At 73.5% G+C, this 111,569-nt stretch carries 101 protein-coding genes and 1 tRNA gene (2 of these 102 cut by a window edge); 65 read left to right on the top strand and 37 right to left on the bottom strand.

Going from position 1 to position 111,569, the window contains the following annotated elements:
- Both ET526_RS07940 and ET526_RS07935 read left to right on the top strand, forming a co-directional pair.
- Window positions 1-190, top strand: the 3' end of a protein-coding gene (locus ET526_RS07940; protein ID WP_135467152.1) for an SLATT domain-containing protein. It extends 545 nt beyond the left edge of the window; only the last 190 of its 735 coding nucleotides appear in the window; its start codon lies off the left edge, out of view; its stop codon occupies window positions 188-190.
- 84 nt (window positions 191-274) lie between these two features.
- On the top strand, window positions 275-1,414 hold the full coding sequence (locus ET526_RS07935; RefSeq protein ID WP_135467151.1) for an MFS transporter: 1,140 nt from the start codon (window positions 275-277) through the stop codon (window positions 1,412-1,414).
- Window positions 1,415-1,421: 7 nt separating this feature from the next.
- Here the strand turns inward: ET526_RS07935 and ET526_RS07930 are convergent, their stop codons facing one another.
- Window positions 1,422-2,216, bottom strand: coding sequence for a metallophosphoesterase family protein (locus tag ET526_RS07930; protein ID WP_135467150.1), 795 nt, complete (start codon window positions 2,214-2,216; stop codon window positions 1,422-1,424).
- The gene (locus ET526_RS07925; protein WP_135467149.1) at window positions 2,213-3,193 is read right to left on the bottom strand and encodes a diacylglycerol/lipid kinase family protein; all 981 of its coding nucleotides are present in this window, start codon (window positions 3,191-3,193) and stop codon (window positions 2,213-2,215) included. Before ET526_RS07925 ends, ET526_RS07930 begins: the two co-directional genes overlap by 4 nt.
- A 119-nt stretch (window positions 3,194-3,312) precedes the next feature.
- Between ET526_RS07925 and ET526_RS07920 the strand changes: the two genes are divergently transcribed.
- The 6 genes from ET526_RS07920 (at window position 3,313) to ET526_RS07895 (ending at window position 9,351) form a co-directional block, all read left to right on the top strand.
- A complete protein-coding gene (locus ET526_RS07920) occupies window positions 3,313-4,545 on the top strand; it encodes an SAM-dependent methyltransferase (RefSeq protein WP_135467148.1) in 1,233 nt (410 codons plus the stop codon).
- Window positions 4,546-4,657: 112 nt separating this feature from the next.
- A complete protein-coding gene (locus ET526_RS07915) occupies window positions 4,658-6,175 on the top strand; it encodes a replicative DNA helicase (RefSeq protein WP_135467147.1) in 1,518 nt (505 codons plus the stop codon).
- Complete coding sequence (locus tag ET526_RS07910) at window positions 6,156-6,629, top strand: PaaI family thioesterase (RefSeq protein ID WP_135467146.1); 474 nt, start codon at window positions 6,156-6,158, stop codon at window positions 6,627-6,629. The genes ET526_RS07915 and ET526_RS07910 overlap by 20 nt, the downstream gene beginning before the upstream one ends.
- A 78-nt stretch (window positions 6,630-6,707) precedes the next feature.
- Window positions 6,708-7,781 (top strand): alanine racemase, encoded by a 1,074-nt coding sequence (alr, locus tag ET526_RS07905; protein WP_135467145.1) that lies wholly within the window; start codon window positions 6,708-6,710, stop codon window positions 7,779-7,781.
- The gene (locus ET526_RS07900) at window positions 7,781-8,569 is read left to right on the top strand and encodes an MlaE family ABC transporter permease (protein WP_135467144.1); all 789 of its coding nucleotides are present in this window, start codon (window positions 7,781-7,783) and stop codon (window positions 8,567-8,569) included. Before alr ends, ET526_RS07900 begins: the two co-directional genes overlap by 1 nt.
- Window positions 8,566-9,351: an ABC transporter ATP-binding protein gene (locus ET526_RS07895; RefSeq protein ID WP_135467143.1), complete on the top strand. Its 786-nt coding sequence runs from the start codon at window positions 8,566-8,568 to the stop codon at window positions 9,349-9,351. Before ET526_RS07900 ends, ET526_RS07895 begins: the two co-directional genes overlap by 4 nt.
- A gap of 95 nt (window positions 9,352-9,446) precedes the next feature.
- Here ET526_RS07895 and ET526_RS07890 read toward each other — a convergent pair whose 3' ends face one another.
- Window positions 9,447-10,700: an ABC transporter substrate-binding protein gene (locus ET526_RS07890; RefSeq protein ID WP_135467142.1), complete on the bottom strand. Its 1,254-nt coding sequence runs from the start codon at window positions 10,698-10,700 to the stop codon at window positions 9,447-9,449.
- A gap of 279 nt (window positions 10,701-10,979) precedes the next feature.
- On the opposite strand from ET526_RS07890, the gene ET526_RS07885 reads away from it, so the two are divergent.
- The 4 genes from ET526_RS07885 to ET526_RS07870 all read left to right on the top strand — a co-directional run bounded on the left by ET526_RS07885 (window position 10,980) and on the right by ET526_RS07870 (window position 14,590).
- Complete coding sequence (locus tag ET526_RS07885; protein ID WP_135467141.1) at window positions 10,980-12,200, top strand: MFS transporter; 1,221 nt, start codon at window positions 10,980-10,982, stop codon at window positions 12,198-12,200.
- Entirely contained in the window at window positions 12,201-12,848 is a 648-nt protein-coding gene (locus ET526_RS07880) for a trimeric intracellular cation channel family protein (protein WP_240048306.1), read from the top strand. It begins immediately after the preceding gene.
- Between the two features lie 67 nt (window positions 12,849-12,915).
- The gene (locus tag ET526_RS07875) at window positions 12,916-13,878 is read left to right on the top strand and encodes a Bug family tripartite tricarboxylate transporter substrate binding protein (RefSeq protein ID WP_135467140.1); all 963 of its coding nucleotides are present in this window, start codon (window positions 12,916-12,918) and stop codon (window positions 13,876-13,878) included.
- Window positions 13,879-14,002: 124 nt separating this feature from the next.
- The gene (locus tag ET526_RS07870) at window positions 14,003-14,590 is read left to right on the top strand and encodes a hypothetical protein (RefSeq protein WP_135467139.1); all 588 of its coding nucleotides are present in this window, start codon (window positions 14,003-14,005) and stop codon (window positions 14,588-14,590) included.
- Between the two features lie 196 nt (window positions 14,591-14,786).
- On the opposite strand, the gene ET526_RS22335 is transcribed toward ET526_RS07870, so the two are convergent.
- Entirely contained in the window at window positions 14,787-16,028 is a 1,242-nt protein-coding gene (locus ET526_RS22335) for an SH3 domain-containing protein (RefSeq protein WP_135467138.1), read from the bottom strand.
- Between the two features lie 236 nt (window positions 16,029-16,264).
- Complete coding sequence (locus tag ET526_RS07860) at window positions 16,265-17,002, bottom strand: class I SAM-dependent methyltransferase (protein WP_135467137.1); 738 nt, start codon at window positions 17,000-17,002, stop codon at window positions 16,265-16,267.
- A 72-nt stretch (window positions 17,003-17,074) separates the two neighbouring features.
- Here ET526_RS07860 and mutM point away from each other — a divergent pair, with 72 nt between their 5' ends.
- The 5 genes from mutM to dnaN all read left to right on the top strand — a co-directional run bounded on the left by mutM (window position 17,075) and on the right by dnaN (window position 22,229).
- Entirely contained in the window at window positions 17,075-17,971 is an 897-nt protein-coding gene (gene mutM / locus ET526_RS07855; RefSeq protein ID WP_135467136.1) for a bifunctional DNA-formamidopyrimidine glycosylase/DNA-(apurinic or apyrimidinic site) lyase, read from the top strand.
- A gap of 30 nt (window positions 17,972-18,001) precedes the next feature.
- The gene (locus tag ET526_RS07850; protein ID WP_135467135.1) at window positions 18,002-18,781 is read left to right on the top strand and encodes an enoyl-CoA hydratase; all 780 of its coding nucleotides are present in this window, start codon (window positions 18,002-18,004) and stop codon (window positions 18,779-18,781) included.
- Window positions 18,782-18,905: 124 nt separating this feature from the next.
- Window positions 18,906-19,184, top strand: coding sequence for a 30S ribosomal protein S20 (rpsT, locus tag ET526_RS07845; protein WP_135467134.1), 279 nt, complete (start codon window positions 18,906-18,908; stop codon window positions 19,182-19,184).
- A 357-nt stretch (window positions 19,185-19,541) separates the two neighbouring features.
- Window positions 19,542-20,945, top strand: coding sequence for a chromosomal replication initiator protein DnaA (gene dnaA / locus ET526_RS07840; RefSeq protein ID WP_135467186.1), 1,404 nt, complete (start codon window positions 19,542-19,544; stop codon window positions 20,943-20,945).
- Window positions 20,946-21,101: 156 nt separating this feature from the next.
- Window positions 21,102-22,229 carry a DNA polymerase III subunit beta gene (dnaN, locus tag ET526_RS07835; RefSeq protein WP_135467133.1) on the top strand — a complete coding sequence of 376 codons (1,128 nt, stop codon included), beginning with the start codon at window positions 21,102-21,104 and terminating at the stop codon, window positions 22,227-22,229.
- A 130-nt stretch (window positions 22,230-22,359) separates the two neighbouring features.
- Here the strand turns inward: dnaN and ET526_RS07830 are convergent, their stop codons facing one another.
- A complete protein-coding gene (locus tag ET526_RS07830) occupies window positions 22,360-22,884 on the bottom strand; it encodes a hypothetical protein (protein WP_135467132.1) in 525 nt (174 codons plus the stop codon).
- A gap of 215 nt (window positions 22,885-23,099) precedes the next feature.
- Between ET526_RS07830 and rpe the strand changes: the two genes are divergently transcribed.
- From rpe to purH, 5 genes are all read left to right on the top strand, one after another.
- Complete coding sequence (gene rpe / locus ET526_RS07825; protein ID WP_135467131.1) at window positions 23,100-23,762, top strand: ribulose-phosphate 3-epimerase; 663 nt, start codon at window positions 23,100-23,102, stop codon at window positions 23,760-23,762.
- Complete coding sequence (locus tag ET526_RS07820) at window positions 23,762-25,432, top strand: heparinase II/III family protein (protein WP_135467130.1); 1,671 nt, start codon at window positions 23,762-23,764, stop codon at window positions 25,430-25,432. Before rpe ends, ET526_RS07820 begins: the two co-directional genes overlap by 1 nt.
- Before the next feature lie 45 nt (window positions 25,433-25,477).
- Window positions 25,478-26,599: a glycosyltransferase family 4 protein gene (locus ET526_RS07815; RefSeq protein WP_135467129.1), complete on the top strand. Its 1,122-nt coding sequence runs from the start codon at window positions 25,478-25,480 to the stop codon at window positions 26,597-26,599.
- A gap of 290 nt (window positions 26,600-26,889) precedes the next feature.
- Window positions 26,890-27,222, top strand: coding sequence for a hypothetical protein (locus ET526_RS07810; protein ID WP_135467128.1), 333 nt, complete (start codon window positions 26,890-26,892; stop codon window positions 27,220-27,222).
- A gap of 144 nt (window positions 27,223-27,366) precedes the next feature.
- Window positions 27,367-28,944 carry a bifunctional phosphoribosylaminoimidazolecarboxamide formyltransferase/IMP cyclohydrolase gene (purH, locus tag ET526_RS07805; RefSeq protein WP_135467127.1) on the top strand — a complete coding sequence of 526 codons (1,578 nt, stop codon included), beginning with the start codon at window positions 27,367-27,369 and terminating at the stop codon, window positions 28,942-28,944.
- Here the strand turns inward: purH and ET526_RS07800 are convergent.
- The gene (locus tag ET526_RS07800) at window positions 28,916-30,637 is read right to left on the bottom strand and encodes a cation:proton antiporter (protein ID WP_135467126.1); all 1,722 of its coding nucleotides are present in this window, start codon (window positions 30,635-30,637) and stop codon (window positions 28,916-28,918) included. The genes purH and ET526_RS07800 overlap by 29 nt on opposite strands.
- A gap of 391 nt (window positions 30,638-31,028) precedes the next feature.
- Between ET526_RS07800 and ET526_RS07795 the strand changes: the two genes are divergently transcribed.
- From ET526_RS07795 to ET526_RS07755, 9 genes are all read left to right on the top strand, one after another.
- Window positions 31,029-33,773, top strand: a complete 2,745-nt coding sequence (locus ET526_RS07795) for a cation-transporting P-type ATPase (protein WP_135467125.1) — start codon at window positions 31,029-31,031, stop codon at window positions 33,771-33,773.
- A gap of 26 nt (window positions 33,774-33,799) precedes the next feature.
- Window positions 33,800-34,921 carry a patatin-like phospholipase family protein gene (locus ET526_RS07790; protein WP_135467124.1) on the top strand — a complete coding sequence of 374 codons (1,122 nt, stop codon included), beginning with the start codon at window positions 33,800-33,802 and terminating at the stop codon, window positions 34,919-34,921.
- Window positions 34,915-36,363, top strand: a complete 1,449-nt coding sequence (locus ET526_RS07785) for a GntP family permease (RefSeq protein WP_338025333.1) — start codon at window positions 34,915-34,917, stop codon at window positions 36,361-36,363. The genes ET526_RS07790 and ET526_RS07785 overlap by 7 nt, the downstream gene beginning before the upstream one ends.
- A gap of 108 nt (window positions 36,364-36,471) precedes the next feature.
- The gene (locus ET526_RS07780; protein ID WP_275668634.1) at window positions 36,472-36,990 is read left to right on the top strand and encodes a tripartite tricarboxylate transporter TctB family protein; all 519 of its coding nucleotides are present in this window, start codon (window positions 36,472-36,474) and stop codon (window positions 36,988-36,990) included.
- Window positions 36,991-38,535, top strand: coding sequence for a tripartite tricarboxylate transporter permease (locus ET526_RS07775; RefSeq protein WP_135467122.1), 1,545 nt, complete (start codon window positions 36,991-36,993; stop codon window positions 38,533-38,535).
- 66 nt (window positions 38,536-38,601) lie between these two features.
- Entirely contained in the window at window positions 38,602-39,057 is a 456-nt protein-coding gene (locus ET526_RS07770; RefSeq protein WP_135467121.1) for a GNAT family N-acetyltransferase, read from the top strand.
- A 54-nt stretch (window positions 39,058-39,111) separates the two neighbouring features.
- Window positions 39,112-39,885, top strand: coding sequence for an SDR family NAD(P)-dependent oxidoreductase (locus ET526_RS07765; RefSeq protein ID WP_135467120.1), 774 nt, complete (start codon window positions 39,112-39,114; stop codon window positions 39,883-39,885).
- Between the two features lie 31 nt (window positions 39,886-39,916).
- Entirely contained in the window at window positions 39,917-40,867 is a 951-nt protein-coding gene (locus ET526_RS07760) for an alpha/beta hydrolase family protein (protein ID WP_135467119.1), read from the top strand.
- A gap of 83 nt (window positions 40,868-40,950) precedes the next feature.
- Window positions 40,951-42,042, top strand: a complete 1,092-nt coding sequence (locus tag ET526_RS07755) for a TRAP transporter substrate-binding protein (RefSeq protein WP_135467118.1) — start codon at window positions 40,951-40,953, stop codon at window positions 42,040-42,042.
- Window positions 42,043-42,085: 43 nt separating this feature from the next.
- Here ET526_RS07755 and ET526_RS07750 read toward each other — a convergent pair whose 3' ends face one another.
- Window positions 42,086-42,451, bottom strand: coding sequence for a nuclear transport factor 2 family protein (locus ET526_RS07750; protein ID WP_135467117.1), 366 nt, complete (start codon window positions 42,449-42,451; stop codon window positions 42,086-42,088).
- A 126-nt stretch (window positions 42,452-42,577) separates the two neighbouring features.
- On the opposite strand from ET526_RS07750, the gene ET526_RS07745 reads away from it, so the two are divergent.
- Complete coding sequence (locus ET526_RS07745) at window positions 42,578-43,378, top strand: helix-turn-helix domain-containing protein (protein WP_135467116.1); 801 nt, start codon at window positions 42,578-42,580, stop codon at window positions 43,376-43,378.
- 9 nt (window positions 43,379-43,387) lie between these two features.
- On the opposite strand, the gene ET526_RS07740 is transcribed toward ET526_RS07745, so the two are convergent.
- The gene (locus tag ET526_RS07740) at window positions 43,388-44,962 is read right to left on the bottom strand and encodes an ABC transporter substrate-binding protein (RefSeq protein ID WP_135467115.1); all 1,575 of its coding nucleotides are present in this window, start codon (window positions 44,960-44,962) and stop codon (window positions 43,388-43,390) included.
- Between the two features lie 160 nt (window positions 44,963-45,122).
- On the opposite strand from ET526_RS07740, the gene ET526_RS07735 reads away from it, so the two are divergent.
- The gene (locus ET526_RS07735; protein ID WP_158295523.1) at window positions 45,123-46,346 is read left to right on the top strand and encodes an MFS transporter; all 1,224 of its coding nucleotides are present in this window, start codon (window positions 45,123-45,125) and stop codon (window positions 46,344-46,346) included.
- A gap of 152 nt (window positions 46,347-46,498) precedes the next feature.
- On the opposite strand, the gene ET526_RS07730 is transcribed toward ET526_RS07735, so the two are convergent.
- Both ET526_RS07730 and ET526_RS07725 read right to left on the bottom strand, forming a co-directional pair.
- On the bottom strand, window positions 46,499-46,777 hold the full coding sequence (locus ET526_RS07730) for a hypothetical protein (RefSeq protein WP_135467113.1): 279 nt from the start codon (window positions 46,775-46,777) through the stop codon (window positions 46,499-46,501).
- Window positions 46,774-47,256, bottom strand: coding sequence for a peroxiredoxin (locus ET526_RS07725; protein WP_135467112.1), 483 nt, complete (start codon window positions 47,254-47,256; stop codon window positions 46,774-46,776). Before ET526_RS07725 ends, ET526_RS07730 begins: the two co-directional genes overlap by 4 nt.
- Before the next feature lie 138 nt (window positions 47,257-47,394).
- Between ET526_RS07725 and ET526_RS07720 the strand changes: the two genes are divergently transcribed.
- Window positions 47,395-47,961, top strand: a complete 567-nt coding sequence (locus ET526_RS07720) for a YqgE/AlgH family protein (RefSeq protein WP_275668633.1) — start codon at window positions 47,395-47,397, stop codon at window positions 47,959-47,961.
- Between the two features lie 22 nt (window positions 47,962-47,983).
- Here the strand turns inward: ET526_RS07720 and ET526_RS07715 are convergent, their stop codons facing one another.
- Window positions 47,984-49,219 (bottom strand): multidrug effflux MFS transporter, encoded by a 1,236-nt coding sequence (locus ET526_RS07715; RefSeq protein WP_135467110.1) that lies wholly within the window; start codon window positions 49,217-49,219, stop codon window positions 47,984-47,986.
- Window positions 49,220-49,678: 459 nt separating this feature from the next.
- Window positions 49,679-50,305, bottom strand: coding sequence for a CsbD family protein (locus ET526_RS22520; RefSeq protein ID WP_158295522.1), 627 nt, complete (start codon window positions 50,303-50,305; stop codon window positions 49,679-49,681).
- Window positions 50,306-50,514: 209 nt separating this feature from the next.
- Between ET526_RS22520 and ET526_RS07705 the strand changes: the two genes are divergently transcribed.
- Together ET526_RS07705 and ET526_RS07700 are read left to right on the top strand one after the other, a co-directional pair.
- A complete protein-coding gene (locus ET526_RS07705) occupies window positions 50,515-51,234 on the top strand; it encodes an SCO family protein (RefSeq protein ID WP_135467108.1) in 720 nt (239 codons plus the stop codon).
- A 76-nt stretch (window positions 51,235-51,310) separates the two neighbouring features.
- The gene (locus tag ET526_RS07700; RefSeq protein ID WP_135467107.1) at window positions 51,311-51,595 is read left to right on the top strand and encodes a hypothetical protein; all 285 of its coding nucleotides are present in this window, start codon (window positions 51,311-51,313) and stop codon (window positions 51,593-51,595) included.
- A 158-nt stretch (window positions 51,596-51,753) separates the two neighbouring features.
- Here the strand turns inward: ET526_RS07700 and ET526_RS07695 are convergent, their stop codons facing one another.
- On the bottom strand, window positions 51,754-52,494 hold the full coding sequence (locus ET526_RS07695) for a tRNA1(Val) (adenine(37)-N6)-methyltransferase (protein ID WP_204623533.1): 741 nt from the start codon (window positions 52,492-52,494) through the stop codon (window positions 51,754-51,756).
- Window positions 52,491-52,703, bottom strand: a complete 213-nt coding sequence (locus tag ET526_RS21675; RefSeq protein WP_204623532.1) for a putative signal transducing protein — start codon at window positions 52,701-52,703, stop codon at window positions 52,491-52,493. Before ET526_RS21675 ends, ET526_RS07695 begins: the two co-directional genes overlap by 4 nt.
- 125 nt (window positions 52,704-52,828) lie before the next feature.
- Between ET526_RS21675 and ET526_RS07690 the strand changes: the two genes are divergently transcribed.
- Window positions 52,829-53,827, top strand: a complete 999-nt coding sequence (locus tag ET526_RS07690; protein WP_192898670.1) for a polyprenyl synthetase family protein — start codon at window positions 52,829-52,831, stop codon at window positions 53,825-53,827.
- A gap of 123 nt (window positions 53,828-53,950) precedes the next feature.
- On the opposite strand, the gene ET526_RS07685 is transcribed toward ET526_RS07690, so the two are convergent.
- The 5 genes from ET526_RS07685 to ET526_RS07665 all read right to left on the bottom strand — a co-directional run bounded on the left by ET526_RS07685 (window position 53,951) and on the right by ET526_RS07665 (window position 60,134).
- Complete coding sequence (locus tag ET526_RS07685; RefSeq protein WP_135467104.1) at window positions 53,951-55,261, bottom strand: O-antigen ligase family protein; 1,311 nt, start codon at window positions 55,259-55,261, stop codon at window positions 53,951-53,953.
- Window positions 55,258-56,652, bottom strand: coding sequence for an aspartate aminotransferase family protein (locus ET526_RS07680; protein ID WP_135467103.1), 1,395 nt, complete (start codon window positions 56,650-56,652; stop codon window positions 55,258-55,260). Before ET526_RS07680 ends, ET526_RS07685 begins: the two co-directional genes overlap by 4 nt.
- 140 nt (window positions 56,653-56,792) lie before the next feature.
- The gene (locus ET526_RS07675; RefSeq protein WP_135467102.1) at window positions 56,793-57,065 is read right to left on the bottom strand and encodes a hypothetical protein; all 273 of its coding nucleotides are present in this window, start codon (window positions 57,063-57,065) and stop codon (window positions 56,793-56,795) included.
- A 589-nt stretch (window positions 57,066-57,654) separates the two neighbouring features.
- Window positions 57,655-58,464 (bottom strand): OBAP family protein, encoded by an 810-nt coding sequence (locus ET526_RS07670; RefSeq protein WP_240048304.1) that lies wholly within the window; start codon window positions 58,462-58,464, stop codon window positions 57,655-57,657.
- A 395-nt stretch (window positions 58,465-58,859) separates the two neighbouring features.
- On the bottom strand, window positions 58,860-60,134 hold the full coding sequence (locus ET526_RS07665; protein WP_135467101.1) for a hydantoinase/carbamoylase family amidase: 1,275 nt from the start codon (window positions 60,132-60,134) through the stop codon (window positions 58,860-58,862).
- A 136-nt stretch (window positions 60,135-60,270) separates the two neighbouring features.
- Between ET526_RS07665 and ET526_RS07660 the strand changes: the two genes are divergently transcribed.
- The 4 genes from ET526_RS07660 to hldE all read left to right on the top strand — a co-directional run bounded on the left by ET526_RS07660 (window position 60,271) and on the right by hldE (window position 65,165).
- Window positions 60,271-60,696 (top strand): ankyrin repeat domain-containing protein, encoded by a 426-nt coding sequence (locus tag ET526_RS07660; protein ID WP_135467100.1) that lies wholly within the window; start codon window positions 60,271-60,273, stop codon window positions 60,694-60,696.
- Window positions 60,697-60,766: 70 nt separating this feature from the next.
- Window positions 60,767-61,366: an NAD(P)H:quinone oxidoreductase gene (gene wrbA, locus ET526_RS07655; RefSeq protein ID WP_135467099.1), complete on the top strand. Its 600-nt coding sequence runs from the start codon at window positions 60,767-60,769 to the stop codon at window positions 61,364-61,366.
- 192 nt (window positions 61,367-61,558) lie between these two features.
- Complete coding sequence (fusA, locus tag ET526_RS07650) at window positions 61,559-63,640, top strand: elongation factor G (protein WP_135467098.1); 2,082 nt, start codon at window positions 61,559-61,561, stop codon at window positions 63,638-63,640.
- Window positions 63,641-63,722: 82 nt separating this feature from the next.
- Entirely contained in the window at window positions 63,723-65,165 is a 1,443-nt protein-coding gene (gene hldE, locus ET526_RS07645; RefSeq protein WP_135467097.1) for a bifunctional D-glycero-beta-D-manno-heptose-7-phosphate kinase/D-glycero-beta-D-manno-heptose 1-phosphate adenylyltransferase HldE, read from the top strand.
- Here the strand turns inward: hldE and ET526_RS07640 are convergent.
- A complete protein-coding gene (locus tag ET526_RS07640; protein WP_135467096.1) occupies window positions 65,155-65,598 on the bottom strand; it encodes a MaoC/PaaZ C-terminal domain-containing protein in 444 nt (147 codons plus the stop codon). The genes hldE and ET526_RS07640 overlap by 11 nt on opposite strands.
- 13 nt (window positions 65,599-65,611) lie before the next feature.
- A complete protein-coding gene (locus tag ET526_RS07635; protein ID WP_240048303.1) occupies window positions 65,612-66,394 on the bottom strand; it encodes an SDR family oxidoreductase in 783 nt (260 codons plus the stop codon).
- Between the two features lie 118 nt (window positions 66,395-66,512).
- Between ET526_RS07635 and ET526_RS07630 the strand changes: the two genes are divergently transcribed.
- The 4 genes from ET526_RS07630 to ET526_RS07615 all read left to right on the top strand — a co-directional run bounded on the left by ET526_RS07630 (window position 66,513) and on the right by ET526_RS07615 (window position 68,888).
- Window positions 66,513-67,439 (top strand): SPFH domain-containing protein, encoded by a 927-nt coding sequence (locus ET526_RS07630; RefSeq protein WP_135467095.1) that lies wholly within the window; start codon window positions 66,513-66,515, stop codon window positions 67,437-67,439.
- Window positions 67,424-67,846: an NfeD family protein gene (locus ET526_RS07625; protein ID WP_135467094.1), complete on the top strand. Its 423-nt coding sequence runs from the start codon at window positions 67,424-67,426 to the stop codon at window positions 67,844-67,846. Before ET526_RS07630 ends, ET526_RS07625 begins: the two co-directional genes overlap by 16 nt.
- Before the next feature lie 141 nt (window positions 67,847-67,987).
- Window positions 67,988-68,512 (top strand): host attachment protein, encoded by a 525-nt coding sequence (locus ET526_RS07620; RefSeq protein ID WP_135467093.1) that lies wholly within the window; start codon window positions 67,988-67,990, stop codon window positions 68,510-68,512.
- A 58-nt stretch (window positions 68,513-68,570) separates the two neighbouring features.
- Entirely contained in the window at window positions 68,571-68,888 is a 318-nt protein-coding gene (locus tag ET526_RS07615; RefSeq protein WP_135467092.1) for a hypothetical protein, read from the top strand.
- A 71-nt stretch (window positions 68,889-68,959) separates the two neighbouring features.
- On the opposite strand, the gene ET526_RS07610 is transcribed toward ET526_RS07615, so the two are convergent.
- Entirely contained in the window at window positions 68,960-69,745 is a 786-nt protein-coding gene (locus tag ET526_RS07610; RefSeq protein WP_135467091.1) for an SDR family NAD(P)-dependent oxidoreductase, read from the bottom strand.
- Between the two features lie 96 nt (window positions 69,746-69,841).
- Here ET526_RS07610 and ET526_RS07605 point away from each other — a divergent pair, with 96 nt between their 5' ends.
- The 6 genes from ET526_RS07605 (at window position 69,842) to ET526_RS07580 (ending at window position 76,822) form a co-directional block, all read left to right on the top strand.
- Entirely contained in the window at window positions 69,842-71,149 is a 1,308-nt protein-coding gene (locus tag ET526_RS07605; protein ID WP_135467090.1) for an RsmB/NOP family class I SAM-dependent RNA methyltransferase, read from the top strand.
- A 24-nt stretch (window positions 71,150-71,173) separates the two neighbouring features.
- Window positions 71,174-71,755, top strand: coding sequence for a GNAT family N-acetyltransferase (locus ET526_RS07600; protein WP_135467089.1), 582 nt, complete (start codon window positions 71,174-71,176; stop codon window positions 71,753-71,755).
- 58 nt (window positions 71,756-71,813) lie between these two features.
- The gene (gene guaA / locus ET526_RS07595) at window positions 71,814-73,379 is read left to right on the top strand and encodes a glutamine-hydrolyzing GMP synthase (protein WP_135467088.1); all 1,566 of its coding nucleotides are present in this window, start codon (window positions 71,814-71,816) and stop codon (window positions 73,377-73,379) included.
- Between the two features lie 134 nt (window positions 73,380-73,513).
- Window positions 73,514-75,085: an ABC transporter substrate-binding protein gene (locus tag ET526_RS07590; protein WP_158295521.1), complete on the top strand. Its 1,572-nt coding sequence runs from the start codon at window positions 73,514-73,516 to the stop codon at window positions 75,083-75,085.
- A gap of 88 nt (window positions 75,086-75,173) precedes the next feature.
- A complete protein-coding gene (locus tag ET526_RS07585) occupies window positions 75,174-76,463 on the top strand; it encodes an ArgE/DapE family deacylase (protein ID WP_135467086.1) in 1,290 nt (429 codons plus the stop codon).
- A gap of 59 nt (window positions 76,464-76,522) precedes the next feature.
- Window positions 76,523-76,822, top strand: coding sequence for a hypothetical protein (locus ET526_RS07580; protein ID WP_135467085.1), 300 nt, complete (start codon window positions 76,523-76,525; stop codon window positions 76,820-76,822).
- A gap of 9 nt (window positions 76,823-76,831) precedes the next feature.
- Here ET526_RS07580 and ET526_RS07575 read toward each other — a convergent pair whose 3' ends face one another.
- The gene (locus tag ET526_RS07575) at window positions 76,832-77,659 is read right to left on the bottom strand and encodes a class I SAM-dependent methyltransferase (protein ID WP_204623531.1); all 828 of its coding nucleotides are present in this window, start codon (window positions 77,657-77,659) and stop codon (window positions 76,832-76,834) included.
- Between the two features lie 530 nt (window positions 77,660-78,189).
- Between ET526_RS07575 and ET526_RS07570 the strand changes: the two genes are divergently transcribed.
- The 3 genes from ET526_RS07570 to ET526_RS07560 all read left to right on the top strand — a co-directional run bounded on the left by ET526_RS07570 (window position 78,190) and on the right by ET526_RS07560 (window position 82,802).
- Entirely contained in the window at window positions 78,190-80,094 is a 1,905-nt protein-coding gene (locus ET526_RS07570) for a ribonucleoside-diphosphate reductase subunit alpha (RefSeq protein ID WP_408869760.1), read from the top strand.
- 51 nt (window positions 80,095-80,145) lie between these two features.
- Window positions 80,146-81,207, top strand: a complete 1,062-nt coding sequence (locus ET526_RS07565) for a ribonucleotide-diphosphate reductase subunit beta (protein WP_135467082.1) — start codon at window positions 80,146-80,148, stop codon at window positions 81,205-81,207.
- 200 nt (window positions 81,208-81,407) lie between these two features.
- Entirely contained in the window at window positions 81,408-82,802 is a 1,395-nt protein-coding gene (locus tag ET526_RS07560) for an MFS transporter (protein WP_135467081.1), read from the top strand.
- Here ET526_RS07560 and ET526_RS07555 read toward each other — a convergent pair.
- Window positions 82,751-84,454 (bottom strand): ABC transporter ATP-binding protein, encoded by a 1,704-nt coding sequence (locus tag ET526_RS07555; RefSeq protein WP_240048302.1) that lies wholly within the window; start codon window positions 84,452-84,454, stop codon window positions 82,751-82,753. The two genes, ET526_RS07560 and ET526_RS07555, sit on opposite strands and share 52 nt — an antisense overlap.
- Before the next feature lie 281 nt (window positions 84,455-84,735).
- Here ET526_RS07555 and ET526_RS07550 point away from each other — a divergent pair, with 281 nt between their 5' ends.
- Window positions 84,736-85,800 carry a glycosyltransferase family 4 protein gene (locus tag ET526_RS07550; protein ID WP_135467079.1) on the top strand — a complete coding sequence of 355 codons (1,065 nt, stop codon included), beginning with the start codon at window positions 84,736-84,738 and terminating at the stop codon, window positions 85,798-85,800.
- A gap of 54 nt (window positions 85,801-85,854) precedes the next feature.
- Here the strand turns inward: ET526_RS07550 and ET526_RS07545 are convergent, their stop codons facing one another.
- On the bottom strand, window positions 85,855-86,829 hold the full coding sequence (locus ET526_RS07545) for a pirin family protein (protein WP_135467078.1): 975 nt from the start codon (window positions 86,827-86,829) through the stop codon (window positions 85,855-85,857).
- A gap of 301 nt (window positions 86,830-87,130) precedes the next feature.
- On the opposite strand from ET526_RS07545, the gene ET526_RS07540 reads away from it, so the two are divergent.
- From ET526_RS07540 to ET526_RS07525, 4 genes are all read left to right on the top strand, one after another.
- Window positions 87,131-87,769: a biliverdin-producing heme oxygenase gene (locus ET526_RS07540; protein WP_135467077.1), complete on the top strand. Its 639-nt coding sequence runs from the start codon at window positions 87,131-87,133 to the stop codon at window positions 87,767-87,769.
- Window positions 87,766-90,039, top strand: a complete 2,274-nt coding sequence (locus ET526_RS07535) for an ATP-binding protein (protein ID WP_135467076.1) — start codon at window positions 87,766-87,768, stop codon at window positions 90,037-90,039. Before ET526_RS07540 ends, ET526_RS07535 begins: the two co-directional genes overlap by 4 nt.
- A gap of 103 nt (window positions 90,040-90,142) precedes the next feature.
- Window positions 90,143-90,607 (top strand): response regulator, encoded by a 465-nt coding sequence (locus ET526_RS07530; protein ID WP_135467075.1) that lies wholly within the window; start codon window positions 90,143-90,145, stop codon window positions 90,605-90,607.
- Window positions 90,604-93,105 (top strand): response regulator, encoded by a 2,502-nt coding sequence (locus ET526_RS07525; protein WP_135467074.1) that lies wholly within the window; start codon window positions 90,604-90,606, stop codon window positions 93,103-93,105. The genes ET526_RS07530 and ET526_RS07525 overlap by 4 nt, the downstream gene beginning before the upstream one ends.
- Before the next feature lie 43 nt (window positions 93,106-93,148).
- Here ET526_RS07525 and ET526_RS07520 read toward each other — a convergent pair.
- A tRNA-Ser gene (locus tag ET526_RS07520) sits at window positions 93,149-93,238 on the bottom strand.
- Window positions 93,239-93,370: 132 nt separating this feature from the next.
- Between ET526_RS07520 and ET526_RS07515 the strand changes: the two genes are divergently transcribed.
- On the top strand, window positions 93,371-94,324 hold the full coding sequence (locus ET526_RS07515) for a lipid A deacylase LpxR family protein (RefSeq protein WP_158295520.1): 954 nt from the start codon (window positions 93,371-93,373) through the stop codon (window positions 94,322-94,324).
- A gap of 128 nt (window positions 94,325-94,452) precedes the next feature.
- Here ET526_RS07515 and ET526_RS07510 read toward each other — a convergent pair whose 3' ends face one another.
- The 6 genes from ET526_RS07510 to carA all read right to left on the bottom strand — a co-directional run bounded on the left by ET526_RS07510 (window position 94,453) and on the right by carA (window position 102,379).
- Entirely contained in the window at window positions 94,453-95,703 is a 1,251-nt protein-coding gene (locus tag ET526_RS07510) for a threonine ammonia-lyase (RefSeq protein WP_135467072.1), read from the bottom strand.
- A 6-nt stretch (window positions 95,704-95,709) separates the two neighbouring features.
- The gene (gene greA, locus ET526_RS07505; RefSeq protein ID WP_135467071.1) at window positions 95,710-96,183 is read right to left on the bottom strand and encodes a transcription elongation factor GreA; all 474 of its coding nucleotides are present in this window, start codon (window positions 96,181-96,183) and stop codon (window positions 95,710-95,712) included.
- A 117-nt stretch (window positions 96,184-96,300) separates the two neighbouring features.
- Complete coding sequence (carB, locus tag ET526_RS07500; protein WP_135467070.1) at window positions 96,301-99,546, bottom strand: carbamoyl-phosphate synthase large subunit; 3,246 nt, start codon at window positions 99,544-99,546, stop codon at window positions 96,301-96,303.
- 36 nt (window positions 99,547-99,582) lie between these two features.
- Window positions 99,583-100,209, bottom strand: coding sequence for a LysE family translocator (locus ET526_RS07495; RefSeq protein ID WP_135467069.1), 627 nt, complete (start codon window positions 100,207-100,209; stop codon window positions 99,583-99,585).
- An 11-nt stretch (window positions 100,210-100,220) separates the two neighbouring features.
- Window positions 100,221-100,979, bottom strand: coding sequence for an SDR family NAD(P)-dependent oxidoreductase (locus ET526_RS07490; protein WP_135467068.1), 759 nt, complete (start codon window positions 100,977-100,979; stop codon window positions 100,221-100,223).
- A 5-nt stretch (window positions 100,980-100,984) separates the two neighbouring features.
- Window positions 100,985-102,379, bottom strand: coding sequence for a glutamine-hydrolyzing carbamoyl-phosphate synthase small subunit (carA, locus tag ET526_RS07485; protein ID WP_135467067.1), 1,395 nt, complete (start codon window positions 102,377-102,379; stop codon window positions 100,985-100,987).
- A gap of 127 nt (window positions 102,380-102,506) precedes the next feature.
- Between carA and ET526_RS07480 the strand changes: the two genes are divergently transcribed.
- The 5 genes from ET526_RS07480 (at window position 102,507) to ET526_RS07460 (ending at window position 108,909) form a co-directional block, all read left to right on the top strand.
- A complete protein-coding gene (locus ET526_RS07480; protein ID WP_408869759.1) occupies window positions 102,507-102,974 on the top strand; it encodes a GatB/YqeY domain-containing protein in 468 nt (155 codons plus the stop codon).
- A 72-nt stretch (window positions 102,975-103,046) separates the two neighbouring features.
- Window positions 103,047-104,858, top strand: a complete 1,812-nt coding sequence (gene dnaG, locus ET526_RS07475; RefSeq protein WP_135467065.1) for a DNA primase — start codon at window positions 103,047-103,049, stop codon at window positions 104,856-104,858.
- 103 nt (window positions 104,859-104,961) lie between these two features.
- Window positions 104,962-106,878: an RNA polymerase sigma factor RpoD gene (rpoD, locus tag ET526_RS07470; RefSeq protein ID WP_135467064.1), complete on the top strand. Its 1,917-nt coding sequence runs from the start codon at window positions 104,962-104,964 to the stop codon at window positions 106,876-106,878.
- A 7-nt stretch (window positions 106,879-106,885) separates the two neighbouring features.
- The gene (locus tag ET526_RS07465; protein ID WP_135467063.1) at window positions 106,886-107,470 is read left to right on the top strand and encodes a GNAT family N-acetyltransferase; all 585 of its coding nucleotides are present in this window, start codon (window positions 106,886-106,888) and stop codon (window positions 107,468-107,470) included.
- A 128-nt stretch (window positions 107,471-107,598) separates the two neighbouring features.
- Window positions 107,599-108,909, top strand: coding sequence for an NAD(P)/FAD-dependent oxidoreductase (locus ET526_RS07460; RefSeq protein ID WP_135467062.1), 1,311 nt, complete (start codon window positions 107,599-107,601; stop codon window positions 108,907-108,909).
- Window positions 108,910-109,039: 130 nt separating this feature from the next.
- Here ET526_RS07460 and ET526_RS07455 read toward each other — a convergent pair whose 3' ends face one another.
- The 4 genes from ET526_RS07455 to hutI all read right to left on the bottom strand — a co-directional run.
- On the bottom strand, window positions 109,040-109,735 hold the full coding sequence (locus tag ET526_RS07455) for a CBS domain-containing protein (RefSeq protein WP_240048301.1): 696 nt from the start codon (window positions 109,733-109,735) through the stop codon (window positions 109,040-109,042).
- 117 nt (window positions 109,736-109,852) lie between these two features.
- Window positions 109,853-110,596: an alpha/beta fold hydrolase gene (locus tag ET526_RS07450; RefSeq protein ID WP_135467061.1), complete on the bottom strand. Its 744-nt coding sequence runs from the start codon at window positions 110,594-110,596 to the stop codon at window positions 109,853-109,855.
- Window positions 110,589-111,026: a PaaI family thioesterase gene (locus ET526_RS07445; RefSeq protein ID WP_135467060.1), complete on the bottom strand. Its 438-nt coding sequence runs from the start codon at window positions 111,024-111,026 to the stop codon at window positions 110,589-110,591. Before ET526_RS07445 ends, ET526_RS07450 begins: the two co-directional genes overlap by 8 nt.
- On the bottom strand, window positions 111,023-111,569 hold the final stretch of the coding sequence (gene hutI, locus ET526_RS07440) for an imidazolonepropionase (RefSeq protein WP_135467059.1). Its footprint extends 656 nt past the window's final position; only the last 547 of its 1,203 coding nucleotides appear in the window; its start codon lies beyond the right edge, outside the window; it ends in the stop codon at window positions 111,023-111,025. Before hutI ends, ET526_RS07445 begins: the two co-directional genes overlap by 4 nt.

Below are 111,569 nucleotides of genomic sequence, written 5' to 3'. Positions count from 1 at the left end.
GGCGACGGCGGAGGCCGACCGCGCCGACCTGATCGGCCGGCTGCAGGGCATGGCCAAGCGCCGCGCCGAGATCCACGAGGCGGCGCCGGTGATCCCGGCCGGAGCGATGGCGCAGACCCGCGGCGCGGCGGAGGCCGATCACGGCCTGCGCCTGCTGGCGGTGGAGGCCGGGCGGCGTCCGGCCTCCTGAGGCGCGCGGCCCCGCACCGCCGGCGGGGCGGGGGAGGCGGCGACCGCTTGCCAGGCGGGGCCGGTGCGCGCAGCGTCCGGCCGCGTGTCCCCCTCCCGCTCCGCCGCCTGGCGATTCGCCCTGCTCTTCGCCCTGCAATTCGCCGCCATCGGCGTGATGCTGCCCTTCCTGCCGGCGGTGCTGGCGGGGCACGGCCTCGCGCCGGCGGAGGTGGCGGCGGTGCTCGCCGCCGGCTCGGCGGTGCGGCTGCTGGCCGCGCCGCTGATCGGACGGGCGGCGGATGCGCTGGGCGATGCGCGGGCGGTGCTGGTGGCGGCGGCGCTGCTCGCGGGCGCGACGGCGGCGGGGTTCGGGCTGGCGCAGGCCTTCCTGGCGCTGCTGCTGGTCAGCCTGGCGCACAGCCTGGCCATGGCGCCGGTGATCCCGCTGACCGACGCGCTCTGCCTCGGCGCCTCGCGCCGGCTCGGCTTCGACTACGGGCGGGTGCGGGCGGCCGGCTCGGTGGCCTTCATCCTGGCGGCGGTGGCGGCGGGGCAGCTTGCCGCCGCCGCCGGCATGGCGAGCGTGGTGTGGCTGTTCGTCCTGTGCCTGTTCGCCACCGGCCTCGCCGCCCTGGCGCTGCCGGCGGCGCCGCCGCCGCCGCGCGGCGGCGGCGGGTTCCGCGCCCCCTTTGCCGAGCCGGGCTTCCGCTGGCTGCTGCCGCTCTCGGCGCTGATCCAGGGCAGCCACGCGCTCTACTACGGCTTCGCCACCATCCACTGGCAGGCGGCGGGCCTTTCTCTCGCCGTGATCGGGCTGCTCTGGGCGGAGGGGGTGGTGGCGGAGGTGGCGCTGTTCCTCTGGGGGAAGCGGCTGGCCGACCGCCTCGGCGCGCCGGGCCTCGCCGCGCTCGCCGCCGCGGCGGGGGTGCTGCGCTGGGCGGTGACGGCGGAGACCACCTGGCTGCCGGCGCTGGCCGCCGTGCAGCTCCTGCACGCCGCCACCTTCGGGGCGCAGCACCTGGCGGCGATGCGCGTGCTGGCGCGCCAGCCCCCGGCGCGGGCGGCGACGGCGCAGACGCTGCACGCCTCGCTCGGGGTCGGGCTCGCCTCCGGCCTGCTGATGCTGGCGGCGGGGCCGCTCTACGCCGCCTTCGGCGGCGCGGCCTTCTGGGCCATGGCGGCGCTCTGCGCCCTGGCGCTGCCCCTGGCGGCGGGGCTGCGCCGCGCCCTGCCGGCGGGGTGAGGGCGCCTCATGCCGCCGTCCGCCACCCCGCGCCGTCCCAGGCGCGCACCTCGATCCGCGCCGTGCCGTCCTCGATGGTGATGCGGTTGTAGGCGTTCGGCTCGCCGCGCAGCCGCGTCGAGGTCGCGGTCGCCGCCTGCACCACCAGCAGGCCGGAGCCGCCGACGGTGGCGCTGCCGCCCTCGGGCAGCACCTCCACGCTGCGGCTGCGCACGTAGCCGAGATGGAGATGCCCCGCGAGCAGCAGCCGCACCCCGTGCGCGGCGAAGGTCTCGAGCGCGCGCTGCGCCCCGCCCACCAGCCGCCGCCCGGGATCGTGCGGCGGCGGCAGGAAGGGGTGGTGCGCGACGACGATGCGGAACAGCCCGGGAGGCGTGCCCGCGAGGCGGGCGCAGGCGCGGCCGAGCGCCGCCGGGCTGACCCGGCCGCGCGACCAGTCGAGGTACCACCCGCCGCGCCGCGCCGTGTTCACCCCGACCACGGCGAGCTCCGCATCCTGCCACAGCCATTCCGTGGCGTGGCCGAGCTCCCGCCGCCAGGTGGCGAAGGGGTCGAGGAAGCGCTCGACCAGGCGGAAGGGCGAGACGTCGTGGTTGCCGGGCACCGCCAGCACCGGGCCGGGCAGGCGTTCGATGAAGCGGCGCGCCTCGCGGAACTCGCGCCGGCGCGCGCGCATGGTGAGGTCGCCGCTGATCAGCACGAGGTCCGGCCGGTCGGCGGCGAGCTCGGCCGCCAGCGCCTCCACCACCGCCGGGTCCGTCGCGCCGAAATGCAGGTCGGAGAGGTGGGCGATGCGCCTCATCGCCCCCCGGCGCCAAGGTCCGGCAGGGCCTCGCCGGTGCGCTCCGGCGCCGTCTCGCCGAGGGGCGGGGCGGGGGCGGTCTCGGCCGGGGCGTCGGGGGGCACCAGCACGCGCAGCGCGCCGGGCAGGATGCGGTAGCGCAGCGGCGTCTCCAGCAGCAGCGCCTCCCCGTCGTTCATCACCCGCAGCCGGTGGCGGGGGCTGTGGATGACGATCTCAGGCGCCGTGGCGAAGGTCAGCTCCGGGTGGTAGCGCCAGCGGCGCAGCAGCACGCGCAGCACGAAGCGCGTCACCCACCAGGCGCCGAAATCCTGCGCCACGTAGAGGCCGAGCTCGCCGCGATCGAGCGCCTGGCGCGCCGGGAAGCGGGCGGCGTCCTCGTCGAGGCGGTTGTTGGTCACCGCCAAGGCCCGGGTCCAGACCCGCGCGTGCTCCTCCCCGATCGTGATCTGCAGGCGCATCGGCGGGTGGTGGACCACGCCGCGCAGCGCCGCGGTGGCGAAGCGCAGCTTGCCGCGCAGGTCGAGCCGGCCGCGCTCGCGCTCGCGGTGCCGCCCGAGATGGGAGGGCAGGCCGATGACCGAGGCGTTGAGGAAGACGTGCCCGTTCACCTCCGCCGCGTCCATCGCGCGCGCATGGCCGTGCGCCAGCGCCGCCGCCGCCGCCTCGAGGCCGAGCGGCAGGCCGAGGTCGCGCGCCAGCACGTTCATGGTGCCGAGCGGCAGGATGCCGAGCGGCACCCCGGTGCCGACCAGGCGCTGCGCCGCGGCCGTGATGGTGCCGTCCCCGCCGCCCACCACCACGGCGGCGGCGCCGAGCGCGAGGGCGGCGTCCAGCCGCTCCCCGAGCGTGCCCTCGGGCGGGACCACCACCGGGTCGAGCCCGGCGGCGCACAGGGTTTCCGCCACGGTCGCGGCCGCCTCGGCCTTGCCGATCAGCCCGCCCGCGGCGGCGTTGATGACGACTGCAATGCGCATCCGGCTCCTCCGCCGCGGCGGGAACGGTGCGGCCGGCTCCCGGTTCGATCGGCAGGGGCCGCCGGTGGCGCTGGACCCGCCGTGGCGCCGCGGGCACAGTCTCCCGAGGAAGGGAGGGCATGCCAATGCTGTTGCACGCGATCCTGACCAGGCTGATCCGCCACGGCCGGCTGACGGTCCGCTTCCCCGACGGGCAGGAGCGCCGCTACGAGGGCGGGCCGGGGCCGGAGGCGGCCATGGCCATCGCCACCGGCCGGGCGCAACGCCGGCTGGTGCTGAACCCGGCGCTCGCCATGGGCGAGCTCTACATGGACCGCGAGGTGGAGCCGCTCGGCTGCAGTATCTACGAGCTGCTGGACGTGCTGGTGACCAACGTGTGGTCGGGCGGCGCCCACCCGGGCGAGCGGCTCATGGCCGGGCTGCGCCTGGCGCGGCGCCGGGTGGACCAGCTCAACCCCGCCGCGCGGGCGCGGCGCAACGTCGCCCACCACTACGACCTCAACGGCCGGCTCTACGCGCTGTTCCTCGACCGGGACCGGCAGTATTCCTGCGCCTACTTCCCGCGCGGCGACGAGACGCTGGAGGAGGCGCAGGCGGCGAAGAAGCGCCACATCGCCGCCAAGCTCCGCCTCGACCGGCCGGGGCTGCACGTGCTCGACATCGGCTGCGGCTGGGGGGGCATGGCGCTCACCCTGGCGCGCGACTGGGGGGCGCGGGTCACCGGCATCACGCTGAGCGAGGAGCAGCTCGCCGTGGCGCGGCAGCGCGCCGAGGAGGCGGGGCTCTCCGGACAGGTGCGCTTCGAGCTGATGGACTACCGCGCCTGGCGGGAGCCGGTGGACCGCATCGTCTCGGTCGGCATGTTCGAGCATGTGGGCATCGACCACTACCGCACCTTCTTCCGCCGGGTGCGCGAGGCGCTGAAGCCGGACGGGGTGGCGCTGATCCACGCCATCGGCCGCAGCTCCGGCCCCGGCTCCACCAATCCCTGGCTCGCCAAGTACATCTTCCCGGGCGGCTATGCCCCGGCGCTGTCGGAGGTGGTGCCGGCGGTGGAGAAGGCCGGCCTCTGGATCACCGACCTCGAGGTGCTGCGCCTGCACTACGCCCTGACGCTGCGCGAGTGGCGGCGCCGCTTCGCCGCCAACCGCGACGCCATCCAGGCGCTGTACGACGAGCGCTTCTGCCGCATGTTCGAGTTCTATCTCGCCGGCTGCGAGCTGAGCTTCCGCCGCACCGACCACATGGTCTGGCAGCTGCAGCTGGCACGGGAGAAGGAGGCGCTGCCGCTGACGCGGGACTACATGTTCGAGGCGGAGCGGGCGCCGCCGCGCCAGCCGGTCTCGGCCTGAGGGTGGGGGGCGTGGCCGCGGCGCCACGGCCGCGGCGGCGGCGCCCACTCCTCCCCGCTATCCACAGCCATCCCCATAATCCACAGGGCCGAAGCTGCGCTAGGCTGCCCGCATGAACAGCATAGACTCGCCTGGCCCCTTCCGCGAGAGCGGCCTGCTCGGGCTCTCGCAGCGCGTCCCGCCCTCCAACCCGCAGGCGGAGCAGGCGCTGCTCGGGGCGCTGCTCGCCAACAACAAGGCCTATGAGCGGGTGTCGGAGTTCCTCGCCCCCGAGCACTTCGCCGACCCGGTGCACGGGCGGATCTACCGCGCCATCCAGCGGCGGATCGAGGCCGGGCAGATCGCCGACGTGGTGACGCTGCGCGGGGAGTTCGAGCATTCCGGCCTGCTCGAGGAGGTGGGCGGCCCCGCCTACCTGGCGCAGCTCCTCTCGGCCATGGTCGGCATCATCAATGCCGGGGAATACGGCCGCATCATCCACGACTGCTGGCTGCGCCGCCAGCTCATCGACGCCGGCGAGGAGGTGGTGAACCGCGCCTTCGGCGCCGAGCCGGAACTCGACGCGCAGCAGCAGCTCGAGGCCGCCGAGCAGGCGCTGTTCGAGCTGGCCAAGGGCGGCGGCGCGGAGGGCGGCTTCAAGGGCTTCGACAAGGCGCTGGCCGAGGCGGTGCTGAACGCCGAGCGCGCCTTCTCGACGCCGGGCGGCGTCTCCGGCCTGTCCACGGGGCTGCGCGATCTCGACCGCAAGACCGGCGGGCTGCACCCCTCCGACCTCGTCATCCTCGCCGGGCGGCCGGGCATGGGCAAGACCGCGCTCGCCACCCGGATCGCCTTCGGCGCCGCCCAGGCCCTGGTGCGCGAGGCGCAGGAGCAGGGGGCGGACGCGCTGCCGCGCGGCCAGGTGGCGATCTTCTCGCTCGAGATGAGCGCCGACCAGCTCGCCACCCGCCTGCTGGCGGAGGCGAGCCGCATCTCCGGCGACCGCATCCGCCGCGGCGACATCTCGCAGCGCGACTTCGACCGCTTCGTCGAGGTGAGCCGGGAGCTCGCCGCGATGCCCATCGTGATCGACGACACGCCGGCGATCACCATCTCGGCGCTGCGCACCCGCTGCCGGCGCCTGAAGCGCACCCGCGGGCTGGAGCTCGTGGTGGTGGACTACCTCCAGCTCATGCGCCCCGCCCCCGGCACGCGCCCGGAGAGCCGGGTGCTCGAGATCTCCATGATCACCCAGGGGCTGAAGGCGATCGCCAAGGAGCTCTCGGTGCCGGTGCTCGCCCTCTCGCAGCTCTCCCGCCAGGTGGAGCAGCGGGAGGACAAGCGGCCGCAGCTCTCGGACCTGCGCGAATCCGGCTCGATCGAGCAGGACGCCGACATGGTGATGTTCGTCTACCGCGACGAATACTACATCCAGGCGCAGCAGCCGAAGATCGCCGCCTTCGAGAGCGACGAGAAGTTCCAGGACGCGCTGCTGCGCTGGCAGCAGAAGATGGAGGAGGTGCACAACCGCGCCGACCTGATCATCGCCAAGCAGCGCCACGGCCCGACCGGCACCATCCCGCTGTTCTTCGAGGCGGAGTTCACCCGCTTCGGCGACCTCGACCTGGTGCATGGCGGCATCGAAGGCTGAGCGGCCGGCGATGGCGGAGGAGGGGCTGCCGGCGGGGAAGGCGGCCGAGGTGCGCGCGAGCTTCGCGCGCCAGGGGCTGATGTGCGCCATCGGCGCCGCGATCACGGAGCTCGGCCCCGGCCGCTGCGCCCTCGAGCTGCCCTTCTCGGAGGGGGTGAGCCAGCAGCACGGCTTCTTCCACGGCGGCATCGTCGGCGCGCTGGCCGACACGGCCGGGGGCTACGCGGCGCTCACCCTGCTGCCGGTGGGCAGCGAGGTGCTGACCCTGGAGTACAAGATCAACTTCCTGCGTCCCGCCGCGGGGCGGCGCCTGCTCGCCGAGGGCGCGGTGCTGCGCGCCGGGCGTTCCGTCCTGGTCACGCGGGTTGACGTGTTCGTGCTGGAGGAGGGGCAGAGGCACGCCTGCGCCGCGCTCCAGCAGAGCATCATGCGGGCCGGCGCCGCACCGGGCTGACCCGCCCCCCCGGCGGCGCGGGCTTGCCAGGGGCGGCATTGCGGGCCATGCCCGCCCGGTGCGGGGCGGAGGGGACCCATGCAGGCGGTGCTGACCGTCGATCTCGGCGCCATCACGGCGAATTGGCGCGCGCTCTGCGACCGCCATCAAGGCGGGGCGGTGGCGGGGGTGGTGAAGGCGGATGCCTACGGGCTCGGCGCCGTGCCGGTGGCGCGGGCGCTGCGCGAGGCCGGCTGCCAGCACTTCTTCGTCGCCCATCTCGCCGAGGGGGTGGCGGTGCGCGAGGCGCTCGGGCCCGGCCCCATGATCGCGGTGCTGAACGGCTTCGCGCCGGGCGCCGACGAGGGGGCGGGGCTCGTGCCGGTGCTGAACTCCCTGCCCGGGCTTTCCGCCCATGCCGCCGCCGCGCGCCGGGCCGGCCGCCCGGCCCCCGCCATCCTGCACCTCGACACCGGCATGAGCCGGCTCGGCCTCGACGCGCGGGAGCAGGCGGCGCTCGCGGAGGATCCGGGCCTGCGCGAGGGGCTCGACCTCCGCTTCGTGATGACGCACCTCGCCTGCGCCGACGAGCCGGACCACGCGCTGAACGCCGCCCAGGCGGCGCGCTTCGCCGCGGCCTGCGCCCGCCTCGCGCCCGGGGTGCCGCGCAGCCTCGCCAACTCCTCGGGGCTCTTCCTCGGCGCCGGCTTCGCCTCCGACCTCGCGCGGCCGGGCGCCGCGCTCTACGGCATCAACCCGACGCCCGGCCGGCCCAACCCGATGCGCCAGGCGGTGCGCCTCGCCGCGCCGGTGCTGCAGCTCCGCGAGGTGCCGGCGGGGGCGACGGTGGGCTACGGCGCCGCCTGGACCGCGCCGCGCCCGGCGCGGGTGGCCACGGTTGCGGCGGGCTATGCCGATGGATACCTTCGCGCCCTCTCGGGCCGGGCGACGGGCTGCGTCGCCGGACGGCCCGTGCCCCTGGTCGGGCGGGTTTCCATGGACCTCATCACCTTCGACGTCACCGACATCCCCGACTGCGCGCCCGGCACCATGGTGGAGCTGATCGGGCCGGGCCGCACGCCGGACGACCTCGCCGCCCTGGCCGGGACCATCGGCTACGAGATCCTGACCGCGCTCGGCGCCCGCTACCGGCGCGCCTACCTGCCGGCGTGATGGGCGCGCTCCTCCTCGACCCGCTGGCCGCGCTCGGCCGCGGCGCGATCGCGGCCTGCCGTATGGCGGGCGCGGTGGCGCTGTTCGCCCTGGAGGCGCTGAGCCACCTGGTCCGCCCACCCTTCCACTGGCGGCTGTTCGGCCGCGCCTTCGTGGAGATCGCCTACTACTCGCTCCCCGTGGTGGCGCTGACCGCGATCTTCACCGGCATGGTGCTGGCGCTGCAGTCCTACACCGGCTTCGCCCGCTTCAACGCCCAGTCCGCGGTGGCGGGGGTGGTGGTGCTGAGCCTGACGCGCGAGCTCGGGCCGGTGCTGGCCGGGCTGATGGTGGCGGGCCGCATCGGCGCGAGCTTCGCCGCCGAGATCGGCACCATGCGCGTGACCGACCAGATAGACGCGCTGCGGACGCTCTCCACCGACCCGATGAAGTACCTGGTGGCGCCGCGCATCCTCGCCGGCGTGATCGCGCTGCCGCTGCTCGTGGTGGTGGCCGACATCCTCGGCGTGATGGGCGGCTGGCTGATCGGCACCACCAAGCTCGGCTTCGTCTCGGCGGCGTACCTGCGCTCGACCTGGGACATACTCGAGACGATCGACGTGGTCTCGGGGCTGGTGAAGGCCTCGGTCTTCGGCTTCATCGTCACGCTGATGGGCACCTTCTGCGGCTACAACAGCCAGGGCGGGGCGCAGGGCGTGGGCAGCGCCACCACCACGGCGGTGGTCGCCTCCTCCATCCTGATCCTCGCCACCGACTACGTGCTGACCGAGATGTTCTTCGCGCAATGAGAGACGGCGCGCAGGAGACGCCGAAGCTCCGCCTGCGCGGCCTGCGCAAGGCGTTCGGCGAGAAGCAGGTGCTGGACGGCGTGAACCTCGACGTGCCGGCCGGCCACTCCATGGTGATCCTGGGCGGGTCGGGCTCCGGCAAGTCGGTGACGATCAAGTGCGTCCTCGGCCTGATCGAGCCGGACGAGGGGGTGGTCGAGATCGACGGGCGGAACCTGCTCAGCATGCCGCGGCGGGAGCGCGAGGCGGTGGGCGACCGCATCGGCATGCTGTTCCAGAACGGCGCGCTGTTCGACAGCCTGCCGGTGTGGGAGAATGTCTGCTTCAAGCTGCTGGCGCAGAAGCGCATCACCCGCCGCGCGGCGCGCGACAAGGCGGCCGAGGTGCTGGCGCAGGTCGGCCTCGCCGCCAGCGTCGGCGACCTCTACCCGGCCGAGCTCTCGGGGGGGATGCAGAAGCGCGTGGCGCTGGCGCGGGCGATCGCGGCGCGGCCCGACATCATCTTCTTCGACGAGCCGACCACCGGCCTCGATCCCATCATGGGCGCGGTGATCGACGGGCTGATCGTGGACTGCGTCAAGCGCCTCGGCGCCACGGCGGTGTCCATCACCCACGACATGGCGAGCGCGCGGCGCATCGGCGACCTCGCCGCGATGATCCACCATGGCCGCATCGTCTGGACCGGCCCGGCGGCGACGCTCGGCAACACCGGCAACGCCATGGTGGACCAGTTCGCGCGGGGCGAGCGCGAGGGGCCGATCCAGATGGAGCTGCGGCGCTAGAGTATTTTCCGGTCGCCCTGGCTCGCGGAAAACGCCCCGGCGCCGTTTCCACCCGGCCGCGGAAACGACCCGGACGCACCACGCCTTCCGCCGGCTCAGGTCCGCCGCACCAGCGGGCAGTCGCTCTCGGACAAGGGGCGGAACGCCTCCTCTCCGGGGATGGTGCGCACCACCTCCAGCAGGTCCCACTCCCCGCGCGCCTCCTGCGGGCGCTTGGCGCGCATCAGGTACATGTCGCGGATCACCCGCCCATCCTCGCGGATGCGTCCGTTCCTGGTCATGAAGTCGTTGATCGGCATCTCGCGCATCCTCGCCATCACGGGCTCGGCGGCGTCCGTGCCGGCGGCCTGCACCGCCTTCAGGTAGTGCGTCACCGCCCCCCACATGCTGGCCTGGAACATGGTGGGCGGGCGGCCGTGGATGCGGGCGAAGCGCTCGGCATAGGCGCGGGTCTCGTCGTTCTGGTCCCAGTAATAGGCCTCGGTGAACACCAGGCCCTGCGCGGTCTCGAGCCCGATCGCCTTCACGTTGGTCAGCAGGCAGAGCAGCGCCGCGGGCTGGACGCCGCGCCGCACCACGCCGAACTCGCCCATCTGCTTGACCACGTTGATCAGGTCCGTCCCCGCCACCGCGAGCCCGACCACCTGCGCCCCGGAGCCCACGGCGCGCACGATGTGCGAGGAGAAGTCGGTCTCGTTCAGCGGCGCGCGCACCGAGCCCACCACCTGCCCGCCGAGCTGGTTCACGATCGCGGCGGCGTTCTGCTCCAGGGAATGGCCGAAGGCGTAGTCGGAGGTGATGAAGAACCAGCGTCGCCGCCCCTCGCCCATCATCGCGCCCACCGTGCCGCGGGCGAGCGCGTAATTGTCGTAGGTCCAGTGGATGCCGAGCGGGGAGCAGGCCCGCCCCGTCAGGTCCGTGGTGCCGGCCGCGACCGAGACGTTGATCCGCCCCTTCTCCCGCGTGAGCTGCTGCACGGCGAGCGCGACGGCGGAGTTGCCGATGCCGAAGATCGCGTCCACCCGCTCCTGGTCGTACCAGCGCCGGGCGATCTGCATCCCCACATCGGGGCGGTTCTGCAGGTCGCCATAGACCAGTTCGATCGGGGCGCCGAGCACCCGGCCGCCGAAATCCTCGATGGCGAGGCGGGCGGAGACGACGTCGCCCATCCCCTGCTGGTCGGCGAAGGGGCCGGACATGTCGTTCAGCACGCCGATTCGCACCGCGCCGTCCGAGATCTGCGCCGTGGCGCGGCCAGCCGGCCAGATGGCCGCGGCGGCGAGTCCGGCGCCGGCGGCGCGGATCAGGGCGCGGCGCCCCGCCGCCGGGGTCTGCGGGTCTTTGCTCATGGTCGTTGTCCTCCCATCCGGGCGGCGCCGCGCGCCACCCCGGTGCCGAGCCTAGAGCAGATCCCGTTCCGGTGAACCCGCTTGGCCGGGCGAAGACGCCCCCGCATCACGAGGCCAGGGCATCGGCCGTGCGCCGGGGGAGCGGAACATGCCCTGGCGCCTCCCGGCGGAGAGCGGAAGGGGAGGGGGGACGGGCCGCCCGGCGCCGGCCCCGGATTGACCGCGGCGCCGGCCCGGCGCAGGGTGTGGCCCCTTCCGTTCCGCGGAGACACGCGCTCCATGGCGCCCGAGCCCCAGCCAGGCCGGGATGCGCGCATCGTCGCGCTGATCGGCACCGGCCACTTCCTCTCCCATTTCTACATGCTCTGCCTGCCGCCGCTGTTCCTGGTGTGGCGGGAGGAGTTCGGCGTCTCCTACGCCACCCTCGGCCTCGCCGTGGCGCTGATGAGCGGCACCACGGCGGTGCTGCAGACGCCGGTCGGCTTCCTCGTGGACCGGCACGGGGCACGGCCCTACCTGGTCGGCGGCACGCTGCTGATGGCGCTCTCCATCGCGGCGATGGCCTTCGCTCCCTCCTTCTGGGTGATCCTGCCGCTCGCCATCCTTTCGGGCGTCGGCAACAGCGTGATCCACCCGGCGGACTACGCCATCCTCGCGGGCAGCGTCAGCAAGGGGTTCATGGGCCGCGCCTTCGCGCTGCACACCTTCACCGGCAATCTCGGCTTCGCCCTCGCCCCGCCGGCCATCGCCTTCCTGCTCACGGTGGTGGGCCTCACCTGGCGGGAGGCGCTGCTGCTGGTTGGGCTGCTCGGCGTGCCGGTGGTCGCGGCCATCCTTCTGCAGAGCCGAGTGCTGCAGGACCAGCCGAAGCCCAAGGGCAGGCCGCAGGGGCCGGCGGGGCGGGAGCTGCTGCTCAGCCGGCCGATCCTGCTGTTCTTCGGCTTCTTCCTGCTCTCGGCCATGGCCGGGGCGGGGATCCAGGCCTGGCTGGTGACGGTGCTCGGCAAGCTGTGGGGCACGCCGGTGCTCGTCGCCTCCTCCGCACTCACCGGCTACATGGTCGGCGCCACGGCGGGCACGCTGGTCGGCGGCTGGCTGGTGGACCGCGCCAAGTCCGGCCTGTTCGGCATGGTGGTGGCGCTGACGCTGGCCGCCATGGCGCTGCTGCTGCTGCCCGGCCTCGTGCCGCTGCCCGAGGCGGTGCTGGTGGCGGTGGCGCTGGCGGGGGGGCTCGCGCTCGGCACCTCCCGCACCCCGCGCGACGTGATGCTGAAGGACGCCTCGCCGCCCGGAGAGGTCGGCAAGGTGTTCGGCTTCGTCTCCTCCGGCCTGCCGCTGGGCTCGGCCATCACCCCGGTGCCGATGGGCTTCCTGATCGACATGGGCCATCCGGAGCTGGTGTTGCCGGTGGTCGCGGCCCTGCTCGGCCTCTCGCTCCTCTGCGCGGGCGGGGCGCGGCGGGCGCCGGCGGCGCGGCCGCGCCCGGTGCCGGCCGAGTAGGTGACGGCGCTCGACACCTTCCTGGGCTGGCTGGACGTGGCGGCGATCGCGGTGTTCGCCGCCTCGGGGGCGCTCGTCGCCTCGCGCAAGCAGATGGACGCGGTGGGCTTCGTGCTGATGGCCGTGCTCACCGGCTTCGGCGGCGGCACGGTGCGCGATCTGCTGCTCGGCCGCACGCCGGTGTTCTGGCTCGGCGCGCCGGAGCTGCTGGCGGTCTGCGCCGGGGTGGCGGTGCTGGTGTTCTTCACCGCGCACCTGCTGGAATCCCGCTTCCGCGCCCTGCTCTGGGCGGATGCGGTGGGGCTCGCCCTCTACGCGGTGGTGGGGGCGGAGATCGCGCTGCTCGCCGGCGCCAACCCCTGGGCGGCGGTGCTGCTCGGCGTCGCCACCGCCACCTTCGGCGGCATTCTGCGGGACGTGGTCTGCAACGAGGTGCCGCTGATCCTCAGGCGGGAGATCTACGTCACCGCCGCGGCCGCCGGCGCCGCGACGCTGGTGGTGCTGCAGGGGCAGGGCGTGCCGCGCGACACGGCGGTGGTGGCGGGGCTGCTGGTGGGCTTCCTGATCCGCGCCGCGGCGCTGCTGCGCGGCTGGTCCCTGCCCAGCTACCGCGCCCGCCCCGGCCGCGACTATCCGGACGGGGCTTGAGGGGGCGGCGGCCCACCCCCACCATCGGCCGCGCGGGGCCGCGATCACGGCCCCCCAGGGAGGACACATGCGCCGCCGCCACCTTCTCGGCCTCGCCGCCGCCGCCATCGCGCCCGCCGCCCGCGCCCAGGGCAGCTGGCCGGAACGGCCGATCCGCATGATCGTGCCCTTCCCCGCCGGCGGTGCCACCGACATCTGGGCGCGCATGACGGCGGAGGGCCTGTCGCCGCTCCTCGGCCAGCAGGTGGTGGTGGAGAACCGCTCCGGCGCCGGCGGCATGGTCGGCACCGAGGCGGCGGCGCGGGCGGCGCCGGACGGCTACACCCTGCTCTTCACCATCACCACCCATGTGCAGAGCCCGGTGGTGTTCCGCCGCTGGCCCTACCGCCCGCTCGAGGATTTCGCGCCGATCGGGCGCTTCGGCACCACGCCGCTGCCCTTCGTCATCCGAGCCGACATCCCGGCGCAGACGCTCAAGGAGTTCGTGGAGTGGGCGCGCGGGCGCGACCTCTCCTTCGGCTCCTACGCGCCGGGCTCCACGGGCCACGCCATGGCGCAGCTCCTCAACGACGTCGAGCGGCTCGGCATGACGCACATCGCCTATCGCGGCGAGGCGCCGATGCTCACGGACATGCTGGGCGGGCGCATCGCCTGCGGCTTCCACAGCATGACGGCGGCGGGCGACTACATCCGCGGCGGCCGGCTGCGCCCGCTCGCCTGCCTGGGGCGGGAGCGCATCCCCTCCCTGCCGCAGGTGCCGACCTTCATCGAGCTGGGCTACCCCGAGGCCTTCGCCTTCTCCGGCTTCATCGGCCTGCTCGCGCCGGCGCGGGTGCCGCAGCCGATCCTCGACCGGTTGGCCGAGGCGTTCCGCCAGGTGATGGCGCGCGAGGACATCAACCGCCGCCTGCGGGAGATGGACACGCTGCCCGGCTACATGGGCCCCGCCGAGTTCCGCGAGCACATCGCCCGCGTCTGGCAGGAGTGGGAGGCGCTCGCCACTTCCATGAACCTGACCGTGGACGGATAGGGCGGATCGCGGCCGGCCGGAACCGGCCGGAATCGTGGCTCCGCTCCACGAACAACGGATTGGAGCCGTTTCCATGGGCAGGGCTGGATGGAAACGGCTCCGGGCAACCCGCGAAGGACGGATCATGGCCGCAGTACCGGAACATCGACTTTTCGAGGCGCTGGCGGTCGTCTGCCGCGCCTGCGCCGATGGCATCGCGCCCGAGGCGGAGGGCGGGGCGGCGCCCGCGACGGAGGCGGCCGTGGCGGAGGCGCGGGAGGTGCTGGGCGAGGCGGCGCTCGCCGCCGCCTACGGCGCCTTCGCCGCGCGGGGGGATGAGAGCGGGCCGATGCACACCCTCGTCGCCAGCCTCGGCCTGCTCGCGGTCCTGGCCGGGGAGGAGCCGGACCCGCCGGCCGAGATCCTCGGCATCGCCGCCGAGGATGCGCGGGTGGAGGCTGAGATCGACCGCGCGGGCGAGGCGGTGGACCAGGAGTTCGGCCGCGAGGCCAGGGCGGAGGCGGTGACCGCCGCGCTGGAGGCGCGGATCCTCGGCACCGCCATCACCCTCGCCGGCTGCACCCTGCCCGAGGGGGTGGACGGGCAGGCGGCGGTGCGGCTGCGTGCCGCCCGCTGCCTGACGCGGCTTGCCGCCGGGCTGCTGGTGATGAACGCCGCCGGCGGCGGAGCCGGGGAGGGCGCCGCCGCGCCCGTGCCGGCCCCCCGGGGCTGAGCGCGCCCTCGGCCCGCCTCGACGGGGCGGATCCCGTTCCGCCGGGCCCGCCGGAACGGGCAAGGGCGCGCCCCCCGATGAGCCGGGGCATGGGCCGCGAACCTCGGCGGGCGGGACATGCCGCCCCGGCGCGCACGGAGCGGATCGGGACGGCCGGGGCCAGCCGGCGGGGCGGCCGCGCGCCGCCCCGGATGCGTCAGGGCGCCACCTCCTCGAGCAGGCTGGAATGGATCCAGCCTTGCGGCTCCTCCGCCTCTCCCACCTGCACCCAGCCGCCCGGCGCCTGGCCGAAGACGCGGAAGGTCTCGCCGCGCTGGGCGGTGCGGATCACCGTGCTGCCGGTGTTCGGCGCGGCGCGGAAATTCGCCGGCGTGCGGACCATGACGCGCGGCCCCTCCTCCGCGGCCGCGGGGGCGCCTGCCGCCGCGGGGGGCGGCGACTCCGGCGCCGGCATGGGCGGGGGCGGCAGCGGCAGGCCCGGGGCCGGCGGCTCCGCCACTGCCACGGGTGGCGGCGGAGGGGCCTGCCGGGGGAGGGGCACGGGCTCGAAGGCCGGCGGGGTGATCGGCGGCGGCGGGGAGGGCGCGGCGGCGAGCGGCATCGGCTCCGCGGGGGAGGGCGAGGTCGCGGCCGGGGTTGCCATCTCCGGGCCCGCGGCAGTGTCGGGCGTGCGCGGGAGCAGGAGCACGGCCGCCCCCGCCAGCAGCGCGACCGCGACGAGGCCCGCCGCCGCGAGCGCGACCGGGCGCCGGCGCGCCGGCGCCTCCGCCGCGGGCGCCGGCATCTCGGTCGGGGCGCTGTCCGGTTGCGGCACGTGCCGCTGCAGCATCCGCGGCGGGGTCGGGCGATCCGCGGGCAGGCCGGCCGTCGGCTCGGGCGGGGTGCCCTGCCAGGCGCCGCGCTCCACCGGTGGTGCGGCCTCGCCCGGGGGCGGCGCGCGCCAGGCGCCGGGCTCGCGCGGCGCGGGGGCGAAGGCGGCGCCACGCGAGGGATCGCGCGGGGTCAGCGCACGGCGCAGCACGCTGACCCAGGCATCCCCGCCGGGGACGGAGAGCGCGGGCAGCGCGGCGAAGGCCTCGCTGAGGATGGTGTCTATCGCCTCGATCTCGGCCGGGCGCAGGCGCAGATGCACGATCGGCAGGTAGCCCGGAAAGATGCTCTCGAAGCGCGCCGCCTCCAGCCGCTGGCGCAGCACCGCCTCCGGATCCGTCGCCGGCGTGGTGCCGATGTCGAGCAGGGCGACCCCCACCTCGGGATGCAGCAGCACGAAGGGAATCGTCACCGGGCGGCTGAGATTGCCACTGAGGTTGCAGTCCCTGAGACAGATCCAGCCCGAGGGCAGCGGCGCCGTCACCGCCTCGGCGGCGCGGTCGCGTTCCCCCGCCGGCCGCTGCAGGCGCCGGAACGCCTCCTCGTCGCGCATGTCCTGCTCGCGCATCTGGCCCGAACCCCGATCTTCCCGAGAGTGCCGTGTTCCGGCGGCGCTTCCTGCACCGTCCGCCTTCCCATGCGGCCGTTCCCGCATGCGGGTATATGCGTCGCCGGGGGCAGGATGCATCCCTCCGGCGGCGGCGCTCCCGGCCCCCTTGCGGGCGGGCGGTACACGGCCGCGTGGCCGCTCCGCAAGCGGCGGCCGATCAAGGCCGCGTGCGGCGCCGCACCCGCTCCGCGCCGCTACAGCCGCCAGCCGGTGTGGATGGCGACGATCCCGCCCGAAAGGTTGCGCCAGCCCACCCGCTCCAGGCCCGCCGCGCGCATCATCGCGGCGAGACTCTCCTGATCCGGGAAATTCCGGATGCTCTCCGCGAGGTAGCGGTAGCTCTCCGCGTCCCGGGCGACGCGCGCGCCGAGGCGCGGGAGCACGCCGAAGGACCAGGCGTCGTAGAGCGGCGCCAGCGCCTCCACCTCGACGCGGGAGAATTCCAGGCAGTGGAACCGTCCGCCGGGGCGCAGCACGCGCCGCGCCTCGCGCAGCACCGCCTCCTTGTCGGTGCAGTTGCGCAGGCCGAAGGCGATCGAGACCTTCTCCACGCAGCGGTCCGGGAAGGGCAGGCGCTCCGCATCGGCGCAGACGAAGACGAGGCCCGGGGCGAGGCCGCGGTCGAGCGCCCGCCCCTGCGCGACGCCGAGCATGGCGCGGTTGACGTCGGCGAGGATCACCCGCCCCGCGCCGCGCTCGCGCGCGAGGAAGGCGACGTCGCCGGTGCCGCTGGCGAGGTCGAGCAGCGTCTCCCGCGGCGAGGCGCCGATGGCGTGCACGAAGATGCGCTTCCACACCCGATGCAGGCCGAGCGACATCAGGTCGTTCATCAGGTCGTAGCGCGGCGCCACGCTGTCGAAGACGCGCCGCACCAGGCGGGCCTTCTCGGCGCGGGGGACCCGGCGGTAGCCGAAATCGGTCGTGTCGGACATGCTCTGGCCGTTGCCTGCGGGGCGCCGCCATAGCAGGTGGGGCGGGCGCCGGGGAAGGCGAGGGGGCGCGGGATGCCGGAGCTGCCGGAGGTCGAGACGGTGATGCGCGGCCTCGCCGCGGTGCTGGCGGGGCGGCGCATCACCGCCGTCCGCGTGGCGCGCCCCGACCTGCGCTGGCCTCTGCCGGAGGGGCTTGCGGCGCGGCTGACCGGGGCGCGGGTGCTGGGGTTCCGCCGGCGCGGCAAGTACATGCTGATGCGCCTCGAGGGCGGGGATTCGGTGCTGATCCACCTCGGCATGTCGGGGCGGATGGTGGCGCGCCGGGTGGGGGAGCCGCCGTCGCCGCGGCTTGGCCCGCAGGGCGCCGCCTCGGATGCGCGCGGTCAGGGCGGGCCGCCGGAGGCGCACGAGCATCTCGTGCTCGAAACCGAGGATGGCTGGCGCGTCGGCTTCGTGGATCCGCGGCGCTTCGGCTGCGTGGACCTCGTGCCGACGGCGGAGGAGGAGAGACACCGGCTGCTGCGCGACCTCGGACCCGAGCCGCTGGAGCCGGGCTTCACGCCGGAGGTGCTCTCCGCGGCGCTGGCCGGGCGCCGCACCAGCATCAAGGCGGCGCTGCTCGACCAGCGGGTGGTGGCCGGCCTCGGCAACATCTACGCCTGCGAGGCGCTGTTCCGGGCCGGCATCTCGCCGCGACGCCTGGCGGCGAGCGTCGCCGGGGCGCGCGCCGCGCGCCTCGTCCCCGCCATCCGCGCGGTGCTGGAGGAGAGCATCGCCGCCGGCGGCTCCTCCCTCCGCGACTACGTGCGGGCGGATGGGGAGGTCGGCTTCTTCCAGGAGCGGTTCGACGTCTATGGCCGCGAGGGGGAGCCCTGCGCGCGCTGCCCCGGCCCCCCGGCCTGCCGGGGCATCGCGCGCATCGTGCAGGCCGGCCGCTCGACCTTTTTTTGCCCGCGCACGCAGCGCTGATATAGACCGCCGGGAGCGGAGGAGGATCGCATGGCCGAATACGGGATGATCCAGACCGAGGTGCAGGGACGGGTGGCGGTGATCCGCCTCAACCGGCCGCAGGCGCTGAACGCGCTGTGCGACCAGCTCATGGAGGAGCTCGGCCAGGCGCTGCGCGGCTACGACGCCGACCCCGCCATCGCCGCCATCGTGCTGACGGGCAGCGAGAAGGCCTTCGCCGCCGGCGCCGACATCAAGGAGATGCAGTCCCGCTCCTACCCCGCCGTCTATCTCGACGACTTCATCGGCAAGCGGTGGGAGGTGGTGACCACGGTGCAGAAGCCGGTGATCGCCGCCGTTGCCGGCTATGCGCTCGGCGGAGGGTGCGAGCTGGCGATGATGTGCGACATCATCATCGCAGCCGAGAACGCGCGCTTCGGCCAGCCCGAGATCAACCTCGGCGTCATTCCGGGCGCGGGCGGCACGCAGCGCCTGACCCGCGCCGTGGGCAAGGCGAAGGCGATGGAGCTGGTGCTCACGGGCCGGATGATGGACGCGGCCGAGGCGGAGCGCGCCAACCTCGTCGCCCGCGTGGTGCCGACCGACCAGGTGGTGGCGGAGGCGGTGAAGATCGGCGAACGGATCGCCGCGCTCTCCGCGCCTGCGGTCGCCATCGCCAAGGAGGCGGTGAACCGCGCCTTCGAGACCACGCTGGCCGAGGGGGTGCGCTTCGAGCGGCGGCTGTTCCAGTCCCTCTTCGCCACCGAGGACCAGAAGGAGGGCATGGCCGCCTTCGTCGAGAAGCGCAAGCCCGCCTTCCGCAACCGTTGAGCGGCGCCGCCCGGCGGCTTGCTTGACGCCATGCCGGGGGCGGGGCTAGAAGCGTCGCCCCTGGCGCGGGCCCTCGGAGGCCCGCCCTTTCCGTTCTACCCGTTCCGGATCGAACCCGAGCCCCATGGCGAACACGGCCTCTGCCCGCAAGCGCATCCGTCAGACCGAGAAGCGCACCCTCCGCAACCGCGCCCGGCGCTCCCGCGTGCGCACCTTCCTGCGGAAGGTGGAGCAGGCGATCGCCACCGGGAACCAGTCCGCGGCGCAGGAGGCGCTGCGCGCGGCGCAGCCGGAACTGCACCGCGCCGCGACCAAGGGCGTGCTGCACCGGAACATGGTGGCGCGCAAGCTCTCCCGCCTCTCTTCGCGCATCAAGGCGCTCGGGGCCCAGGCCTCCGCCTGAAGGGCGGGATTGCGGCGCGTTCCCCGCGCCCGCTCCGCCGGCGCCGGTCAGGCAGGGACTTCATCCGTCCGGATCTTCCGCTTTCCGGGCCATGCGGCCCGCCGGGCTGATATTGTCCTGTATTTGGCTGGTATTCTGATCGGGGCCACGCGGCAGAAGTTACTATTTGCCGGCCACCTGGGGGCGCGATATCATCGCTTCCGTCAGGGCGGCAGCGCAGATATCCCCCCGTTCGTGTCCGCGGCCGCCGCCCGGCACGCAGCCTGCCCTGCCCGGCCGGCTCGCGTTCCGGCCCTTGGCGCCAGAGCTAGGGATGGAAGAGGAGGCTGGCGTTTGCCCCCCGAAACCTCCGGACGGATGGCCGCCTGCTGGGCACGCGTGCGCGGCCGCCTGCGCAAGGAAGTCGGCGAGGTCGAGTACCGTACCTGGCTGCGGCAGATGACCCTCACCGGCATCGACGGCGACGAGGCGGTGGTGGTGCTGCCCACCCGCTTCCTGCGCGACTGGGTGAACAGCCATTACGGGGACCGGCTGCGCGCCCTCTGGCAGGCCGAGGACCCCTCGATCCGCCGCATCGACATCCGCGTCGCGCAGCCGAACGGCGCCGAGGCCGAGACCGTGCTGGCGGCGGAGATGCAGGACGCCTCCGCCGCGCCGGAGGACGCGCCCGGCCTCGCCGAGAGCCTGGCCCCGCGCCCCCCCGCCGAGAGGAGCGCCCCCGAGCCGCGCTCGGACTGGATCGCGCCGCTCGAGGCGCGCTTCACCTTCGACACCTTCGTCGTCGGCAAGCCGAACGAATTCGCCTATGCCTGCGCCCGCCGCGTCGCCGAGCAGCCGGCGAGTCCGGGCTTCAACCCGCTCTTCCTCTACGGCGGCGTCGGCCTCGGCAAGACCCACCTGATGCACGCCATCGCCTGGGCGATCCGCGAGCACCATCCGGAGCGCACGGTGGCCTACATGAGCGCCGAGAAGTTCATGTACCGCTTCATCGCCGCGCTGCGCAGCCAGAACACCATGGAGTTCAAGGAAAGCCTGCGCTCCGTGGACGTGCTGATGATCGACGACCTGCAGTTCCTGATCGGCAAGGACAACACGCAGGAGGAGTTCTTCCACACCTTCAACGCCCTGGTGGACCAGGGAAAGCAGATCGTCGTCTCCGCCGACAAGTCGCCCTCCGACCTTTCGGGCATCGAGGACCGCCTCCGCACCCGGCTCGGCTGCGGGATGGTGGCCGACATCCATGCCACCACCTACGAGCTGCGCCTCTCCATCCTGCAGGCCAAGGCCGCCGCCGCCCGGGTCGAGGTGCCGACCAAGGTGCTGGAACTGCTCGCGCACAAGATCACCGCCAATGTCCGCGAGCTCGAGGGAGCGCTGAATCGCCTGGTGGCGCACGCCAACCTGTTCCATCGCCCGGTTACGCTGGAGACCGCGCAGGAGGTGCTGCACGACCTCCTGCGGGCGCACGAGAAGCGGGTCTCGATCGAGGAGATCCAGCGCCGGGTGGCCGAGCACTACAACATCCGCCTCACCGACATGTCCTCGGCGCGCCGGGCGCGCAACGTCGCCCGGCCGCGGCAGGTGGCGATGTACCTCGCCAAGCAGCTCACCCAGCGCTCGCTCCCCGAGATCGGGCGGCGCTTCGGCAACCGGGACCACACCACGGTGATGCACGCCGTCTCCCGCGTGGCCGAGCTGATGCAGCAGGATGCGAGCTTCGCCGAGGACGTCGCCCTGCTGCGCAAGATGCTGGAGACCTGATCCGCCCCCGGCACGGCCCGGCGGGCTTGGTGGGGAAGGCAGGACGGCTTACCTTACCCTGCTTGCGAATCCGCTTCGACGGGGCGCCCCCGTCGGCGCGCGGCAGGCAGGGATGCGGAACGAGGACGGCGCGATGGCCGGGGGAGCCTGGGTGGCATGAGGATCACGGTCGAACGGGCGATCCTGTTCAGGGCGCTCGCCCATGTGCAGAGCGTGGTGGAGCGCCGCAACACCATCCCCATTCTCGCCAACGTGCTGATCGCGGCGCAGGAGGGCGCGCTGCACCTGACCGCCACCGACATGGAGATCGCCATGGTCGAGGAGGTGCCGGGGGTGCGGGTGGATCGTCCCGGCCGCTGCACCGCCCCCGCCGCCACCCTCTACGAGATCGTGCGCAAGCTGCCCGAGGGGGCGACGATCCAGTTCGACCAGGCGGGCGGCGACGCGCCGCTGGCGCTGCGCGCCGGGCGCTTCCAGACCTCCCTCGCCGTGCTGCCGGTGGAGGACTTCCCCTCCATGACCGAGGGCAAGCTGCCGCACCGCTTCAGCCTGCCCGCCGCCCAGCTCCGCGACCTGGTGGACCGCACCCGCTTCGCCATCAGCACCGAGGAGACGCGCTACTACCTGAACGGCATCTACCTCCACGCCACCGAGAGCGAGGGCACCCCGGTGCTGCGCGCCGTGGCGACGGACGGCCACCGCCTCGCCCGCGTGGAGCAGCCGCTGCCCGAGGGGGCGGCCGGCATGCCCGGCGTCATCATCCCGCGCAAGACGGTGAACGAGCTGCGCAAGCTCGCCGAGGAGACGCAGGACGAGGTCACCATCCGCCTCTCCGACACCAAGATCCGCTTCGAGGTCGGCACCGTCCAGCTCACCAGCAAGCTGATCGACGGCACCTTCCCCGAGTATGAGCGCGTGATCCCCCGCGGCAACGACAAGGTCCTCCGGGTGTCCAAGAAGGCCTTCGCCGACGCGGTCGGCCGCGTCGCCGCCATCAGCAGCGAGCGCTCGCGCCCGGTGAAGCTCTCCCTCGACCGCAACCACCTCCTGCTTTCCGCCGCCAGCCCCGACCAGGGCCAGGCGCAGGAGGAGCTGGACCAGGAGGTGGTGCAGTACGAGGCGTCGCCGATCGAGATCGGCTTCCAGGCCCGCTACCTGAACGACATCACCGATCTGGTCGAGGAGCAGGTGGAGTTCCGCTTCGCCGACGGCAGCGCGCCCACCGTGGTGACCGACGTGGCGAAGCCGGAGGCGCTCTACGTGCTGATGCCGATGCGGGTGTAGCCCCGCCGCGGAACGGCGCGCGGAAGGCGCCAGACGCATCCCGTTCAGGCGGCGCTCCCGAACGGGCGAAGGTGCCCACATGTCCAACCGGCCGGAGCATGGCCGTGAGCCGGGGCGGACGGAAAAAGTTCTAGTCGCCGCCGGCGGAGGCCTGCGGCCGGTCCGCCTTGCCGCGGGCGGCGGCGCCGAGCAGGTCGCGGAGGCGCGCCATGGCGCGTGGCAGCGGGTCGGTCCGGGTGCCCGCCGCCCGCACGCCGTGCCAGGCGTCGAGCACCTCCTGCGCGGCGCGGCGCAGGGCGCCGCGGGCCTGCCGCCGCCCTGACGGGGTCTCCGCGGCGGGGCCGGGCGCATCGCCGCGCAGCAGCGCCTGCACGCGCAGGCCCTGGCTGGTCGCGTGCCACCGCGCGCCGCGCCCACCCTTGCCGAAGCTGCGGCCGCAGAGGCCGAGGTCGCGGAGCCGGATCAGGGCATGCACCATGTCCCGGCTGGCACCGCCCCGCGCCGAGCCGTCGGCGGGCAGCCAGGCCAGCACGTGCCGCTCCGCCTCGCCAAGGCGGGCGAGCAGCGCCAGGGTGGCGGGCGAGGGCGCTCCTCCCGGGGTGCGGTCGTTGGCCGGCACGAAGGAGGTGCGCCCGAAATGGTTTGCCCAGTGCATGCACGCGGCTCCGCGATCCTGCCCGGCGCCGCGGGGGCGCTGGGGACCGGTCGGCATTAGCAGTACTCAACTTTAGGTAGAAGAATCGTTTTGTTGAGCCCGCCTTAAGGGAATACTCCCCAGGCGCCCCTTCCCGGGAGTCGGGGAGAGGCGCGGCCCGCCCCGTCGGCGGGCGCCTTGCCGCCGCCCGCCCGCCATCGCTAGAACCCGCCGAAATGCTCCCCCACCCGCCCCGCATCGCGCCATCCCTGCTGGCCGCCGACTTCGCCCGCCTCGGCGAGGAGGTGCGCGCGATCGAGGCCGCCGGCGCCGACTGGCTGCACCTCGACATCATGGACGGGCATTTCGTGCCGAACATCAGCTTCGGCCCCGCCCTGGTGCGGGCGCTGCGCCGGCACTGCGGGCTGCCCTTCGACGTCCACCTGATGATCGCCCCCGCCGATCCCTACCTCGAAGCCTTCGCCGAGGCGGGGGCGGACCTGATCAGCGTCCATCCCGAGGCCGGGCCGCACCTGCACCGCACGCTGCAGAGCATCCGCGCCCTCGGCCGGCGCGCCGGGGTGGTGCTCAACCCGGCCACGCCCGTCTCCGCCGTGGAGCATGTGCTCGACCTCTGCGACCTGGTGCTGGTGATGACGGTCAACCCCGGCTTCGGCGGCCAGTCCTTCCTGGAGAGCCAGTTGCCCAAGATCGCCGCGCTGCGTCGCATGATCGCCGAATCGGGGCGCGCGATCGCGCTGCAGGTGGATGGCGGCGTCACCGCCGAGACGGCGCCGCGCTGCCGCGCCGCCGGGGCGGATGTGCTGGTCGCCGGCACCGCCGTCTTCGGCGCGCCCGACTATGCCAGGGCCATCGCCGCGCTGCGGGGGGCCGCCTGATGCGCGAGATCCTCCGCAGCACCCGCCGCCTGCTTTCCGGCCTGAAGCCGGTGAAGGTGCCCGATTCCCCGGCGCGCGCCTTCCGCGACCTCTGGCCGGGGGATATCGGCCGCGGCGAGAGGCTGCTCGGCGGCGTCCTCGAGGTGGCCGGGACCGCGCGGCGGCTGGAGCCGCTGCCCGAGGGCGGCGGCGGGGCCGGCTGCTGGGACGATGCCGAGGGGTCGGTCGCCTGGCGCGCCGCCGCGCACGGCTTCCAGTGGCTGCGCGACCTGCGCGCGCTCGGCAGCGACGCCGCCCGCCTGCGCGCCCGCGACCTGGCCGAGGACTGGCTGGCGCACGGCGCCGGACAGGCGCTGGCTCAGGCCCCGGAGGTCGCGGCGGCGCGCATCGCCGCCTGGCTCGGCCACTGGGACTTCTTTGCCGCCACCGCCGAGGACGGGTTCCGCCGCAGGGTGATGGTACGCCTGGCGCAGGATGCGCGCGGCGTCGCCGCCGCCCTGCCCGCCGAGGCGCTGCACCGCGGCGCGCTGGTGACGCTGAAGGGCGCGATCGCCGCCGCCCTGGCGCTGGGCGAGGAGGCCTGGCTGTCCCGCGCCCTGCGCTTCCTGCCCGGCGAGCTGGAGCGCCAGTTCCACCCCGATGGCGGGCATGTGGAGCGGTCCCCGGCCCAGCTCCTGCGCGCGGTGCAGGACCTGATCGAGATCCGCAACCTGCTGCACGGCGCCGAGGTGAACGCGCCGCCGATCCTCGCCACCGCGCTCGAGCGCGCCGGCCAGGCGCTGCGCCTGTTCCGCCATGGCGACGGCGCGCTGGCGCTGTTCAACGGCACGCGGGAGGAAGGGGCGGCGCTGGTGGACCTGGTGCTGACCCAGGGGCAGGCCCGCGGCCGCGCGCCGCTGCTCCTGGAGGAGAGCGGCTTCCATCGCCTGCAGGCCGGCCGCACCCTGATCATCGCCGATGCCGGCGCCCCGCCGCCCGGCCGCGCGCGCGACGCCGCGACCGGCCTGCCGCGCGGCGCCGACCGCTTCGCCCATGCCGGCACCCTTTCCTTCGAGATGTCGGTCGGGCGCGACCGCCTGATCGTCAATTGCGGTGCCGCCCCGGCCGCCGAGGGCCCCTGGCGCGACGCGCTGCGCGCCACCGCCGCCCATTCGACGCTGGTGCTGGCCGACACCAACAGCGCCGAGCTGCGCGAGGAGGGGCTCGGCCGCCGCCCCGAACGCGTCGAGGCCGACCGTCACGAGGCCGGCGGGGCGCAATGGCTGGAGGCGAGCCATGACGGCTGGCGCAGGCCCTTCGGCGCCATCCACCGCCGCCGCCTCTACCTCTCCGAATCCGGCGACGACCTGCGGGGCGAGGATCTGGTGGAGATGCTGGAGCCGGACGCCAAGCCCCCCGGCTTCGCCGTCCGCTTCCACCTGCACCCGGCGGTGGCGGCGAGCCCGCTGCAGGACGGCGAGGGGGTGCTGCTGCGCCTGCCCTCCGGCCATGGCTGGTGCCTGCGCGCCAAGGGCGCGCGTGTGGCGGTGGAGGAGAGCGTGTATCTCGGCGGTGCCGAGCCGCGGCGCACCAGCCAGGTGGTGCTGCAGGCCGAGGCGGGCACCGAGACGGTGCAGTGGGCGATCGGCCGTGTGCAGGCCGCGGCGCCGGGCGGGGCGCCGGAGGGCTGAGCACCCCGCGGTGCCGCTGGCCGGGAGCCCCGCGGGGGCGGCGCGGTGAAGGTCGCGCAGATCACCAATGTGGACTTCTCGCTGCGGCACTTCCTGCTGCCGCTGATGCGCGGCGCCCGCGCGCGCGGCCACGAGGTGGTGGGGATCTGCGCCGAGGGCCCGCTGCTCGACCTGCCGCGGCGGGAGGGGTTCCGCATCATCCCCCTGCCGCTCGAGCGCAGCCTGGATCCGCGCGCCCAGGCGCGCGCCTACCGTGCGCTGCGCGACCTGTTCCGCGCCGAACGCTTCGATCTCGTGCACGCGCACATGCCGATCAGCGGCCTGCTGGCGCGCCTCGCCGCCTGGCGGGCGCGCGATGCGGCGGGGCTGCCGCGGATCGCCTATACCTGCCACGGCTTCCTGTTCAACCAGCCGGGGCCGCTGTGGCGCCGCGGCCTCGCGTTCGGCCTGGAATGGGCGGCGGGGCGCATCACCGACACCTTCCTCACCGTCAGCGAGGAGGAGGCGGCGGATGCGCGGCGCCTCGGCATCCACCCCCGCGCCGTGGCGGTGCTGAACGGGCGTGACCCGACCCTGTTCCGTCCCGATCCGGCGGCGCGCGCGGCGGTGCGGGCGGAGCTCGGCGTGGCGGAGGGGGCGTGCGTCCTCGTCGCCGTCTCCCGCCTGGTGCGGCACAAGGGCTATCCAGAGCTGCTGCGGGCGATGGAGGCGGTGCCGGACGCCACCCTCTGGGTGGTGGGGGAGCGGCTGCCGAGCGACCATGGCGAGGATCTGGAGCCCTGCTTCGATCGCGCCGCCGCCGTGCTCGGCCCGCGCCTCCGCCGCCTCGGCTACCGCGCCGACGTGGCGCGGGTGCTGGCCGCGGCGGACGTGTTCGTGCTGCCCTCGCATTTCGAGGGGCTGCCGATGAGCGTGATCGAGGCGATGCTCTCCGGCCTGCCCGTGGTGGCGACCGACATCCGCGGCCCGCGCGAGCAGGTGGTGCACGGGCGGACGGGCCTTCTGGTACCGCCGGCGCGGGTGGCGCCGCTCGCCGCGGCGCTGGCGCGGCTCGTCGCCGACCCGGCGCTGCGCCGGCGCATGGGCGAGGCGGGGCGGGCGCGGGCGCTGGAGCGCTTCGACGAGGCGAGGGTGGTGGCGCGGACGCTCGCGGCGCTCGGGCTCTGACGCCGGCTGGCGGCACGCGCTTCCCGCCGCGCCGTCAAGGCAGCGTGAGCGGGGCCCGGGAGAAGGCGGAAGGTTTCACCGGCCCGGCGCTGCTGCTCGCCCCGCAGCCGCATGGCGCTGAGCGGGTCCAGACTCTCTCCCGCGGCGAAACGGTTTCGGAGGGCAATGTTCAGGCGGCGGATCTTCCGTGAACGAGGCCCGGCCGGCCCCGTTCCTCTGCCTGCGTGCTGCGCGGAAACAACCGTCCACGCTAAGACCGGGAGACACGCATGAAGTTTTCGATTCCTGTCATGGCCATCGCCGGCGCCTTCACCCTCGGCATCGCCGCGGCTCCGCTCGCCCATGCGGCAGGCGGCGACAAGGCGAAGCAGGCCGAGCGGACCGCCCAGGCGCAGACCGGACAGACCGGCCAGGCGCAGACCGGGCAGGCCGGGCAGGCTGGTCAGACCGGCATGACCGGGCAGGCTGGGCAGGCTGGGCAGGCTGGTCAGACGCAGCGTCCGGGCCAGCCCGGCACCGGTGCGGGCGCGCCGGGCACGGGCGCGACGGGCACCGGCGCCGGCGGCGCGGGCACGACCGGCGGCACCGGCACCACCGGCGGCGCGACCGGCGGCAGCCGCTAGCATTCCTGGCGGCCGGACACGCTCCGGCCGAAGGCGGGCACGGCGGTCCTGCGGGCCGCCGTGCTTTCTTGCGTGCCGCGGGCGCCGGCGATTGCCCGCCGCCCCACCGGGCGGTAGAGGGCGGCCGCCGCCGGAGTGCCCGCCATGACCGACCTCGTTCCCGTCCGTCGCGCCCTGCTTTCGGTCTCCGACAAGACGGGGCTCGTGGAATTCGGCCGCTTCCTCGCCGCGCGGGGGGTGGAGATCCTCTCCACCGGCGGCACGGCGCGGGCGCTGCGCGAGGCCGGGGTGCCGGTGCGGGACGTCTCCGAGCACACCGGCTTCCCCGAGATCCTGGACGGGCGCGTAAAGACGCTGGTGCCGCAGGTGCATGGCGGGCTGCTGTTCCGCCGCGACCTGCCCGCGCACCTGGCGCAGGCCGAGGCGCACGGCATCGCGCCGATCGACCTGGTGGCGGTGAACCTCTACCCCTTCGAGGCCACGGTCGCACGGGGCGCCTCCTTCGCCGACTGCGTGGAGACCATCGACATCGGCGGCCCCGCGATGCTCCGCAGCGCCGCCAAGAACCACGCCCATGTCGCGGTGCTGACCGAGCCCGCGCACCTCGCCGAGGTGCAGGCGGAGATCGCGGAGCGGGGCGGCACCACGCTGGCGACGCGCCGGCGCCTCGCCGCCGCCGCCTACGCCCGCACCGCGGCCTATGATGCCGCGATCGCCGCCTGGTTCGCCCGTGGGCAGGGCGAGGAGTTCCCTCCGCGCCTCGCCCTCGCCGGCGTGCTGCGCCAGACGCTGCGCTACGGCGAGAACCCGCACCAGCGGGCCGGCTTCTACCTGGACGGCGGCACGCGGCCGGGCGTGGCCACGGCGCGGCAGGTGCAGGGCAAGGAGCTTTCCTACAACAACCTGAACGACACGGACGCCGCCTTCGAATGCGTGGCCGAGTTCGACCGCCCGGCCATCGTCATCGTCAAGCACGCCAATCCCTGCGGCGTGGCGGTGGCGGACACGCTGGCGGCGGCCTGGGACGCGGCGCTGCGCTGCGACCCGGTCTCGGCCTTCGGCGGCATCGTCGCCGCCAACCGCCCGCTGGACGCCGCCGCCGCCGAGCGGATCACGGCGATCTTCACCGAGGTCGTCATCGCCCCGGATGCGGACGAGGCGGCGAGGGCGGTGTTCGCGCGGAAGAAGAACCTGCGCCTGCTGCTGGCCGGCGGCGTGCCGGACCCGGCGGAACCGGGGCTCACCTTCCGCTCCGTCGCCGGCGGCTTCCTCGCGCAGTCCCGCGACGCGGGGCGGGTGGGTGAGGCGGATCTCCGGGTGGTGACGCGGCGGGCGCCGACGCCGCGGGAGATGGCGGACCTGCTCTTCGCCTTCCGCGTCTGCAAGCACGTGAAGTCCAACGCCATCGTCTATGCCCGGGACCTGGCCACGGTCGGCATCGGCGCGGGGCAGATGAACCGGGTCGACTCCGCGCGCATCGCCGCCTGGAAGTCGGAGGCGGCGGCGAAGGCGGCCGGGCTGGCGGAGCCGCTGGCCAGGGGCTCCGTCGTCGCCTCGGACGCCTTCTTTCCTTTCGCCGACGGGCTGGAGGCGGCGGCGGCGGCGGGCGCGACGGCGGTGATCCAGCCCGGCGGCTCGATCCGCGATGCCGAGGTGATCGCGGCGGCGGACGCGGCAGGGCTGGCCATGGTGTTCACGGGGATGCGGCACTTCCGGCACTGAGGCGCACCGGCACCGGCGGCGCCTCCGGCGCGGCGTCGAGCAGCTCCGCGGCGCGCGCCGCCGCGTCCTGGAAGGGCAGCAGCACCAGGTCGGCGCCGCGGGCGCGCAGCGCCTCCGCCTCCGCCTCGCGGTGCGCCGTCACCGCGACGCGGCCGGCGAAGCCCTGGCCGCGCAGCGCATGGATCAGGGCGAGGCGGTGGTCCTCATGCGTCACCCCGCCGGGATGGCCGGGGATGGAGGAGACCGCCCAGCGCGCCCCGGCCAGCGGCAGCTCGGCCAGGAATTCCGGGTCCGTGGCATCGCCATAGACCGCCTCGCAGCCCTGCTGGCGCCAGCGGCGCACCACCTCGGGATCGAAATCCACCCCGAGCACGACGAGGCCGCGTTCCTGCAGCCGCCGCGCGATGGTGCCGCCGTAGCGTCCGAGGCCGAAGACCAGCACATCGGCCCGGCACTTCCCGCCGGCCTCGCCTGCCGCCGCCTCCTCCCGCCAGGGGCGGCGCCGCTCGAAGGGGCGCAGCAGCGTGTCCACCCAGGCGAAGAGCCGCTGCGAATGCGTGATCATGTAGGTGGAGAGCGCGATGGTCACGAGGCCGACCAGCGTGACGAGGCCGAGCGCCGGCTCCGCCACATGGCCGAGCGCCACCCCCATCGCCATGAAGATCAGCGAGAACTCGCTGATCTGCGCCACCGTCAGCCCGGCCAGGAACCCCGTGCGCCGCCGGTAGCCCATCGCGCCCATGATGGCGACGACGATCAGCGGGTTGCCGATCAGCACGAACAGGGAGAGCACCACGGCCGCGCCCGTCTGCGCCCCAAGCAGTCCGAGATCCAGCCGCGCCCCGAGGGCGATGAAGAAGAACAGCAGCAGGAAGTCCCGCAGGCTGGACAGCCGCCCCGCCACCGCCTCCCGATAGGGAGTGGAGGCGAGGGAGACGCCGGCGATCAGCCCGCCCAGCTCCTTGCCGAGGCCGATGTGGTCGGCGACGGCCGCGAGCAGCGCCGCCCAGCCGATGGCGAAGCCCGCCAGCAGCTCCGGCGCGCGGGCGAGCCGGCGGGTCAGCGGCAGGGCGAGGAAACGCATGAACAGCGCCACCGCGCCGAGCAGCAGCCCGCCGCCCACCAGCACGCGCAGCAGCCCCCCCATGGCCGAGGCCTCGCCCGTGCCCATCGCCATGGCCGAGACCACCACCATGGCCAGCACCACCACGATGTCCTGCACGATCAGGAAGCCGAGCGCGATGCGCCCGTGCAGGCTGTCGATCTCGCGCTTGTCCGACAGCAGCTTGACGATGATGATCGTGCTCGAGAAGGTCAGCGCCACCGCGACGTAGAGGCTGGTCAGCGCGTCGAGGCCGAGGGCGAGGCAGAGCAGGAAGCCGATCCCGGCGGTGAACGCCACCTGGCCGAGGCCGGTGGCGGTGGCGACGGGGCCGAGGCTGCGCACCAGGCGCAGGTCGAGCTTCAGCCCCACCAGGAACAGCAGCACCGCGATGCCCAGTTCGGCCAGCAGCGCGATGTGCGCGTCCGACCGCGCGAGGCCGAGCGCCGAGGGGCCGGCCAGAATGCCGGCGCCGATCAGCCCGACGATCAGCGGCTGGCGCAGCAGCAGGGCGACGAGCCCCGCGGCCGCGCCCAGCACCAGCAGGGCCGCGACCTCGTGGAACACCGAGCCGGCGATCAGGTCTTCCATGGGTCGGCGGCACCTGCCCGCCGCTGCTCCCGCGCCGCGGCGATGATGATGACGTGCGCAGGTCTAGGCGAGGCGGCGGGAGGATGGCTTGATGTTCATCAATGCCTCGCCATTCATGCCTCGGTAGGGCGGGTCGCGGATGCCGGGAGCGCAGCCGCCCCGCGACTGGAAAGATAGGGCCGCTGCCGGGCGCGCGCGAGCGGAAGCGGCATGGGGGTGGCGCAGGCGGCGGCGCTCTGGCCGCTGCCGGGCGCGCGCGAGCGGAAGCGGCCCCGGTCGTCATGCGCCGCCGGCCGGCCCGCCCCCCACGGCGAGGGCGACCCGTGACGCGCCAGGCCATGGCGCGCGCGGACCCGTCCCCAGCAACGCCAACCGACCGGGAGAGCCCGACATGGCCGACGCGCCCGACCGCCCCTGGCACGCCCTTCCTGCCGAGGAGGTCCTCCGCCGGATCGGCAGCCGCCGCGAGGGGCTGTCCGCGGCCGAGGCCGAGGCGCGGCTCGCCCGCCACGGCCCCAACCGCCTACCGGCGGCGAAGGGGCGGAGCGCGCTGCGCAGGCTGCTCGACCAGTTCAACAACCTGCTGATCCTGGTGCTGATCGGCGCCGCCATCCTGACGGCGCTGATCGGGCATTGGCGCGACACGGTGGTGATCCTCGCCGTGGTGATCGCCAACGCCACCCTCGGCTTCATCCAGGAGGGGCGGGCGGAGCGGGCGATGGACGCGATCCGCCGCATGCTCAGCCCGCGCGCGAGCGTGCTGCGCGACGGCCACCGCGTCTCCGTGCCGGCCGAGACGCTGGTGCCGGGGGACGTGGTGGTGCTGGAGGCCGGGGACCGCGTGGCCGCCGACCTGCGGCTGATCCGCGTGCGCAACCTGCATGTGCAGGAGGCGGCGCTGACCGGCGAATCGGTGCCGGTGGAGAAGCGGGAGGCCCCGGCGCCGGAGGCGGCGGGCGTGGGCGACCGGACCTCCATGGCCTTCTCCGGCACGCTGGTCACCGCCGGGCAGGGGCTCGGCGTGGTGGTGGCGACCGGCGCGGCGACCGAGCTTGGCCGCATCACCGCCATGCTCGGCGAGGTGCAGGAGCTGGTCACGCCGCTGCTGCGTCAGATGGCCGGCTTCGCGCGGATGCTGGCGATCGCCATCCTCTCCTTCGCCGCCGCGATCTTCGCCTTCGGCACGCTGGTGCGCGGCTATCCTCTCGACCAGATGTTCATGACGATGGTCAGCATCGCGGTGGCCGGCATCCCGGAGGGGCTGCCGGCGATCCTGACCATCACGCTGGCGATCGGCGTGCAGCGCCTGGCGGCGCGGCGGGCCATCGTGCGCCGCCTGCCGGCGGTGGAGACGCTCGGCTCGGTCTCCATCATCTGCTCGGACAAGACCGGCACCTTCACCCGCAACGAGATGACGGCGCGCACCGTGGCGACGGCGGAGCGGCGCTACACCGTCACCGGCACCGGCTACGAGCCCCGCGGCGGCTTCGAGGCGGAGGGTGCCGAGGTGGCGCCCGAGGCCGACCCGGTGCTGATGGAGGCGCTGCGCGCCGGCCTGCTCTGCAACGACGCGGCGCTGGTGCAAGGGGAGGCCGGCTGGACGGTCGAGGGCGACCCGATGGAAGGCGCGCTGGTCACCCTCGCCGCCAAGGGCGGGCTCGACCAGGAGAAGGCGGCGGCCGTCTGGCCGCGCACCGACCTGATCCCCTTCGATGCCGCGCACCGCTTCATGGCGACGCTGCACCACGACCATGAGGGCCACGCCGTGGTCTATGTGAAGGGCGCGCCGGAGCGCATCCTGGCGATGTGCGCCACCGAGCGCCGCGCCGGCGGCGACGCGCCACTCGACCCCGCCGCCTGGGAGGCGGCGGCGCGGGAGATCGCGTCGCGGGGCGAGCGGGTGATCGCCGTCGCCGCCCGCGCCTTCGACCCGGGCCGCACCACCCTCGACTTCGCCGATGTCGAGGGCGGGCTGACCCTGCTCGCCCTCATCGGCCTGATCGACCCGCCGCGCGAGGAGGCGATCGCGGCGGTGGCGGAATGCCGCGGCGCCGGCATCGAGGTGAAGATGATCACCGGCGACCATGCCGGCACCGCCGCCGCCATCGCCGCCCAGCTCGGCCTGCGCGAGCCCTCCGCCGTGCTCACCGGCGCCGACCTCGACCGCATGGACGAGGCGGCGCTGCGGCAGGAGGCGCCGCGCGTCTCGGTCTTCGCCCGCACTGACCCGGCGCACAAGCTGCGCCTCGTCCAGGCGCTGCAGGCCGAGGGGGCGATCGTCGCCATGACCGGGGACGGGGTGAACGACGCGCCGGCGCTGAAGCAGGCCGATGTCGGCGTCGCCATGGGCCTCCGCGGCACCGAGGCGGCGAAGGAGGCGGCGGAGATCGTGCTGGCGGACGACAATTTCGCCACCATCGCCGCCGCGGTGCGCGAAGGGCGCACCGTGTACGACAACCTGAAGAAGGCGATCACCTTCCTGCTGCCGGTGAACGGGGGCGAATCGATCAGCCTGGTCCTCGCCATCCTGCTCGGCGTCGCGCTGCCGATCTCGCCGCTGCAGGTGCTGTGGGTGAACATGGTGAGCTCGGTGGCACTGGCGCTCGCGCTCGCCTTCGAGCCGACCGAGCCGGACGCCATGCGCCGCCCGCCCCGCCCGGCGGCGGAGCCGCTGCTGACCGGCTTCATTCTGTGGCGCGTGGTCCTGGTCTCCGGCCTGTTCGCCGCCGGCATCTTCGGCATGTACGCCTGGGCGCTGATGCGCGGCCTCTCGGTCGAGGCGGCGCGCACCATCGCGGTGAACACGCTGGTGGCGATGGAGGTGTGGTACCTGTTCAGCATCCGCTACCTGCGCGGCCCGTCGCTGACCTGGCGGGGCGTGCTCGGCACCCCGGCGGTGCTGGTCGGCGTCTCGCTGGTGGTGGCGCTGCAATTCCTGTTCACCTACGCGCCCTTCATGCGGACCTTCTTCGACACCGAGCCGCTCGGCCTCGCCGAGGGCCTCGCCTGCGTCGCCGCCGGCGCCGTGGTGTTCGTGGTGCTGGAGGTAGAGAAGGCGATGCGCCGCAGGCTCGGCCTCGGCCCGGAGGCGCGGCGCCTTCCCGGGCCGGCGCGGCCGCGGCCTTCGGAAAGTTGATGAAGGCGCTGTAACCATCCGGGCGGATGCGGCTTAAAAGGGCGCGCCGCGCCGGCCATGCGCGGCGCTTCCCCTACCAGCCAGCGAGGCCCGCCCTGACCGACCGCCGACCAGACCCCGCCTCCGCGCGGCAGGAGCCGCTGCTGATCGACCTCGCCCTGCAGGGCGGAGGCGCGCATGGCGCCTTCACCTGGGGCGTGCTCGACCGCCTGCTGCAGGAGGAGTGGTTCCGGATCGAGGCCATCTCCGGCACCTCGGCCGGGGCGATGAACGCCGCCGTGCTGGCCGACGGCTACGCCGCGGGCGGGCGCGAGGGGGCGCGGGCGGCGCTCGAGACCTTCTGGGGGCGGGTCGCGCGCTCGGCCATGCTGAGCCCGTTCCGCCGCGGGCCGCTGGACGTGCTGCTCGGGCGCTGGACGCTCGACAGCTCGCCGGCCTTCGTCGCGCTCGATCTCGCCGCGCGCCTCGTCTCGCCCTACGACCTCAATCCGGGCGGCTACAACCCGCTGCGCGAGATCCTGGCCGAGACGGTGGATTTCGATCGCCTCTCCCGCGCCCCGGTGAAGCTCTTCGTCACCGCGACCAATGTGCGCACCGGGCGCGGGCGGGTGTTCCGCAACGCCGAGATCACGCCGGACGTGCTGCTCGCCTCCGCCTGCCTGCCCTTTCTGTTCCAGGCGGTGGAGATCGGCGGCGAGGCCTACTGGGACGGCGGCTATGCCGGCAACCCGACGATCACGCCGCTGGTGCGAGAATGCGCCTCCAACGACACCATCCTGGTGCAGATCAACCCGGTGGAGCGCGCCGGCGTGCCGCGCACCGCGCGCGAGATCGTCAACCGGGTGAACGAGGTCTCCTTCAACGCCACCCTGCTGAAGGAGCTGCGCATGATCGCGCTGCTGCGCCGCGTGGTGGACGCGGGCAGCGGCGAGGGGGCGCTGTGGGCGGCGATGCGCATGCACCGCATTTCCAGCGACGTGATGACCGGCCTCGGCTATTCCTCCAAGCTCAATGCCGAGTGGGACTTCCTGCGCTTCCTGCGTGACGAGGGGCGCCGCGCCGCGGATACCTTCCTCGCCCGCCATCGCCAGGATCTCGGCCGGCGCAGTTCCCTCGAACTCGACTCGCTGCTGGACGCGCCGTGCTGATCGGCCTCTTCGGGATCCTCCTCGCCCTCGGGCTGCTGATCCTGCTCGCCTACCGGGGCTGGAGCGTGCTGCTGGTGGCGCCGGCGGCGGCGCTGCTCGCCGCCGCCGTGTCGGGAGAGCCGCTGCTTGCCTCCTGGACCCAGACCTTCATGGCGGGCGCGGCACGCTTCCTGGCGCAGTTCTTCCCGCTGTTCCTCCTTGGTGCGGTGTTCGGGCGGCTGATGGCCGACAGCGGCTCGGCGCTCGCCATCGCGCACGGCATGACGGCGCGGCTCGGGCGGGAGCGGGCGATCCTCGCCGTGGTTTTGGCCTGCGCGCTGCTGACCTATGGCGGAGTCAGCCTGTTCGTGGTGGCCTTCGCGGTGGCCCCGGTGGCGGATGCGCTGTTCCGTCAGGCCAACATCCCGCGCCGGCTGATCCCGGGCACCATCGCGCTCGGCGCCTTCACCTTCACCATGACCGCCTTGCCGGGCACGCCGGCGATTCAGAACGCGATCCCAATGCCCTATTTCGGCACCACCCCCTTTGCCGCGCCCGGCATCGGCATCCTCGCCGCCGCCATCATGCTCGGCATCGGCCTGTGGTGGCTGCGCCGGGCCGAGGCGGCGGCGCGCCGCGCCGGCGAGGGCTATGGTGGCGCCGCCCGTACGGAGGTGGATCCCGGCCTGGTGCGCGAGCGCGCCACCACCACCGACCACTACGACCCGGCCGAGGCGCCGCCGCCGCATGACGAGCGCGACCTTCCCTCCTTCGCCGTGGCGGCGATGCCGATCGGGGTGGTGGTGCTGGTGAACCTGCTGGTCACCTACGCCGTGCTGCCCCGCCTCGACACCGGCTTCCTGGAGGAGCCGCGATGGGGGGGAACCAGCATCGGCGCCGTGGGCGGGGTCTGGGCCGTGGTCTCGGCGCTGCTTGCCGCCATCCTCGCCATCGTGCTGGCGAACAGGGCGCGGCTGCCGAAGCTGCGGGCGAGCATGGACGCAGGCGCCAACGCCTCGGTGCTGCCGGCCTTCAACACCGCGAGCCAGGTGGGCTTCGGCGCCGTCATCGCCGGGCTGCCCGCCTTCGCCGCGGTGCGCGAGGCGCTGACCGGGCTCGGCGGCGGGCCGCTGCTCTCGCTCGCCATCGCCACCAACGTGCTGGCCGGCATCACCGGCTCGGCCTCGGGCGGGCTCACCATCGCGCTGGAGGCGCTGGGGGCGAGCTATGCGGCGATGGCGGCGGAGCAGGGCATAGACCCGGCGCTGATGCACCGGATCGCGGCGATCGCCACCGGCGGCCTCGACAGCCTGCCGCATAACGGGGCGGTCATCACCCTGCTCGCCATCTGCGGCACCACCCACCGTGAGAGCTACCGCGACATCTTCGTGGTGGCGATCCTCGGGCCGCTGCTGGCGCTCGGCGTGGTGATCGCGGTGGGCAGCCTGATCGGGGGCTTCTGACCCGGTCGCCGCCCGGACGGCGGCGAGTGCCGCCCCTCGGGGCACGGTTCCCTACAGGCGGATTGCGGCTTCCTATCGGACTCGATAAATGCGATGGAACTGCGCCCTGTGGGGAGGAGCCGGGAAGCCGCTCCGCAGCGGCCATCGTTTCCCAGAACAAGGTCCGGGGAGGCCTCCTTGCGCGCGCGGGACTATACAGACCTGATAGGCGGGTCTCTGCTTCTCATCTTCGGGTTGTGGTTTGCCTACTATGCGGGCCAGGAATACGACCTGGGCACCCTGCGGCGGATGGGGCCCGGGTTCTTCCCGGTTTCGCTCGGCTACCTCGTGGCGGCCATGGGCCTTCTCGTCCTGCTCCCGGCCCTGTTCCGGGAAGGCGGGCTGCCGCAGCCGCGGTTCAGGCCCTTCATCACCATCATCATCGGCGGCCTGGTCTTCGCCTTCATCGTGGAGCGCCTCGGCCTCGTCCCGGCCACGGTGGCCCTGGTCGTCATCTCCGCCCTGGCGGAGGAGCGGTTCCGCCCGGTGCGCACCGCGATCCTCGCCGTGGTGCTTTCCGTCATGGCGGTGAGCATCTTCACCTACGGCCTCGGCATCCCGATCCCCGCCTTCGCAGGAATGCGCTAGATGGAAGTCTTCGCCAATCTGGGGGCCGGCTTCGTCACGGCCTTCTCGCCCTACAACCTGCTCTACTGCTTCATCGGCGTGTTCCTCGGCACCTTCATCGGGGTGCTGCCCGGGATCGGCGCGCTGGCGACGATCTCCATGCTGCTGCCGCTGACCTTCCACGTGCCGGCGACGACGGCCATCATCATGCTGGCCGGCATCTACTACGGCGCGCAGTACGGCGGCTCCACCGCCTCGATCCTGCTGAACCTGCCGGGCACGCCCTCGGCGGCGGTGGCCTGCCTCGACGGCTATCCGATGTCGAAGCAGGGGCGCGCGGGCGTGGCGCTGTTCATGACCACGGTGGCCTCCTTCGTGGGCGCGAGCCTCGGCATCGTCATCCTGACGATCTTCTCGCCCATGCTGGCCGAGGTCGGTCTCGCCTTCGGCCCGGCCGAGTACTTCGCGATGATGCTGCTCGGCCTGGTCGCGGCCTCCACCCTGTCGCAGGGCTCGCCGGTCAAGGGCATCGCCATGGTGCTGCTCGGCCTCTGCCTCGGCATGGTCGGCACCGACGTGCAGACCGGACAGCAGCGCTTCACCTTCGACATTCCCTACTTGGCCGACGGGCTCAGCCTGGTGGCGCTCGCCATGGGCCTGTTCGGCGTCTCGGAGGTGATCGCCAGCATCGGCCGCGTGGACAGCTCGCGGATGAAGGCGCAGAAGATCACCTTCCGCTCCATGGTGCCGACGCGCGACGACACGCGGCGCTCGATCGGCCCGATGCTGCGCGGCACCGGGGTCGGCGCCTTCTTCGGCGCCCTGCCCGGCACCGGCTCCACCATCGCCTCCTTCATGTCCTATGCGGTCGAGAAGAAGATCGCCAAGGACCCCTCGCGCTTCGGCAAGGGCGCGGTGGAGGGCGTGACGGCGCCCGAGGCGGCGAACAACGCCGCGGCGCAGACCGCCTTCATCCCCACCCTCACCCTCGGCATTCCGGGCGATGCGGTGATGGCGCTGATGCTCGGCGCGCTGATCATCCAGGGCATCCAGCCGGGGCCGCGCCTGGTCACCGAGCACCCCGAGCTGTTCTGGGGGCTGATCGCCAGCTTCTGGATCGGCAACGTGATGCTGGTGATCCTGAACCTGCCGCTGATCGGGATCTGGGTGCGGATGCTGAAGATCCCCTACAGCATCCTCTACCCGGCGATCCTGATGTTCATCTGCATCGGCGTGTTCAGCGTGAACAACAGTGCCTTCGACGTGATGCTGGTGATCCTGTTCGGGATCCTCGGCTACATCATGCTGCTGCTGCGGTTCGAGCCGGCGCCGCTGGTGCTCGGCTTCATCCTCGGCCCGCTGATGGAGGAGCACCTGCGCCGCGCCATGCTGCTCTCCCGCGGCGACCCGATGGTGTTCCTGCAGCGCCCGATCAGCGCCACCTTCGTCGTCATCACCTTCGCGCTGCTGGTCTGGGCGATCTGGGCCGCGGTGCGGGGCCGCAAGGCGATGCCGGAGGAGGCGGAGCCGGCCGCCCAGGCGAGCATGGAGCGCCCGGCGCCCTGAGCGGCGGGCGCGCCGCCCCGCCCCGGGCGGCGCGCCCGCCTTCTCCCCGGAGAAGGCATGGGGGACATGACCGGAAGCATCCGCATCCTGCCGCCGGCCGAGCGCCACCGCGCGGATTGGGAGCGCCTCTATGCCGGCTACGCCGCCTTCTACCGGGCGACGCAGACGCCGGAGATGCGCGCCCGCGTCTGGTCCTGGCTCCAGGATCCGGCGCATGAGGTGGAGGGGCTCGTCGCCGAGACGCCGGAGGGGCGGGCCGTCGGCCTCGCCCATTACCGCCCCTTCGCCCGCCCGCTCGCCGCCACCACCGGCGGCTTCCTCGACGACCTGTTCGTGGACCCCGAATTCCGCGGCCGCCGCGTGGCGGACGCGCTGATCGGGGCGGTGGCCGGGATCGGCCGCGAAAGGGGCTGGAGCGTGATCCGCTGGATCACCGCCGACGACAATTACCGCGGCCGTGCCGTCTACGACCGGCTGGCGACGCGGACCATGTGGATCACCTACGACCTCAGGCTTCCCTGAACCGGTGCCGCCGGGGCGCGTTGGCGGGCGGGACATCCCGCGGCGGAGCTTGCCATGCGCCTCAAGGACCTGGTCGCCATCGTCACCGGCGCCGATTCCGGGATCGGCCGCGCCATCGCCGAAACCTTCGCGCGGGAGAGCGCGGACATCGCCATCCTCTACCACCGCGACCGCGACGGCGCGGAGGAGACGGCGGACCGCGTCCGCGCCGCCGGGCGCCGCGCCCTCCTGGTGCAGGGCGACGTCGGCAGCGAGGAGGATGTGGAACGCCTGTTCCGCGAGGCGGAGGCGGCGCTCGGCCCGCCCTTCCTCCTGGTGAACAACGCCGGCATCGGCCAGGACGGCTCCGAGGTGGCGGAGATGGATCCGGCGCAGTTCGACCGCATCCTGCGCACCAACCTGCGCGGCCCCTTCCTCTGCTGCCGTGCCTTCGTGCGGGCACGGCGGCGCCAGGGAGGGCGGGGCCGGGTGATCAACATCACCTCGGTGCATGAGCGCATCCCGAGCCCCGGCGCTGCCGCCTATGGCGCCGCAAAGGGCGGCCTGCTCGCCTTCACCCGCAGCCTGTGCCTGGAGGTGGCGGAGGACCGGATCAATGTGAACGCCATAGCTCCCGGCCTGATCCACACCCCAATGACCGCCGAGCGCGTCGAGGACCCGAAGACGATGGAGGAGGAGCTGCCCAACATCCCCTGGCGCCGTCCCGGCCGGCCGGAGGAGGTGGCGCGCCTCGCCCTCTACCTCGCCTCCGACGAGGCCGACTACGTGACCGGGCAGAGCTTCACCATCGATGGCGGGCTGACGATGAACTGGGGCCAGGGGGCGTGACGCGGCCGGGCCACGCCCTATCTCCTGCCCCATGCGCCGCCGCGTCCTGCTCGGCCTTCTCGGCACCGCCCCCTTCGCCTTCGCCGCCGGTGCGGCGGTGACGGAGCTCCGCGAGGTCTGGCGCGACCCCGCGCGCGGCCGGGAGCTGCCGGTGCTGCTGCGGTTGCCGGCGGGGCGGGGGCCGGCGCCGGCGGTGCTGGTCTCGCATGGCCTCGGCGGCTCGCGCGAGGGGCTCGGCTATCTCGGCCGGGCGCTGGCGGAAGCCGGCTTCCTCGCCCTGCACGTGCAGCACCCGGGAAGCGACGAGGCGCTCTGGCGCGGCGCGGGGCAGCCCGGCCTCGCCCTGGCTGCGGCCGCCTTCGACGCGGCGCAGGCCCTGGCGCGGCTGCAGGATGGGATCTTCGCCCTCGACGAGCTGCTCCGCCGCAACCGCGCGCCCGGCCCGCTGCGCGGGCGCGTGGATCCGGAGCGCCTGGCGGCGGCAGGGCATTCCTACGGCGCCTGGACGGTGCAGCACCTGCTCGGCCAGCGGCTGCCGGGCGGCGCGCCGCCGCTCGCCCTGCCCGATCCGCGGCTGAGGGCCGGCGTGCTGCTTTCGCCCGTACCGCCGCGCGGCCTGCCGCCGCGCCTCGCCTTCGCCCGCATGGCGGTGCCGCTGCTGCACGTGACCGGCACGCGCGACCACGGCTACATCGAGGGCACCACCGCGGAGCAGCGGGAGGGGCCGTTCCACGCCATCGGCGGCGTGCCGCAGGCCCTCGCGGTGCTGGAGGGCGCGACCCATGCCGCCTTCGCCGACGAGCCGGCGGCCGGGCCGCGCTGGACCGAATCCGCCTTCCACGGGCGCGCCGCCGGTCTTGCCGTCCTGTTCCTGCGCATGACGCTGCTCGGCGATGCCGCCGCGGCGGCGCTGCTGCGGCAGGGCGCGCCGGGGCTGCTGCATCCCGGCGACCGGCTCGCGGTGAAGGACTTCCCCGCCTGAAGCCCGGCCCGGGCGTTGCGCCCTCCCCTGCGGACGCGCAGTCTTCCCTGGCCGGGATCGTCAGACAAGGGGGGAACACCCGCATGGACCGCCGCCGCTTCCTCGCCCGGGGGGCCGTAGGCGCCGCCGGCGCCACCACGCTCGCCGCGCCGCGCCTCGCCAGCGCCCAGCCGCGCATCCGCTGGCGCTGCCCCGGCAGCTTTCCGAAATCCCTCGACACGCTCTACGGCACGCATGAGCACATCGCGAAGCGCGTGGCGGAGATGACCGACGGCGCCTTCCAGATCCAGGTCTTCGGACCGGGCGAGGTGGTACCGGCCTTGCAGGTGATGGACGCGGTCGGCCAGGGCAATGTCGAGTGCGGCTACACCAGCGCCTACTACTACCTGGGCAAGGATCCCTCGCTGGCGATCGCCACCTGCCTGCCCTTCGGCCTGAGCTCCCGCCAGCACTGGGCGTGGCTGACGCACGGACCGGGCCGCGCCCTCTATGCCGAGGTGTTCCGCGACCAGGGCGTGGTCGGCATCCCGGCCGGCAACACCGGGGCGCAGATGGGCGGCTGGTTCCGCCGCGAGATCCGCGGCCTCGACGACCTGAAGGGGCTCAAATTCCGCATCGCCGGGTTCGGGGGCAACGTGCTGCAGAAGCTCGGCGTGGTGCCGCAGCTCCTCGGCGGGACGGACGTGTATCCCGCCCTGGAGCGCGGCGTGATCGACGGCGCGGAGTGGGTCGGGCCCTACGACGACGAGAAGCTCGGCTTCGCCCGCGTCGCCCAGTACTACTACTACCCGGGCTGGTGGGAGTACTCGCCCTCGATCGACCTGATGGTCAACGCCCGCGCCTGGGACCAGCTTCCGAAGCCCTACCAGGCGGTGCTGGAGAGCGCCTGCGCCGAGGCCTGGCACTGGATGGCCGCGCGCTACGACGTGCTGAACCCGCAGGCGCTGCGCCGCCTGGTCGGCGCCGGCACCCAGCTCCGCGCCTTCCCGCGCGACGTGATGGCGGCCTGCTACCGCGCGGCGCAGGAATTCTACGCCGAAGTCGGCGCGCAGAACCCGCGCTTCCGACGCATCCACGCCGAGTGGGACAAGTTCCGCCTCGACCTGACGCCGTGGTTCCGCGTGGCCGAGGACAGCCTGGCGAATTTCCTCGCGGTCGCGACCGCGCAGCGCTGAACGGCGCCTCCCCGGGGCGGCGCGCCGCCCCGGGGGGGGCGCCTCACCCCGCGGGCAGGGCGTCGAAGAAGCCGGTCACCGACGCCATGCGGCCGTCGGGGGAGAGCACGGCGACATCCGTGCCCTCCACCACCCGCGCGCCGTCCGCCGCCTCCAGCGCCCAGCGGAAGCGCAGCCGGTCGTGGTGCGCCTCCGCCGCGCTGAGGCGGCGGAAGCGGTGGCCGGGGAACATGCCCTGCACGCCCTGCAGCATGGCATCCAGCGCCGCATGGCCCTGGGCCGAGAGCTTCGGGTCGAGATAGCTCGCCTCCTCGGTCCAGGTCCGCGCGATCAGGTCGCGGCGCCGGGCCGGGTCGGGCTCGTTCCAGGCGGCGATGTAGCAATCCACCAGCGCGTCGTGGTCGGTCATGGTCTGCTCCCTTCTGCGGTCCCCGGCGGGATCGCCGGGCGGGGCGCAGCATCCGCCGCGGCACGGGCTACGGGCGATGACCTCGGAGGTCATCGCCGCCGCGCCGGCCCGGGCTATGCTGGCGCCATGTCCAGCCCCGCCCGTCCCGTCGGCGAGCTCCTGCGCGAATGGCGCCAGCGCCGCCGCCTCAGCCAGCTCGACCTCGCCTGCGAGGCCGGCATCTCGCAGCGCCACCTGAGCTGCCTCGAATCCGGCCGCGCAAGGCCGAGCCGCGGCATGCTGCTGCGCCTGGCGGAGCGGCTGGAGGTGCCGCTGCGCGAGCGCAACCTGCTGCTGGTCGCCGCCGGCTTCGCGCCGGCCTTCGCGCAGCGGGCGCTCGGCGACGCGGCGCTGCGCGGGGCGCAGGAGGCGGTGCTGCGGCTGCTCGCCGCGCACGAGCCCTGGCCGGCCCTGGCGCTGGACCGGCACTGGAGCGTGGTCGCCACCAACCGCGCCGTGCCGCCGCTGCTGGCCGGCTGCGCGCCGGAGCTGCTGCGCCCGCCGGTCAACGCGCTGCGCCTCAGCCTGCATCCCGGCGGCCTGGCGCCGCGCATCCGCAACCTGGGCGAATGGCGCGCCCACCTGCTGGAGCGGCTGCGCCGGCAGGTGGAGGCGACGGCGGATGCGGCGCTGATCGCCCTGCTGGAGGAGCTGCGGCGCTATCCCGCGCCGCCCGCCCCGGCGGCGGCGCCGCCGGAGCTGCCGCCGGCCGTGCCGCTGCGCCTCGCCACCGCGGAGGGCACGCTGGCCCTGCTCAGCGCCACCACCGTCTTCGGCACGCCGCTCGACGTGACGCTGGCCGAACTCATGCTGGAGACCTTCCTGCCGGCGGACGCCGCCACCGCCGCGGCGCTGCACCGCCTGGCCGGGGAAGGCCAGGCGGCGTGACGCGCCGCCTCAGCGCGGGCGGATGCGGGCGTGGCGGAGCTGGATGTAGTTGTCCGCCGTCTGCACGATCTCCACGTTGCTGCGCGCGGCCCAGACGATCTGCTGCTGGTGCAGCGGGACGTAGGCGACATCCTCGCGGATGATCTCCGCCGCCCTGCTGATCATCGCCTGGCGCTCCGCCGGGTCGCTCTCCACCGCGATGCGGTCCGTCAGCGCGTCCAGCTCCGGGTTGGAGTAGCCGCCGTTGTTGAACACGCCGCGCGTGCCGTCCCGCGTGCCGAGCAGGTTGAACAGCACGTTGTGCGCGTCCTGCGTCGCCGGGGTCCAGCCGAGCAGGTAGAAGCTGGTATTGTAGCGCGGCGCGTTGATCTCGGCGAAGTAGCGGGCGCGGGTCTGCGCCACCAGGTTCACCCGCACGCCGATCCGCGCCAGCATGGCGACGATGGCGGTGCAGATCGCCTCGTCGTTCACGTAGCGGTCGTTCGGACAGTCCATGGTGACGCCGAAGCCGTTGGGGAAGCCGGCCTCGGCCAGCAGGCGGCGCGAGGCCTCGGGGTCGAGCGGCAGGCGCCTGTCGTCCTCCTCGCGGAAGCCGTTCACGCCCGGGCCCCAGAGCAGGCCGGTCGGGCGGGACTGGCCGCGCATCACGGTGCGGTGGATCGCCTGCACGTCGATCGCCTGGTAGATGGCGCGGCGCACCCGCACGTCCTGGAAGGGGTTGCGCCCCCTGACGTCGGACTTCAGGAGTTCCGGCCGCATCTGGTCGAAGCCGAGGTAGATGGTGCGCAGCTCCGGCCCCTGGATGATGGTGGTGCCGGGCGAGCGGCGGATGCGCTCCACGTCCTGTGGCGGCACGGTGTAGACGAAGTCGATCTCGCCCGAGAGCAGGGCGGCGACGCGCGTGGCGTCGTTGGCGATGATGTTCAGCTCCGCCCGCTCGATGTTGTGGTTGGGCGTGTCCCACCAGTCCGGGTTGCGCTCCAGCACGGTGCGCCGGTCGGGCTCGCGCAGCACCAGCCGGAAGGGACCGGTGCCCATGGCGTTGCGGGTGGCGAAATTCTCCTCCCGCGTCGTCAGGTCGGCGGGGCGGGTGGCGTTGTGCTGCTCCGCCCAGGCGCGGGACATGATGCCCCAGTTGGTGATGCCGAGGATGAAGATCGGATCGGGGCGCGTGGTCTCGAACTCGACCGTGTGGTCGTCGATCTTGCGCACCTCCTTCACCGTGGCGAGGACGGACTGCATGTTGGAGCCGGGGGCGCGCACCCGCTCGGCGCTGAACACCACGTCGTCGGCGGTGAAGGGCGTGCCGTCGGTGAATTTCACGCCGCGGCGCAGGTGGAAGCGCCAGACGGTGGGGGAGGGCTGCTCCCACCGCTCGGCCAGCGCCGGCTCCGGGTTCATGTTGCGATCGCGGCGGACCAGGGGCTCGTAGATGTGGGAGTTGAAGGCCAGCAGGAAGGTCTCCTGCCGGGTATAGGGATCCATGGAGTTCACGTCGCCGTCGTTCGCCCAGCGCAGAACCTGGGCCTGGACGGAAAGGGCGGTACCGCAGAGCAGCGCGGCGGCGAGGGCGAGGCGTCGCATGAGGGTGGTTCGTCTCCCGTGGGGGGCGGCAGGCTAGAGCATTTCCGGGCGGGGTGTGAACGCTTCGCCAGGCGGAATGCGCCGGAAACGGCGCGGTCCTGGCGCCGCCGCCCCGCCTGCCGCACCCTGGCGGCGCCACGAGGGAGGACCGCCGGGAGCCATGGGGCCGGACCGCAGCGCCAGCATCGAATCGCGCGCCTCCTGGGTGGTTGCCGTCACCGCCGTCGCCATCCTCTCCGTCGCCTTCGGGGCGCCGCTGATCGTGGTGGTGGCGCTGAAGCCGATCGCGGCCGATCTCGGCGAGGCGCGGGCGGTGCCGGCGCTCGCCTCCTCGCTCGTCTATCTCGGCGCGGGGGCGGGCGGGATCCTGATGGGCTGGCTCTCGGGGCGGATCGGCACACGCTCGGTCGCGGTCGCCGGCGCGGCCATGGTCTCTGCCGGCCTCGTCCTCGCCTCGGGCGGGGCGGCGTGGCAGCTCCTGGTCGGCTACGGGCTACTGGTCGGCTTCCTCGGCAACGGGGCGCTGTTCCCGCCGATGATGGCCTACGTGTCGCAGTGGTTCGACCGCAGGCGCGGCACCGCCCTCGCCCTCGTCTCCTCCGGCCAGTACATCGCCGGCGCGCTGTGGCCCGCGCTGCTCGAGCGCGCCGTCGCCGGCATCGGCTGGCAGCGGACCATGCAGGTCTATGCGGCGTTCGTGCTGGCGGTCGCGGTGCCGCTGGCGCTGCTGGTGCTGCGGCCCGCCCCCGCCCTGCCGCCGCCGGGCAGCCCGTGGGCGGGGCCGCGGGCGGGGGCGCCGGTGCTCGGCATGCACCCGAACCTCGCCCTGGCGCTGCTCGCCATCGCCTCCTTCCTCTGCTGCGTGCCGATGGCGATGCCGGCGGCGCATCTCGTCGCCTTCTGCACCGATCTCGGCATCGCCGCCTCGCGCGGGGCGATGATGCTGTCGGTGCTGCTGGTCTCGGCCTTCCTGGCGCGGCAGTTCTGGGGCTGGGTCTCGGACCGGATCGGCGGCCTCCCCACCGTGCTGCTCGGCAGCATGGCGCAGGTGGTCGGCATGGCCGGCTTCCTGATGACCCAGGACGAGGCCGGGCTGTTCTTCGTCGCCGCCGCCTACGGCCTCGGCTTCAGCGGCATCGTGCCGGCCTACATGCTGGCGGTGCGGGAGCTGTTCCCGGCGCGGGAGGCGGCCTGGCGGATGCCGATGCTGCTCTTCCTCAGCCTCTCCGGCATGGCCTTCGGCGCTTGGCTCGCGGGGGCGCTCCACGACCGGTTCGGCAATTACGCCGTGGCGTGGGAGGCGGGGATCCTCGTCAACCTGGTGCAGCTGGCGCTGGTCGGGCTGCTGCTGCGCCGGCAGGGGCGGCGGGCGGGGGCTGCCTGACGCCGCCCCGGCCCTTCGGGTCCACGCTTCCGGCTGGCCGCGATCCGCGCTGGAGCGAATCCCGTTCAGGCGGCCTCGCCTGAACGGGTGAAGAGGCCCGCACGCTCAATGGGCTGGGCCCTTGCCGTGAGCCAGGGCGAACGGCGAACGCTCTAGCGCCGCTTGCGCGGCCTGGCGAGGCCCCGGACATTGGCGCGCACCCGCAGATGCGCGGGCTTGAGGGCGGCGGCCATGACCGCTGCCGGATCGGCGCCCGCGAGCGCCGCCTGCGTCGCCTTCACCGCTCCGGCCGCGAAGGCGCGCTGCTTCTCCACCGCGTATTCCGCGAGCCGGAGCTGCGCCGTCGCCGGGTTCATCATGAGCTGGAGGCTGCGCAGGGCGAACACCGTGCCGGCCTGCCAGGCGAAGCTCGCCGCGGAGAAGGGGGTCACAGGGCCTCCAGGACCGCCTCGGCCTTGCTCACCTCGAAGGCGCCGGGCGCCTCGACGGCGATGTGCGCCACCTTGCCGTCCTTCGCCACCAGGGCGAAGCGCTGGCAGCGGATGCCGAGGCCGCGGGCGGTCAGGTCGAGCTCCAGGCCGAGCTTGCGGGTGAACTCGGCGCTGCCGTCGGCCAGCATCGTCACCGTGTCGCCGGCGCCCTGATCCTTGGCCCAGGCGGCGAGGACGAAAGCGTCGTTCACCGCCATGCAGGCAACGAGATCCGCGCCCCTCGCCTTCAGCGCCTCGTGATGCTGCACGAAGCCGGGCAGGTGCTTGGCCGAGCAGGTCGGGGTGAAGGCCCCCGGCACGCCGAACAGGACCACCGTCTTCCCCCGGAAAAGCTCCTCCGTCGAGACCTCCTTCGGGCCGTCCGGGGTGGCCTGCATCAGCTTCGCCGAGGGAATGGGGTCGCCGACCTTGATCGTCATGGGGTGCCTCCTGACCGACCCTCCACATGTAGCCGCCGCCGCACCGGCTGTCACCGCCGCGTGCTCGGCCCTCCGCTTGCGCGCCCTGTCCCCCGCCGCCATCTTTCCGCCATGGTCAGGCTCGCGCGCGACAGGGGTGTGGCAACGCAGGAAGGCTATCTCGGCGGGCAGGTGCTGGTCGCCATGCCGGGCATGCAGGATCCGCGCTTCGCCCGCTCCGTGATCTGCCTCTGCGCCCATTCGTCGGAGGGCGCCATGGGCATCGTGGTCAACAAGGCGATCGAGTCCCTGAGCTTCGACGACCTGCTGCGCCAGCTCGGCCTCGAGCCGGTGCCGCCGCAGCGGCGCATCCGCCTGCTGCAGGGCGGGCCGGTGGAGGGCGGGCGCGGCTTCGTGCTGCACACCGCCGACTGGTCGGGGGAGGGGTCGCTGCGGGTCGCGGGCGACCTCGTGCTGACGGCGAGCCTCGACATCCTGAAGGCGATCGCCGGCGGCGGCGGGCCGCGGCGCGGCATCCTGGCGCTCGGCTACGCCGGCTGGGGACCCGGCCAGCTCGAGGAGGAGATCCAGCGCAACGCCTGGCTCTCCGTCCCGCCCGACGAGAGCCTGCTGTTCGACGAGGCGGACGAGCGCAAGTGGCACCAAGCCATGGCCAAGCTGAAGGTGGACCCGACGCTGCTCTCCGGCACGGCCGGCCACGCCTGATCCCGGACCGCGCGGCGCCGCCTCACGCCCCTCCGGCGCGGCGCGCCGCCACCAGGGCTGCCAGCGCGCCGAGGCCGCCCACCAGCATCCAGGAGGCGGTGGCGAGCCCGCTGCCGGTCTCGGTCAGCCCCGCCGCCACGGTCATCAGCGCGCCCGCCCCCATCTGCAGTGCGCCGACCATGCCGGAGGCGGTGCCGGCAAGCTGCGGGCGGACGCTGACTGCCGCGGCGATGGCGTTCGGCTGCGTCATCCCGTTGCCCACCGCGACCACCGCCATCGGCAGGAAGAAGGCCCAGAGGCTCGGGGGCAGCAGCAGCGCCGCCAGCACCGCCAGCACCCCACCCCCCAGCGTGACGAGGGTGCCGAGTTCGATCATGCGCATCACGCCGAGGCGGGCCGCGAACCGCGCCGTCATGAAGGTGCCGCTCATCCAGGAGAGGGAGATGAGCATCATCGCCGCGCCGTAGGTGGTGGCGGAGTGGCCCATGGTGCCGATCACCACCAGGGGACCGCCGGCGGCAAAGGCGAAGAAGACGCAGGTGGAGAAGGCGGTGGCGGCGGCGAAGGCGCGGAAGGAGGGCAGCCGCGCGAGCTGCGCATGGGCGCCGAGCAGTCCGGCGAGGCCGGGCAGCGGCGCCGGCCGCACCAGCGTCTCCGGCAGGCGCAGCCACAAAGCGAGGAGGAGCGGCAGGCCGAAGGCGAGGCAGGCGAGCATGCTGGCACGCCAGCCGAAGCTCTCCTCCAGCGTGCTGCCGAGAAGGGGCGCGATCATCGGCGCCACCGCCATGGCGGTGCTGACGATGCCGAGCACGCTCGCGGCCTGCTCGCGCGGATAGGAGTCGCGCACCATGGCGCGGCCGAGCACGAGGCCCGCGCAGCTTCCCACCGCCTGGGCCACGCGCGCCGCGATCAGGAACCCCGCCGAGGGGGCCAGCACCGCTGCCAGCGTGCCGAGCAGGTAGAGGAGCAGTCCTCCCAGCAGCAGCGGCCGGCGCCCGAACCGGTCCGAGAGCGGCCCGTAGACGAGCTGCCCCGCCGCCACCCCCGCCAGGTAGAGGGTCAGGGTAAGCTGCACGGTCGCGTAGGGCACGGCGAGCGCGATCGCCATCGCCGGCAGGCTTGGGATGATGATCTGCATGGTGAAGGGGCCGAGCCCCGTCATCGCCACCAGCAGGAGGATGGAGGGGCGGGGCCGCGCCGGCGAAGGAGTGGGGGAGGCCAAGGCCTGATGTTCGGCCGGAATGTCTCGCGGGCTCACGCGCCGCTTCTAGGGCGGGCTGCAGCGCCGTGCCACCGCGCCGAAGCCGCCGCGCATGTGCTGGTCGCGGGACTGCCCGGCGAGGGGCGCAACCGCGCCGGCCCGCAAGCAGCCACCTCCCCGGCAGCGAGTATCCGCCGCACCGCCACTGCGCATCGGCGTTGCCGATGCCGCGTCCGGCATCCCGGAAGCCCGCTCCCTCAGGGCAGCGGCCGCCTGCCCCGGCTTACGCCAAGCGCTTGGGCTCGCCGGAAGGCACTCATCTGGGATTCGATCAGGTGATGCCGCCTGAACGAGCCCGTCCCACAGCGGGATTCGCCAATAAAGATCGCGCATCCGCCTCCGCGGAACGGGCGCTGGAGCCGTTTTCACCCGCCCGTGCCCGCGGAAACGGCTCCAGCCTCTTGCCTGCGAAGCAGAATCGCTCTCCCGGCTGCTTCCAGCCGTCCGCGATCCGCCTTAGCGGTCCTTGTCCAGCGCCTCGCGCGCGGAGTCCTTGATGCCGCCGACGGTGTTCTGGACCTTGCCCTCGGCCTTGTCGGCCTTACCTTCGGCCTTCATCTTCTCGTCGCCGGTCAGGCTGCCGAGCCCTTCCTTCACCGCGCCCTTGACCTGCTTGCCGGCGCCTTCGATCCGGTCCTTGTCCACGTGGCTGCTCCTTGCTTCGGGCCGCGGCATTGCGGCGCGCTGAGGGAACGCCGGGGCCTCCCCCACAGTTGCCGGCGCCTCGTCCCCTTTGCGGCGGCCGGCCTCAAGGATGGCGGCAACCAGCTCCTCCGGCCGGAAGGGCTTGCGCAGAAAGCGGGCATGGCGGCCGGGACCGGTCATGTCGGGCGCCGGAGGAGCGCCGCTGATCAGGATCACCGCCACGTCGGGATGGCGGTTGCGGGCGATGTCCATCAGGTCGAAGCCGCTCAGCCCGCTGCCGAGATCGATGTCGGTGACCAGCACGTCAGGCACCTGACCGGCGCCGAGCAGGATCAGCGCGTCCTCGGCATTGGACAGCGCATCCGGCTCGATGCCCGATTCGATCAGGCTCTCGGCCAGTGCCGTGCGCAGCAGCGCATCATCCTCGATCAGCAGCACCCGCATCCGCCACCGGCCATGCCGCCCGACCAACGCTCCGCAAGGGAGCGGGTTGATGCCGGCTCCGCCTCGTCCGGGCAACCCCGCCTGCCAGGGTGGAGCGGAGTCGCGCCCCCGGCTGCTGCAGCCTTCCGCGATCCGCTCCGGGCGGGAGAATCCGGCCCGCGTCACCCTGGCGGGTTCCAGCGGCCGCGCCTATCTAGCGCACGATGTTGCGAACGATTCGTCTCTTCGCCCTGCTGCTGGCGCTGCTCCTTGGCGGGATCTGGGCCTATGCCTGGGCGACGCGGGCGCCGGGGGAGGGGCTGGCGGAGGCCTTCGCGGCCCGCCTCGCGCTGCTGTTCGGGGGCGAGATGCCGGTGCCCTCCGCGGGCGGCGGCATCCAGCTCGCCCAGGGCGTCTCCCTGGGCGGCCCCTTCAACCTGGTGGACCAGACCGGCCGCGCTGTCACCGAGCGCGACTTCGCCGGGCGCTGGATGCTGGTGTTCTTCGGCTACTCCTTCTGCCCCGACGTCTGCCCAACCGAGCTCGCCACCATGACCGCGGCGGTGGACGCCATGGGGCCGGCGGGCGAGCAGGTGGAGCCCGTCTTCATCACCGTGGATCCGGAGCGTGACACGCCCGAGCACCTCGCCAACTACGTCGCCCTGTTCCATCCGCGCCTGCGCGGGCTGACAGGCACGCCGGAGCAGATCGCCGAGGTGGCGCGGCGTTACCGGGTCTATTACGCCCGCGCCCACCGTCCGGACATGGGGGACTACCTCATGGACCATTCGAGCTTCATCTACCTTGTCGGTCCCGACGGACGGGTGCGCACCCTGTTCCGGCCGGAAGCCAAGCCGGAGGACATTGCCGCGGCGGTCGCCGCCCAGCTTCGCGGCGCGACACGCGGCGCGCGTGCGGCCAAGGAGCATTTCGCGGCTGGATAAAGGCTGTTACACTGCGAGTCGGTCGCGGCCGCGGCCCCATTCCATCGCGGCCGGGGGTCAGGCCGGGGGATGTCGGATGGCTGACGAGTTGGGCGACCAGGAGAGCCGGCGCGACGCGTCCCGCGGCATGGCGCCGCCGCGGCACAGCCGACGCCTGTCCGACAAGATCCTCATCGCCTTCCATCATGCCTGCGATCAGGGCGACTACGAGGTGGCGGAACAGCTCCTGCGCATCCTCGAGATGATGCTGACCCGCCGCCCGGTCTCGCCCGACACCAACCGGCGGCGGAACATGGAAAGCCTGGTGGCGGCGCATGAGCGGCTCTGGCACCTGCGCCACCCCGATGCGCAGGACACCTGACACCAGAGCGGAGCGCGGAAGGCTGGAAACGGCCGGGAGCATGACCCCGTCCCCGCGAAGGACGGGCTGGCGCCATCTCCGCGCGCGTGGCCGGAAGGGCGGGCTGCCGCGGCGCGCGGGGGAGGGGAGACGGTCCCTCGCCCGAGGGGCGGCGCGCCTCAGCCGAGGCCCGCGGCGCCGCGCAGCACCGCCTCCGCCTCCGGCGTGAAGCCCTGGCCGGGGCCGTGCAGCACCAGCCCCGGCTCCACCCGCGCCGGGCCGCGCCGTCCGAGCCGGCCCTGCACGATCACCCGCTTTGCCGCTTGGCCAGCCCGCGGCCACAGCGGCAGCAGCCGCGCCGCGCCGCAGCCTGCCGCCGCGAGCGCGGCAAGCCCCTGGTCGAAACGCGCCGCCGGCAGCACCAGCGTCAGGCTGCCGCCCGGCGCCAGGGCGGCGGCGAGGAAGCCCGCCCAGTCGGCCAGCGCGGCCGCCGCCTCATGCGTGGCGGCGCGGCGGCGCGCGCCAGGCGGCGCGGTGCCGCCGGGCCACCAGGGCGGGTTGGCGAAGGCATGCGCGCAGCGCGGCAGCCGGTGGGCCAGCGCGCGGTCGCGGACATCGCCCGCGATCACCTCTACCCGCCCCCCGAGACCGTTGGCGGCGGCGTTCCGCGCTGCCAGCGCGGCCAGCTCCGGATCCTGCTCCACGGCCAGGACGGACAGGCCCGGCACCCGCGCCGCCAGGCAGAGGAAGGCGGCGCCGCTGCCGCAGCCCGCCTCCAGCACCCGCTCGCCCGGTCGCGCCGGCACGGCGGCGGCGAGCAGCACCGGGTCCAGGCCGGCACGCAGCCCCTCGCGCGGCTGGCAAAGCGCCACCCGCCCGCCGAGCAGCCGGTCCTCGGTGAGGCTGAGGGGGGCGGTCAAACCGGATCCTCGCCGGCGTCGAGCAGCACGCGGCGCGCGCGCGCGGCATCCTCGGTGGCAACCGCGAGGCGCCGCGGGAAGATGCCGATACCGCCCTCGACGGCGCTGATATGCGCGTCGAGCACCACGCAGGCGATGCCCGCGTCCCGCAGCAGGGCCGCAAGGAAGCTGATGCGCACCGGGCTGGTGCTCGCCGCCACCACCTGCATGAGTGAAATCCTTGGTTTCCCTGCGCTTGCCGCCCTGTGGCCGCGTCGTTATGGTGCCGGCCTTCATGCCAGGGTCAAGCGAAGTGGATGCGCATCTGCGCGCAGGGGCCGGAACGCCGCCGACCATGCCCGCCGCCGGCGAGGACGCGCTCGATGCGCTGAACGCGCTCGTGCGCCCCGACCTCGAGGCCTGCAACCGCCTGATCGTCGAGCGGATGCAGAGCCCGGTGGCGCTGATCCCGCAGCTTGCGGCGCACATCGTCGCGGCGGGCGGCAAGCGGCTGCGCCCGCTGCTCACCCTCGCCGCCGCGCGGCTCTGCGGCTACCCCGCCGGCGGGCGGCGCCATGTCGCGCTCGCCGCCTGCGTCGAGTTCATCCACACCGCCACCCTCCTGCACGACGACGTGGTGGACGAGAGCGCGCTGCGCCGCGGCCAGGCCAGCGCCAACGCGCTGTTCGGCAACAAGGCGAGCGTGCTGGTGGGCGATTTCCTGTTCGCCCGCGCCTTCCAGCTCATGGTGGAGGACGGCTCGCTGAAGGTGCTCGCCATCCTCTCCGCGGCCGCCGCCACCATCGCGGAGGGCGAGGTGCTGCAGCTCGTCACCCAGAACGACACCGCGACCACCGAGGCGCAGTACCTGCGGGTGATCGAAGGCAAGACCGCCGCGCTCTTCGCCGCGGCGACGCGCGTCGGCGCCGTGGTGGCGGAGCGGCCGGAGACGGAGGAGGCGGCGCTCGACGCCTATGGACGCAACCTCGGCATCGCCTTCCAGCTCGTGGACGACGCGCTCGACTACGCCGCCGAGCAGGAGCGGCTGGGCAAGACGGTGGGCGACGACTTCCGGGAGGGCAAGATCACGCTGCCCGTGCTGCTCGCCTTCGCCCGCGGCGACGCGGAGGAACGCGAATTCTGGCGCCGCACCCTGGAGGCGCGCGAGCAGGGGGCGGCGGATCTGGCGCAGGCCCAGGCGCTGATGCGCCGCCACCGGGCGCTCGAGGACACGCTTGCGCGCGCCCGCGCCTATGGCGAGGCGGCCCTCTCCGCCCTCGCCGCCTTCCCCGACGGCGCGGAGAGGCGCGCGCTCGCCGGCATCGTCGCCTTCTGCGTGGACCGGGCGCGCTGAGGCGCCGGGGCCGTTTCCGCCCGGCCCAGCCCGCGGCGGCTTCGGCGCCTTGCAGCATGGTCCGTTCGCCCAGGCTCACGACAAAGGCTCCGGCTCGTTGAGTGCGCGAGCCGCTTCACCCGTTCAGGCGAATCCACCCGAACGGGATCCGCTCTGGAGCGGGGTCCGCGCCTCCCGCCGGTGCGGGCCCTCGGCGATCCGCTCCGGCCCGCTCGCCGGCAGCCCGGCCGCCGCCGCCACCGCCAGGAGCTGCGCGCCCACCCACCATTCCTGCCAGGCGCCGAAGCTGAGCAGGGCGGTGACGAGGCCGCTCGCCAGCATCGCCGCCGCCACGCCGGGCCGGGGCGCGCGCGCGGCGGCGAGGCCGAGCAGCGCCACCAGCAGCGCCCCCAGCGCCGCCCCCGGCAGGCCGAGCTCCAGCCACAATTGCAGCGCGCCGTTGTGGGGATGCAGCGGCAGCATCTGCGCCTGCGCCAGCCAGGGCTCCACCCCGGGATGGGTCAGGCCGAAGCGGGCCAGCCGCGCCTCGCCGGCGGGCAGGTCGTGGCCGGGAATGGCACGGCTCGCCTCCATCCCCCAGCCGGCCAGCGGCCGCTCGGCGATGCGCGCGGCGGTGAAGTCCCAGATCATCAGGCGGTGCGCCGCCGAGGCCGGCAGGTCGCCGGCCGGCACCCCTCGCGCCAGCACCGGGCCGAGGAGCAGCGGCATCAGCAGGACCGCCGCCGCGGCGGCGAGGCCGAGCGCGCGCACGCCATGGCGCGGCGCCAGCCAGGCGAGGCTCGCCGCGACGCCGGCCGCCAGCACGGCGAGCTTCGGGGACTCCCCCGGCAGCGCCAGCAGCACCAGCGCCCCCGCGGCGAGGATCGCGCCGCGCAGCCAGCGCGGCAGCGGCGCCGCCGCGACCAGGGGCAGCCACAGCGCCATGGCCGAGGCCGCCGGCTTGAGTCCGTAGGCGAGGGTGGGCGGCACCTCGCTCAGCCCGCGCACGCCGGCGCGCAACGCATGGCCCGTCGCTGCGTCGAACGCCGCCGCCGCAAGCCCGAGCCCGAGCCCGAGCGCGGCGAGGCGCATCAGCCGCGCCCGCGCTGCCGCCTCCGCCGCCGCCACGGCGCGGGCGGCGGCGGCGCCGAGGGCCATGAAGCCGCCGATCTGGGCCGAGGTGAGGAGGGCGCGCGGCGGCTCCGGTGCCCAGGCCGCGGTCACGGCGGCCCAGGCGAGGAGCGCGAGCGCGGCCCAGAAGGCGGCGCCCTCCGGCCAGGGCCAGGCGCCGTGGCGGCGGCGGTGCAGCAGCACCGCGGCGAGCAGCGCGGCGGTGGCGATCGGCGCCAGCGCCTTGGATTGCAGCACCACCGCGACCGGCGCGAGGGCCAGCGCGACGCCGAGCGGCAGCGCGGGGTCGCCGCCGCCCGGCCGTGCCGGGACCGGCGCGGTCAAACCGCGGCGATGCGCTCGCGCCGCAGCTCCACCGCCAGCGCGTCGAGCGCGGCGCCGAAGCGGTCGAGCATGGCGTCGATCTCGGCCTCGGTGATGATCAGGGGCGGGGAGAAGCCGATGCTGTCGTTCACCATGGCGCGCAGGATCACGCCGTGCTGCTCGCCGAGCTTCGCCAGCCGCGGCCCGACCTTCCTCGCAGGGTCGAAGTTCTTCCGCGTCGCCTTGTCCTCCACCAGCTCGACGCCGGCGACCAGGCCGACGCCGCGCACCTCGCCGACCAGCGGGTGGCCGGCGAAGCGCTCGCGGAGCTGCGCCTGCATGTACGGCCCGACGCGGCGGACGTGGGAGAGGATGTCCATCTCGTCGTAGATCTTCAGCGTCTCGATCGCGACCGCCGCCGGCACCGGGTGGCCGGAATAGGTGAAGCCGTGGCCCCAGGTGCCGATGCTGCTCGACCCCTCGGCGATGCCCTGGAACACCCGCTCGTTCACCATCACCGCCGAGATCGGCAGGAAGGAGGCGGAGAGCGCCTTGGCGCAGACCACGATGTCGGGCTGGATGCCGAAGGTCTGGCTGCCCCAGTAGCTGCCGGTGCGGAAGAAGCCGGCGATCACCTCGTCGGCGCAGAACAGGATGTCGTGCCTCTTCAGCACCGCCTGCACCTTCTCGAAGTAGGTGGCGGGCGGAATGATGACGCCGCCCGCGCCCATGAAGGGCTCGGCGTAGAAGGCGGCGATGGTCTCCGGCCCCTCGCGCTCGATCACCTGCTCCAGCTCCTCGGCGAGGCGGGTGGCGAACTCCTCCTCGGACTCGCCGGGGCGGGCGCCGTGGTAGTGGTGCGGCGTCGAGACGTGGATGAAGCCCGGCAGCGGCAGGTCGAACAGCTTGTGGTTCGCCGGCAGGCCGGTGAGCGAGGCGGCGGCGACGGTGATGCCGTGATAGCCCTTCAGCCGGGCGATGATCTTCTTCTTCCGCGGCTTGCCGATGGCGTTGTGCATGTACCACAGCATCTTGACGACGCTGTCGTTGGCCTCGGAGCCGCTGTTGGCGAAGAACACCTTGCTCATCGGCGCCGGCGCGCGCTCGACCAGCATCTCGGCCAGGTCCACCAGCGGCTCGTGCGACTTGGCGGTGAAGCTGTGGTAGAAGGGCAGCCGGCGCATCTGCCGCGTCGCCGCCTCCACCAGCCGCTCGTTGTCGAAGCCGAGAGAGGCGCACCAGAGGCCGGCCACCGCCTCGATGTACTCCTTGCCCTGGTCGTCGAACACCCGCACCCCCTTGCCGCGGCTGATCACCAGCGGGCCGTGCTGCAGATGCGCCTTGTGGTCCGTGTAGGGATGCAGCGCATAGGCGATGTCGCGCGCGGCGGTGGAATTGCGGGGCGGGGACATGGCGGGTTCTCCTCGGCTCTCTCGCGCAGTCTAGCGCGTGATCCGCGAAGGCGGAATCGCCGCGGCGGTCGTCCAACGAGGGGCGGGAGTGAGTTCACCTTCGCGGATCACGCCGGGGGGTGCCGCCCGCGCGCGGTCCTTCAGAAGAGGCGGAAGGAGCGCTGGATGCCGAGGATGATGCGGGCATCGGGCGAGTCGTCGCCGATGCCGAAGCCGACGCCGGCGCTGAGGATGAAGCCCTCGGCGACCCTGTGGCGCGCGCCCACCTCGATCAGGTTCGACTCCCGGCCGCGCCGGCGCTCCTCCTCGCGGAGGAAGCCCAGGAGCAGCGTCGTGTTACGGCCGACCGGATGGCTGTAGCCGATCGCGGCGATGGCGCGGTTCCCGCGTTCGTCCGGCGCTCCGTCGATCATGTGTCGCCAGGCGATGTTCAGGTGCAGCGCCGGCCCCGCGGTGCCGCGCGCCGTCAGCGGCCTGGTCGCGAGCAGCGCCAGGGTCGTCTCCGTGCCTGCGCGCGGGCCGAGCGGGAACAGCGCCCCGCCCTCGATGGCGAGCGCGGGGAAGAGGGCGCCGCGCGCATCCGAGAGCTGGTACCCAGCGCGCCCACCTCCACATCACCCTGGTCCGTGCCGGCCGCGTTCCCCAGGCGGTACGGGACCCCGACCGAGAGCTGCAGGCCGGGAAAGGCGCCGAGCTTGATCCTCGGGCGAGGTTCGAACAGGTCGTTGCCCCCTTGCGTCCGGTCCCAGCGGAAGGCGGCCTCGAGCTCCACCTGGCCGAAGCGCGTCGGGTAGGCGTCCTGGATGGTGAGCGGCTGGAACGAGCTCAGCCGCTCGGGCTCCGCCGCGCGGGCCGGAGCCGCCATGCAGGCGAGCAGGCCGCCGCCGAGAAGGATCGGCGCCCGGAGGAAAATCCGGCTCCCGGCCTGTCCGCGCCTGGGGTGCCGTGGCTTCGGAGGGAACCTTCCGGCGCCCCTCGGCGCCGACCGCCGCGACTGCCGTCTCATCGCACGGCACCGCTATCGACAACGCCGGGGATGGGCGTGGTCGGCCAGGGGAAGGCGCCTCTGAGGGCGTCCACGCCCTCCTGCGGGCGCGCCGCGTTCAGGAAGTGCTGGCGCGCCCGCCGCCGGTCCTCCGTGCTGATGCCCATGCGCCGGTCGCGGTCCTCGACCAGGCCGGGCCGGGCCTCGCCGTCGCGGTTGAAGGACCAGGCGAGCATCGGCTCGCCGAAGGGCAGGCGGTCGCCGCGATCCGTGCTCCAGACGTGCCAGGTCTTGCCGTAGCTGTTCAGCTTGGAGCGCATCAGCTCCGCATCGGCCGCGTCGGTCAGTCCCGGGGCGACGAGCTGGCCCGACAGGATCTCTCCGTTGTGGGGATGCCAGTAGCGCCGCTCCGCCGGAGGAAGCTGCTGGAACAGGCGCTCGGAGATGATGAACTCGATGCCCGTCAGGTTGGCATCCGGCGTGTTCCCATCGTAGAGGGCGCACTGCGCGAAGTCCTCGTTCACCTGACGACAGAAATGATGCGCCTCCATCTGGTGCGTCGGATCGTGCCTCATGGGGTGGAAGCCGACGATGTAGATGTCGAGCGTCTGCGGGGGCGGGGTACGCTGCAGGACACGCGCGCCCGCCTCCAGCGCGCGGGTGCTCAGCCGCTTCGGGCTCCCCTCGGGCCGCACCGCCGGGGCGGTCTCGCCCGCCGGGCGGACGGTTTGGCCGGTCTCGCCGGCGCCGGTGCAGGCGCCGAGCAGGAGCGCGCCCAGCATCGCCGGCGCGACGCGGGCAGGGCAGGAATTCCGTCGTGTCCTCATGACACCCCCGATGGCGGGGCGCGGGGACCCGGCCTTCGAGGTCGCAGCCACCACCTTCCAGCCTCCGAACGGGCGAGCGCCTCACCGGCGTTCTTCACAAGAAGGAAAGCGGCCGCGCCGCCGCTGCGCCGGAACGGCGCGCCCCGGCCGCCGGGGCCGCGGCGGGATCCGCAAGGCACCGTGCCACGAGCAGCGCCCGGCCGGGTGTGGCCCGGAGCCGTTTCCGCGGAGGCGGGATCGCCAGCGCGGTGACTCGCTCGCCCGGCGGGGCGTGATCCGCCGGGCGGATCATGCCGCGGGCCGGCGCCGGGCGCCGCCTCCGCCTCGCCATCCGTCGCGAAGGCCGCGGGGGCCGGCTCGCCGCCGGCGCTCTCCGGCCGAGGCGCCGGCGGGGCCTACCCGTTCGCCAGCGCCGCCAGGGTGCGGGCCAGCACCCGCGCCCCCGCCGCCAGCGCCGCCGGCTCCGCGTATTCGCTCGGGTGGTGGGAGACGCCGCCGCGGCAGGGCACGAAGATCATGCCCGTCGGGCAGACCGGCACCAGGAATTGCGCGTCGTGGAAGGCGCCGGAGGGCATGCGCAGGGCGCGCAGCCCCTCGGCGGCGGCGGCGCGTTCCACCGCCTCCGGCACCAGGGGCTGGAACGCCACCGGCGTGGCGTGGAAGCGCTCCGTCACCTCCGCGGTGCAGGCGCGGAGCGCCGCCTGGACCACGCCGCGCACGGCGTCGCCGCGGGCCTGCAGCACCGCATTGTCCGGGTGGCGGAAATCGATGGTGAAGCGCGCCCGGGCGGCGACGCTGTTCGAGGTGTTGGGCGAGACCTCGACGCTGCCGACGGTGAAGCGCAGCACGTCCTCGGGGTCGTGCATCAGCGCGTTCAGCGCCGTGATGGCGCGCAGCATGTCCTGCACCGCGTCGCGGCGCAGCGACAGCGGCGCGGTGCCGGCGTGGTCGGTCTTGCCGGCGACCTCCACCACGAACCAGCGGCTGCCCTGGATGCCGGTGACGACGCCGATGTCGTGCCCCTCCGCCTCCAGCCGCGGCCCCTGCTCGATATGCGCCTCGACATAGGCGAAGGGGGCGGGGCCCTCCGCCACCCCGAGGGGGCGGCGGGGGATGTCGGCCTCCTCCGCCAGGTGCTCGCGCAGCGCATCGGCGAAGCGGGTGCCCTCCCGGTCGGTCACCGCATCCCAGGCGTCGCGGGGCCGGAAGCCGGCATAGGCCATGCTGCCCATGCAGCCGGGGGCGAAGCGGCCGCCCTCCTCGTTGGTCCAGGCGACGATCTCGATCGGGCGGCGGGGCGTCACCCCGGCCTCGCGCAGCGCCTGCACCGCCTCGAGCCCCGCGATCACGCCCCAGATGCCGTCGAAGCGGCCGCCATTGGGCTGGGTGTCCATGTGGCTGCCGGTCAGCACCGGGGCGAGGGCGGGGTCGGTGCCCTCCAGCCGCAGGAACAGGTTGCCGAGCGCGTCCACCGAGGGGGCGAGCCCGAGCGGGGCGGCCCAGGAGAGCAGCAGCCGCCTCGCCTCGCGGTCCAGCGGCGTGAGGCAGGCACGGTTGACGCCCCGATGCCCGTCCGGATCGGTGAAGCCGCCGATCGCCGCCATGGCCATCAGCCGCTCCCACTGGCGCCGCTCGCTCACCGCGGCCGCCGCCTTCGACGCCTCGTCCATCGCCCGCTCCCCTGGTTCCGCCCCGCTTCTTCGGGGGGTTCCCGACCGAAATCAATCGGTCCACGGCCCGGCTCCGCGCGCACAACCGGGCAGGCCGCCGGGCGTTGGTCCGGCGCGACCGGCCTGAAGAGCGGGGATGGCGGAGCGGGCGAACCTCTTCCTCAACGCGGTGAAGCACGGCGAGGCGCAGACGGTGCGGCGCCTGCTGGCGGAGGATCCGAGCCTCGTGGGGCTTTCCCATGACGATGGCAGCTCGCCCCTGGCGCTGGCGGCGCGGACCGGCCGGCTGGAGGTGCTGCAGGCGCTGCTCGAGGCCGGGGCGGCGCGCCGGCCGGAGGGCGATCCCGCCGGCCCGCCGACGGCGCTGATGCAGGCGGCTGCCGCCGGCCAGGCGGAGGCGGTCTCGCTGCTGCTGCGGCACGGCGCCGACCCGGCGCTGCGCGACCGCGACGGCCGGACCGCCGCCGACCATGCGCGGGAGGGTGGCCATGACGACCTTGCCGCGCGTCTCGCCTCGGCCGGTTCCGGAGGCGCCCCGCCCCGCGGGGGCACCGGCGGCTGAGGGGGGGCGGGGAACGCCTGCGCGCCTGCCGCGCTGAGGCGGCGGACCGGCAGGAGAGGCGGACGGACGGATGACGCGCGTTCTGGTGCTGTATTATTCCATGTACGGCCATGTGGAGGCCCTGGCCAGGGAGGTGGCGGCGGGGGTGCGGGAGGCCGGCGCCGAGGCGGTCGTCAAGCGGGTGCCCGAACTCGCGCCGCGGGAGGTGCTGGAGAAGGCGGGCGCGAAGCTCGACCAGGCGGCCCCGGTGGCGGAGCCGGATGAGCTGGACCGTTACGACGCGATCATCGTAGGCTGCCCGACGCGCTACGGACGGATGGCGGCGCAGATGTCGCAGTTCTGGGATCGGACCGGCGGGCTCTGGGCGCGCGGCGCGCTGATCGGGAAGGTGGGCAGCGCCTTCACCTCCACCGCGAGCCAGCATGGCGGGCAGGAGACGACGCTGCTCTCCATCCACACCATGCTGTTCCACCACGGCATGGTGCTGGTCGGCCTGCCCTACAGCGCCGAGGGGCTGACCCGGCTGGACGAGGTCACCGGCGGCACGCCCTATGGCGCGACGACCATCGCGGGCGGGAAGGGGGAGCGGCAGCCCTCGGAGAACGAAAGGACGCTGGCCCGTTTCCAGGGGCGGCACGTGGCCGGGATCGCGGCGCGCCTGACGGGGTGACCCTCCGCCCGCGGGGCGGCGGCCGGGGCGCGATGCGCCCCGCGCAACCCCCTCGTGCGGCTTCGCACTTGCAAAATCCGGCCGGATTGCGCATCTGTCCCCCGGAACCAGCGACAAGCTTCAGGAACCCAGTGTGCGGGCGGCGCGGGCGGAACCCCCGGCCGGGCCCGTTTTTGCGTATGGAGGCCCACCGTGGCACGGACCCCGCTTGAAAAGATCCGCAACATCGGCATCACGGCGCACATCGACGCCGGGAAGACCACGACCACCGAGCGGATCCTCTACTACACCGGCAAGTCCCACAAGATCGGTGAGGTGCACGAGGGCAACACCACCACCGACTACATGGAGCAGGAGCGCGAGCGGGGCATCACCATCACCTCCGCCGCGGTCACCGCCGAGTGGAAGGGGCACCGGATCAACATCATCGACACGCCGGGCCACATCGACTTCAACATCGAGGTGAACCGGTCCCTGCGCGTCCTCGACGGCGCGGTGTTCATCATCGAGGGCGTGGCCGGCGTGCAGCCGCAGAGCGAGACCAACTGGCGCCTCGCCGACCGCTACAACGTCCCGCGCATCATCTACATCAACAAGCTTGACCGCACGGGGGCGGACTTCTTCCGCGCCGCCGCGACGCTGACCGAGAAGCTCGGCATCACCTGGGTCGCGCTGCAGATCCCGATCGGCATCGAGGACACGCTGAAGGGCGTGGTGGACCTCGTCACCATGAAGGCGCTGGTCTGGGAGGGCGACGAGCTCGGCGCCAAGTTCCACGAGGCCGAGATCCCCGAGGACCTCAGGGACCAGGCGGCGGAGTACCGCCAGCTCCTGCTCGACACCGCGCTCTCCGTGGACGACGCGGCGATGGAGGAGTATTTCGACAAGGGCGACGTCTCGGTCGAGACGCTGAAGCGCTGCATCAAGAAGGGCACGATCTCGGGCGCCTTCCGGCCGGTGCTGTGCGGCTCCTCCTTCAAGAACAAGGGCGTGCAGCCGCTGCTCGACGCGGTGGTGGACTACCTGCCCTCCCCGGTGGACATCGAGGGCATCAAGGTCGCGCCCGAGGAGGGCCAGGACGAGAGCGCCGAGCGGCGTGTCATCCCCGTCACCGAGGACGGTCCCTTCGCCGGGCTCGCCTTCAAGATCATCAACGACAAGTACGGCAACCTGACCTTCGTGCGCGTCTATCGGGGCGTGCTGCGCTCGGGCGACCAGGTGCTGAACACCACCAAGGGCCACAAGGAGCGCATCGGCCGCATCTTCCAGATGCACGCCGACAAGCGCGAGGAGATCAAGGAGGTCTATGCCGGCGACATCGCCGCCTTCGTCGGGCTGAAGGACACCGGCACGGGCGACACCCTCGCCGATCCCTCCGATCCGGTGGTGCTGGAGCGCATGGCCTTCCCGGTGCCGGTGATCGACATCTCAGTCGAGCCCCGGACCAAGGACGCGATCGAGAAGATGACCCTGGCGCTGCAGAAGCTCGCCGGCGAGGACCCCTCGCTGCGCCTGCGCACCGACCAGGAGACGGGGCAGACCATCCTCTCCGGCATGGGCGAGCTGCACCTCGAGATCATCATCGACCGGCTGAAGCGGGAGTACGGCGTCGAGGCCAACATCGGCGCGCCGCAGGTGGCCTACCGCGAGACCATCACCCGCAGCCACACCGAGATCTACACCCACAAGAAGCAGACCGGCGGTTCCGGCCAGTACGCCGAGGTGAAGATCGTGTTCGAGCCGCTGGAGCGGAACTCGGGCATCGTGTTCGAGAACCAGGTCGTCGGCGGCTCGGTGCCGAAGGAGTACATCCCGGCGGTCGAGAAGGGCATCCGGATGCAGGCCGACACCGGCGTGCTCGCCGGCTTCCCCACCGTGGACTTCAAGGCCACGCTGGTGGACGGCAAGTACCACGACGTGGACAGCTCGGCGCTGGCCTTCGAGATCGCCGCCAAGGCCTGCTTCCGGGAGGGCATGAAGAAGGCGAGCCCGGTGATCCTGGAGCCGATCATGGACGTGGAGGTCACCACCCCCTCCGACCATGTCGGCGACGTGGTGGGCGACCTCAACCGCCGCCGCGGCGTGATCCAGAGCCAGGACATGGCCGGCACCTCGGTCATCGTGCGGGCGCACGTGCCGCTGAAGGAGATGTTCGGCTACATCTCCAACCTGCGGGGCATGACCAAGGGCCGCGCCTCCTTCTCCATGCAGTTCCACCACTACGACCCGGTGCCGCGCAACATCGCCGACGAGATCATGGCGAAGAGCGCCTGAGGCGCCACCCCGGCCGGACGGCGCGGAGGGATGCCCTCCGCGCCGTTTGCGCGTCCCGGCCCCGAGGGGCTATGCCGCGCCCATGCTCGACTTCTCCGGCCTGCGGATCCTGGTCCTCGGCGACGTGATGCTCGACCGCTTCCTCTACGGGGAGGTGGAGCGCATCTCACCCGAGGCGCCGGTGCCGGTGGTGCGCCTGCGCGAGAGCCGCGCCATGCCGGGCGGGGCGGGCAACGTCGCGCGCAACATCTCCGCCCTCGGCGGGGAGGCGGTGCTGGTCGGCCTGCGCGGGCGGGACGCCGCGGGGGCGGAGCTCGCCGCCCTGATCGCCGCCGATCCCCGCCTCACCGACGCCATGGCGGAGAGCGCCAGCCGGCGCACCATCTGCAAGATGCGCGTCATCGCCGGCAACCAGCAGGTGGCGCGGCTCGACGAGGAGGAGGCGGCGCCCGCCGATGCCGCCGAGGCCGCGGCGCTGCTCGCCGCCCTCCGCGGCGCGCTCGGGGGCTGCGCTGCGCTCATCCTCTCCGACTACGCCAAGGGCGTGCTGGCCCGCCCGGTGGCCGAGGCGGCGATCGCCGCGGCGCGGGCGCGCGGCATCCCCGTGCTGGCCGACCCCAAGAGCGACGACTTCGCCCTCTACCGCGGCGCCGACCTGCTGACGCCCAATGCGCGGGAGCTCGCCCGCGCCGCCCGGCTGCCCACGGCGACCGAGGCCGAGATCGCCGCCGCCGCCCGCGCCGTCATGCCCGCTGCCGGCATCGGCGCCCTGCTCTGCACCCGCGCCGAGAAGGGCATGACCCTGGTCCGTGCCGACGGATCGGTGGCGAGCGTTCCGGCCGAGGCGCGGGAGGTGTTCGACGTCTCCGGCGCCGGCGACACCGTCATCGCCACCCTCGCCCTCGCCCATGCCGCGGGGCGGCCGCTGGAGGAGGCGATGCGCATCGCCAACGTCGCGGCCGGCATCGTGGTGGGCAAGCTCGGCACCGCCACGGTCAGCGCCGAGGAGCTGGCGCACGCCCTGCACGCCACGGGCGCCGGCGCGAATGGCGAGGCGCTGCTTGACCGCGCGGCGGCGGCGCGCCTGGTGCGGGAGTGGCGCGCGCACGGCCTGCGCGTCGGCTTCACCAACGGCTGCTTCGACATCCTGCACGCCGGCCACGTCGCGCTGCTGCGCGCCGCGCGGCGGCGCTGCGATCGGCTGGTGGTGGGGCTGAACACCGACGAATCGGTGGCGCGGCTGAAGGGGCCCTCGCGTCCGATCAACACCCTCTCCGACCGCGCCGCCGTGCTCGCCGCGCTCGCCGCCGTGGACGCGGTGGTGCCCTTTGCGGAGGACACGCCGCTCGAGCTGATCCGCGCCCTGATGCCGGACCTGCTGGTGAAGGGCTCGGACTACACGCCCGACCGCGTGGTGGGCGCCGATCTCGTGCGCGCGGCGGGGGGCGAGGTGCTGCTGGTCGAGCTGCTGCCCGGCCGCTCCACCACCGGCATCCTCGCCAGGGCGAAGGCGCCTACCGCCTGAAGAAATGCGTGCCGAGGATCTCGATCACCACCGCGCCGTCGGCGGTCCGTCGGCCGGTGTAGCGGATCTTCGCCACGCCGCGGTCGGGCTTGCTGCGGCTCGGCGCCACCTCCTCCACCCGGGCGGTGACGGCGATCTCATCCCCCGGCCGGACGGGGGCGAGCCAGCGCACCACCTGCTCCGTGCCGCCGAGCGAGACCTTCTCCACCCAGCCGGTGCGGATGATGTGGCCGAAGATCGCCGCCTGGGTGTGCAGGCCGCTGGCGATCAGCCCGCCGAAGATCGTGCTTCTCGCCCGCTCGGGGTCGGTGTGGAAGGGCTGCGGGTCCCAGCGTCGCGCGAAGTCCAGGATCGCCTCCTCCTCCATGGTGAAGGCGCCGAAGTCGAATTCCTGCCCGACCGAAAGCTCATCGAGGCTGTTGAGCGGCCGCATTGCCCGATTCCCCCTATGCCAGCGACTGGATGTCCCCGTCCACCGCCAGCGCCTGGCCGCTGATGGTGGCGCCGAAGGGGCTGCACAGGTAGAGCGCCATGTTGGCGATGTCCTGGGGCGTGACGTAGCAGCGCAGCGAGACGTTGCGGAGCGCCTCCGCCTCCTGCTCGGCGAAGGAGCGGCCGCTGGCCTGCGCCTTCGCCTCCAGCACGCGGCGGATGCGCTCGCCCGCGACCAGTCCGGGCAGGATGGCGTTCACCCGGATGCGGTCCGGCCCGAGCTCGATCGCCAGCGACTTGGTGAAGCCGACCACGCCCCACTTCGCCGCGGCGTAGGGGCTGCGCAGCGGGAAGCCGAAGCGTCCCGCGGCGGAGGAGAGGTTGACGATGCTGCCCCCGCCCGCCGCGCGCAGCGCCGGCACGGCGCGGCGGGCGCAGTGGAACATCGCCTCGAGGTCTATCCTGAGGGTACGCTGCAGCGCCTCCGGCGTCACGTCCTCGACGCGCGCGGTCGGCCCGGCGATGCCGGCGTTGTTCACCAGCACGTCGAGGCCGCCGAGATGGGCGATGGCGGCGTCCACGAAGCCCTCGCACGCCTCCACCGCCTCCATGTCGGCGCGCATGGCGGGGTGGGGGCAGGCGGCCAGCGCCTCCTCGTCCACGTCGCAGAGAAAGACTCGGGCCCCGCAGGCCGCGAAGCCGTCCGCCATGGCGCGGCCGATGCCGGTCGCCCCGGCGGTGATCGCCACCCGAAGCCCGTCGAGCCGCACCGTCAGCGGCGCCGTCTGGCCTTGCATCGCCGAACCCTCCCTCCGCAGGCTTCCCTCTGCCTACAGGCAGCGCCGCCCGGCGGGAAGCCGCTCCGCCCGCCGCCGCCACCGCGCTATGCTCGTTCTGCCCCTGCGGGAGACCGTCATGTCCGGAATCGAGATCCTCCTCCTCGTCCTGCTGCTGGTGGTGCTGTTCACGGCCTGGCAGGGCATCCGCACCGTGCCGCAGGGCGAGGTGTGGACGGTGGAGCGCTTCGGCGCCTTCACCCGCCTGCTGCAGCCGGGCCTGAACCTGATCATCCCCTACATCGACCGGGTGGGGCGGCGGATGAACGTGCAGGAGGTGGTGCTCGACATCCCCGAGCAGGCGGTGATCACCAGGGACAACGCCACGGTCGCGGTGGACGGCATCGTCTATTATCGGGTCATGGACCCCGCCCGCGCCGCCTACCAGGTGCAGAACCTGGAGCAGGCGCTGACCGCGCTTGCCATGACCAACATCCGCGCCGTGATCGGGGAGATGGAGCTCGACGCCGCGCTCTCCGGGCGGGAGCGGATCAACTCCTCCCTGCTGCAGATCCTGGACGGGGCGACGGATCCCTGGGGGGTGAAGGTCAGCCGGGTGGAGCTGCGCCGGGTGGAGCCGCCGGAGAACCTGGTGCGCGCCATGAACCTGCAGATGACCGCCGAGCGCGAGCGCCGTGCCACCCTGCTCCGGGCCGAGGGGGAGAAGGCGGCGCTGATCCTCGCCGCCGAGGGCCGGCGGGAGGCCGCGATGCGCGACGCCGAGGCGCGGGAGCGCCTGGCCCGGGCCGAGGCCGAGGCCACCCGCATGGTGGCGGAGGCCGCCTCCGGCACCGGCGAGGCGGCGCTGCGCTACTTCGTCTCCGACCGCTACGTGAAGGCGTTCGAGGCGCTGGGGACGAACCCGGCGCACAAGCTGGTGGTGGTGCCGATGGAGGCGTCGGGCCTCGCGGGCGGCGTCGCTGCGGCGCTCGAGCTGCTGCGGCCGGCCTCGCCCGCCATGCCGCCGGCGCCGCCGCCGGAGGGAGGACCATGGAGCCGGGGCTGATCTGGATCCTTGCCGGCTGCCTGCTCCTGGTGGCGGAGCTGGCGCTGCCGGGCATCTTCCTGTTCTGGGTCGGGCTGGCGGCGCTCGCCACCGGCGCCGTGCTGCTGCTGGTGCCGCTCGCCCTCGCCGAGACCCTGGTGCTGTTCCTTGCCGCCTTCGGGCTCGGCCTGATCCTGCAGCTCCGGATGGGGCGGGAATGGCCCTCCACCTCCGTGAACACGCCGGAATCGGGCCTGGTCGGCCGCAGCGGCCTGCTGCTGCCCGGCGCGGCAGGTGGGCCGCGGGTGCGCATCGGCGATTCCGAGTGGCCGGCGCGGCTGCCGCGCGGGGTGCGGGTGCCGGAGGGGCCGGTGCCGGTGCGGGTCGAGGGGGTGGAGGGCACCACCCTGCTGGTGCGGCCCGAATGACGCCGCGGCGGCGCCTTGCCGGTGCCGCCGGCCCGCGCCAGCATTGGCGCCGTTCCCGGCCATCGCGCCGCGCCCTGGCGATCCCACCTGAACGGGGGCCGCGTCCCGCACGTTGGCCCGCGGAGCATCAGGAGGCAGAGAATGGCCAAGGATCCCAGCCCCTCCCCGGCCGAGCCCGGTCCGCATCGCTGGTTCGTCGTCGCCAATGGCAGCCGCGCGCGCGCCTATGTCCAGCGCATCGGCAGCCCCGGCTACGACGTCCTCCGCGAATGGGACGCGCCCGAGGCGCGCATGAGCAGCGCCGATCTCGGCGAGGACCGGCCGGGCCGCGTCTTCGCCTCGGCCGGCGTCAGCCAGCGCAGCGGCATCGAGCCCGAGACCCCCGAAGCCTCCCCCAAGGGCCAGGCCCAGCGCGACTTCCTCCACCAACTCGTCGAGGACCTCACCCAGGCGCTGCGGCGGAAGGAGCTCTCCGGCCTCTACCTGGCGGCGCCGGCGCCGCTGCTGCACCGGCTGCAGGACATGATGCCGACCGATCTGCGGCAGGCCCTGATCGGCCGCCAGGCAGGAGACTTCACCCAGCGGCCGACCGCCGACGTGTTCGAGCTCCTCGACACGCTGCGGCGGGAATCGGAACGGATCGGCGGCATTCCGCGCGCCCAGTGACCGTCGGCGCGGGCGGGGAAGGCTTGAATGGAGGCGCCAGAGGGGCGACATCGGGCCCATGGACCAGAGCAGGCGCCGCCCCGAGACCCCGCCCGTCCTCGACATGACGCCGGAGGGAGAGTTCCGCGATCCCGCACCGCTGCGGGCCACTTGGCTGGACCGGGTGCTGGCCCGGGTGGGCGCCGCGGCGCTGCTGCTCACCCTCGTGGTGGGCGGCTTCCTGGTGGCGGCGCTGGCCGTGCTGTTCGTCGGTCTGCTGCTGCCGGTGGCGCTGGTGGCGGGGCTGGTCGCCTTCGTCTCGCTGTGGTGGCGGGTGCGGCGGATGCGCCGGCAGGGCGGTGCGGACGGCTTCCGCTTCCTGGTGATCCGGCGCTGACCACGGCCGGGGGGCGTCCCGCGCCCCGGCGGATCATGCCTCCGCCTTTTTCCGCCTCTGCGGATCAGCCGCTAGGGCTGCATGTGCGAGCCGCCGCTGACCGTCATGTTCTCGCCGGTGATGTAGACGGCGGCGTTGGAGACCAGGAAGCAGACCAGCGGCGCCACCTCGTGCGGCTCGGCATAGCGGCCCATGGGGATGCGGGCGAGCGTCTGGGCGGCGAAGCGTTCGCTGCGGATGGTCTCCGTCATCGGCGTCACCACCGTGCCGAAGCCGACCGAGTTGCAGCGTATGCCGTATTTCGCCCATTCCCGCGCCGCGGTCATGGTCATGCCGAACAGCCCGGCCTTGGCGGCCGCGTAGTTCACCTGCCCGATCGAGCCGCGCTTGCCGGCGGTGGAGGCGATGTTGACGATGGCGCCGGTGGTGCCGACGGGCTGCGGCAACTCCTTCCGCGCCCGCTCCAGCATGTGCCGTCCCACCGCCTGCAGCATCAGGTAGCAGCCGGTCAGGTTGACGTCGATCACCGCCTGCCACTGCTGCATGGTCATCTTCTCGAGCATCGCCGGGCGGGTGATGCCGGCGTTGTTCACCAGCCCATGGACGGCGCCGAAGCGCTCCACCGCCCGCGCCACGCAGGCCTCGCCGAAGCCCTCCTCGGCGACGTTGCCGAGCACGGGGAGGACGCGGTCGCGGTCCATGGCGGCGGCGGTCGCCTCCAGCGTCTCCGGGTTGCGCTCGACCAGCACGACATTGGCGCCGAGATCGAGGAACAGCTCGCTGACCGCCTTGCCGATGCCCTGTCCGGCACCGGTCACGATCACGGTCCGCCCGGTCATTTCCATGGGGTTGCGCATGGCGTCTCCTCCTTCCGACAATTCGGCCCCCGCAGTCTGCGCGCGAAGCCGCCCTCCGGCCAGGGGCGTGCCCGCCCGCAGGCCGGCGCTTCCGGCATGACCCCGGCGGCGCGGCTCGCCGCCGCCATCGACCTGCTCGCCGCCCTGGAGGCCGATCCCCGCCGCCCGGCCGACGCCATCGCGCACGACTTCTTCCGCGCCCGGCGCTATGCCGGCGCCGGGGACCGCCGCGAGGTGTCGGAGCGTGCCTGGGGCGTGGTGCGCCAGCGGCTGCGCCTCGACTGGTGGCTGCGCCGCGCCGGCGCCCGGCCGACGCCGCGGCTGCTCGCGGCGGCGCACATGCTGCTGGTCGAGCGGGCCGCCCTGCCGGCGGTCGGGGGGGCCTTCTCCGGGGAAGGGCACGGCGCCGCCCCGCTCGCGGCGGCGGAGCGGGAGGCGCTGCGCGCCCTCGCCGGGCAGCCCCTGCTGCACCCGGACATGCCCGAGCCGGTGCGGCTGAACCTGCCGGGCTGGGCGCTGCCCGGCCTCACCGCTCGGTTCGGCGCGCGCCTGGCCGAGGAGGCGGCGGCCATGGAGCGGGCGGCGCCGCTCGACCTCCGCGTCAACGCGCTGAAGACGACGCGCGAGGCCGCGGCCGCCGCCCTGGCGGCGGAGGGCATCACCGCCGAGGCCACGCCCCTCTCGCCCTGGGGGCTGCGCATCTCCGCCCGCCGCCCGATCACCGGGACGAGGGCGTTCCGCGAGGGGCTTGTCGAGGTGCAGGACGAGGGCAGCCAGCTCGTCGCCCTGCTGGCCGACCCCCGGCCCGGCCTGCGGGTCTGCGACCTCTGCGCCGGGGCGGGGGGGAAGACGCTCGCCATGGCGGCGCGCATGGGCAACCGGGGGCGCATCGTCGCCTGCGACGTCTCCGCGCCGCGGCTCGAAGGCGCCGCCCGGCGCCTGCGCCGGGCGGGGGTGGACAACGCGGAGCGCCACCTCCTGCAGCCCGGCGACAAATGGGCGAAGCGCCGTGCCGGTCAGTTCGACCGTGTGCTGGTGGATGCCCCCTGCTCGGGCAGCGGCACCTGGCGCCGCAACCCCGACGCGAGGATCCGCACCACCGCCGAGGACCTTCGTGAGCTGCTGACAAAGCAGCGTGAAATTCTCGTCATGGCCGCGGATCTGGTGCGGCCGGGCGGGCTGTTGGTCTACGCTACCTGCTCGCTGCTGCCCGAGGAGGACGAGGCCCAGGTGGAAGGCTTGCTCGCCCTGCGGCCCGATTACGCGCCCGTGCCGCTGGCCGAGGCCTGGCGGGCCGCGGGCCTGTCCGGCCCGCCCCCGGCGGAGGGCGCGCATCTGGTGCTCAGCCCCGCCCGGCACGGCACGGACGGCTTCTTCGCCGCCGTCCTGCGGCGCAGGGCCTGACTCCGCGGAAGGGGGATCGCGCGCATGATCGCCATCCGTCGCGCCCGTCCATCCGATGCCGCCGCCATCGGCGCCGTGCATGTCGCGACCTGGCGCAGCGCCTATGCCGGCGTGCTGCCCGACCACTACCTCGCCAACCTTTCGGTGATGCGCCACGCCGCCGGCTACGAGCAGGCGGTGGCGGACCGCCGCAACGGCCATGCCGTGTTCGTCGCCATCGCCTCCGGCGCCGACGCGCCGCCGGGCCATGAATGGCGCGAGGGGGGGGTGGTGATCGGCTTCGCCTCCGGGGGGCGGGCGCGGCGCCCCGGCCTCGCGGAGGGCGAGATCGAGACGATCTACGTGTTGGACGACTACCGCGACCGCGGCGTCGGCCGCCGGCTGATGCGGGCGATGGCGGCCCACCTCGCGGCGGTGGGGTGCCGCTCCGCCATGCTGTGGGTGCTGGAGGCGAACCCGACCCGCTGGTTCTACCAGCGCCTGGGCGGCCGCCCGGTGGCGCGGGAGAGCATCCGCTTTGCGGGCCAGCCCCTGGAGCAGATCGCCTACGCCTGGGATCCGATCGAGACCCTGCTGGCAGCGACCGCGCCGGCGAAGGAGGGCTGAGGGGGGCGCCGGCCTCCCTCGGCTTGCGTCGGGCGGCCCCGCCGTGCTGGAAGGCGCCATGACCGCCTCCCAGCCGCAGCACGACCGCATCCTGATCCTCGACTTCGGCAGCCAGGTGACGCAGCTCATCGCCCGGCGCCTGCGCGAGGCCGGGGTGTATTGCGAGATCTGGCCCTATACCGCCCCGGAGGCGCGCATCCGTGCCTTCGCGCCGAAGGGCATCGTGCTCTCCGGCGGGCCGGCCAGCGTGACCGAGGGGGCGAGCCCGCGCGCCCCGGAGGCGGTGTTCGCCCTCGGCGTGCCGGTGCTCGGCATCTGCTATGGCCAGCAGACCATGTGCGCCCAGCTCGGCGGCCAGGTGGAGGGCAGCGAGCACCGGGAGTTCGGCCGCGCCTTCGTGGAGGTGACCGGCACCTGCGCCCTGACCGAGGGGGTGTGGGAGAAGGGCGCGCGCGAGCAGGTGTGGATGAGCCATGGCGACCGCGTCACCGCCCTGCCGCCCGGCTTCCGCCCGGTGGCGGCGACCGAGGGCGCGCCCTTCGCCGCCATCGCCGACGACGCCCGCCGCTTCTACGGCCTGCAATTCCACCCGGAGGTGGTGCACACCCCGCACGGCGCGGCGCTGCTGCGCAATTTCGCGCTGAAGGTGGCGGGCTGCCGCGGCGACTGGACCATGGCCGGCTTCCGCGCCGAGGCGGTGGCGCGCATCCGCGCCCAGGTGGGGAAGGGCAGGGTCATCTGCGGCCTCTCGGGGGGGGTGGATTCCTCGGTCGCGGCGGTGCTGATCCACGAGGCGGTGGGCGAGCAGCTCACCTGCATCTTCGTCGATCACGGGCTGATGCGCGCGGGCGAGGCGGAGGAGGTGGTGCGCACCTTCCGCGACCGGTTCAACATCCGCCTGGTGCACCGCGACGCCTCCGAGCTGTTCCTCGGCCAGCTCTCCGGCGTCACCGACCCGGAGGAGAAGCGCAAGACCATCGGGCGCCTGTTCATCGAGGTGTTCGAGGAGGAGCAGGCGAAGCTCGGCGGCGCCGACTTCCTGGCACAGGGCACGCTGTATCCGGACGTGATCGAGAGCGTCTCGGCCACCGGCGGGCCGAGCGTGACCATCAAGAGCCACCACAACGTGGGCGGCCTGCCCGCGCACATGCGCATGGCGCTGGTGGAGCCGCTGCGCGAGCTGTTCAAGGACGAGGTGCGGGCGCTGGGGCGGGAGCTGGGGCTGCCGGAGGCGATCGTCGGCCGCCATCCCTTCCCCGGACCGGGCCTCGCCATCCGCATCCCGGGCGAGGTGACGCGGGAGAAGTGCGACCTGCTGCGCAAGGTGGACGCGATCTACCTGGAGGAGATCCGTGCCGCCGGGCTCTACGACGCCATCTGGCAGGCCTTCGCGGTGCTGCTGCCGGTGCGCAGCGTCGGCGTGATGGGCGACGGGCGCACCTACGACCAGGCCTGCGCGCTGCGCGCCGTGACCAGCACCGACGGCATGACCGCCGACGTCTACCCCTTCGACATGGCATTCCTGACGCGGGTGGCGAACCGCATCGTCAACGAGGTGCGCGGCATCAACCGCGTGACCTACGATATCACTTCCAAGCCTCCCGGCACGATCGAGTGGGAGTGAATCCAAGCGGCAAGAGAAGGTTCTTTCCGTCTGCTGGCCTCTGAAGCGCTTGACGGCAGCGCCGCGGCACGGGAGGTTTGCGGCACCGAACCCGGCCCGAAGACCGGCCACAGACGGGAGGATGGATGACCCGGATGCCGCGCGCGACCGCCCTGGCGGCCGCCTTCGCCCTTGCCCTGGCCACGCCCGCCGGGGCACAGCGCACCCTCACCATCGGCGCGCAGACGCCGCCGAGCGCGATCGACCCGCACTACCACAATACCACCAACAACAACATGGTGCTGCGCGGGCAGATCTTCGAATCCTTGTTCATGCTGAACAACAGGGCGGAGAAGGAGCCGGCGCTGGCCACCAGCATCCGGCTGATCGACGACCTGACCTGGGAGGTGAAGCTGCGCCAGGGCGTGCGCTTCCACGACGGCACGCCCTTCGAGCCCGACGACGTGGCCTACACCTTCGCACGCGTGCCAACCGTGCCGAACAGCCCCGCCCTGTTCACCCCCAACGTGCGCACCATCAGCGCCATCGAGATCAAGGACGCTGAGACCATCATCATCCGCACGCGGGAGCCGAACCCGCTGATGCATTTCGACCTGACGGGGCCGGTCATCCTGTCCCGCCGCGTGCATGGGGAGAACCCCAGCACCCCCGACTTCAACAGCGGCAGGCTCGCCATCGGCACCGGCCCCTACCGCTTCGCCTCCTTCGCCCACAACGAGCGGCTGGAGCTGGTGCGCAACGAGGAGTACTGGGGCCCGGCCGAGCCCTGGGACCGCGTGATCTACCGCTACATCCCGCAGGCCGGGGCGCGCACCGCGGCGCTGCTCGCCGGCGAGGTGGACCTGATCGACTATGTCCCGGTGCAGGACGTGGCGATGATCCAGCGCGATCCGCGCTTCACGCTGTTCACCATCGACAGCGTCACCTTCGTCTACCTGTTCCCGGATTCGATGCGGGAGACCTCGCCCTTCGTAGCCGACAAGCAGGGGCGGCCGCTCGACCGCAACCCGCTCGCCGACCGGCGGGTGCGCGAGGCGCTGTCCCTTGCAATTCCGCGCCAGGTGATCGCGGAGCGGCTCTATTCGGGCCTCGCCAGCCCGGCTGATCAGTTCGCCGCGCCGCAGGCCGAGCACCGCCTGGAGAACCTGCCGCCGCTGCCGCACGACCCGGCCCGGGCCCGCGCCCTGCTGGCCGAGGCCGGCTATCCGGACGGCTTCCGCCTCACCATTCACGGGCCGAACGGCTTCTTCCCCTCGGACCAGAGCCTCCTGCAGGCGATCGCCCAGGCCTTCACCCGCATTGGAGTCGAGACCCAGGTGCAGACCCTGCCGCCGGCGACGCTGTTCACCCGCGCCACCAACCGCGACTTCTCGCTGTTCATGACCTATTTCAGCAGCGTCCTCACCATCAACCCGATGCGCCAGGTGGTGATGACGCGCAACCCGGAGCTGGGCTACGGGCCGTTCAACCGCCAGCGCTATTCCAACCCCGCGATGGACGAGCCGCTGGCGAAGGCGCTGGTGACGATGGACGAGGAGCGCCGCAGGGAGCTGACGCAGCAGGCGGCGCGCGCGCTGCTCGAGGACAAGGGCGTGCTGCCGATCATCTACCTGAAGAATTCCTGGGCCGGGCGGCGCGACCGCGTCACCTACGATCCCTCGCCCTACAACCATACCAGCGCGATCTACGCCAGGCCGGTGAACTGAACCGGCGGGCCGCCGGCGCCGCGCTTGACGGCGCCGGCGGCGTGGCGCCAGCCTTGGCCCGCGCCACGCCCTTCCAGGACGCTCCCGGATGCCCGACGCTGCCCTGCTCGCCCGGCTCGCCGCCGCGGTGGACGCGAATTTCGACGCCGAGACCGCCTTCCTCGCCGATCTCGTCCGCTTCCCCTCCACCCGCGGCAATGAGGCGCCGCTGCAGGACTGGCTGGCGCGCCAATTCGCCGCGCGCGGCTACGCGGTGGACCGCTTCACCCTCGCCGACGTGCCGCTCGCCGATCATCCCAAGGCGAGCCCGATGGTCGGGGCCGAGCCGGCGCGCTCCGTGCAGGTGGTCGCCACGCAGCGGGCGGAGAACCCCGCCGGCCGCAGCCTGATCCTGCAGGGCCACATCGACGTGGTGCCGGAGGGCCCCGCCGAGATGTGGACCCACCCGCCCTATGCCGCTGTCATCCGCGACGGCTGGATGTACGGGCGCGGCGCGCACGACATGAAGTCGGGTGTCGCGGCCATGGTCTATGCGCTGGACGCGCTGCGCAGCGCCGGCCTGGAGCCGGCGGCCGACGTGCACCTGCAGACCGTGACGGAGGAGGAGAGCACCGGCAACGGCGCGCTGGCCACGCTGCTGCGCGGCTACCGCGCCGACGCGGCGCTGATCCCGGAGCCCACGGGCGGCACCATCACCCGCTGCCACACCGGCACGCTGTGGTTCCGTCTGCGCGTGCGTGGCGTGCCGGTGCATGTGGCGGTGGCGCAGAGCGGATCGAACGCCATCCTCTCCGCCTACCACCTCATCCAGGCATTGCAGGAGCACACCAGGGCGCTGAACCGCGCGGCGCGCGAGCACCCCTGGTACCGGGACATCCCCGACCCGATCAAGTTCAACCCCGGCATCATTCGCGGCGGCGACTGGGCCAGCTCCACCCCCGCCTGGTGCGAGGTGGACTGCCGCCTCGGCCTGCTGCCCGGCACCGATGTCGCCGAGGCGCGGCGCGGGGTGGAGCAGGCGGTGGCGGCAGCGGCGCGGAGCGACCACTTCCTCGCCAACAACCCGCCTGAGGTGCAGTGGCACGGCTTCCTCGCCGACGGCTACGTGCTGGAGCCGGGCAGCGAGGCGGAGCGGGTGCTCGCCGCCGCCCACGCCCAGGTCTTCGGTGCCCCGATGGAGGAGCGCCGCACCACGGCGGTGAACGACACGCGCTTCTACGGCCTCTATTTCGGCATCCCCGGCCTCTGCTACGGGCCGAGGGGGGAGGGGGCGCACGCCTTCGACGAGCACACCGACCTCGATCACCTGCGCCGGACCACGCTGGCGATCGCCGCCTTCATCGCCGACTGGTGCGGCGTGCGCGAGCGCCGGGGCTGAACCCGCATTCGCGGGGGCATCAGGCCGCGCGCGCGGGGTGCGAAGGAGGGAAGGGGACCATGCCGCGGATCCGGGATGCGCGTGGAGGAAGAGGAGCGGTCCTGGCCATCGCCGCCCTCCTGTGCGGCGCGCCGCTGCTGCCGGGAGCGGCCGAGGCGCAGACCCGGCCCTCCACCCCGCAACTTCGCCTGCCCGAGCGCGGCTTCGAGCCGCTGCGGCCGGAGCCGGGCGACATCTGGGCGGATGTGCGCGCCTGGCAGGAGCGCGACGCCCGCCGGGCCGCCCGCCGCGCCGAGGAGGTGCCGGCGCGCCGGGGCGGCGCCGCGCCGCGCGGACGCGCCGGCGTGCCGCCGCAGTGAGGAGGCGGCTCAGCCCCGGCGGCAGATGACCTCGGCCGGCACCACGCGGCCCTCTTCCAGGTTGCGCGCGAGGTTGCGGGCAATGTTCGGGAAGTCCGCGCCGAACAGCACGGGGAGCGGCGAGGCGACGGCCTCCCCGCGCCGCTGATGCGCGCGCAGCTCGTCGAGCCAGGCGCGCACCTCGGCGCCGGTGTCGCGCCAGGAGAGGATCGCGAAGCCGGCCTGAACGAGCAGGTCGCGCAGCGCCTCGGGCGTGATCAGGAAGCTCGTCGCCGCGTCGCGCGCCCAGGGGACGGGGTAGTGCGGCTCTCCGCCCGGACCCTGCAGCAGGTCGTAGAGGCCGAAGCGCCCGCCGGGCTTCAGCACCCGCGCGATCTCGGCGTAGAGGCGCGGCTTGTCGGCGATGTTCATCGCCACGTGCTGCGTGTAGGCGGCGTCGAAGGAGGCGTCGGCGAAGGGCATGGCGAGGGCCGAGCCGTGCCGGTAGGCGACCCGGTCGGCGAGGCCGAGGCGCTCGGCCAGCGCCGTGGCCGTGCGGCAGTATTCCTCCGTCAGGTCGATGCCGGTGATATGGCAGCCATGCGCCCGTGCCAGGTGCCGCGACGGTCCCCCGATGCCGCTGCCGACATCCAGCACCGATTCGCCCGGCGCGAGGGCCAGGGCGCGCCCGAGCTCCGCCGTCGCCTCGCGGCCGCGGGTATGGAACTCGCCGAGTTCGGCGAGCGCCTCCTCGCTCGGATGGTCGGGATCTCCGCCGGCGGCGCGGACCGCCTCCAGCATCGCGGCCAGCAGGTTGCCGCGGCTGTAGTGGGCGACGACGCGCTGCTCCAGCTCCATGACGATCTCCTAGAGCGGTCCCGTTCGGGTGGCCTCTCCTGAACGGGTGAAGATACTCGCGCCATCAACGAGCCGGAGCATCTTCCATGAGCCGGAGCGGACGGAACATGCTCCGGGGAGGCGACGGGGTGGGCTGGCCTGCGCGGCGCCGCCGCGTTCCGCGCGGATGGAGGGCGGTCACGCGGCCGGCATCCGAGGTTCGCATCATAGGATGCGCCGCGGGGCAGGTCTTCGCGCGGCATCGCGATCCGCAGGGGCTTTGGGGAGGCGCCGGGCGAAGCCGAATCGTGCCGTGACAGGCGGAGACATACGGGGATCCAAACCCGCAGGCGATGATCTCATGGCACCCTCCCCGCCGCCGGGTGTGGCCGCCTGGCAACGCCCGGAAAGGAGTTTGCCCACCATCCTGAACGCAGCGCGAACATGGCTGAAGCGTGCCGCTTCCCTCCTTGCGAATCCCCGCAACCCTCTACCCTATATGGTGTTAGGATAGGCGCCAGACGCCAAGATATTGTATGAGGATGTCCGCGATGCATGCTCCGGCCCGCGCCATCGGAAGGGAAGTGGCCGTGTTCGACGCGGTGCAGCTGGAAGGGCATCACCGGGTCCAGGTGGACCGGACGCGGGATGCCCTGCTGACGGATTTCGGCAAGGCGACGCTGGCCGACCGCTATCTGATGCCGGGGGAGAGCTATCAGGACCTGTTCGCGCGCGTCGCCTCCGCCTTCGGCGACGACGCGGCGCATGCGCAGCGGATCTACGACTACATCTCCCGCCTGTGGTTCATGCCGGCGACGCCGGTGCTCTCGAACGGCGGCACCACGCGCGGCCTGCCCATCTCCTGCTTCCTCAACGAGGCCACGGACAGCCTCGAGGGCATCGTCGGCCTGTGGAACGAGAATGTCTGGCTGGCGGCGAAGGGCGGGGGCATCGGCTCCTACTGGGGCAACCTGCGCTCGATCGGCGAGAAGGTCGGGCAGAACGGCAAGACCTCCGGCGTCGTGCCCTTCATCCGGGTGATGGACAGCCTGACGCTGGCCATCAGCCAGGGCTCGCTGCGCCGCGGCTCGGCCGCCGTGTACCTGCCCGTCAGCCATCCGGAGATCGAGGAGTTCATCGAGATCCGCCGCCCCACCGGTGGCGATCCCAACCGCAAGGCGCTGAACCTGCACCACGGCATCCTGGTGCCGGACGCCTTCATGCGCGCGGTCGAGGCGGATGAGGAATGGCCGCTGACCTCGCCGAAGGACGGCGCCATCGTGCGCAGGATCCCGGCGCGCGCGCTCTGGATCCGCATCCTGACGGCGCGGATCGAGACCGGCGAGCCCTACCTGATCTTCTCCGACCACGTGAACCGCGCCCGGCCGGAGCATCACAAGCTGGCCGGGCTGGAGGTGAAGACCTCCAACCTCTGCTCGGAGATCACGCTGCCGACCGGGGTGGACCATCACGGGCGGGAGCGGACGGCGGTGTGCTGCCTCTCCTCCCTGAACCTTGAGACCTGGTTCGAGTGGAAGGACGACCCGCGCTTCATTCCCGACGTGATGCGCTTCCTCGACAACGTGCTGCAGGAGTTCATCGACACCGCGCCGGATTCCATGGCGCGGGCCAAGTACAGCGCGATGCGGGAGCGCAGCGTCGGCCTCGGCGTGATGGGCTTCCACAGCTTCCTGCAGAGCCAGAACGTGCCCTTCGAGAGCGTGATCGCCAAGGTCTGGAACAGGCGGATGTTCAGGCACATCCGCGAGCAGGCCGACGCGGCGAGCCGCCTTCTCGCCGAGGAACGCGGCCCCTGCCCCGACGCCGCCGAATACGGCTTCATGGAACGCTTCTCGAACAAGATGGCGATCGCGCCTACCGCCTCCATCTCCATCATCTGCGGCGGCGCCTCGCCCGGCATCGAGCCGATCGCGGCCAATGTCTACAACCACAAGACGCTGTCCGGCAGCTACATCGTGCGCAACCCGTACCTGAAGAAGGTGCTGGCGAGGCACGGGCGCGACGACGAGGAGACCTGGACCTCGATCACGGTCAACAAGGGCTCCGTGCAGCACCTCGACTTCCTGACGGAGCAGGAGAAGGCCACCTTCAAGACCGCCTTCGAGCTGGACCAGCGCTGGGTGGTCGAGCACGCCGCCGACCGTGCGACCTACATCTGCCAGAGCCAGTCGGTGAACCTGTTCCTGCCCGCCAACGTGCACAAGCGCGACCTGCACCAGATCCACATGATGGCCTGGAAGCGCGGCGTGAAGTCGCTCTACTACTGCCGCAGCCTCTCCATCCAGCGCGCCGACGCGATCAGCGAGAAGGTGGCGGTGCAGCCAAGCCTCGGCCTCGCGGCGGCGGAGGAGCCGGCGCAGCCCTCGCTGCCGCTGGCGCCGCCGCGCGCGAAGGCGGGGCCCACGGATTACGAGGAATGCCTGGCCTGCCAGTAGGCAGGCCGGGACTCGCCCCCGCACCACGCATCACCCAGGATGACCCGCATCATGGCCGACGGACACCACCCGCCCGAGGAGCACCCGGCGCGCCTCGACCTCCTCACCGCCAACCCGGTCTACAAGCCCTTCCGCTACCCCTGGGCCTATGACGCCTGGCTGACGCAGCAGCGCCTGCACTGGCTGCCGGAGGAGGTGCCGCTCGCCGACGATGTGAAGGACTGGCAGAAGAACCTTACCCCCGCCGAGCGGAACCTGCTGACGCAGATCTTCCGCTTCTTCACCCAGGCGGATGTCGAGGTGAACAACTGCTACATGCGGCACTACGCCCAGGTGTTCAAGCCGACCGAAGTGCTGATGATGCTCTCGGCCTTCTCCAACATCGAGACGGTGCACATCGCCGCCTATTCGCACCTGCTTGACACCGTGGGCATGCCGGAGGTGGAGTACCAGGCCTTCCTCAAGTACAAGGAGATGAAGGACAAGTACGACTACATGCAGTCCTTCTCGGTGGACAGCAAGGAGGAGATCGCCAAAACCCTGGCCGCCTTCGGCGCCTTCACCGAGGGGCTGCAGCTCTTCGCCTCCTTCGCCATCCTCATGAATTTCCCGCGCTTCAACAAGATGAAGGGGATGGGCCAGATCGTCTCCTGGTCGGTGCGGGACGAGACGCTGCACTGCCTCTCCGTCATTCGCCTGTTCCGCACCTTCGTGCAAGAGAACCCAGAGATCTGGACCGAGGCGCTGCGCCGCGAGATCACCGGGATCTGCGCCACCATCGTGGAGCACGAGGACGCCTTCATCGACCTCGCCTTCGAGCTCGGCGGGGTGGAGGGGCTCGATGCGCCGCAGACCAAGCGCTACATTCGTTTTATTGCCGACCGGCGGCTGCAGCAGCTCGGCCTCGAACCCCTCTACCACATCGAGAAGAACCCGCTGCCCTGGCTTGACGAGATGCTCAACGCCATCGAGCACACCAACTTCTTCGAGAACCGGGCCACGGAGTATTCCCGCGCCTCGACGACCGGCACCTGGGAGGAGGCCTTCGCCGACAGCACCTTCTCCACGCCGCAGCCAAGCGGCGAGATCCTTCCGGCCACGGCCCGCCACTGAACGCTCGCTCCGGCTTCGATATCGTGCCGGCCGCTCCCCGCGGCCGGCATTTTTCATGGCCACGCTCTGCCTGCCCCGAGGGTGTTGCCGCAGGGCAACCCCCGGCAACCGGCTTCGGCCTCGCCCGTTGCCATAAAGCCGCCCAGCGTGCCACGATGTGGCCACAATATTCGCGCGGCGGTAGGCAATAGGGGAGGCTTATGTCGCGTTTGGGATGCGCCTTTGGGCGCAACAGGGGGAATTGCGCGGAGTCCGGCCGGATCGGAAACGATCGGGGCGGCACCCGCGCGGGGGGCTGGGGCGACGCGCTGCGCGAGGCGCCTCTGCCGCGCTTCCTGCTGGTCTATGTCCTCCTCTTCGCCGCCTATGGCATCGAGGGGCCGTTCCTGCCCGCTCTTCTGTCCGAGCGCGGCATCTCGCCGGAGGGGATCGGCCTGCTGCTGGCGGCCGGCACTGCGGCGCGGCTCGTCTCGGCTCCCATCGCCGCCTCGATGGCGGACCGGCTGGGCGTGCCCCGGGCGGTGCTGGCCGGCGCGATCCTGGCGGCGGGGCTGATCGGCTGCGGCTTCGCCCTGGCGGGCAGCTTCGTGGCGCTGCTGATCGTGAGCGTGCTGGTTTCCATGGCGCTGGCGCCGATCAACCCTCTGGCCGATTCCCTCGCCTCCCGCGCGGCGGTGGCCAGCGCAGGCCCGGGCGGCGGATCGCGCCGCGGCTTCGACTACGGCCTGATCCGCGGTTTCGGCTCCGCCGCCTTCATCCTGGGCGCCATGGCGGCGGGGCCGCTGGTGGCCGGGTTCGGCCTGGTGTCCGTCGTCTGGGCCAATGCCGGCCTGCTCCTGCTGGCCGGCCTCGCGGTCGCCCTCCTGCCGCGTCCGGGCGGTGCGCTGCCGGCCCTGCCGCGGCCACGGCGGCCGGATGCCGAGCCCGGCGCGTTCCGCACCCTGCTCGCCATGCCCCTGTTCCGCCGCCTGCTGCTGGTGACCGGGCTGGTGCAGGGCAGCCACGCCCTCTACGGCGCCTTCGCCACCCTGCGCTGGATGGAGGCCGGCATTGCGCCGGAAATGATCGGCCTGCTCTGGTCGGTCGCGGTCGCCTCCGAGGTGGTGATGTTCTTCCTGCTCGGCCGGCCGCTCCTGGCGCGCCTGGGGCCGGGCGGGCTGGCGGCGGTCTGCGCCGCCGCCGGCGTCATCCGCTGGGTGGTGATGGCCAACACCGCCTGGCTGCCGGCGCAGTTCCTGATCCAGCCGCTGCACGGCTTCACCTTCGCGGCGCTGCACCTGGCGACCATGCGGCTGCTGGCCGAGAACGTGCCCGAGCGCCTCAGCTCCACGGCCTTCGGGGTGCAGGCCTCGCTCGGCCCCGGCCTGGCCGGGGCGGTGCTCACCCTCGCCGCCGGGCCGCTCTACGGCCAGTTCGGCGCCGGGGGGTTCTGGGCGATGGCGCTGCTCTGCGCCATCGCGCTGCCGGCGTCGCTGGCGCTGGCCGGCGGCGGGCGGGCGGGCGGCGTGCTGCCCGCCGCGCCGATCCTGGCGCCGGCCGCGGCTCAGGCGGCCTCCCTCAGCGGCGCCGCCTGGCGTTCCAGCAGGTCGCGGTAGGGCCCCGGGCGCCGGGCCAGCAGCCCGGGCGCCCCCTCATCCACCACCCGCCCGTCCTGCATCACCAGGATGCGGTCGAAGCCGCTGAGCGTGGCCAGCCGATGGGCGACGGCGATGACGGTGCGGCCGCGCATCAGGCGGTCGAGCGCCCGCTGCACCGCCGCCTCGGATTCGCTGTCGAGCGCGCTGGTCGCCTCGTCCAGCACCAGGATCGGGGCATCCTTGAGGAGCGCGCGGGCGATGGCGATGCGCTGGCGCTGCCCGCCCGAGAGCATGGCGCCGCGGTCGCCGACGACGGTGTCGAAGCCCTGCGGCAGGGCCTCGATGAAGTCGCGGCAGCAGGCGGCCTCGGCCACCGCCAGCACCTCCTCATCCGTGGCGTCCGGGCGGCCGTAGCGGATGTTCTCCATGATCGAGCGGTGCAGCAGCGGCGCGTCCTGCGCCACCACCGCGATCGCCCCGGCCAGGCTCTCCTGCGTCATGGCGGCGATGTCCTGCCCGTCGAGCAGGATGCGGCCCGACTGCGGCGCCGCGAAGCGCTGCAGCAGGGCCAGCACGGTGGACTTCCCCGCCCCCGAGCGCCCGACCAGCCCGACCCGCTCGCCCGGCCGGATGGCGAGGTCGAGGCCGCGCAGCACCGAGCGGCTGCCGGGATAGGCGAAGGAGACGCGCTGGAACTCCACCCTGCCGCCCTGGGGCCGAAAGGGGCGGGCATCCGGCGCGTCCGGCATCTCGTGCGGGGCGAGCAGCGTCGCCAGCGCCTCCGCCAGGCGGGCCATGTGCTGCGTCAGGTCCACAAGGGCGAGGGCGAGGTCGCGGCTGGCATGCAGGATGGTGAAGCCGAGCGAGCAGACCAGCACGATGTCGCCCGTGGTGGCGCGCCCCTGCTCCCACAGCCAGATCGCCCAGGCGAGCAGCGCCGCCGTCAGCACCGCCGTGGTCACCGCGTGCACGAGGCGGAGCTTCTCGAGGTAGCGCAGGCTGCGCTGGCGGCTCGCGACCTCGTTCGCGACGACGCGCTGGAACCGCTGCTGTTCCCGTCCGAAGGCCGAGAAGGCGCGCACCAGGCTGATGTTCTGCACCACGTCCACGATCTCGCCATCCACGGCGGCGGCGCGCTCGGCATAGGCGGTGTGCAGCGGCTGGCCACGCCGCGCCAGCCGGGCGATGAGGAGGCCGAGCAGCAGCGCGAGGACGATCAGGGCGGCGGCCATGGCCGGATCCACGCTGGCGAGCAGCGCGATGGCGAAGGCCACCGCGACCGCCGGCGGCAGGGTGTGCCAGGTGAAATTGTGCAGCGTGATGTAGGAGGCGTTGGCCGTGGCGGTGACGCGGCTGGCCAGCACGCCGGGCGAGCGCCTGGCGAAATAGGCCGGCGCGTGGCCGCCGAGGTGACGGAACAGGTCGGCGCGCATGTCCGCGGTCACGGCCGGGAAGGCGCCCGCCGCCACCCAGCCGCCGATCCGCCAGAGCAGGTTGTCCGCCGCCAGCACCAGGGCGAGCAGGGCGAAGGCGGCCCAGGCCGCCGCGCCCGGCCCGGCGCCGAGCGTGTCGACGAGGTTCTTCACCGCGTAATGCGTGCCGACCGAGCAGGCGACGGCGGCGAGCACCGCGGCGAACACCACCGCATGGGCCACGGCGCGTCGGCGCACGTAGTGCAGCAGGAATCCCAGCGGGCGGCGCGGGCAGCGGACGGGCTCCGGACGGGCCCGCTGCGTCGGCCTGGGCAGCGCGATGGGGCAATCGCTGACGATAGCGTTCATCCAGACACCGTCGGTTCGGTTGGGTGCAAAGGCGCGTGATCGCGCCCTGCCGCGTGTTCGCCCGGACGAAACGCCATCTTCTCGACGAAATCGTGGCGTTCTTCCCGCACGATCAAGGCGTATCACGGTTTCCGATCACGAAATCCTTCAACACGGGCTGGAGATTGCCGATGCGCATCGCGCAGATTGCGCCACTCACCGAGGCTGTCCCTCCGCTGCTCTACGGCGGCACGGAGCGGATCGTCTCCTTCCTCACCGAGGAGCTCGTTGCCCTCGGGCATGACGTGACGCTGTTCGCCAGCGGCGATTCGGTGACTTCCGCCCGGCTCGAGGCGATGTGCCCGCGCGCGTTGCGCCTCGATCCCGGCGTGCGCGACGCCATGGCGCCGCACTTCCTGATGCTGGAGCAGGTGTTCCGCCGCGCCGCCGAGTTCGACGTGCTGCACTTCCACCTCGACTACTGGCCCTTCTCCCTGTTCGGCCGCCAGCCCACGCCCTTCCTCACCACCCTGCACGGGCGGCTGGACCTGCCGGAGCTCTGGCCGCTCTACCGCGCCCATGCGCGGGCGCCGCTCGTCTCCATCTCGGATGCCCAGCGGGCGCCGATGCCCTGGGCGAACTGGGCGCGCACCATCCACCACGGCCTGCCGGAGCGGCTGCTCGCGCCGCACCCCGGCGCCAGCCCCTCCTACCTCGCCTTCCTCGGCCGCATCGCCCCGGAGAAGCGGGTGGACCGCGCGATTGAGATCGCGGCGCGCGCCGGCCTGCCGATCCGGGTCGCGGCGAAGGTGGACCGCGTGGACCGCGACTATTTCGAGGAGCGCATCCGGCCGCTGATGGCGCAGGGCCATGTCGAGTTCATCGGCGAGATCGGCGACGCCGAGAAGGCGGCGTTCCTGTCCGGCGCGCAGGCCCTGCTGTTCCCGATCGACTGGCCCGAGCCCTTCGGGCTGGTGATGATCGAGGCGATGGCCTGTGGCACGCCCGTCATCGCCTTCAACCGCGGCTCCGTGCCGGAGGTGGTCGAGGACGGGCTGACCGGCTTCGTGGTGGACGATGTGGACGCCGCCGTGGCGGCGGTGCGGCGCCTGCCGGCGCTCTCGCGCGGGGCCATCCGCCGCCGCTTCGAGGAGCGCTTCACCGCGCGCCGGATGGCGGAGGACTACGTCGCGCTCTATCGCGCCTTGGCCGGCGCGGCCGCCCTGCCGCGGGTGCCGGCGATCGCGGCCGAGTAGGGGGCAGGGGAAAGCGCCGGGCCGGCCGGGAGGGGGCCGGCCCGGCGCGCCGCCTCAGCTCGTGGGCGAGCCCTCGCCGACATGCCGGCCCTCCGCGCGCTGCGTCGTGCGCCCCTCGGGCAGGGGGATGAACTCCGCCTCGTCGCCCGGCACCTTGCCGAACCGCCCCTCCCGCCAGTCCGCCTTCGCCTGCTCGATCCGCTCGGGGGAGGAGGCGACGAAGTTCCAGAAGAGGTAGCGCGGCCCGTCCATCGCCGCGCCGCCGAGCAGCAGCAGGCGCGCCCCCTGCGGGCCGGCCCGCAGCGCCAGCGCATCGCCAGCGCGGAACAGCAGCATCCGCCCTGACGCGAAGACGGTGCCCGCGACCTCCGCCTCTCCTTGCACGATGTAGGCCGCGCGCTCCTCGTGGCCTTCGGGAAGGGGCAGGGCAGCGCCGGGCGCGAGCGCCGCGTCGGCGTAGAACAGCGGCGAGGAGACGGCGACCGGGGCGCGCAGCCCCCATGCCTCCCCGGCGATCAGGCGCAGGCGCAGGCCGCCCTCCTCCGCCACCGGCAGCGCGGCGGCGGCGTGGTGGGCGAAGGCGGGCGCCGTCTCCTCCGCCGGCCGCGGCAGCGCCACCCAGCTCTGAATGCCGAACAGGCGGTTGATGCGGTCCCGCTTCGCCTGGTCGGTCCGCTCGGAATGGACGATGCCGCGCCCCGCCGTCATCCAGTTGACGTCGCCGGGGCGGATCGGCTGGGCGGTGCCGAGGCTGTCGCGGTGCAGGATCTCGCCCTCGAACAGGTAGGTGACGGTGGCGAGGCCGATATGCGGGTGCGGCCGCACGTCGAGGCCACGGCCGGTGAGGAACTCGCCCGGCCCCATCTGGTCGAAGAAGATGAAGGGGCCGACCATCTGCCGCTCCCGCGCCGGCAGGGCGCGCCGCACCTCGAAGCCGCCCACGTCATGGGCGCGCGGCAGGATCACCAGCTCCACGCCCCGGGGCGGGGTAGAGGGGCATTCGGGGTCCTCGGCGGGCTGCCAGCTCATGGGGGCCTCGGGCACTGCTCCGGCAAGGGCTTCAGGTGGGGTGCGCCATCCGGCCTGTCACCCCGCGGCATCGGGAGCCCGGCGGGCGGCGCCGCTTCCGCTTCGGGAAAGGCGGCCTCGCTCCGGCCCCCCTCTGGCGCGCATCGCCGCCGCTCCCATCTCCGCGCCGAGGGGTTGCCCGCGAGGAGGCGCGTCGGGTTGACAACTTGCTGATTGGTCTGGACAAGCGCATGTGCGCAAGAACCGGCCCGCGCGAGTATCGAGGCGGTGCAGCGATGAAGCGGCAGCATTTCCGGATGCCATGCCAGCACGGATCCTGATGCGGCCGCCGATCCCTCGGACGCCTCCGTGGCAGCCGCGGCGCGGCCGCCTGCGGGCGGGCACCGCCGAGGCCCATCGCCGCCTCGACCATCTGCTCGACTCGGCGGGGTGCTTCGCTTCCCTCGACGGCTACCGCCGCTATCTGCGGCGGATCGCTCCCTTGCAGGCGGCGCTGGAAGGCGCGCTGGAGGCGGCAGGCGCCGAGGCGCTGCTGCCCGACTGGCCGAGGCGGCGCAAGGCCTCCCTGATCGCGGCCGATCTGCGCGCGCTGGGCGGCCCGCCGCCGGCCCCGCTCCCGCGCCCCTTTCCCGGCCTTGCCGGCTGGCGCGCGGGGGATGTGCTGGGCACGCTCTACGTGCTGGAGGGCGCCACCCTGGGTGGGGCGGTCCTGGCTCGCCGCCTGGGCGATCTCGGGTTGCGCAGGGAGCGGGGTGGTCGCTTCCTCGACCCCTATGGGGAGGAGCGCGGGCGGATGTGGCGCCTCTTCCTGGAAGCGCTGGAGGAGACGCCGCTCGCGCCCAAGGAGGAAGCGGCGCTGCTGCCCCGCGCCCGGGCGGTGTTCGCCCTCTTCGTGGAGCAGGTCGCAGCACCCCTGGCGGAGGCGGGAGCCGCTGCATGACCGTGCACGCGGAGGACCCTTTCGCCGCCTGCGACCGCGAGCCGATCCACATCCCCGGCAGCATCCAGCCGCATGGCCATCTGTTGGCCTTCGAGCCGCGGGAGCTCCGCCTCGCTCATGCCAGCGCGGCTGCGGGGCCGGTGCTCGGCCGCGATCCGGCCCAGGCCTTCGGCCGGCGCTTTGCGGAGCTGTTTGCCGCGGAGGCGGCACCGACCTTCGAGGCGGCGCTGCGGGCGCTGCCCAACCCCGGCGTGGCGCGGCAGCTCGGCCCCTTGTGCGGCGCCTCGGGCGAGGCGTTCCAGGCGATCGCCCACCGCTCGCCCGACGGCTTCGTGGTGCTGGAACTCGAGACCATGCCCGAAGACTCGCAGGCAGGCGGCGTGGCGCCCGAGGCGCTCTACCCTGCCATCCGCGACGCCTTCGACCGCCTGCGGCGGGCCATCTCGATCGAGGAGCTGACGGCCGTGGCCGCGGCCGAGGTGCGGCGGCTGACCGGCTTCGACCGTGTCCTCGCCTACCGCTTCGAGCCGAACTGGGATGGCGTGGTGGTGGCCGAGGACCGCAACGACCGGCTTCCCTCCTATCTTGGCCTTCGCTTTCCGGCCTCGGACATCCCGGCGCCGGCCCGCCGGCTCTATGAGCTCAATCCGCAGCGCCTGATCGCCGACATGGACTACGCGCCGGTGCCGATCCTCGCCGCGAGGGCGGAGGCGCCGCCGCTCGATCTCACCTTCGCCACGCTGCGCAGCGTCTCGCCCGTGCATCTGGAATACATGCGCAACATGGGTACCCCGGCCTCCATGTCCATCTCGCTGCTGCGCGAGGACCGGCTCTGGGGGCTGCTGTCCTGCCATCACGCGGCGCCGCGGCGCGTGCCCTTCGCGCTGCGCAATGCCTGCGACCTGATCGGGCAGATGCTGTCGGTGCGCGTGGCGGCGGAGGAGGCGACGGCCCATGCGGAGGCGCGCTCGCGGCTGAAGGGGCTGGAGGGGCGGCTGCTCGCCCGCATGGCGATGAGCGCACGCTTCCCCGAGGGGCTCGCCGCGGTACCGGCCGATCTCCTCGGCCTCGCCGGCGCTACCGGCGCGGCGGTGCTGACCATGGAGGGCTGCATCCTCGTCGGGCGCGCGCCGCCGGAGGCGGCGGTGCGGCGCATCGCCGCCTGGCTGTCGGAGCGGGGCGTGGAGGAGGTGTTCCACACCATCCACCTCGCCGCCGAACTGCCGGAGATGGCGGAGATCGCGGACCGGGCGAGCGGGTTGCTGGCGGTGCCCGTCTCGCGCCTGCACCCGAGCTACGTGATGTGGTTCCGGCCGGAGCTCGTGCGCACCGTCTCCTGGGGCGGGGATCCGCGCAAGCCGGCCGCGCCCGCCCCCGACCGGCTGCACCCCCGGCGGTCCTTCGAGATCTGGAAGGAGACGGTGCGCCGGCGGGCGGCGCCCTGGTCCGCGGCCGAGATCGAGGCGGCGCGCGACCTGCGCTCCGCCATCCTGCGCATCGTGCTGCGCCACGCCGAGGAGCGCGCGGCGTTGACCGATCGCCTGGAACGCATCAATGAGGAGCTGACCGCCTTCTCCTACTCGGTCTCGCACGATCTGCGCGCGCCGTTCCGTCACATCATCGGCTTCGCCGAGCTGCTGCGGGAGCTGGAGGGGAACAAGCTGTCCGAGAAGGGGCGACGCTTCCTCGCCACCATCACCGAGGCGGCGGAGAATGCCGGCGCGCTGGTTGACGCCCTCCTGGCCTTCTCCCAGATGGGGCGCGCCAGGCTGAACCGGGCGATGGTGGACACGGAGGTCCTGGTGGCCGAGGTGATCCGCAGCCTTGCCCAGGACATCGGGGAACGGCGCGTCACCTGGCGGGTGGGGGCGCTGCCGATGGTGCGGGGCGATCCCGTGATGCTGCGCCAGGTGTTCCAGAACCTGCTGTCCAACGCGGTGAAGTACACCCGGGGGCGGGACGAGGCGGTAATCGCGGTGGGCTGCGAGCTTGGCGAGAGGGAATTCCTCTTCTCGGTCCAGGACAACGGCACCGGCTTCGACATGGCCTATGCCGGCAAGCTGTTCGGCGTGTTCCAGCGCCTGCACCGCATGGAGGAATTCGAGGGGATCGGCATCGGCCTCGCCAATGTGCGCCGCATCGTGGAGCGTCATGGCGGGCGAGTATGGGCCAGGGGCGAGCCGGACCGGGGAGCGACCTTCTTCTTCACCCTGCCGCGCAGGGAGGAGGCGGAGGCGCAGGAGGGCGAGGATGGGGAGGCCGGGCAGTGAGCCGGCTCCGCCCGGTCCGCCTCGGGCCGCCGGCTTCCTGCCGTGCCGGAGGTCCCCACCACCTTTCGCGGGCAGGCGCGTGGGGGCGCCTTGGGAGAGAGACATGCCGCCGGACCTGAAGCCCATCCTCCTGGTCGAGGACAATCCCAAGGACATCGAGCTGACCCTCGTGGCCTTCGAGAAGAGCCGCCTCGCCAACGAGGTGGTGGTGGTGCGCGACGGCGTGGAGGCGCTCGACTACCTGTCCCGGCGCGGCAATTCGGAGGTCGGCGCCCGGCGCAGCCTGCCCGTGGTGGTGCTGCTCGACATCAAGCTGCCGAAGCTCGACGGGCTCGAGGTGCTGGAGCGGATCCGCAAGGACCCGGACACCCGCACCCTGCCCGTGGTGATGCTCACCTCCTCCCGCGAGGAGCAGGACCTGGTGCGGAGCTACAATCTCGGCGTCAACGCCTTCGTGGTGAAGCCGGTGGGCTACCGAGAGTTCCTGGAGGCGGTGCGCGACCTCGGCGTGTTCTGGGCGGTGCTGAACGAGGCGCCGCCGCAGCAGGAAAGCCTGCCGGCGCCGTGAGCGCTTCCCCCCCCGCCGCGGACGCGCAGGCGCGCATGGAGCCCTGCCGGATCCTGCACCTCGAGGACAGTGCGATCGACGCCGAGCTGGTCGCCGAGGTGCTGGCCGCCGCGGGGATCGTGGCGGAGATCGAGCGGGTGGACACGCGCGAGGACCTCGCCGCCGCGCTGGCCCGGGGCGGGTACGATGTCATTCTCGCCGACCACTCGCTGCCGGGCTTCGACGGGCTGGAGGCGCTGGCCATGGCGCGGCGGGCGGCGCCGCGCACGCCCTTCATCTTCGTCTCCGGCGCGCTCGGGGAGGAGGCGGCGGTGGAGGCGATGAAGGACGGCGCCGCCGACTACGTCGTGAAGCACCGCCTTGGCCGCCTGCCCGTCGCGGTCCACCGCGTGCTGGCCGAGCGGCGCGCGCATGACGAGCGGCGCCGCGCCGAGGCGGCGCTGCGCGAGAGCGAGACGCGCTTCCACCTCGCGGCCAATGCGGTGGGCCTCGGCTCCTGGCAGATCGAGCCGGCCTCGGGCGTGCTCAGGGCCTGCGCCGTGTTCCGCCGGCACACGGGGCTGGCGCCGACCTCCGATCTCCGGCTCGACGACCTGCTCGGCGCGGCGCATCCGCAGGACCGGGCCCGCCTGCGCGCCGCCCTCGACGGGGGCGGGGAGTGCGAGATCGAGTTCCGCCTCGCCGGGTCCGGGCCGGAACGCTGGGTGCAGATGCGAGGCCGCCGCCTCGGGGCGGCGGGGCGGGAGCTGGCGGGCGTCTCCCTCGACGTCACCGAGCGCCGGCGCGCCGAGGAGGTGCTGCGGCAGGACAAGCAGGCGCTGGAGCGTCGCGTCGGCGAGGCGCTGGCCGAGCGCAAGGTCTGGGCCGACATCTTCGAGACCACCGATGCGGCGATCTGCGCGCTCGACCTCGAGGGGCGCTTCATGGCCATCAACCGCGCCTGCGCGCAGGCGCTCGAGCGCGGCTACGGCATCCGCCCCGGGGTCGGGGACAGCCTGCCCGGGATGCTTTCCCTCCTGCCGCAGCCCCAGCGCGCGAGGATCGAGGCGCTCTGGAGGCGGGCCCTGTCCGGGGAGGAGTTCAGCGTCATCGAGCCCTTCGGCCCGGAGGCGCCGGAGACGCCACGCTACGAGTTCCGCTTCAGCGTGTTGCGCGACCGCGACGGCCGCCGGATCGGCGCCCTGAAATACGGGCGCGACGTCACCGACCGGCTGCGGCAGGAGGCGCGGCTGGCCGAGACCGAGGACCGCCTCCGCCAGGCGCAGAAGATGGAGGCGCTGGGCCAGCTCGCCGGCGGCGTCGCGCACGACTTCAACAACGTGCTGCAGGCCGTGCTGGGCGGCGCCCGCATGATCCTGCGCCGGCCCACGGATGCGGAGGCCGTGGTCAAGTTCGCCACGCTGGTGGTGGAGGCGGCGGAGCGGGGGGCATCGGTGGCCCGCCGCCTGCTTGCCTTCGCGCGGCGCGACACGCTGCTGCGCGCCGAGGCGGTGGACACGGCGGAACTCCTCCTCGGGCTGCGCGAGGTGCTGGCGCACACGCTCGGCGGGACCATCAGGGTCGAGGCCGAGGTGCCTCCCGGAGTGCCGCCGCTGCAGGCCGATCGCGGGCAGCTCGAAGCGGTCCTCGTCAACCTGGCGGCCAATGCCCGCGACGCCATGCCGCGCGGCGGAACCCTGACCCTGACGGTCGCCGCCGAGGAGATCGCCGGCGCCGAGGCGGGTCAGGTCCCGCCGGGCCTCGCGCCCGGCGCCTATCTCCGCATCATGGTGAGCGACACGGGCGAGGGCATGGCGCCCGAGGTGCTGGCGCGCGCGGCCGAGCCCTTCTTCACCACCAAGCCCCAGGGGAAGGGCACGGGGCTCGGGCTGGCCATGGCCAAGGGCTTTGCCGAGCAGTCCGGCGGCGCCCTCGCCCTCGAGAGCGCGCCGGGGCGGGGGACGAAGGTGAGCCTCTGGCTGCCGCAGGCGACGGAGGAGGTGGCGCAGGCGCCCGGCCTCGGCGAGGCGGTTCCAGCCGCTCCCGCCACCGCCTGTCGCATCCTGCTGGTCGATGACGAGCCGGCGGTGCGCACGGTTCTCGCCGCGGCCCTGCGCGAGCGGGGCTACGACGTCGTCGAGGCGGAAGGCGGGGCGACGGCGCTGGACCGCCTCGACGGGACCGCGCCCTTCGATCTCCTGGTCACCGACCTCGCCATGCCCGGGGTGGACGGCCTCTCCCTGATCCGGGAGGCGCGGCGCCGCCATGCCGGCCTGCCGGTCCTGCTGCTCACCGGCTATGTCAACGATGTCGCGGCGCTGGTCCATGGCGAGGCGGCGGGGGGAGGCCCCTTCGCGCTCGGCCGCAAGCCGGCCTCGCCCGGCGACATCGCCGACCGCGTCGCGGCGCTGCTGGCCGGCCGGACCTGCCCGCCCGCCCGGGCGGAGGCGGCCTTCCCGGCAATGGGCGCCTCCCACGCCCCGGGCGGCAGGCGTGCTTCCGCCGCCGGCGATGGCTGAACGGGCGGATGGGCCTGCGCTGCCGCAGCCTCCGGCAGCGCCGTGGCGGATGGGGTGGGATTCGAACCCACGGTAGGAGGACTCCTACGCCGGTTTTCAAGACCGGTGCCTTAAACCACTCGGCCACCCATCCGGACTGTGCCATTTTGCAAGCGAGGCCTTTCGCCTGAGGGAAAGGTCCGACCTCTTTACCTCTTTACCAAGAATTCAGGGAAAACAAAGGATGTGCCTTCGTGCCGCCTTTCTGCTGGCAGGCGTCGCGCTGATGCCCGTGGCCGCGTCCGGGCAGGGCCTGCCGTCGCCGGACACACGCCAGACCATCGGGATCATCACCGAGAACGATGCCTATGCCGGGGATACGGACCGCTGGTACACGAACGGCTTCCGCCTCTCCTGGCACTCCGCGGAGGAGAGGCTGCCATCACCCCTGCTCTGGCTGGACCGGCAGGCGGAAGGCGTGTTCGGGCCGGCGAGGGCGCGGTGGGGCCTGGCGCTGGGCCAGACGATGTTCACCCCGGTGAACAAGCGGGCGCGCCTGCCCGACCCGCGCGACCGTCCCTATGCCGGCCACCTGTTCCTCGAACTCAGCCTCGATCGGCGCACGCAGCACCACCTCGACCGCTTCTCGGTGCAGGCGGGCGTGATCGGCCCGAGCGCGCTGGCGAGGGGCACGCAGGATGTCGTGCACCGCATCCTCGGCGACCCGAAGGCCCGCGGCTGGGGATACCAGCTGCGCGACGAGCCCGCGCTGAACCTGAGCTGGGAGCGGATCTGGCGGGTCGGCATGGCGACCCTGCCGGGGGGGCTGAGCATCGACGCGTTGCCGGCGGCGACCCTGGCCGCGGGGACCGTGCAGATCTATGCCGCCCTGGGAGCGCGGCTGCGCATCGGCCAGGGGCTGGAGCGCGATTTCGGCCCGGCGCGCATCCGGCCCGCGATCGCCGACGCGCCCGCGCCGATCGGCGAGGGCTTCGGCTGGTATCTGTTCGCCGGCGCCGGGGGACGTGCGGTCGCGCGTGACGTGTTCCTCGCGGGCAACACCTGGCGGGACAGCCCCTCGGTGGATCACCGCCCCTTCGTGGGCGATCTGGAGCTCGGCGCCTCGGTGTTCTGGCGCAACATCCGGCTCAGCTATACCCATGACTGGCGCAGCAAGGAATTCGTCGGCCAGACGAGGCCGCACCAGTTCGGATCCATCTCCCTGGCGATCGCGTTCTAGGACCGTTTCCGTCCAGGCAGCCGCGGAAGCGGCTCCAGCCCTCCGCGCTCCGCCCCAGGCGCGACCCTGGCAGGCGGATCCGCCAACGGCGCGCGCGACCCGCGGAGGACAGGCGGCGCGGCCGGCCCTCAGCCGCGCCGCACCACGTAATCCCCCGCCTCCAGCGCCGCGATGATCGCCGCCCCCTGGGCGGCGTCCCGCACCTCGATCATCAGCTCGAGCTCGGCGCTCTGCACCGAGGGCGCGGCGAAGAGGCGCTGGTGGCTCACCTCGATCACGTTGCCGCCGGCAGCGGCGACGCGCGCCGCGATATCGGCCAGCACGCCCGGGCGATCGGGAATGGAGAGGTGCAGGCGCAGGATGCGCCCGTCGCGCAGGAGCTGGCGCAGCAGCACGTTCGCCAAAATGCGCGCGTCTATGTTGCCGCCGCACACCGGCGTGCCCACAGCGCGGCCGGCGAAGCGCTCGGGAAAGGCGAGGAGGGCGGCGAGCCCGGCGGCGCCGGCGCCCTCCGCCACCACCTTGGCGCCCTCGGCGAGCAGGGCGATCGCCTGCTCCACCGCGCGTTCCGGCACCACCAGCACCTCGATGCCGAGGCGGCGGATCAGCGCCATCGGCACCTCGCCGATGTCGCGCACGGCGATGCCCTCGGCGATGGTCGGGCCGCCCACCTGCACCGGCAGCCCGTGCAGACGCTGCCACATGGCGGGATAGCCCTCCACCTCCACGCCGAAGATCGCGACATCGGGGCGCAGCTCGCGCACCGCGGCAGCGCAGCCGGCGAGCATGCCGCCGCCACCGACCGGGATGACCAGTGTGTCGGTCTCCGGCGCGTCCTCCAGCATCTCGAGGGCAAGCGTGCCCTGGCCCGCGATCACGCCCGGATCGTCGTAGGGATGGATGAAGGTGAGGCCGTCGCGCAGCGCGAGCTCGTGCGCATGCGCCGCGGCCTCGGCCAGCGTCTCGCCGTGCAGCACCACGCGCGCGCCCCAGCCCTCCGTACGCACCACCTTGGTGGCGGGGGTGAAGCGGGGCATGACGATGGTGGCGGCGATGCCGGCGAGGCTCGCGTGGCGCGCCACCGCCTGGGCATGGTTGCCTGCGGACATGGCGATCACGCCCGCCGCGCGCTCGCGCGGCGTGAGCAGCGCGATGCGGTTGGCGGCGCCGCGCTCCTTGAAGGCGCCGGTCGGCTGCAGGTTGTCGAGCTTCAGCCAGACCCTGCTGCCGGCGACGCGCGAGACGGCGTCCGAGAACAGCGTCGGCGTGCGCAGCACGGCGCCGCGGATGCGCTCGGCGGCGGCCCGCACCTCGGCGAGGGTGACAGGCGCGGCCGCCGGCGGCTCGGCGAGCGCCGGGGCGAGTCCGCGGGGGGGCACGGCGGGCTAGCCGTACCGGACGTCGGTGATCTCGTAGGCGCGCGCGCCGCCCGGGGCGGGCACCTCGACGGAGTCGCCGACCTTGCGCCCGATCAGCGCCTTGGCGAGCGGAGAGGAGATGGAGATGGAGCCTTCCTTCATGTCGGCCTCGTGCGCGCCGACGATGCGGTAGGTCTTCTGCTCCTCGGTCTCCTCGTCGAGGATGGTGACGCGGGCGCCGAACTTCACCTGGTCGCCGGAGAGCCGGGAGACGTCGATCACCTCGGCGGCCGGAATGATGGCCTCGAGCTCGGCGATACGGCCCTCGATGAAGGACTGACGCTCGCGCGCGGCGTGGTACTCGGCATTTTCCGAAAGGTCGCCATGCGCGCGGGCCTCCGCGATCGCGCGGATGACGGCCGGGCGCTCCTCGGTCTTGAGCTGCTTCAGCTCCTCCTCAAGCTTCGCCAGACCCTCGGCGGTCATGGGGAACTTCTGCACGGCAGACCCTTCCTTCGTATCCTCGACTGCCCCCGTCACCGATCCGGCAGCGGGCCCATTATGGCGGCGGGGGAAACGACAAGGGCGGGGGGCCGGTTCCGGCAACCCCCGCGCTTTTCAGAATGATCGGTCAAAATAGGCCTGGAGCGGAGCCACATCAAGGGTCCCGGCGCGCAGCGCCGCGATGGCGTGCACGGCCGCCCGGGCGCCCGCGATGGTGGTGTAGTGGGGCACCCCGTGGGTGAGGGCGGAGCGGCGGATGTCGAAGCTGTCCGTCACCGACTGCCCGCCGGCCGTGGTGTTGATCACGAGCTGGATCTCGCCCGACTTGATGGCGTCCACGCAGTGCGGGCGGCCCTCCAGCACCTTGTTCACCACCTGGCAGGGCAGCCCGGCCTCGCGCAGCCGCGCCGCGGTGCCGCGCGTCGCCGCGACGGCGAAGCCCATCTCCACCAGCCGCCGCGCCAGCACCACGGCGGCGGCCTTGTCGGCGTCCTTCACCGAGATGAAGGCGGTGCCGGCCTCCGGCAGCCTCACCCCGGCGCCGAGCTGGGACTTCAGGAAGGCGCGCTCGAAGGAGGCGTCGAGGCCCATAACCTCGCCGGTGGACTTCATCTCCGGGCCGAGGATCACGTCCACGTTCGGGAAGCGGCTGAAGGGGAACACCGCCTCCTTCACCGCCACGTGGCGATAGACCGCATCGTCGTCGAGGCCGAACTCGGCGAGGCGCGCGCCGGCCATGACCCGGGCGCCGATCTTCGCCACCGGAACGCCGGTCGCCTTGGCGACGAAGGGCACGGTGCGGGAGGCGCGGGGATTGACCTCGAGCACGAAGATCTCCCCATCCTTCACCGCGTACTGCACGTTCATCAGGCCCTTCACCTTCAGGGCGCGGGCCATCGCCTCCGTCTCCGCCTTGAGTTCGGTGACGATGGCGGGCGGCAGCGAGTAGGGCGGCAGCGAGCAGGCGGAATCGCCGGAATGGATGCCCGCCTCCTCGATGTGCTCCATCACCCCGGCGACGTAGACGGCACCGGTGCCGTCCGCGATGCAGTCCACATCCACCTCGATCGCGTCGGCGAGATACTGGTCGATCAGGATCGGGTTGTCGCCCGAGACGCGCACCGCCTCCTGGCCGAAGCGCAGGAGCTGGTCGCGGTTGTGCGCGATCTCCATGGCGCGGCCGCCAAGCACGTAGGAGGGGCGCACCACCACCGGGTAGCCGATGCGCTCGGCCTCCGCCACCGCCTCCTCCAGGCTGCGCGCGGTGCCGTTCTGCGGCTGCTTCAGGCCGAGGCCGCGCAGGAGCTGCTGGAAGCGCTCGCGGTCCTCGGCGATGTCGATCGCCTCGGCCGAGGTGCCGAGGATCGGGATGCCGGCCCGGTGCAGCGCCTGGGAGAGCTTGAGCGGCGTCTGGCCGCCGTACTGCACGATGCAGCCGAGCAGCTCGCCCCTCTCCTGCTCCTTGCGGATCAGCGCGATCACGTCCTCGGCCGTCAGCGGTTCGAAGTAGAGGCGGTCGGAGGTGTCGTAGTCGGTCGAGACCGTCTCCGGGTTGCAGTTGACCATGACGGTCTCGAACCCGGCCTCCTTCAGCGCGTAGGCGGCGTGCACGCAGCAGTAGTCGAACTCGATGCCCTGGCCGATGCGGTTTGGCCCGCCGCCGAGGATGACGACCTTCCGCCGCTCCGTGGGACGGCTTTCGCACTCCGGGGCGCCGAACCCGCCCTCGTAGGTCGAGTACATGTAGGGGGTCTCGGAGGCGAACTCGGCCGCGCAGGTGTCGATGCGCTTGTAGACGGGCTGCACGCCGAGGCGGGCACGCAGCGCCGCCACCTCCGCCTCCCGCGCGCCGGTGAGCTGGGCGAGGCGCCGGTCGGAGAAGCCGAGGGCCTTGAGGCGGCGCAGCGCGGCAGCCGACTGCGGCAGGCCCTGCGCCTTCACCTCCTGCTCGGCGCGGACGATGCGGCGGATCTCGCGCAGGAACCACGGATCGAACCGGCATGCCTCGTGGATCTCCTCGAGCGAGACGCCGGCGCGCATCGCCTGCGCCGCCATCAGTACCCGGTCGGGCTGTGGCGTCGCCAGCGCGGCGTGGAAGGCCTCGGCGCTGCCGTCGCCGGGGGCGGGGATCTCGTCGAGGCCGGAGAGGCCGGTCTCCAGGCTGCGCAGCCCCTTCTGCAGGGCCTCGGCGAAGCTGCGGCCGATCGCCATCGCCTCGCCGACCGACTTCATGGAGGTGGTCAGCGTCGCCGGCGTGCCGGGGAATTTCTCGAAGGTGAAGCGGGGGATCTTCACCACCACGTAGTCGATGGTGGGCTCGAAGCTCGCCGGCGTCACGCGGGTGATGTCGTTCTTCAGCTCGTCCAGCGTGTAGCCGACGGCGAGCTTGGCCGCGACCTTGGCGATGGGAAAGCCGGTGGCCTTCGAGGCGAGGGCCGAACTGCGCGAGACGCGCGGGTTCATCTCGATGATCACCATGCGCCCATCGGCGGGGTTGATGGCGAACTGCACGTTCGACCCGCCGGTGTCCACCCCGATCTCGCGCAGGCAGGCGATGGAGGCGTCGCGCATGCGCTGGTACTCCTTGTCCGTCAGCGTCAGCGCCGGCGCCACGGTGACGGAATCGCCGGTGTGCACCCCCATCGGGTCCAGGTTCTCGATGGAGCAGACGATGATGCAGTTGTCCGCGCGGTCGCGGACCACCTCCATCTCGAACTCCTTCCACCCCAGCACGCTCTCCTCGATCAGCACCTCGGTGGTCATGGAGGCGGCGAGGCCGGCGGAGACGATCTGCTCGAACTCCTCGCGGTTGTAGGCGATGCCGCCGCCCGTGCCGCCGAGGGTGAAGGAGGGGCGGATGACGCAGGGGAGCTTCACCAGGTCGAGCGCCGCCCAGGCCTCCGCCATCGAGTGGGCGATGGCGCTGCGCGGGCTCTCGATGCCGATCCTCGCCATGGCGTCGCGGAATTTCTGCCGGTCCTCGGCCTTGTCGATCACCTCGGCCTTCGCGCCGATCAGCTCGCAGCCGTGCTTCTCCAGCGCGCCGGAGGCGGCGAGCTTCATCGCCGTGTTCAGCGCCGTCTGCCCGCCCATGGTCGGCAGCAGCGCGTCAGGCCGTTCCCTGGCGATGATCTTCTCGACGATCTCGGGCGTGATCGGCTCGATGTAGGTGGCGTCCGCGAGGCCCGGGTCGGTCATGATCGTCGCCGGGTTGGAGTTCACCAGGATGACGCGGTAGCCCTCGGCGCGCAGCGCCTTGCAGGCCTGGGCGCCGGAATAGTCGAACTCGCAGGCCTGGCCGATGACGATCGGGCCGGCGCCGATGATGAGGATGGAGCGGAGGTCGGTGCGCTTGGGCATGGGGATCGTCCGTGTCGGGCGGCGGAAGGGTGGGGGTCAGGGGCGGCTTTCGGCCGCGAGCCTCGCCGCGAGCAGCGCCAGCGCGCCGCCGAGCAGCCAGCGCTGGGCGGCCATCCAGCCGGGCCGCGCGCCGAGGAAGCGCGCCACGCCCGCGGCGCCGAGCACGAGCAGCGCGTCGAACAGGACGGCGACGCCGATCTGCACCGCGCCGAGCACCATCCCCTGCAGGAACACGTCGCCGCGGACCGGGTCGAGGAAGGGCGGCAGCGCCGCCATGTAGAACGGCGCCACCTTCGGGTTCAGCGCCGCGGTGGCGAGGCCGATGCCGAACAGCCGCGCGGCCGGCTCGCGCGGCAGCGGCCGCGGGGCGAAGAGCGGCCGCCCGCCCGGGCGCAGGCACTGCCAGGCGAGGAAGGCGAGGTAGGCGGCGCCGGCCAGGCGCAGCACGTCCCAGGCGTGCGGGATCGCCAGCAGCGCCGCGGTGATGCCCGCCGCGGCCGCCAGCATGATGGCGAGCGATCCCGCCTGGCAGCCGAGCAGCGACACCATCCCCGTGCCCTGCGCCAGCGCGCGCGAGACGAGGTAGAGCATGTTCGGCCCCGGCGTCAGCGCAAGGCCGAGCGAGAGGGCGGCGAAGACCAGCAGCGTCTCCGCGGAGGGCATGGCGCTTCCGCTCAGCCCTGGATCGAGAAGCCGCCGTCCACCGGGATCGCGACGCCGGTGATGAAGGCGGCGGCATCGGAGGCGAGGAAGGCGGCGATGCCCTCGAAATCCGCCGGGTCGCCCCAGCGGCCCTTCGGCGTGCGGGCCAGCACGTTGTCGTGCAGCGCCGGCATGTCGCGCCGCGCCTTGCGCGTCAGCTCCGTGTCGATCCAGCCGGGCAGGATGCAGTTCACGGTGATGCCGTCCGCCGCCCAGGCGACGGCGAGCGACTTCGTGAGCTGCACCACCCCGCCCTTCGAGGCGCCGTAGGCGGCGTGCAGGGGCAGGCCGAAGATCGAGAGCATGGAGCCGTTGTTGATGACGCGCCCGTGCCCGCCTCCCTTCAGGTGCGGCCAGGCCGCCTGGCTCGCCAGCATGGTGCTGGTCAGGTTGGTGGCGAGCACCGTGTGCCAGTCCTCCGGCCGGTAGACCTCGGGCCGGTTGCGGATGTTGGTGCCGGCATTGTTGACCAGGATGTCGAGCCGGCCGAAGCGCTCCACCGTGCGCGCCACCATGGCGGCGACGCTGTCGGCGGAGGTGACGTCCACCATCACCGCCTCCGCCTCGGCGCCGAGGGCGCGGAGCTCGGCGACGGCGGCCGCGTTCTTCGCGGCGTCGCGGCCGGCGACCATCACGGCGGCGCCCGCCCTGGCCAGGCCACGCGCGAGGCCGAGGCCGATTCCGCCATTGCCGCCGGTGACGAGGCCGACGCGGCCGGTGAGGTCGAACATGCCCGCTATCCTCCCTTGTGCTTCTCGATCAGCTCCACGAAGCGGTGGAACAGGTGGCGGCTGTCGGAAGGGCCCGGCGCGGCCTCCGGATGGTACTGCACGGAGAAGGCCGGCAGGTCCTCGCAGGCCAGCCCCTCGTTCGAGCCGTCGAACAGCGAGACATGCGTCGCCCGCACGCCCGCGGGCAGCGTCTTCTCATCCACCGCGAAGCCGTGATTCTGGCTGGTGATCTCGACCCGGCCGGTGGCGAGGTCCTTCACCGGCTGGTTGGCGCCGCGATGCCCGCGGTCGAGCTTGTAGGTCCTGGCCCCGAGCGCCAGGGCGAGGAGCTGGTGGCCGAGGCAGATGCCGAACAGCGGCACCCGCTTCTCCAGCACGCCGCGGATGGCGGGCACGGCGTATTCGGCGGTGGCGGCCGGGTCGCCGGGACCGTTCGAGAGGAACACGCCGTCGGGCGCGTGGCGCAGGATCTCCTCCGCCGTCGCGGTCGCCGGCACCACGGTGACGTCGAGGCCGGCGGAGGCGAGGCAGCGCAGGATGTTGCGCTTGGCGCCGTAATCCACGGCGACCACCCTGTGCCGCGGCGCGGCTTGGCGGCCGTAGCCCTGCGGCCAGGCCCATTCCGTCTCGTCCCAGCGGTAGGACTGGCGGCAGGAGACCTCGCGGGCGAGGTCCATGCCCTCGAGGCCGGGCCAGGCAGCGGCCCGGGCCCGCAGCGCCCCGATGTCGAAGCGCCGGTCCGGGGGGAAGCAGAGCACGCCGTTGGGCGGACCGCCGTCGCGGATGCGGGCGGTCAGCGCGCGGGTGTCTACCCCGGCGATGCCGGGGACGCCATGGGATTTCAGCCAGTCGTCGAGGTGGCGGGTGGCGCGCCAGTTGGAGGGCTCGGTCAGGTCCTGCCGGACCACGAGGCCGCGGGCGGCCGGCGTCGTCGCCTCGATGTCCTCGGGGTTGGCGCCGACATTGCCGATGTGCGGGAAGGTGAAGGTGATGATCTGCCCGGCATAGGAGGGGTCGGTCAGCGTCTCCTGGTAGCCGGTCATGCCGGTGTTGAAGCAGACCTCCCCCACCGTGGTGGCGTGGGCGCCGAACCCCACCCCCCAGAGCACCGTGCCGTCGCCGAGCACGAGGCAGGCGGTCGCGCCGTCGGGTGCGCGGGTGGGGGCCGTGCCGTCGGGGGGGCTGTCCGGATGGGCCATGGGGGCAGGGGTCTCCGCAACGGGGGCGCCGGGAAGGTCGGAGAGGGAGAGGCCGGTGGCGGCGAGGATCGCCGGCCAGTGCCTCGGCGGGATGGCGCGGGCCTGGCGCCATTTGCGCACCGCCTCGGTGCCGATGCCGCAGCGCTGCGCCGCGGCCTCCGGGCCGCCGAGCAGGGCGATGATGTCCTCGACCGTCCGCATGGCCCCACTATGTGGGAAAATATTTCCCAATACAAGCCGCCTGATGGGTCCGGAAAGCGTTTCCCGTCCGCGGCCCCGTGCGCCGCCCACGGGGGCGCCCTATAGAGAAGGGCAGGAAGGAGACCGCATGATGGCCGAGGACCTGCGCAGCCGCCTCAGCGAGGAGATGAAGGCGGCGATGAAGGCGGGCGATGCCGCCCGCACCTCCACCATCCGCATGATCATGGCGAAGCTGAAGGAGACCGACATCGCCGCCCGCCCCTCGGGCGTGGAAAGGGTGCCGGACGAGCAGATCGCCACCATGCTGCGGGGCATGGTGAAGTCGCGGCGGGAGAGCGCCGAGCTCTACCGCCAGGGCAACCGCCCCGAACTCGCGGAGAAGGAGGAGGCGGAGATCCGCGTCATCGAATCCTTCCTGCCGCGGCAGATGGACGAGGCGGCGATGCGGGAGGCGATCCGCGCCGCGATCGCCGAATCCGGGGCGAGCGGGGTGAAGGAGATGGGCAAGGTGATGGCCCTGCTGCGGGCCAGGCACGCGGCGAGCATGGACCTCTCCCGGGCGGGGCCGCTGGTGAAGGAGGCGCTCGGCGGCTGAACCCGCGGTTTCTCCCTTCTTTTGCGGGCCGCCCCTGGCGGGGGGCGCGGCAGGCGCTAGACTTCCCCTCGCATGGCCCTGCCTCCCGCCTTCCTCGACGAGCTGCGCGCCCGCACGCCGCTGCCGGCGCTGATCGGGCGGAAGGTGCGCCTCGTGCGCAACGGGCGGCAGTGGAAGGGCTGCTGCCCCTTCCACAACGAGAAGACGCCGAGCTTCTACGTCTACGACGACCATTTCCACTGCTTCGGCTGCGGCGCCCATGGCGACGCGATCAGCTTCGTCATGCGCGCCGAGGGCGCCTCCTTCCCCGAGGCGGTGGAGCGCCTCGCCGCCGAGGCGGGGATCGAGGTGCCGAAGCCCTCGCGCGAGGCGGCGGCGCGGGAGGCGCGGGCGCGCGATCTCCATGCCGTGCTCGCCGCCGCCGAGGCCGCCTTCCGCCGCCGCCTGCGCCTGCCCGAAGGGCGCGCCGCGCTCGACTACCTGCGCCGCCGCGGCCTCACGGAGGAAACCATCGCCCGCTTCGGCCTCGGCTGGGCCGGGGAGGGGCGGGGGGCGCTGGCGGCGGAGCTGAAGGCGGAGGGGATCGAGCCGGCGCAGCTCGTCGCGGCGGGGCTGATGAAGCCGCGCGATCCCGACGACCCCCGCTCCGGCCTCGTGGACCTGTTCTTCCAGCGCGTGATCTTCCCGATCCGCGACCGCCGCGGGCGCACCGTCAGCTTCGGCGGGCGGATCCTCGGCGAGGGGCAGCCGAAATACGTCAACGGGCCGGAGACGGCGCTGTTCCGCAAGCGGCACAGCCTCTATGGCCTCGATCTGGCGCGGGAGGGGGCGTTCCGCGGCGCCGCGGTGGTGGCGGTGGAGGGCTACATGGATGTCATCGCCCTGCACCAGGCGGGCTTCGCCGGCGCCGTCGCCCCCTTGGGCACGGCGCTGACGGAGGAGCAGCTCGAGGCGCTGTGGCAGCTCAGCCCCGAGCCGGTGCTCTGCTTCGACGGCGACGCCGCCGGCGCGCGGGCGGCGGCGCGGGCCGCGGAGCTCGCCCTGCCGCGGCTGCGGCCCGGGCGCAGCCTCCGCCTCGCCACCCTGCCGCCCGGCGAGGATCCGGACACGCTGCTGCAGCGCCAGGGAAGGCGGGGCTTCGAGGCGGTGCTGGCGGCGGCGCGGCGGCTGGAGGACGCGATCCTCGGCCTGGCGCGGGACGCGAAGGGCGATGCGACCCCGACGCAGCGGGCCGCCGCCAAGGAGGAGATCCTGCGCCTCTGCGGCCTGATCCCGCACCGCGCCCTGGCCGAGGAGTGGCGGCGGCACGCGCTCGACCAGTTCTACGCCGCCTACAGGCCGCGGCGGGCGGCGGGGCCGGCCCGGGCGGCCTCACGCGCCCCCGCCGGGCCGCGCCTGCCGCCCGATCCCGCCGCGGCGCGGCTGGAGCGGGCCCGCAACCTGCTGGCCATCCTCCTTCGCCACCCGCTGCTGCTGCCCGAGGTGGTGGAGGCGCTGGCCGCCCTCGACATGCCGGAAGGCTCCTGCGCGCGGCTGCAGGCGGCGCTGCTCTCCTGCGCCGCGCAGGGCGGCGCGCTTGACTCGGCGCTGCTGATGGACCAACTCGCCAGAAGCGGGCTGGGGGATGCCATCGCCTGGGTCTTCGGGACGCCAGGCCTGTGCGAGGCCAGCCGTCCCGAGGCGCAGCCCGGAGAAGCGCTGGACGGCTGGTGGCACTTCTTCGGCCTGCTGCGAGGCGAGGCGGAGCTTGTCGCGGATTGCGCCGAGGCGAAGCGGAAACTGGTCGAGACCAACCACCCTTCGGCGCAGCAGCGCCTGATTCGCCTGACCGCGGCCCTCGCCTCCCTGCGGGCGGGCGAGGCCGGGCAGACTTCCATGACATAGCGTGGTGGCACTTCCCCGTCGGCCGTCGCGGCCGGGGGCGTCTTCCTGCGGGCCGTCCGGCCCCGATGGGCTCTGCCGGCCCGGCGCGTTGATGGAGCAGCGAATGGCGAGCAAGGTCGCGAACGGCACCGAGGCGGTGGAGAGCCGCGACGAGGCGGTGGAGGGCGTGCTGCTCGACACCCAGTCCGCCGCGGTGAAGAAGCTGATCGCCCGGGGCAAGGAGCGCGGCTACGTCACCTATGACGAGATCAACGCCGTCCTTCCCTCCGAGCAGGTCTCCTCGGAGATGATCGAGGACACCATGGCGATGCTCAACGAGATGGGCATCAACGTGGTGGAGGCCGAGGAGACCGAGGAGGGAGAGGGCGCCGCCCGCCCCGCCGTCCGGGCGGAGGAGGAGGAGGAGGAGGAGGCGGGCGGCAATGTGGATGAGGAGAGCCTCGGCCGCACCGACGATCCCGTGCGCATGTACCTGCGCGAGATGGGTTCGGTCGAGCTGCTCTCGCGCGAGGGCGAGATCGCCATCGCCAAGCGCATCGAGGCGGGGCGGGACATGATGATCGGCGGGCTGTGCGAAAGCCCGCTGACCTTCAGGGCGATCATCGCCTGGCATGACGCGGTCAAGGAAGGCCGCATGCTGCTGCGCGACGTGATCGACCTCGAGGCCACCAACGCCGCCGACACTCCCGACGGCGCCGGCGCCCCGGCCGCCGAGGAGGAGTTCGAGGAGGGCGAGGAAGGGGAGGGCATCGGCCTCTCCCTCTCCGCCCTCGAGGAGAAGCTGAAGCCCGAGGCGCTCGCCGCCTTCCAGGCGATCGAGGAGGCCTATGCGCGGCTGCAGAAGCTGCAGGCGCGGCGCATGGAGGCCTACACCTCGGGCGAGGACCTCGCCGGCCGCACCGAGAAGACCTACGAGAAGGCGCGCGCCGAGCTGGTGGCCCTGGTGCAGAAGGTGCACCTGCACAACAACCGCATCGAGGAGCTGGTCGAGCAGCTCAAGGGGCTGAACCGCCGGCTGACCATGCTGGAGGGCCAGGTGCTGCGCCTGGCCGAGGCGAGCAAGGTGCGGCGCGAGGAGTTCCTCGAGCAGTGGCGCGGCAGCGAGCTCGACCCCGCCTGGTTCGACCGCCTCTCGCGCCTGCCGGCCAAGGGGTGGAAGGCCTTCGTCGCCCGCTCCCGCGACGAGGTGGAGGCGATCCGCGCCCAGATCGCCGCCATCGCCACCGAGACCGGCCTGCCGGTGGAGGAGTTCCGCCGCGTCTACGCCACGGTCAGCCGCGGCGAGCGCGACATGACCCAGGCGAAGAAGGAGATGATCGAGGCCAACCTCCGCCTCGTCATCTCGATCGCCAAGAAGTACACCAACCGCGGCCTGCAGTTCCTGGACCTGATCCAGGAGGGCAACATCGGCCTTATGAAGGCGGTGGACAAGTTCGAGTACCGCCGCGGCTACAAGTTCTCCACCTACGCCACCTGGTGGATCCGCCAGGCGATCACGCGCTCCATCGCCGACCAGGCGCGCACCATCCGCATCCCCGTGCACATGATCGAGACGATCAACAAGCTGGTGCGCACCTCGCGCCAGATGCTGCACGAGATCGGGCGCGAGCCGACGCCGGAGGAGCTGGCCGAGAAGCTCGGCATGCCGCTCGAGAAGGTGCGCAAGGTGCTGAAGATCGCCAAGGAGCCGATCAGCCTCGAGACCCCGATCGGCGACGAGGAGGACAGCCACCTCGGCGACTTCATCGAGGACAAGCAGGCGGTGATCCCGCTCGAGGCCGCCATCCAGTCCAACCTGCGCGAACAGACGACGCGCGTGCTGGCCAGCCTGACCCCGCGCGAGGAGCGCGTGCTGCGCATGCGCTTCGGCATCGGCATGAACACCGACCATACGCTCGAGGAGGTGGGCCAGCAGTTCAACGTGACGCGCGAGCGCATCCGCCAGATCGAGGCCAAGGCGCTGCGCAAGCTGAAGCACCCCTCGCGCTCGCGGAAGCTGCGCTCCTTCCTGGACAACTGAGGTGCGCATGCCGGGGGCGGGCGGCGCGGCGCCCGAGGCGGTGGTGCCGGTCGCGGTGGACGTGACCTTCCTGCGCATGGACCGCCCCCCGCGCGACCCCGCCCCGGCCCTGCCGGCCGATGCGCGGGTGGAGCGCCTCGCGCGCTGCACCGTGCGCTTCTACCGCTACCTCTACGACACGGTGGGGCACGACTACGTGTGGTGGCTGCGACGCACCCTCTCCGACGCCGAGCTCGCCGCCCTCCTCGCCGACCCAGTCATCTCGGTGCACGTGCTCTACCGCGGCGGCGAGCCGGCGGGGTTCTACGAACTCGACCGCCGCAACCGGCCGGCGGTGAACCTCGCCTATTTCGGGCTGCTGCCGCACGCCATCGGGCAGGGGCTCGGGCGTGCCTTCCTGCGCCATGCGGTGGACGCCGCCTGGGCCGAGGGCGCGCGGGCGGTGACGGTGAACACCTGCACCGCCGACCATCCGCGGGCGCTGCCGAACTATCGCGCCGCCGGCTTCGTCACGCTGCGCACGGTGCGCGAGCTGTGGCGGGTGCCGGTGCGCCTCGGCCTGCCGATCCCGGAGCGGCTGCGGGCGGGTTAGGGCGGATCGCGGCGTCTGGAAGCGGCCGGGCGCGCGATCCGGCCGGCACGAACACACGCGCTGGGGCCGTTCCCGCGGGCGCGGCCAGGGAGAACGGTCCCAGGACCCGCGCCACCGAGGAGGCCCCGATGCCCGACGCGCCGCCCGCCATGCCGAGGAGCCTCTGGGCCGCGACGGCGCCGCCCGCCCCGCCGACCGCGCCGCTGCGCGGCGAGGCGCGCACGGGCGTCGCCGTGATCGGCGCCGGCTACACCGGCCTTTCCGCCGCGCTGCACCTGGCCGAGGCGGGCATTCCCTGCACCGTGCTGGAGGCCGCCGAGATCGGCTGGGGCGCCTCGGGGCGCAACAACGGCCAGGTCATTCCCACCCTGTCGCGCGCCGACCCGGACGCCATCGTGGCCAGCGTGCCGCGGGAGCTTGGCGGGGCGGAGAAGGGCGAGGCGCTGGTCGGGCTGATCCGCGACAGCGCCGCCCTGGTCTTCGAGCTGATCCGCAAGCACGGCATGCGGGCGGAGGCGGTGCAGAACGGGTGGCTGCAGCCGGCGCACCGCCCCTCCCGCATGAGGCTGGTGGAGAGCCGCGTGCGGCAATGGGCGCGGCGCGGCGCGCCGGTGCGCCTGCTCTCGCGCGAGGAGATGGCGGCGCTCGCCGGCAGCGGGCACTGGCATGGCGGGTGGGAGAACCCGACCGGCGGGCGGATCAACCCGCTCGGCTTCGCCCGCGGCCTCGCCGGGGCGGCGATCCGCGCCGGCGCGGTGGTGCACACCCGCAGCCGCGTGACCGCCCTCGCGCGCGAGGGGACGGGCTGGCGCCTGGCGACGCCCGAAGGCGCGCTCAGGGCGGAGCGGGTGATCCTCGCCACCAACGCCCATACCCCGCCCGGCCTCTGGCCCGGCCTGCACCGCAGCGTGGTGCCGGTGCGGAGCTATCAGATGGCCACGCCGGTCCTGTCGGACAACATCCGCGGCACCATCCTGCCCGGCGGGCACGCGCTGTCCGACACCCGCGGCGACCTGCACTTCTTCCGCTTCGACGCGGAGGGACGGCTGGTGACGGGCGGCGGGCTGATCCTGCCGCTCGGCTGGGAGGGGCGGATCCGCCGGCGCATCGGCGCCCGCCTTGCCCGCGTCTTCCCGCAGCTCGGCGAGGTACGGTTCGACTACGTGTGGTGGGGCTATGTCGGCGGCACCGCCGACCGGCTGCCGCATGTCTATGAGCTGGCGCCGGGGGTGCTGGCCTGGACCGGCTGCAACGGCCGCGGCGTCGCGCTCGCCACCGCGCTCGGGCGGGAGCTGGCCCGCGCCTCGGCCGGCGTGCCGGCGCGGGAGATCGCGGCGCCGGTGGAGACGCGGCTCAGGACCGTATTCGGCCACCGGTTCCGTGCCCTCGGCATCGCCTGGCAGGTGGCGCGGAACCGCTGGAACGACCGGCGGGACTGATGCCGAGTCTCGTGGATCATGGCCGATCCACCCTCGGGCGCCGGCGCGGGCCGCATCCCAGGGAGCGATCGCGACCGGCCGTGCCACGGCCAGCCGGGCCCGGGGAATGCGGCCGCCGGCGGAACCGCCGTCAGGGCGCGCCGAGCAGCACCGGCGGCGTCGGGTCGGTCTCGATGCGCACCTCGCGCACGCCGGGAATGCCCTCGGCCAGCACGCGCAGGCCGCGCTTCACCTCTTCCGAACGGCAGAAGCCGCGGATGGTGACGACGCCGTCCTGCACCTCCGGGAAGATGAAGTAGGCATCTATCCAGGGCTGCTCGCGCATGGCGCGGGAGAGGGCGCGGCGGATCTCCGCGTCCGAGGCGGCGGCTGGCGCGGCCGGCGGCGCCTCCAGGCTCACCTTCAGCAGGTCGGCGCGGGAGACGATGCCGACCAGCCTGCCCTCCCGGTCCACCACCGGCAGGCGGCGGATGTTGCGCTTCTCGAGCAGAGCCGCGACCTGCTCGACCGGCGTGTCTTCCCCCACCGTCTCGACCGCGGTGGTCATCACGTCGCGCACGAGCCGGCCGTGGCTGCGCGCGTAGTGGTCGGCCTGCGCGGCGGCGGAGCCGAACAGGCCGAGGAACCAGGAGCGGGGCTTTTCCGTCACCGCGGCCAGGCGGCGGATCAGGTCTCCCTCGGTCAGGATGCCGAGCAGCTTGCCGTCCTTGTCCAGGACCGGCGCGCCGGAGACGCCGCGCTCGGCGAGCATGCGCGCCGCCGTCGCCACCGGCAGGTCCGGCGAGAGGGTGAGCAGGCTGGTGGTCATGATGTCGGCGGCGCGCATGGCGATGGTCTCCCTCTCCTCCCGCGCAGCGGAGCAGGCCGCGCGCGGCGGAGCATTGCGGGGGATCAATTATCCCAGGCGCCGCCCCGGGTCACGCCGCCCTTGCGCGCTGGAGCGTCAGCCGGTCTCGGCGATCCGCTCCAGCAGCCGCGCCAGGGCCTCCGGCGCCGTCACCATGGCATCGTGGCCGGTGGCGATCTCCTCCCACCCCCAGCCGGGACGTTCCCGCACCCAGTGCCATACGCGCTCGAGCGGCGCATAGGGCGGATCGGTGCAGGCGATGTAGGTGCGGGGCAGCCCGTTGCCGGGCGGGTTGCGCAGGCGCAGCGGCGTCTCGTAGGCGCCGAGCGGATGGGGCGTCAGGCGCCGCGCCACCCAGGGGGCGAGGGGATGGTCCTCCGGAATCCCGAAGGAGGCGACGGGGGGCGGCGGGATGGCGATGCCCGCGCCCTGTTCGCGGGCCAGTGCCCGCCGCGCCGCCGCCACCTCCGGCGGCACCAGGTCGAAGGGCGCCTGGCCGTCCTCGAGGATGAGGCTGTCGAGATAGACGAGGTGGCGGATGCGCTCCGGCACGCGGTCGGCGGCGCCGGAGATGGCGATGCCGCCGAAGCTGTGGCCGACCAGCACGATGTCGGACAGCTCCTCCGCCTCGACGTGCCCGACGAGGTCGGCGACGAAGGTCTCCGGCGTGATCTGCGCCGAGAGCAGGTGGCGCCGCTCGCCGAGGCCGGTCTGGGTGGGGGTGGTGACGCGGTGGCCCCGGGCGCCGAGCGCCGCCGCCACCTCCCGCCAGCACCAGCCGCCATGCCAGGCGCCGTGCAGCAGCACGAAGGTCCGGGGCCGGCCGGACGGCTCAGCCATGCGCCTTCTCCCGCGCGGGGGCGATCACGGCCCAGGTGGAGGTGACGTGCATCGCGATCTCCTCGCTGCCTTCGGCGCGCAGCAGCACCTCGGCGAACACCATGCGCCGGCCGCGCTTGACGAGCCGCGCCTCGGCGAGCGCCGGGCCGGGACCGACGGGGCGGAGGAAATTCGCCGTCAGCGTCGAGGTGACGCTCTCGTCCTTCCCCCCGGTGACGGAGAGCAGGGCGGCCCAGACCGCCATGTCCGCGAGTCCCATCAGCGCCGGGCCGGAGACGGTGTTGCCGGGGCGGAGCAGGTCGCCGCGCCGCGGCAGGCGCAGCGTGGCGCGTCCCTCCGCGGCGGCGAGCACCTCCACCCCCCAGAGGCGCGCCAGGGGCACGCCCTCGTGCAGGATCGCCTCGATGGCGGCGCGGGAGGGCGCGCTCATCCGCGCCCCGCGAGCACGCGGCCGGTGCAGGGATTGCCGCCCATCCAGTAGCAGAGCTCGGCCGGCCGGCCGATGCGGTAGAGCGCGAGGTCGCAGCGCAGCCCCGGCGCGAGCCGGCCGCGGTCAGAGAGGCCGAGCGCGGCGGCGGCGTGGCGCGTCACGCCGAGCAGCGCCTCGGCGACGGTCAGGCGGAACAGGGTGCAGGCGAGGTTCAGCATCAGCAGCAGGCTCAGCGCGGGGGAGGAACCGGGATTGAGGTCGGTCGCCACCGCCATGCGAAGCCCCGCCGCGCGCATGGCGCCGATGTCCGGGCGGCGTTCCTCGCGCAGGAAGTGGAAGGCGCCGGGCAGCAGCACGGCGACGCTTCCGGCGCGCGCCATGGCGGCGAGCCCCTCCGGATTCGCGTATTCCAGGTGGTCGGCGGACAGTGCGCCGTGGCGGGCGGCGAGCGCGGCGCCGCCGCCGTCGGAAAGCTGGTCGGCGTGCAGCTTCACCGGCAGCCCGGCGGCGCGCGCGGCCTCGAACACCATCTCCGTCTCCTCC

It is taken from the genome of Crenalkalicoccus roseus (assembly GCF_004761865.1).
GTDB lineage: Bacteria > Pseudomonadota > Alphaproteobacteria > Acetobacterales > Acetobacteraceae > Crenalkalicoccus > Crenalkalicoccus roseus.
Note: the sequence above shows the minus strand (reverse complement) of the source record. Positions and strands in the feature narration are given on the sequence as shown.

Excerpts from the sequence above, each read along its gene's own strand:
- ET526_RS07930 (WP_135467150.1), bottom strand. The coding sequence starts at position 2,216 with ATGAGGCGCATCGCCCACCTCTCCGACCTGCATTTCGGCGCGACGGAC.
- ET526_RS07925 (WP_135467149.1), bottom strand. The coding sequence starts at position 3,193 with ATGCGCATTGCAGTCGTCATCAACGCCGCCGCGGGCGGGCTGATCGGC.
- ET526_RS07920 (WP_135467148.1), top strand. The coding sequence starts at position 3,313 with ATGCCAATGCTGTTGCACGCGATCCTGACCAGGCTGATCCGCCACGGC.
- ET526_RS07915 (WP_135467147.1), top strand. The coding sequence starts at position 4,658 with ATGAACAGCATAGACTCGCCTGGCCCCTTCCGCGAGAGCGGCCTGCTC.
- ET526_RS07910 (WP_135467146.1), top strand. The coding sequence starts at position 6,156 with ATGGCGGCATCGAAGGCTGAGCGGCCGGCGATGGCGGAGGAGGGGCTG.
- alr (WP_135467145.1), top strand. The coding sequence starts at position 6,708 with ATGCAGGCGGTGCTGACCGTCGATCTCGGCGCCATCACGGCGAATTGG.
- ET526_RS07900 (WP_135467144.1), top strand. The coding sequence starts at position 7,781 with ATGGGCGCGCTCCTCCTCGACCCGCTGGCCGCGCTCGGCCGCGGCGCG.
- ET526_RS07895 (WP_135467143.1), top strand. The coding sequence starts at position 8,566 with ATGAGAGACGGCGCGCAGGAGACGCCGAAGCTCCGCCTGCGCGGCCTG.
- ET526_RS07890 (WP_135467142.1), bottom strand. The coding sequence starts at position 10,700 with ATGAGCAAAGACCCGCAGACCCCGGCGGCGGGGCGCCGCGCCCTGATC.
- ET526_RS07885 (WP_135467141.1), top strand. The coding sequence starts at position 10,980 with ATGGCGCCCGAGCCCCAGCCAGGCCGGGATGCGCGCATCGTCGCGCTG.
- ET526_RS07875 (WP_135467140.1), top strand. The coding sequence starts at position 12,916 with ATGCGCCGCCGCCACCTTCTCGGCCTCGCCGCCGCCGCCATCGCGCCC.
- ET526_RS07870 (WP_135467139.1), top strand. The coding sequence starts at position 14,003 with ATGGCCGCAGTACCGGAACATCGACTTTTCGAGGCGCTGGCGGTCGTC.
- ET526_RS22335 (WP_135467138.1), bottom strand. The coding sequence starts at position 16,028 with ATGCGCGAGCAGGACATGCGCGACGAGGAGGCGTTCCGGCGCCTGCAG.
- ET526_RS07860 (WP_135467137.1), bottom strand. The coding sequence starts at position 17,002 with ATGTCCGACACGACCGATTTCGGCTACCGCCGGGTCCCCCGCGCCGAG.
- mutM (WP_135467136.1), top strand. The coding sequence starts at position 17,075 with ATGCCGGAGCTGCCGGAGGTCGAGACGGTGATGCGCGGCCTCGCCGCG.
- ET526_RS07850 (WP_135467135.1), top strand. The coding sequence starts at position 18,002 with ATGGCCGAATACGGGATGATCCAGACCGAGGTGCAGGGACGGGTGGCG.
- rpsT (WP_135467134.1), top strand. The coding sequence starts at position 18,906 with ATGGCGAACACGGCCTCTGCCCGCAAGCGCATCCGTCAGACCGAGAAG.
- dnaA (WP_135467186.1), top strand. The coding sequence starts at position 19,542 with ATGGCCGCCTGCTGGGCACGCGTGCGCGGCCGCCTGCGCAAGGAAGTC.
- dnaN (WP_135467133.1), top strand. The coding sequence starts at position 21,102 with ATGAGGATCACGGTCGAACGGGCGATCCTGTTCAGGGCGCTCGCCCAT.
- ET526_RS07830 (WP_135467132.1), bottom strand. The coding sequence starts at position 22,884 with ATGCACTGGGCAAACCATTTCGGGCGCACCTCCTTCGTGCCGGCCAAC.
- rpe (WP_135467131.1), top strand. The coding sequence starts at position 23,100 with ATGCTCCCCCACCCGCCCCGCATCGCGCCATCCCTGCTGGCCGCCGAC.
- ET526_RS07820 (WP_135467130.1), top strand. The coding sequence starts at position 23,762 with ATGCGCGAGATCCTCCGCAGCACCCGCCGCCTGCTTTCCGGCCTGAAG.
- ET526_RS07810 (WP_135467128.1), top strand. The coding sequence starts at position 26,890 with ATGGCCATCGCCGGCGCCTTCACCCTCGGCATCGCCGCGGCTCCGCTC.
- purH (WP_135467127.1), top strand. The coding sequence starts at position 27,367 with ATGACCGACCTCGTTCCCGTCCGTCGCGCCCTGCTTTCGGTCTCCGAC.
- ET526_RS07800 (WP_135467126.1), bottom strand. The coding sequence starts at position 30,637 with ATGGAAGACCTGATCGCCGGCTCGGTGTTCCACGAGGTCGCGGCCCTG.
- ET526_RS07795 (WP_135467125.1), top strand. The coding sequence starts at position 31,029 with ATGGCCGACGCGCCCGACCGCCCCTGGCACGCCCTTCCTGCCGAGGAG.
- ET526_RS07790 (WP_135467124.1), top strand. The coding sequence starts at position 33,800 with ATGCGGCTTAAAAGGGCGCGCCGCGCCGGCCATGCGCGGCGCTTCCCC.
- ET526_RS07775 (WP_135467122.1), top strand. The coding sequence starts at position 36,991 with ATGGAAGTCTTCGCCAATCTGGGGGCCGGCTTCGTCACGGCCTTCTCG.
- ET526_RS07770 (WP_135467121.1), top strand. The coding sequence starts at position 38,602 with ATGACCGGAAGCATCCGCATCCTGCCGCCGGCCGAGCGCCACCGCGCG.
- ET526_RS07765 (WP_135467120.1), top strand. The coding sequence starts at position 39,112 with ATGCGCCTCAAGGACCTGGTCGCCATCGTCACCGGCGCCGATTCCGGG.
- ET526_RS07760 (WP_135467119.1), top strand. The coding sequence starts at position 39,917 with ATGCGCCGCCGCGTCCTGCTCGGCCTTCTCGGCACCGCCCCCTTCGCC.
- ET526_RS07755 (WP_135467118.1), top strand. The coding sequence starts at position 40,951 with ATGGACCGCCGCCGCTTCCTCGCCCGGGGGGCCGTAGGCGCCGCCGGC.
- ET526_RS07750 (WP_135467117.1), bottom strand. The coding sequence starts at position 42,451 with ATGACCGACCACGACGCGCTGGTGGATTGCTACATCGCCGCCTGGAAC.
- ET526_RS07745 (WP_135467116.1), top strand. The coding sequence starts at position 42,578 with ATGTCCAGCCCCGCCCGTCCCGTCGGCGAGCTCCTGCGCGAATGGCGC.
- ET526_RS07740 (WP_135467115.1), bottom strand. The coding sequence starts at position 44,962 with ATGCGACGCCTCGCCCTCGCCGCCGCGCTGCTCTGCGGTACCGCCCTT.
- ET526_RS07735 (WP_158295523.1), top strand. The coding sequence starts at position 45,123 with ATGGGGCCGGACCGCAGCGCCAGCATCGAATCGCGCGCCTCCTGGGTG.
- ET526_RS07725 (WP_135467112.1), bottom strand. The coding sequence starts at position 47,256 with ATGACGATCAAGGTCGGCGACCCCATTCCCTCGGCGAAGCTGATGCAG.
- ET526_RS07705 (WP_135467108.1), top strand. The coding sequence starts at position 50,515 with ATGTTGCGAACGATTCGTCTCTTCGCCCTGCTGCTGGCGCTGCTCCTT.
- ET526_RS07700 (WP_135467107.1), top strand. The coding sequence starts at position 51,311 with ATGGCTGACGAGTTGGGCGACCAGGAGAGCCGGCGCGACGCGTCCCGC.
- ET526_RS21675 (WP_204623532.1), bottom strand. The coding sequence starts at position 52,703 with ATGCAGGTGGTGGCGGCGAGCACCAGCCCGGTGCGCATCAGCTTCCTT.
- ET526_RS07690 (WP_192898670.1), top strand. The coding sequence starts at position 52,829 with ATGCCCGCCGCCGGCGAGGACGCGCTCGATGCGCTGAACGCGCTCGTG.
- ET526_RS07680 (WP_135467103.1), bottom strand. The coding sequence starts at position 56,652 with ATGTCCCCGCCCCGCAATTCCACCGCCGCGCGCGACATCGCCTATGCG.
- ET526_RS07675 (WP_135467102.1), bottom strand. The coding sequence starts at position 57,065 with ATGATCGACGGAGCGCCGGACGAACGCGGGAACCGCGCCATCGCCGCG.
- ET526_RS07670 (WP_240048304.1), bottom strand. The coding sequence starts at position 58,464 with ATGAGGACACGACGGAATTCCTGCCCTGCCCGCGTCGCGCCGGCGATG.
- ET526_RS07665 (WP_135467101.1), bottom strand. The coding sequence starts at position 60,134 with ATGGACGAGGCGTCGAAGGCGGCGGCCGCGGTGAGCGAGCGGCGCCAG.
- ET526_RS07660 (WP_135467100.1), top strand. The coding sequence starts at position 60,271 with ATGGCGGAGCGGGCGAACCTCTTCCTCAACGCGGTGAAGCACGGCGAG.
- wrbA (WP_135467099.1), top strand. The coding sequence starts at position 60,767 with ATGACGCGCGTTCTGGTGCTGTATTATTCCATGTACGGCCATGTGGAG.
- hldE (WP_135467097.1), top strand. The coding sequence starts at position 63,723 with ATGCTCGACTTCTCCGGCCTGCGGATCCTGGTCCTCGGCGACGTGATG.
- ET526_RS07640 (WP_135467096.1), bottom strand. The coding sequence starts at position 65,598 with ATGCGGCCGCTCAACAGCCTCGATGAGCTTTCGGTCGGGCAGGAATTC.
- ET526_RS07635 (WP_240048303.1), bottom strand. The coding sequence starts at position 66,394 with ATGCAAGGCCAGACGGCGCCGCTGACGGTGCGGCTCGACGGGCTTCGG.
- ET526_RS07630 (WP_135467095.1), top strand. The coding sequence starts at position 66,513 with ATGTCCGGAATCGAGATCCTCCTCCTCGTCCTGCTGCTGGTGGTGCTG.
- ET526_RS07625 (WP_135467094.1), top strand. The coding sequence starts at position 67,424 with ATGGAGCCGGGGCTGATCTGGATCCTTGCCGGCTGCCTGCTCCTGGTG.
- ET526_RS07620 (WP_135467093.1), top strand. The coding sequence starts at position 67,988 with ATGGCCAAGGATCCCAGCCCCTCCCCGGCCGAGCCCGGTCCGCATCGC.
- ET526_RS07615 (WP_135467092.1), top strand. The coding sequence starts at position 68,571 with ATGGACCAGAGCAGGCGCCGCCCCGAGACCCCGCCCGTCCTCGACATG.
- ET526_RS07610 (WP_135467091.1), bottom strand. The coding sequence starts at position 69,745 with ATGCGCAACCCCATGGAAATGACCGGGCGGACCGTGATCGTGACCGGT.
- ET526_RS07605 (WP_135467090.1), top strand. The coding sequence starts at position 69,842 with ATGACCCCGGCGGCGCGGCTCGCCGCCGCCATCGACCTGCTCGCCGCC.
- ET526_RS07600 (WP_135467089.1), top strand. The coding sequence starts at position 71,174 with ATGATCGCCATCCGTCGCGCCCGTCCATCCGATGCCGCCGCCATCGGC.
- guaA (WP_135467088.1), top strand. The coding sequence starts at position 71,814 with ATGACCGCCTCCCAGCCGCAGCACGACCGCATCCTGATCCTCGACTTC.
- ET526_RS07590 (WP_158295521.1), top strand. The coding sequence starts at position 73,514 with ATGCCGCGCGCGACCGCCCTGGCGGCCGCCTTCGCCCTTGCCCTGGCC.
- ET526_RS07585 (WP_135467086.1), top strand. The coding sequence starts at position 75,174 with ATGCCCGACGCTGCCCTGCTCGCCCGGCTCGCCGCCGCGGTGGACGCG.
- ET526_RS07580 (WP_135467085.1), top strand. The coding sequence starts at position 76,523 with ATGCCGCGGATCCGGGATGCGCGTGGAGGAAGAGGAGCGGTCCTGGCC.
- ET526_RS07575 (WP_204623531.1), bottom strand. The coding sequence starts at position 77,659 with ATGGAGCTGGAGCAGCGCGTCGTCGCCCACTACAGCCGCGGCAACCTG.
- ET526_RS07570 (WP_408869760.1), top strand. The coding sequence starts at position 78,190 with ATGCATGCTCCGGCCCGCGCCATCGGAAGGGAAGTGGCCGTGTTCGAC.
- ET526_RS07565 (WP_135467082.1), top strand. The coding sequence starts at position 80,146 with ATGGCCGACGGACACCACCCGCCCGAGGAGCACCCGGCGCGCCTCGAC.
- ET526_RS07560 (WP_135467081.1), top strand. The coding sequence starts at position 81,408 with ATGTCGCGTTTGGGATGCGCCTTTGGGCGCAACAGGGGGAATTGCGCG.
- ET526_RS07550 (WP_135467079.1), top strand. The coding sequence starts at position 84,736 with ATGCGCATCGCGCAGATTGCGCCACTCACCGAGGCTGTCCCTCCGCTG.
- ET526_RS07545 (WP_135467078.1), bottom strand. The coding sequence starts at position 86,829 with ATGAGCTGGCAGCCCGCCGAGGACCCCGAATGCCCCTCTACCCCGCCC.
- ET526_RS07540 (WP_135467077.1), top strand. The coding sequence starts at position 87,131 with ATGCCAGCACGGATCCTGATGCGGCCGCCGATCCCTCGGACGCCTCCG.
- ET526_RS07535 (WP_135467076.1), top strand. The coding sequence starts at position 87,766 with ATGACCGTGCACGCGGAGGACCCTTTCGCCGCCTGCGACCGCGAGCCG.
- ET526_RS07530 (WP_135467075.1), top strand. The coding sequence starts at position 90,143 with ATGCCGCCGGACCTGAAGCCCATCCTCCTGGTCGAGGACAATCCCAAG.
- ET526_RS07515 (WP_158295520.1), top strand. The coding sequence starts at position 93,371 with ATGCCCGTGGCCGCGTCCGGGCAGGGCCTGCCGTCGCCGGACACACGC.
- carB (WP_135467070.1), bottom strand. The coding sequence starts at position 99,546 with ATGCCCAAGCGCACCGACCTCCGCTCCATCCTCATCATCGGCGCCGGC.
- ET526_RS07495 (WP_135467069.1), bottom strand. The coding sequence starts at position 100,209 with ATGCCCTCCGCGGAGACGCTGCTGGTCTTCGCCGCCCTCTCGCTCGGC.
- ET526_RS07490 (WP_135467068.1), bottom strand. The coding sequence starts at position 100,979 with ATGTTCGACCTCACCGGCCGCGTCGGCCTCGTCACCGGCGGCAATGGC.
- carA (WP_135467067.1), bottom strand. The coding sequence starts at position 102,379 with ATGCGGACGGTCGAGGACATCATCGCCCTGCTCGGCGGCCCGGAGGCC.
- ET526_RS07480 (WP_408869759.1), top strand. The coding sequence starts at position 102,507 with ATGATGGCCGAGGACCTGCGCAGCCGCCTCAGCGAGGAGATGAAGGCG.
- dnaG (WP_135467065.1), top strand. The coding sequence starts at position 103,047 with ATGGCCCTGCCTCCCGCCTTCCTCGACGAGCTGCGCGCCCGCACGCCG.
- rpoD (WP_135467064.1), top strand. The coding sequence starts at position 104,962 with ATGGCGAGCAAGGTCGCGAACGGCACCGAGGCGGTGGAGAGCCGCGAC.
- ET526_RS07465 (WP_135467063.1), top strand. The coding sequence starts at position 106,886 with ATGCCGGGGGCGGGCGGCGCGGCGCCCGAGGCGGTGGTGCCGGTCGCG.
- ET526_RS07460 (WP_135467062.1), top strand. The coding sequence starts at position 107,599 with ATGCCCGACGCGCCGCCCGCCATGCCGAGGAGCCTCTGGGCCGCGACG.
- ET526_RS07455 (WP_240048301.1), bottom strand. The coding sequence starts at position 109,735 with ATGCGCGCCGCCGACATCATGACCACCAGCCTGCTCACCCTCTCGCCG.
- ET526_RS07450 (WP_135467061.1), bottom strand. The coding sequence starts at position 110,596 with ATGGCTGAGCCGTCCGGCCGGCCCCGGACCTTCGTGCTGCTGCACGGC.
- ET526_RS07445 (WP_135467060.1), bottom strand. The coding sequence starts at position 111,026 with ATGAGCGCGCCCTCCCGCGCCGCCATCGAGGCGATCCTGCACGAGGGC.